The following is a 114315-nucleotide window of genomic DNA, read 5'->3' as shown; positions in this document are numbered from 1 at the left end:
CTCGGCGTGGGTGAAGTGGTGGCCTCACAGCACCCGGACTTTGCCGTGGGTGACCATGTAAACGGCGCCCTTGGCGTGCAGGATTATTTTCTCGGTGAGCCCAAGGGCTTCTACAAGGTCGACCCCAAGCGCGCCCCACTGCCGCTTTACCTGTCGGCCCTGGGCATGACCGGCATGACCGCCTACTTCGCCCTGCTCGATGTGGGCGCGCCGAAGGCCGGTGAAACCGTGGTGATTTCCGGTGCAGCCGGTGCGGTCGGCAGCATTGCCGGGCAGATCGCCAAGCTCAAGGGCTGCCGCGTGGTTGGCATCGCCGGTGGCGCGGACAAGTGCAAATTTTTGATTGATGAGCTGGGCTTCGATGGCGCCATCGACTACAAAAGCGAAGACGTGATCGCCGGCCTCAAGCGCGAATGCCCGAAAGGCGTGGATGTGTACTTCGACAACGTCGGCGGCGACATCCTCGATGCTGTGCTCACCCGCCTGGCCTTCAAGGCGCGGGTGATCATCTGCGGCGCGATCAGCCAGTACAACAACAAACAGGCGGTCAAGGGCCCGGCCAACTACCTCAACCTGCTGGTCAACAGCGCACGGATGGAAGGCATGGTGGTAATGACCTACGCCCCGCGCTTTGCCGAAGCAGCTGCGGAAATGGGCGGCTGGCTGGCTAGCGGCACGCTGAAATCCAAGGAAGATATCGTCGAGGGCCTCACCACCTTCCCGGAAACCCTGCTCAAGCTGTTTAGCGGCGAGAACTTCGGCAAGCTGGTGCTAAAAGTCGATTAACACGCATCCGTAGGATGGGTTCACGGCGCGCCGCGTAACCCATCTACGAGATTCAGGAAACCCGATGGCGGCGCGCTTCGATAATATTCGGCAGTTGCGAAATACGACCCAACAGCCGGCCCAGTGCATCCAACCCAGGAATCTCCACGGTAATCGACATGGACGCGGTGTTGTCGTCCTTGTTCGAGCGAGTGTTGACCGCCAGCACATTAAGCCGCTCGTTGAGTAGCACCTGGGTCACGTCACGCAGCAGCCCGGAACGGTCGTAGGCCTTGATGATGATTTCCACCGGATAGGTTTGCACCGGCACGGGGCCCCAGTTGACCTGGATAATCCGCTCCGGCTCACGACTGCCGAGCTGCAGCACCGAGGCGCAGTCCTGACGGTGAATGCTCACGCCACGACCCAGGGTGATGTAACCGACAATCGGATCACCCGGCAGCGGCTGGCAGCAGCCGGCCATCTGCGTCAGCAGGTTGCCGACGCCCTGAATCTGGATATCGCCGCGTTTGCCCGGCTTGAAACCCAGGGCCTTGCGCGGAATCAGCTCCAGCTGCTCGTTGACTCGATCCGGCTCGACCAGTTGCTGCGCCAGGTTGACCAGTTGCGCCAGGCGCAGATCACCCGCACCGAGGGAGGCGAACAGGTCCTCACTGGTCTTCATATTGGCCTTCTCGGCCAGTTTTTCGAAGTCCACATGCGGCAGTGCCAGGCGCTGCAGCTCGCGCTCCAGCTGCACCTTACCGGCGGCGACGTTCTGGTCGCGGTCCTGCAATTTAAACCAGTGAACGATCTTCGCCCGCGCCCGCGAGGTGGTGACGTAACCGAGGTTTGAGTTCAGCCAGTCGCGGCTTGGCGTGCCGTGCTTGCTGGTGATGATTTCCACCTGCTCGCCGGTCTGCAGGCTGTAGTTGAGCGGCACAATACGGCCGTTGATCTTCGCGCCACGGCAGTTGTGACCGATTTCGGTATGCACGCGGTAGGCAAAATCCAGCGGTGTTGCGCCCTTGGGCAAATCAATGGCGTGACCGTCCGGAGTGAACACATAAACCCGGTCCGGCTCGATATCCACGCGCAGCTGTTCGGCTAGGCCGCCGATATCGCCCAGCTCCTCATGCCATTCGAGCACCTGACGCAGCCAGGAAATCTTCTCTTCGTAATGGTTGGAGCTGGCTTTGACGTCGGTGCCCTTGTAGCGCCAGTGCGCGCACACGCCCAGCTCGGCCTCTTCGTGCATGGCCTGGGTGCGGATCTGCACTTCCAGCACTTTGCCTTCTGGGCCGAGCACGGCGGTATGCAGCGAGCGGTAGCCGTTCTCCTTGGGGTTGGCGATGTAGTCGTCAAACTCCTTGGGGATATGCCGCCACAGGGTGTGCACGATACCGAGGGCGGTGTAGCAATCGCGCACCTGCGGCACCAGCACACGCACCGCGCGCACATCATAAATCTGACTAAACTGCAGACCCTTCTTCTGCATTTTGCGCCAGATCGAATAGATGTGTTTGGCCCGCCCGCTGATGTCGGCTTTGACTCCTGTGGCCTCAAGCTCGGTGCGCAGCTGACCCATCACTTCATTGATGTAGTGCTCGCGGTCCAGGCGGCGCTCGTGCAGCAGCTTGGCGATCTGCTTGTACTGCTCGGGCTCCAGGTAGCGGAAGGACAGGTCCTCCAGCTCCCATTTGATATGGCCAATGCCCAGGCGGTGAGCCAGTGGTGCGTAGATGTCGAACACCTCACGGGCTACGCGCTGACGCTTCTCGTCATCGGCTTCCTTCACCGCACGGATGGCACAAGTGCGTTCGGCCAGTTTGATCAGCGCCACGCGTACGTCATCGACCATGGCGACGAGCATCTTGCGCAGGTTTTCCACCTGCGCTTGAGAGCCGAGTACCAGGGAATCGCGCGGGTTCATCGAGGCACTGATCGCGGCCATGCGCAGCACGCCTTCCACCAGCTTGGCCACCACCGGGCCGAAGCGTTGATGCACCAGCGCCAGCGGCACCTTGCCTTCGCGTACGCAGCGGTAGATCACGGCGGCGACCAGGGAGTCCTGATCGAGCTTGAGGTCAGCGAGAATTTCGGCGATTTCCAGACCGGAGCGGAAACTCGATGCGCCCTCGGTCCATAGGTTTTTCGAGGCATTGGCCTGCTGCTCGGCCTCACGGGCGAACTCGCAGGCCTCGCGCAGGGCTTCGCGATCCAGCGCCGGATCGACACTCAGTACATGCCCGAGCCAGGCTTCAAGGTTAATGCTGCCGTCGTCGTTAATCGGCTGATGCGCTCTGACCTGAACCATCTTGCTTACCTTCCCTACGGTGCGCGGCATGCACACCGAACAATCGCCGCCTTCTCTGAGCCGGTCGGTTTAACCACTTAAGGCGCAATCCCTGCACGCCCCTGCAGCGCTGAGATAAGGGCGGTGCCGGATAAAACCAAGCACCTGCCGCCGTATCTCGGCGCTTCTATCTACTGCCTGCTACTGCCTGACAAACAGCGCCATCGCTTCAACGTGCGCGGTTTGCGGAAACATATCAAGGATACCGACACGCTCCAGCCGATACCCCTGCGCCAGCAACTCGGCGCTGTCGCGGGCCAGGGTCGTTGGGTTGCACGACACGTACAGCACCCGTTTGACGCCCAACGCCGTCATTTGCTTGACCGCCTGCAAGGCGCCATCACGCGGCGGGTCCAGCAGTACGGCAGCGAAACCACCCTGAGCCCAGCCCGCTTCAAGCAGCGGGTTGGACAGGTCAGCCTGGAAAAAGTGCGCATTGCCCAGGCCATTGCTCGCGGCATTCTCGGCGGCGCGCTCGACCATGGTCTGCACGCCCTCCACCGCCACCAGCTCATGCACTCGCTGGGCCAACGGCAAAGCAAAATTGCCCAGACCGCAGAACAGATCCAGTACCCGCTCATCAGCCTGCGGCGCCAGCCAGTCCAGTGCCTGCGCAACCATGGCGTCATTCACCGGCTGGTTGACCTGAACAAAGTCGCCGGGCCGGTAAGCCAGGTCGAGATCAAACGCATCCAGGCGATAACTCAGCTGCTGCGACGGCTCAAACGGCTGCGGGCCGGCAGTGCCGTGCAACCACAGCTGCGCATTCTGCCCAGTGCAAAACGCCTGCAAGCGGGCCAGGTCCGCCTCACTCAATGCAGCGGTATGTCGTATCAGCACAGCACTGCTACTGCCGCTGAACAACTCGACATGACCAATGGCCTGGGGTTTATCCAGCTCACACAACACCTGCGGTAACGCGCGCAGAATCGGCTGCAAGGGTTGTACCAGCACCGGGCAATCGCTGATTGCGATGATGTCCTGACTGGCTGCGGCACGGAAGCCAACGTCCAGGCGCTTGGCCTTGTTGTCCCAGCGCACGGCGATACGCGCGCGGCGGCGATAGCCCAGCTCGGGACCGACCAGGGGCTCTGCCCATTCCTGCGGTGCAAGATTGGCCAAGCGGCTGAGTTGCTCGGCGAGCATGCGCTGTTTCAGGGCAAGCTGATCGGCATGGGGCATATGCTGCAGGCTGCAGCCGCCACAGACCTTGGCATGCGCGCAGGCCTCTTCACGACGCTCAAGGCTGGCGGTGAGAATGCGCTCGACCCGCGCCTCGACCACCTTGCCGTGGGCGCCCAGCACTCGCGCTTCGATCTGCTCGCCCGCCAGCGCACCGCTGACAAACCAGGTACGCCCTTCGCTGAAAGCGATACCCCGGCCATCATTGGCCAGGCGCTCAATGGTGAGTTTTTGCTTCTTGCCCACCGGCACTTGCGGCGCCCGGGAACCACCGCTGGGTTGAAAGCGCAGACCGCCGTCTTTCTTGGCCATCAGTTGCTTTTGCCATCAGTGCTTGGGGCGTCGTAAATGCCGCTGGACAGGTAACGGTCGCCACGGTCGCAGATAATCGCCACCAGCACCGCGTTCTCCACTTCCTGGGACAGGCGCAGCATGGCCGCCACCGAACCACCGGAGGACACCCCGCAGAAGATGCCTTCTTCACGCGCCAGGCGACGCATCACGTCTTCGGCTTCCTGCTGGCCCATGTCGATGATGCGATCAACCCGCTCGGCCTGATAGATCTTCGGCAGATACTCCTGGGGCCAGCGGCGGATGCCGGGAATCGCCGCGCCTTCCATCGGCTGCAGACCAACGATCTGCACGTCAGACTTCTGCTCTTTCAGGAAGCGCGACACGCCCATGATGGTGCCGGTGGTGCCCATGGAGCTGATGAAATGGGTGATTTGCCCGCCCGTCTGCTGCCAGATTTCCGGGCCGGTGCTGGTGTAGTGGGCAATCGGGTTGTCACCGTTGGCGAACTGATCAAGCACCTTGCCCTTGCCGTCGGCCTGCATCTGCAGGGCCAGATCACGGGCTTCTTCCATACCGCCGACCAGAATCAGTTGCGCGCCATAAGCAGTCATCGCAGCCTTGCGCTCGGCGGTGGAGTTGTCCGGCATGATCAGCACCATGCGGTAACCTTTGATCGCCGCGGCCATGGCCAGAGCGATGCCGGTGTTGCCACTGGTGGCCTCGATCAACACATCACCAGGCTGGATGTCGCCGCGCTGCTCGGCACGGTTGATCATCGACAACGCCGGGCGGTCCTTTACCGAACCCGCCGGGTTATTGCCTTCCAGCTTCAACAGCAAGGTGTTGCTGGTATTACCCGGCAGGCGCTGCAAACGCACCAGCGGGGTGTTGCCGACGCAATCGGCGATGGTTGGGTAATGCAGGCTCATGGCGAACGAGATGATCCAGAAGCAAAGAAGGCCGTCATGATAACGGCAAACCTCGCTCGGCCATATAACAGAGCCAATGTAGACAACAGCATTTGCCATAAGAACAAGTGCAGCCGCTAAACTGCACCAGGTCAATACAGGAGGCAGCGCGTGTTAAAGGATTTAGGCATCAAGGGCCGTGTGCTCATGCTCACCCTGTTGCCCACCAGCCTGTTGGCGCTGGTGTTGGGCGGCTATTTCACCTGGGTGCAGTTGTCCGGTTTGCAGGGGCAACTGCTGCAGCGTGGAGAGATGATCATCGAGCAGCTCGCGCCGCTGGCCGCACCGGCGCTGCAGGCCGGTGACAGCGAGGTGCTGCAGCGCATTGCCAACCAGGCGCTGGAGCAGCCGGATGTGCGCGCAGTAAGTTTCCTCGCCGCCGAACGCAACACTCTGGCCCACGCAGGGCCGAGCATGCTCAACCCCTCGCCGGCGGCAGGCGAGCCCCAGCCCGCGCAGAGCAGCAACCAGGACGCCACGCGCTTTCTGTTGCCGGTGTATCAGCAGCACCTGAGCCTGACCGGCAAGGCCACTGCAGAACCAGGCACGCGGCTGCTGGGTTGGGTCGAGGTGGAGCTGTCGCACCACAGCACCCTGCTCAGCGGTTACCGCAGCCTACTGGCCAGCCTACTGCTGATTGCTACCGGGCTGATGGTCACCGCCCTGCTCGCCGTGCGCATGAGCCGCACCATCAACGACCCGCTGCGGCAGATCAAACAAAGCGTCGCCCAGCTCAAGGATGGCCGCCTGGAAACGCGCCTGCCACCACTGGGCAGCCATGAGCTGGACGAACTGGCCTCGGGCATCAACCGCATGGCCGAGTCCCTGCAGAACGCCCAGGAAGAGCTGCAACACAGCGTCGACCAGGCCACCGAAGACGTGCGGCAGAACCTGGAAACCATCGAAATCCAGAACATCGAGTTGGATCTCGCGCGCAAGGAAGCTTTGGAGGCCAGCCGAATCAAGTCCGAATTCCTCGCCAACATGAGCCACGAGATCCGCACCCCGCTCAACGGCATCCTCGGCTTTACCAACCTGCTGCAGAAAAGCGAGCTGACTCCGCGCCAGCAGGATTACCTGGGCACCATCGAAAAATCCGCCGACAGCCTGCTCGCGATCATCAACGAGATTCTCGACTTCTCGAAGATCGAGGCCGGCAAGCTGGTGCTGGAAAATATCCCGTTCAACCTGCGCGACCTGCTGCAGGACACCCTGACCATCCTCGCCCCCGCCGCTCACGCCAAACAGCTGGAGCTGCTTAGCCTGGTCTACCGCGACACGCCGCTGTCGCTGATTGGCGACCCGCTGCGGCTCAAGCAGGTGTTGACCAACCTGGTGAGCAACGCCATCAAGTTCACCCGCGTCGGCACCATCGTGATTCGTGCCATGCTCGAAGACGAAAGCGCCGACCATGCGCAGCTGCGCATCAGCGTGCAGGACACCGGCATCGGCCTGTCCGATGAAGACCTGCGTGAACTGTTCCAGGCATTTAGCCAGGCCGACAACTCGCTTAGCCGCCAGGCCGGCGGCACCGGCCTGGGTCTGGTGATTTCCAAGCGTCTGATCGAACAGATGGGCGGCGAAATCGGCGTCGACAGCACGCCTGAGGAAGGCTCAGAGTTCTGGATCACCCTAAGCCTGCCCAAAGCCCGCGACGATGCCGAGGACCTGCCGCGCCCGCCGCTGCTCGGCCGCCGCGTAGCTGCCCTAGAACACCACGACCTGGCCCGCCAGGCCTTACAGCACCAATTGGAAGACTGCGGCCTGCAGGTCAGCGGCTTCGACAACCTCGATAGCCTGCTCAGCGCCGTGGCCGAAGCGCGGCATAGCGCCCAGCCGTTTGAGCTGGCAGTACTCGGCGTTAGCACCCAGACCCTGCCACCGGAGCGCCTTGATCAACGCATTTGGGAACTCGAACGCCTGGCCTGCAAAACTCTGCTGCTGTGCCCCACCACCGAGCAGGCGCTTTATCACAGACTGTTACCGGATGCGTACAGCCAGCTGCAAGCCAAGCCTGCCTGCACGCGCAAGCTGAAGCGCGGCCTGGCCGAGCTGGTCAGCCCACGGCACAACCGCGCCGAAAACCAACAAAACGCCCCTAGCCGGCCACCGCTGATCCTCTGCGTTGATGACAACCCGGCCAACCTGCTGCTGGTGCAAACCCTACTGGACGATATGGGCGCACAAGTGAGCATCGCCAACAGCGGTTATGAGGCGGTGGAAACAGCCGCCGAGCAGCGCTTCGACCTGATCTTTATGGACGTACAGATGCCTGGTATGGACGGTCGCCAGGCCACCGAGGCAATACGCCAACAGGAAAGCGAACGCGGCCAGGCCCCGGTGCCGATTGTCGCGCTGACCGCCCATGCCCTGGCCAACGAAAAACGCGCCCTGCTGCAAAGCGGCCTGGACGACTACCTGACCAAACCGATCAGCGAACGCCAATTGGCCCAGGTGGTACTCAAGTGGACCGGCCTGGCTCTGCGCAACCAGAGCAGCGAGCACACCGGCCTCAGTGCCACGCATAACAACCTCAACGTGCTGGACGCCGACGAAGGCCTACGCCTGGCCGCTGGTAAGGCGGATCTGGCCGCCGATATGCTGAGCATGCTGCTCGCCGGCCTTCCCGGTGACCGTCAGGCCATCCGCCAGGCGCGTGATAGTGGCGAGCGCAACAGCCTGATTGAGCGCGTGCATCGCCTGCACGGTGCAACCCGTTACTGCGGTGTGCCGCAGTTGCGCGCCGCCTGTCAGCGCAGCGAAACCCTGTTGAAACAGAACGACCCGGCTGCCCAGCACGCCCTGGATGAACTGGATGCCGCCATCGACCGGCTGGCCCGACACGCCCAGGTCAGCGCCTGACTCAAGCCGAGCAAGCCCGCGAACCAAGGAAGCCCCATGCGTATCATCCTGTTCAGCAGTAAGCCTTACGACCAGCAGAGCTTTCGCGCTGCGGGTTTCCCAGACGACTGGCAGCTGAATTTTCAGGAAGCGCACCTGCGCCAGGACAGTGCCGGCCTGGCCGTAGGCTGCGAGGTGGTTTGCGCCTTTATCAATGACGACCTCAGCGCCACCGTACTGCAGCAGCTGGCCGCTGGTGGCACACGGCTGATAGCCCTGCGCTCGGCCGGCTACAACCATGTCGACCTGCACGCCGCGCATGCCCTCGGCCTGACAGTGGTACGCGTGCCAGCCTATTCACCGCACGCCGTCGCCGAACATGCCCTGGCGTTGATCATGACCCTTAACCGGCGCACCCACCGCGCATTCAACCGCACCCGCGAGGGCGATTTCTCCCTGCACGGGCTGATCGGTTTCGACCTACACGGCAAACAGGTCGGCATTATCGGCGCCGGACAGATCGGCCTGACATTTGCGCGGATCATGGCCGGTTTCGGCTGCCGGCTGCTAATCCATGACCCAGCACCCATCGCCGAGCTACCCGCCGGCGCGCAACAGGTCGGGCTGGATCAGCTGCTCGAAAGCAGCGACATCATCAGCCTGCACTGCCCGCTCAACGCCGCCACCCACCACCTGATCAACGCCGCGCGTTTGCAGCAGATGCAGCGCGGCATAATGCTGATCAATACCGGGCGCGGTGCCTTGATCGATACCCCGGCGCTGATCGGCGCGCTGAAAAGCGGGCAACTGGGTTATCTGGGCCTGGATGTGTATGAAGAAGAAGCCGAGCTGTTCTTCGAGGATTGCTCCGAACAACCGTTGCAGGATGATGTGCTCGCGCGCCTGCTGAGCTTCCCCAACGTGCTGATTACCGCGCACCAGGGTTTTCTCACCCACGAAGCATTGGCAGCCATTGCCGGCACCACCCGCAACAATATCGCCGCCTGGCTGGCTGATGCACCGATCAATCAGCTGCTTCCTACCGCGTGATAGCATTTAGGCCTATTTGGAGGCTCCATGGCTGAACACGATTTTCGCTACAACCTGCTCAACCCCGAGCACACCTTGATTGAATGCCGCGCATTGGCACCGGGCCGCTACCAGGTGACCGGCAATGGCGGCTCGATCCAGAGCGGCGACACCCTGCTGGTGAGCCTCAAAGGCAGCCGCGAATTGTCCATGCGCCTGCAGGCCGACAAGGTTCGCCACCTGATCAACCCGCGTGGCCAGTGGGTTGCTGTGGCCACTGGCCCGGCGTTCAAGGAACTGGCTATTTTCAACTGGCAAGCCAACTGCGACAGCTGCAACGCGCAGCTGGATTTTGAGTTCGCCGTCGACGCCGCCCTCGGCAAAAAAGCCCAGGCACCAGCCGCCGAAGCGCGGATCAAGGATCTGGGCTGGCGGTCAAAAAACGCCAAGCACTTGTGCCCAAACTGCATCAACAAGGAGGCTTTATGAAGCGCGCACTGACAATCAGCCTGCTGGCTGCCGGCCTCGTGGGCTGTGCCACTTGCGCACCGCACCTGGAAACAGATCACAGCTATCAAGTGGAGTGGATCGGCGAACGCCCGCTGATCGACCGCAGCCACCTGACCATCACCTTCGGTGACGACGGCCGCGCCTATGGCAACGCCGGCTGCAACCACTGGTTTGCCGGCTACAGTCTGGAGGGCAACAAGCTCAGCTTCAGCGCCGCCGGCAGCACGCGCAAGATGTGCGCACCGGCGCTGATGGAGCAGGAAGCGCGCTTTCTCGACAGTCTGAGCAAGATAGAGCGCTGGGATTTCTCCGCCACCGAGCAGCTGCAGCTGTGGCCCGCCGAAGGCAAGCCGTTGCGCCTGTGGCCTGAAAATCAATAAAAGAGCACCTAACGCACACACCATGCGCAACAAAAAAGGGAGCCCGAAGGCTCCCATTTTTGTTGCGACTGAAGCTCAGTGAATGATCTGGCTGAGGAACAGCTTGGTGCGTTCGTTCTGCGGGTTGGTGAAGAACGCGTTGGGCTCGTTCTCTTCAACAATCTCGCCTTTGTCCATAAAGATCACCCGGTTCGCCACGGTGCGGGCGAAGCCCATTTCGTGGGTTACGCAGAGCATGGTCATGCCGTCTTCAGCCAGGCCGATCATGGTATCCAGCACTTCCTTAACCATTTCCGGATCGAGGGCCGAGGTCGGCTCGTCGAACAGCATGATCTTCGGCTTCATACATAACGCGCGGGCAATCGCCACACGCTGCTGCTGGCCGCCAGAAAGCTGACCCGGAAACTTGTTAGCCTGCTCCGGAATACGCACACGCTCAAGAAAGTGCATGGCAATCTCTTCCGCCTGACGCTTGGGCATCTTGCGTACCCACATCGGCGCCAGGGTGCAGTTCTGCAACACAGTCAGGTGCGGGAACAGGTTGAAGTGCTGGAACACCATGCCGACCTCACGACGCACTGCTTCGATGTGCTTGAGGTCGTGGGTCAGCTCGGTGCCATCGACCACGATACGCCCCTGCTGGTGCTCTTCCAGGCGATTGAGGCAGCGGATGGTGGTCGATTTGCCCGAGCCGGACGGACCGCACAGCACGATACGCTCACCGGCCTGCACATTCAGGTTGATGTCTTTGAGCACATGGAACTGACCGTACCATTTGTGCACGCCCTGCATTTGGATCATGCCGTCAGCCGCTACCGGCTGCTTGTTTGCTTCACTCATGCTTGCTTCATTCATGGCGTGGCTCCTAACGCTTGTGGCCGGTGTCCAGCTTGCGCTCCAGATGTTGGGAGTAGCGGGACATACCAAAACAGAAAATCCAGAAAATCAGCGCGGCGAACACATAGCCTTCAGTGGCCATGCCCAGCCAAGCCGGATCGGTGGTGGCTTGCTTGATGCTGTTGAGCAGGTCGAACAGGCCGATGATGATCACCAGACTGGTGTCCTTGAACAGCGCAATAAAGGTGTTGACGATGCCGGGAATAACCAGCTTCAGGGCCTGCGGCAGAATCACCAGACCCATCATCCGCCAGTAGCCCAGGCCCATGGCCGCAGCGGCCTCGTACTGCCCCTTGGGAATCGCCTGCAGACCACCGCGCACCACCTCGGCGATATAGGCCGACTGAAACAGGATCACCCCGATCAGCGCCCGCATCAGCTTGTCGAAGGAGAGGCCCTCGGGCAGGAACAACGGCAGCATCACCGAGGACATAAACAACACGGTGATCAACGGCACCCCGCGCCAGAACTCGATAAAAGTCACGCAGATCACCCGGATCGCCGGCATGTCCGAGCGCCGCCCCAGCGCCAGCAGAATGCCCAAGGGCAAGGCACCGGCAATACCGACAGCGGCGATCACCAGGGTCAGCATCAGGCCGCCCCACTGGCTGGTGGATACGGTCGACAGACCGAAGAAGCCACCGTGCAGCAGCCAGTACGCCAACAGCGGGTAAACCACCAGGAAAGCCAGGCCATATATGGCCTTGCGCGGCATCTGCGGTACGAACAGCGGCGCAGCACCGATGATCGCCAACCACAGAGTCAAGTCAACGCGCCAGCGCAGTTCTGTCGGGTAGAAACCGTACATAAACTGGCCAAAACGCTGCTGCACAAACACCCAGCAGGCGCCGCCACTGGTGCAGTCGGCACGGGTGGTACCGGTCCAATCCGCATCAATCAAGGCCCACTGAATCAGTGGCGGCACAATCAGCCATACCAAATAAGCTGCGAACAGCGTCAGTAAGGTGTTGAACCAGCTGGAGAACAGGTTGCTACGCAACCAACCGACCACCCCGACGCTGAGCGCAGGTGGCGGTAAATCAGGTTTGAAGGTATGAGTTTGCATGGCTGCTCCTTACCGCTCGATCAGCGCAATGCGCTTGTTGTACCAGTTCATCAGCATGGAAATGCTGATACTGATCGCCAGGTACACACTCATGGTGATAGCAATCACCTCAATGGCTTGCCCGGTCTGGTTGAGTACCGTGCCGGCGAACAGCGAGACCATGTCCGGATAACCGATACCGGCAGCCAGCGAGGAGTTCTTCGCCAGGTTGAGATATTGGCTGGTCAACGGCGGAATAATCACCCGCAGCGCTTGCGGAATAATCACCAGTCGCAGGGTCTTACCGGCAGGCAGGCCCAAAGAGCGCGCCGCCTCGGTCTGCCCGTGGTTGACGGCCATGATCCCGGAACGCACGTTCTCAGCGATAAAGGCTGCGGTGTAGATGGTCAACGCCAGGGTCAGCGCCATCAACTCGGGGATCAGCACCCAGCCGCCCGTGAAATTGAAGCCGGTCAGTTCCGGCACACTCCACTGCAGCGGGTTACCGCCCAACAGAATCGCCAAACCCGGCAGGCCGATCAGCAGCGCAATTGCCCCCAGCGACACCGGGAACAGTTGACCGGTGGCTTCAAAACGCGCTTTCGACCAACGCGACAGCAGCACCGCGCCAATGATTGCCACAATCACCGCACCGGCAAACAGACTAAAGTTGCCCCCCGGGCTCGGGGACGGCATATACAAGCCACGGCTGTTGAGGAAGAACGTTTCACCAAGGCCCATACTCTGACGCGGGCCTGGCAAAGAGAGCATGACGGCGAAGTACCAGAAGAATATCTGCAGCAGCGGCGGGATATTACGGAACGTCTCGATATACACAGTGGCCAGTTTGCTGACCAACCAATTCGGCGACAAGCGCGCCACACCCAGCAGGAACCCCAACAGCGTCGCCAGGACAATACCAATCACCGACACCAACAGGGTGTTGAGCAGGCCCACCACGAAAACACGCCCATAGGAGTTGCTTTCGTCGTAGTCGATCAGGTGCTGGGCAATGCCGAAACCGGCGCTGTTATTGAGAAAGGAAAACCCGGAGGTGATGCCACGCTTTTCCAGGTTGGTCTGGGTGTTGTCAAACAGAAACCAGCCGAGTGCCACAACGACGACAACGGCAAGGATTTGAAATAGCCAGGCACGCGCCTTGGGGTCGGTCCAAACCGATCCACCGGGGCGCGGGACGTTTGCAGTGGTTTGCATAGGAGCCCTCTTGGAACCCTCATGCCCGCATTAGCGGGCATGAGGTTCACATCAATCAGAACAATGCCAGCCACTCAGGAAGAGCGGCTGGCAGCGGACGGTCAGCGCACCGGAGGTGCGTACTGCAGACCACCGTTGTTCCACAGGGCGTTGAGGCCACGTTCGATCTTCAGCTCGCTGCCGGTACCGACGTTGCGCTCGAAGCTTTCGCCGTAGTTACCCACTTGCTTGACGATCTGTACGGCCCAGTCTTTCGGCAGTTTCAGGTCTTTGCCGAACTCGCCTTCAGCACCCAGCAAACGAGCGATATCAGGGTTTTTAGTCGACTTGGACATTTCCATGACATTAGCCGACGTCACGCCCAGTTCTTCAGCGTTGACCATCGCGTAGAGCGACCAGCGCACGATGTCAAACCACTCTTCGTCACCCTGGCGTACAACCGGGCCCAGAGGCTCTTTGGAGATCACTTCCGGCAGTACCACGTAGGAATCCGGATCGGCCAGCTTGATGCGCTGTGCGTATAGCTGCGACTGATCTGAAGTGAGTACGTCGCAACGACCCGCTTCAACCGATTTGGCGCTCTCGTCGGAGGTGTCGTAGGTGATCGGGGTGTACTTCAGGCTGTTGGCGCGGAAGTAGTCGGAGAGGTTCAGCTCGGTGGTGGTACCTGCCTGGATGCAGACAGTTGCGCCGTCAAGTTCTTTAGCGCTGGAAACGCCGAGCTTCTTGTTAACCAGGAAGCCTTGACCGTCGTAGTAGTTGACGCCGGCAAAGTTCAGGCCCAGGCCCGAATCGCGCGAGCTGGTCCAGGTGGTGTTGCGCGAGAGGATATCGACTTCGCCAGACTGCAGCGCGGTGAAGCGCTCTTTGGCGGTCAGCGGGCTGTACTTGACCTTGGTGGCGTCACCGAATACTGCAGCAGCCACTGCACGGCATACGTCAACGTCGAGACCCAGGTAGTTACCCTTCTCATCGGCGTAGGAGAAGCCAGGCAGACCATCGCTGATACCGCACTGCACGAAACCTTTCTTCTGGATCGCGTCCAGAGTAGCGCCTGCTTGAGCAAAACTGCTGACACCGAGAACAGCGGCGGTGGTCAGTACTGCCAATGTGGATTTCATCATCTTCATTAAAACCTCCAGTTGCTTTTGTTGTGTTTGGAGTCTCGGTTCTACCACCGTACCCTTATGGGGCTCGTCGATTGTGTCGGCAGCACACACTCAACCGGGGATCAAACCTTAGCGCGAGTTTAGTTGCCGATTGCTCCAGCGGCCATAAACTCTCACCCGCCCATTATTTGAATGGGCTAGAGACAGATAGCAAGTGACTTGTCGCACAGCATGCAGCGCCTGGCGAGCCTGTGAAACGCCAGCAAAGGCATTTCAGTCTGCTCCGCGCACGGTTTGGTGGCAGTGTTACCACGACCCGGCAACGTCATCAGTCCCTAGGGTGTATAGCAAAGCCCGTACCAGCGCTGCGCTTTGAGCACCATACGGGCAGGTCAAGAGCAAAACTTGCACCCTGGCGACAACTTCTTTCTAGAATCGCCACCCCTTAAATTTTCCCGCGCACCAAATCAGCGCACACGCACCACAGCGGAGCCTCATATGAGCGAACCCTTGATTCTTCAGCCCACACTTGCCGCCGACGCGTGCGTCATTTGGTTGCACGGCCTGGGTGCCGACCGCTACGACTTTATGCCCGTTGCCGAGATGCTCCAGCAACGCCTGCACAGCACCCGCTTTGTACTGCCGCAAGCGCCGACCCAGGCAGTGACCATCAACGGCGGCTACGCCATGCCCAGTTGGTACGACATCCTGGCCATGAGCCCGGCCCGCGCCATCAATCGCGAGCAGCTGGAAGCCTCGGCGCAGCAAGTGATCGCATTGATCGAAGCACAACGTGACAGCGGCATTGACCCTGCACGCATCGTTCTCGCGGGTTTCTCCCAGGGCGGCGCGGTGGTGCTGCATACAGCCTTCTTGCGCTGGCAGTTTGCCTTGGGCGGGGTCATCGCCCTGTCGACTTATGCGCCGACCTTCAGCGACGAGATCACTCTGGCAGATACAAAAAATGGTCAGGAACCATTTTTGACGTCGCGCAGCGACGGCCCGCAGGGTATCGGCCAGGGATGGCCAGATACAAAAAGACAACTGCCGGTCCTGTGCTTGCATGGCACATTCGACGACATAGTTCTGCCGGCCATGGGCCGCGCAGCCCATGACTACCTGAGCGCCTCCGGCGTCAGCGTGCAATGGCGTGATTACCCGATGGGCCACGAAGTGGTGAATGAGGAAATCCGCGACATCGCCGACTGGCTGGAGCAACGGCTCACCAGTTGACTGCCTGCGAGCGAGAACACCTATGCCTGCCATCCCTGCGATCAAGACCCTGCACGATATCCAGCTGATCGAGCAAACCCCACTGGCCGAGCGTGACCTGCCGGCCAGCACCTATGAGCTGATCCGCCGCAGCGCCGCGCGGCAAGCGGATGCGCCGGCACTCTCGTTTATCCTTCAGGGCACGGCAGACGAGGCGGCTTACCGCCTCAGCTATGGACAACTGCTGGGCAAGATCACCCAGACCGCTAACGCCTTCCACCGCCTGGGTCTGCGTCCGGGCAAGGCGGTGTCGTTTCTGCTGCCCAACCTGCCACACACCCATTTCACCATCTGGGGCGGCGAAGCAGCCGGGATTGTTAATGCGATTAACCCGCTGCTCGATCCGGAACATATCGCCGAGTTAATCCAGGCCTCGGACTCCGAGCTGCTGGTGACCCTTGCACCCTTCCCCGGCACCGACCTATGGACCAAGGTCGAAGGCCTGCGTGAGCAACTGCCTGCGCTCAAGGCGATTATCTGCGTGGACATGGCCAACCTGCTGCCCGAGCCACAGCGCAGCGCCATCAAAGCACAGCGCGGGACACTGCCGGACGGCGTGCTGGATTTCGATGAGCTGATCGCCAGCTGCCCGGATGATCTCCTGGAAAGCGGCCGAATAATCGCACCCGATGACATCGCCAGCTACTTCCACACCGGCGGCACCACTGGCACGCCGAAACTCGCACCACACAGCCACGCCAACGAAGTGGCCATGGCCTACAGCATGAACATGGTTACCCGCTTCGAACCGGACGATGTCACCCTCTGCGGCCTGCCGCTGTTTCACGTCAATGGTGTGATCGTCACCGGTCTGACCGCATTTATCGGCGGCGCCGAAGTGTTACTGGCCACCCCACAGGGTTACCGCAACCCCAGCCTAATCAGCAATTTCTGGAAGATCATCGAACGCCACAAGGTCAGCTTCTTCAGCGGCGTACCGACCATCTATGCAGGCCTGCTGCAGGTGCCGAGCGAGGGCCATGACCTCAGCTCACTGAAATATGCCTTATGCGGCGCCGCACCGATGCCGGTGGAACTGATCCGCCAGTTCGAAAGCAAAACCGGGCTGACCCTGATCGAAGGTTACGGCCTCACCGAAGGCACCTGCGGCAGCTGCGCCAACCCACCCGCCGGTGAGCGCCGTCCCGGCTCCATCGGTCTGCCGATGCCCTATTGCGAGGTGGCAATCAAGGTGCTCGACGAGCAAGGCAATTATTTAAGAGAGGCCAACCGCAATGAAATCGGCAACCTGTGCATCCGTGGCGCCACGGTGTTCAAGGGTTACCTGCAAACCAGCAAGAACGCCGGCATTTGGGTCGACGGCAACTGGTTCAACACTGGCGATTTGGGCCGTATGGATGCCGATGGCTATATATGGCTAACCGGACGCAGCAAGGATCTGATCATCCGTGGCGGCCACAATATCGACCCGCAGATGATCGAAGAAGCGTTGCACAAGCACCCCGCCATAGCCATGGCCGCAGCGGTGGGCAAGCCCGACGAGAAGGCCGGCGAGCTGCCAGTGGTGTACGTGCAACTCAAGCCCGGCGCGCAGGTCACCGAAGCCGAACTGCTGGCGCACGCCGCCGAGCACATTCCTGAGCGCGCGGCGATTCCCAAGGACGCTTGGATCATCGACGCCATCCCGCTGACCGCCGTGGGTAAAACCTTCAAACCCGCGCTGCGCTTCAATGCCATTGCTCGCGTCTATCAGGCTGCGCTGGCGGAGCTGGATTCGCGCCTGCGCGTGGAGGTGCTCAGCGATGACAAACGCGGCCAAGTCGCCCACATCTACCTACCAGCCAAGCAAGCAGTGCTGGCTAAAGCCGTAACCAAGCGCCTGGCTGGCTTTGCCGTGGCCATAGAACTGCACCCCAGCGAGTAAGCAAGTGCTGGCGCAAGGATCGCGTCAGATTTGTGACCAACCATTCAACTTCAATACCACTGGTCGCCCGTGCGTCCGACAAGGATTGTCAGGCCGCAGGCAGCGGAATATGTTCAGGCATGGTGTTCGCCCTTAATGCAGGGAGCGTTAGCGATGACCAACATTCCTAATCCACAACTGTCACACCTGCCGACCCAATGAAAGACGCCAAATGGCAGGCTGACCTGCAGCAACTTCGCAACCTGCGACTGTTCAATAACGTCGCCGCCAGCAGCATCAGCCAGCTGCTAAAAGAATTCTGTGCCTGCGATCTGGAAGCCGGCGAAGTACTGCTCTCGCCCTTCAACCGCAACCAGTACCTCTATCTGCTGCTCAAGGGCCAGCTCAAGGTCTACCTCGGCTCGCTCGACAGCCAGGCCGTCAGCACGTTGAAAGTGGGCGACTGCGCCGGCGAAATCAGCTTTATCGACAATGAACATCCCTCTGCCTACGTGGTGGCGACCGAACCGTGCTGTGTACTGCGCCTGCACCGCGAATCGCTGTTCAACCTGTTCCGGCAATCGCCAGAATTGATGCAAAACATGCTCGAACTGCTCTGCGACCGCGTGCGCAAAGGCAACCGGATCATTCTCGACAGCGAACAGACCGCCAATATCGACGCCCTCACCGGGGCCTATAACCGCCGCTGGCTGGAACATATCTTCGAGCGCGAAAGCACTCGTAGCGCCTTCAATGGCAAACCGCTGTGCATGCTGATGCTCGATGTCGACCACTTCAAAGCCTACAACGACCAGCACGGCCACTTGGCGGGCGACTACGCCCTGTGCCTGGTAACGCACACGCTGCGCAATCAGCTGCGCCCCAAAGACAGCCTGACCCGCTATGGCGGCGAGGAGTTCGTCATTCTGCTGCCGGAAATCAGTCTTGATGAAGCCCGCAGCATCGGCGAACGGCTGCGCCTGGCGCTGAGTCATGTCAGCTCGTTCCATTCGCCCATTGGCGTCCTGCCTGGGGTGACCGTATCCATTGGCCTGGCGCAGATGCAGCCCAAGGACAGCCTGCAAGGCGTGATCGCTCGCGCCGATAGCGCCCTGTATCAAGCCAAGCAACAGGGCCGCGACTGCCTCTGCGGCTAGCCAGCAGCGCCTGCTGCTTGCCAGCCTTCCCGACCATTGAGTAAAAATCAGCTAATCACCGCCATCTGGCGCGGCACTTCGCCGCGCCGTCTTCTTGCTTTACACTGGCGGCCGTTCACTCCTTAACCAATTGATGAGATGACCGTGCTCAAAGCACTCAAGAAAATATTCGGCAAAGCCGAGGGCGAGCAACCCAGCCCAGCAACTCCGTTACCTGTAACGCCCAGCGCACCGCGCGTTCAGCCTGATGCCAGTGCTGACAAACCCAGCCGCAGCGCCTCACCGCGCACCACCGAAGCCGCTGAAGAACCGTTACAGCGCAAGGAAAAACCGGCGAAACAGCGCCGCGAACGCCCTGCCAAACCAGTCGACACCTGGAAACTGGAAGACTTCGCCGTAGCCCCGGCCGAAGGCAAGACCCGTTTTCATGACTTCAAGCTCTCCCCGAGCTGATGCATGCCATCCACGATCTGGGCTTCCCTTACTGCACACCGATCCAGGCGCAGGTGCTGGGTTACACCCTCAGTGGCCGCGATGCCATCGGCCGCGCCCAGACCGGCACGGGTAAGACTGCCGCCTTTCTGATCTCGATCATCACCCAGCTGCTGCAGACCCCGTCGCCGAAAGAGCGCTACATGGGCGAGCCGCGTGCGCTGATCATCGCGCCGACCCGCGAGCTGGTGGTGCAGATCGCCAAGGACGCCGCCGACCTGACCAAATACACCGGCCTCAATGTGATGAGCTTTGTCGGCGGTATGGACTTCGACAAACAGCTCAAGCTACTTGAATCGCGCTTCTGCGACATTCTGGTGGCCACCCCGGGCCGTTTGCTCGACTTCAACCAGCGCGGCGAAGTGCACCTGGACATGGTCGAGGTGATGGTGCTCGACGAAGCCGACCGCATGCTCGACATGGGCTTTATCCCCCAGGTGCGCCAGATCATCCGCCAGACCCCAATGAAGGGCGAGCGGCAAACGCTGCTGTTCTCCGCCACCTTCACCGAAGACGTGATGAACCTGGCCAAGCAGTGGACCACGGAGCCGGCGATCGTCGAGATCGAACCGGAAAACGTCGCCAGCGATACAGTCGAACAGCATGTCTATGCCGTGGCCGGCAGCGACAAATACAAGCTGCTGTACAACCTGATCAGCCAGAACGACTGGATCCGCGTGATGGTCTTCGCCAACCGCAAAGATGAAGTGCGGCGCATCGAAGAACGCCTGACCCGCGACGGCATCAGCGCCGTACAGATGTCCGGTGACGTGCCGCAGCACAAGCGTATCCGCGCCCTCGAAGGCTTCCGTGAAGGCAAGATCCGCGTGATGGTCGCCACCGACGTGGCCGGCCGCGGCATCCACGTTGACGCGATCAGCCACGTGATCAACTTCACCCTGCCGGAAACCCCGGACGACTACGTGCACCGCATAGGTCGTACCGGTCGCGCCGGCAACAGTGGTACCTCAATCAGCTTTGCCGGCGAAGACGACGCCTACGCTCTGCCGGCCATTGAAGCGCTGCTGGGCCGCAAGATCGCCTGCGAAATGCCGCCGGACGAACTGCTCAAGCCGGTACCGCGCAAGCACTGATCCATGCGCGACTAAAAAAGGCGAAGCCCTGGAGCTTCGCCTTTTCTATTTCAGAGCACCGCACACCCGCTGTCAGCGCGCAAACAACTCCAACTGCTCGTGCTTAACGCGCAAGTCATGCAAGCGCACACCGACACCCAGCAGACGCACAGCCTTGTTGCCACGGGCAAAGGCTGCGCTCATCAGCCGCGTATAACTTTCCAGGTCACGCCGCGCCCCGCCCTGTTCCAGGGTGGTCTGGCTGAAATCATGGAACTTGATTTTGACGAAGGGCTTGTCCGGCCGATAACTCGGGTCAAGCCGAGCCATGCGAGTAGCCAGTTCCTCCAGTAGCGCGGGCAACTGCTCCAGGCAGGCGGCCAAGTCCGGCAAATCCTTGTCGAAGGTGTTCTCCACGCTGACTGATTGACGCCGACTGTCGTTATGCACGGTCCGCTCATCAATGCCGCGCGCCAATCCCCACAAGCGCTCGCCGAAACTGCCGAACTCCTTGACCAACGCCAACTTGTTCCACTCACGTAAATCGCTGCAGGTGCGAATACCCAAGCGCCCAAGCTTGTCAGCCGTGACCTTGCCCACGCCATGCAGCTTGCTCACTGGCAAGGCGGCGACAAAATCCTCAACCTGATCCGGGCTAATCACAAACAGGCCGTTGGGCTTCTTCCAGTCACTGGCGATCTTGGCCAAAAACTTGTTCGGCGCCACGCCCGCCGAGACGGTGATATGCAGCTCCTGCGAGACCCGCCGACGAATATCCTGGGCGATGCGCGTGGCGCTGCCGGCAAAGTGCGGGCTGTCAGTGACATCCAGGTAAGCCTCATCCAGCGACAAGGGCTCGATCAGCTCGGTGTAATCGCGAAAGATCGCCTGAATTTCCCGTGACACAGCCTTATAAGCATCCATCCGTGGCTTGACGATCACCAGATCGGGGCACAACTTCAGCGCCTGCCCCGAAGCCATGGCCGAGCGCACACCATAACTGCGTGCCTCGTAGTTGCAGGTGGCAATCACCCCACGCCGATCCGCCGAGCCCCCAACCGCCAGCGGTTTGCTGGCCAGGCTCGGATCGTCACGCATCTCAATGGCTGCGTAGAAGCAATCACAGTCCACATGGATGATTTTATTTTGAGTCATACGTTACTGATTTTTATTGAGTAAATCAGACAAAAACCCTGACTGACACCCGCTCTAGTACCCGTTATTTTCACGGCTTGATTTTCTAAACTGAACGCACAAAACAACTGTTCGCCAGCGCACGAACGGGCATAACAAAGCTTCCGTCTCGCGGCTTGGCTAAAGGGATAGAACGACAGCCACAGGCCGAAACGGTCCGACAGCGCGATCTTGTCTTCCACCGCCTCATTGGGATGCAGCTCGCCGGGGGATGCAACTCGCCATCGACCCGTTGCCAGCGTTCATTATCGCTCTGCTTTTCCGGCAACAATGGCTCTAAGCGCGCCAATACCGCCTCGGCGCGCAACAAAAAATCACTTAAACGCGAATCCACAACACACTCCAGGGTTTTCGTGCCGCTGCGCCACTGCCGTCCGGCAAAACAGATGGGCTATGCTTGGCAGGCGACTTAACATGAGAACAGCCGGCCCATATGGATATAGCGCTAACCCAACGCCTGTCATTCAAACAGGCCGGCTTGACCGTATTGGCAGCCTTTATCCTCGGCACGGCGCTCAGCTTGATTCAAGTGGGCATCGATTATGCCAGCGAAGATGCCTCCATCAATCGCGAGATTAACGCGTTGATGGAGATCAGCCACAACCCAGCTGCGCGCATCGCCTATAACATCGATGCCGAGTTGGCCCAGGAACTGGTGCTGGGCCTGCTGCGCTCACCGGCCGTAATCAGCGCACAGATCATCGACAATAACCAACTGACCCTTGCCAGCGTCAGCCGGCCAGCGATGGAAAGCCGATACCGGGTACTCAGCGACTTTATGTTCGGCCAACGCCGACACTTCGAGACCGCCCTGTTCGTCAGCCACTCGCCCAGCGAAGCGCTCGGCAAGCTGAGCCTGGAAGTAGACACCTACGCCTTTGGCAGCCACTTCCTCAACCGCTCGCTGCTGACCTTGCTCACCGGCTTCGCCCGCAGCCTGCTGCTGTCGCTGATCCTGCTGGTGCTGTTCTATTTCATGCTGACCAAGCCGCTCACCGGCTTTATCCGTGCCCTCAGCGAACGCGACCTGCGCAGCCCCAACCACGCCAAGCTGCCCTACCCGCCCAACCATGAACGCGACGAAATCGGCGTGCTGGTCGATGTCACCAATCGCCAACTGAGCAGCATCGCCAGCGAGATCGAGCAACGCCAGCAAGCCGAAGCCCGCCTGACCCGCTACCTGGCTGAGCTGGAAGACATAGTTTCAGCGCGCACCGAGCAACTGGAAGCCGCCAACAGCCGTCTGCTCGACTCCAACCGCGAGCTGGAGCAAGCCAAACGTACCGCACTGGACATGGCCCAGGCGCGCTCGGCCTTCCTGGCCAATATGAGCCACGAGATTCGCACCCCGCTCAATGGCCTGCTGGGCATGCTCGCGCTCTCGCTGGACGGCCCGCTGAATAACGAGCAGCGCCAACAGCTGTCGATTGCTCACGACTCCGGCAAGGTGCTGGTCGAGCTGCTCAACGACATTCTCGACCTGTCGAAATTCGAGGCCGGGCAGCTAGAGTTGGAGCAGATACCCTTTGATCTGGCGAGCATGGTCGAAGACACCGCCAACCTGCTGTCGCAGAACGCCGCCCCCGGCGTTGAACTGACCTGCCTGATCGACCCACTGCTGCCCAATCTACTGATCGGCGACCCCACCCGGGTTAGGCAGATTGCCAGCAACCTGCTGTCCAACGCCTTGAAGTTCACCCGCTTTGGCCGCGTGGATATCCGCGTCAGTGCGCAGGCCGAGGGGGTCAGGATTATTGTCCGCGACACCGGCATCGGCATTGCCGAAGACGCCCAGGCGCGGATCTTCCATCCATTTGCCCAGGCTGGGGCGGGTATCACCCGACAATTTGGCGGCACTGGCCTGGGCCTGGCCCTGACCCGCCGCCTCTGCGAAGCCATGCACGGCCAACTGAGCCTGGAGACACAGGAAGGCTTCGGCAGCACCTTCTGCATTGACCTGCCGCTACCCGGCCACACCAGCGCCCAGCAACGCCCTGTATTGCACGGGCGTATTCTCGGGCTCAGCCCGGCTAGCTCCGGGCTGAGCGAACAACTGGCAAGTCTTCTGCCGAGCTGGGGTCTGCAGTATCAGCATTTGGACGCCGATGCCGCGCTGGGCCAGTTTGAAGCCGACCTGCTGATCAGCGATTGCCCGCAGCGTTTGAATGAACTGCGCACGCTCTGCAACCTGCCGATTCTGCTGGTTAGCGCCTACGGCAACTTTCTCAGCAGCGAGCAGGTGGAAAAACTCTCGCCTATCGAACAACTGGCCCGACCACTGTCACGCCAAGCGCTGCTGCAAGCCCTGCGCCGCAACCTCGGCCAGGGTGATACGCATACCGCTGAGCAACCCAGCGAGCCGCAACGCAACCGTCGTCAAGCGCGCGTACTGCTGGTGGAAGACAACCCAGTCAACCAACTGGTCGCCAAGGGCATGCTCGGCAAGCTCGGCTGCGAAGTGCTGCTGGCCAATCACGGCGGCGAAGCCCTGACCCTGCTTGAGACCCAGGCAGTCGATCTGATTCTGATGGACTGCAATATGCCGGTCATGGATGGCTATGAAACCACTCGGCGGATTCGCCAGAAAGCCGAATTCGCCAAGCTGCCGATCATCGCCCTAACGGCCAACGCGCTGTCCGATGAGCGCGAGCGTTGCCGCGCAGCGGGAATGGATGACTACCTGGCCAAACCCTTCCGCAAGGAAGAGCTGGCGACCCTACTTGATCAGTGGTTTACAGGGCATTGAAAACTACCTGCGTTGGCAGTACTGCGTTTTCAGCGGCCTGTTAGCAGCATGAACTGATCAAGCAACACACCCACTTGGCTGCGCAAGGCTGCGGCCTGATCAAGATCAATGTCGCGCTCGCAGAGCAGCTGGCTTTTCAGCGGTAATACTTGCTCACGCAAGGCGCAGCCGGCCGGGGTCAGCGCCAGGTGCACTTCACGCTCATCACTGACCGAACGCTTGCGCTGCAGCAGCCCTTGCAGCTCCAGACGCTTGAGCAGCGGCGTCAGCGTGCCCGAATCGAGCAACAAGCGCTCACCCAAGGCCTTGACCGTCGGCAGCGCTGGCGGTTGCTGCTGCCACTCCCACAGCACCAGCATGGCCAGGTACTGCGGGTAGGTCAGGCCGAGCTGATCAAGCATCGGCTTGTAGGCGCGGATTACCGCCCGTGAAGCAGCGTAGAGCTTGAAGCACAGCTGGTTGTCCAGTTGCAGCTCGTCATCGGCGTGCAGACTGGCCGGGATCATTTCAGCAGCGCTTCGATCTCGGCAGTCAGGTCTTCAGGCTTGGTGGCCGGGGCGAAACGCTTAATCACCGTGCCGTCGGCACTGAGCAAAAACTTGGTGAAGTTCCACTTGATACCCTGGCTGCCGAGCAGGCCCGGCGCGCTCTTCTTCAGATTGACGAACAACGGGTGGGCATCGCTGCCATTCACATCGACCTTCTTGAACAGCGGGAAGCTCACACCGAAATTCAGCTCGCAAAACTCGCTGATCGCGCCCTCATCGCCCGGCTCTTGCTTACCGAACTGGTTGCAGGGGAAGCCCAGCACCACCAGCCCCTTATCCTTGTACTGCTGCCAGACGTTCTCCAAGCCTTTGTACTGCGGGGTGAAACCGCACTTGCTGGCGGTATTAACTACCAGCACGGCCTTGCCGCCGAAATCGGCCAGGGTCTTTTGCTCGCCCTTGATGGTGGTAACCGGAATATCGAAGAGTACGTTGCTCATGCTTGTGGCCCATGGTGAGTTGAGATGCACGAAAGATAGCGAGCAATTAAATTGCATGCAATTTAATTAAGCCAAGATAAACCCCATTGATAGCAGGCCACAGCTCAATCGTGGATGGGTTAGCGATGCATAGCGTCAATTCCCGAAGCGACTGCAATACGTGCGCATCGCGTAACCGATCAAGCAAGCCGATGGGTTACGGCGCTGCATAACACGCACTGACTTACACCCTCCAACATGCACCTAACCCATCGTTTTGCGATTGCCCTTAAGCCTTGGGCACCAGCTTGAGCGATGCCGAGTTGATGCAATAACGTAGCCCCGTCGGCGCTGGCCCATCTGGGAACACATGCCCCAAGTGAGCATCGCACTTGGCACATTTGACTTCGATGCGGTGCATGCCGTGGTTGAAGTCATCCAAGCTGCTGATGGCTTCGCTGCTGACCGGCTGGAAGTAACTGGGCCAGCCGCTGCCGGAGTCGTACTTGGCATCCGAGTCGAACAGCTCGGCCTGACAACAGGCGCAGTGGTAAATACCCGGCACCTTGCTGTCGTGATACGACCCGCTAAAGGCACGCTCGGTGCCGCCCAAACGACATACATGAAACTGCTCCTCAGAAAGCTCTTCGCGCCAGGCTTCCAGGGGTTTTTCCAGCTTGTCCACAGGCAGTTCTCCTTTACATGAAAAAATCGCCGGGAGCGATTTTTAACGTCGCGCAGCGATTGAATGGCATGCCACAAAAACGCCGGGAGCATTTTTGCGCGCAAGCTTCGAAGGGGTGAAGCACATGGATGTGCTGAGCACAAAAAAGCCCGACCAGTACCTTTGCCAAGGTCGGGCTGCCACGTATCATTCGACCCCAGTCTGTCACCGGCGTTACATCCTGCCAAGGCTCGCAAGATCACGCCTTTTTGTAGGGTAATTCAGCGGCGTTCCACCATTCGGGATCACTTACATGCAGTTCAGCAAATCGAACAAGCTTGCCAACGTCTGCTACGACATCCGCGGGCCGGTGCTCAAGCACGCCAAACGCCTGGAAGAGGAAGGCCATCGCATCCTCAAGCTGAACATCGGCAACCCGGCACCGTTCGGTTTCGAAGCCCCTGAAGAAATTTTGCAGGACGTAATCCGCAATCTGCCGACCGCCCAGGGCTACAGCGACTCCAAGGGCCTGTTCAGCGCGCGTAAGGCGGTGATGCAGTACTACCAGCAGAAGCAGGTGGAAGGCGTTGGCATCGAGGACATCTACCTAGGCAACGGCGTCTCCGAGCTGATCGTGATGGCCATGCAGGCGCTGCTCAATAACGGCGATGAAGTGCTGATCCCGGCACCTGATTACCCGCTATGGACTGCCTCGGTAGCGTTGTCCGGCGGCAAGCCGGTGCATTACCTGTGTGATGAGCAGGCCGGCTGGTTCCCCGATATCGCCGACATGCGCGCCAAGATCACCCCCAACACCAAGGCCCTGGTGCTGATCAACCCGAACAACCCCACCGGCGCGGTGTATTCAAAGGAAGTGCTGCTGGACATCGTCGAACTGGCGCGCCAGCACAACCTGGTGCTGTTCTCCGACGAGATCTACGACAAGATCCTCTACGACGAAGCCCAGCATATCTGCACCGCCTCACTGGCGCCGGACGTGCTCTGCCTGACCTTCAACGGCCTATCCAAGAGCTACCGCGTGGCGGGTTTCCGCTCCGGCTGGGTGGCGATTTCCGGGCCCAAGCACCGTGCGCAGAGCTATATCGAAGGTATCGATATCCTCGCCAATATGCGCCTGTGCGCCAACGTGCCGAGCCAGCATGCGATCCAGACCGCCCTCGGCGGCTACCAGAGCATCAATGACCTGGTGCTGCCGCAAGGCCGCCTGCTGGAGCAGCGCAACCGTACCTGGGAGCTGCTCAACGACATCCCCGGGGTCAGCTGCGTCAAACCCATGGGCGCGCTGTATGCCTTTCCCAAGATCGACCCCAAGGTCTGCCCGATCCATAACGATGAGAAGTTCGTTCTCGATCTGCTGCTCTCGGAAAAACTGCTGATCGTGCAAGGCACCGCCTTCAACTGGCCGTGGCCGGATCACTTCCGCGTGGTCACCCTGCCACGGGTGGATGAGCTGGAAATGGCCATCGGCCGCATTGGCAGCTTCCTCAAGACCTACCAACAGTAAACGGAGAACGCCATGAGCCAGGGCAAACGCTACCTGCTGACCGGGGCCAGTTCAGGCATCGGTGCTGCCCTGGCCCGCGAGCTGTCTCACCTTCCGACCTCAGTGATTGGCAAATTCTGATGGACCTGCAGATTGACGACTTCTACAAGGATGCCGCCGCCGGCATGCTGACCCTGTACCAGGCGTTTCCGAGTAAATCAGCGCTGTATGTCGAAGACCTGATCGGCCGCGAAGAACCCGATGAGTTCGGCCTGCCCACGCCACGTCATCAAAGCTGCCTGGGCGCCCTGCTGTGGCTGGCCGAGGAAGGGTATATCCGCTTCGACTCCACCATCGGTTACGACGCCCTCGACCAAGCGGTACTCAGCGAGAAAGGCTTTCTGCGCCTGACTCGCGGCGTGCCTCACGCCTTGTGTGAGGGCGATGCCTTGCCGCCTAGCGTGCGCCGGGTGCATGCCACCCTGGCCTTTCAGTTGCGCGAAGCACTGGGCCAGCGCCATGGCGAACGCGTCGCACGTCTCACCCGCCTGCTGTTCGAAAGCAGCCTCAACGGCGCAAGCGACATAGTTTGAAATAGTCGCCAGGTTGAAGTGCCAGGGGGCGCGCCCTTATATAGCCGTCATAACCAACAGTGGACGTTGAAAACCAGGCGAAGCAGCCAGAACAGGGTTTTCAGCGGCCTGATAGATGTTTCCCGTGAGGAGTCTCAATACACCATGATGCGCATTATGCTGTTCCTGGCCACCAACGTTGCGGTGTTGATCATCGCCAGCATCACCCTGAAGTTGCTCGGGGTCGACCGCTTTACCGGCCAGAACTATGGCAGCCTGCTGGTTTTCTGCGCCGTGTTCGGTTTCGCCGGTTCGCTGATTTCGCTATTCCTGTCCAAGTGGATGGCGAAGATGAGCACCAAGACCGAAATCATCACTCAACCGCGCACCCGCCACGAACAGTGGCTGCTACAGACCGTGGAAGAGCTGTCCCGCGAAGCCGGGATCAAGATGCCAGAAGTGGGTATCTTCCCGGCGTATGAATCCAACGCATTTGCCACCGGCTGGAACAAGAACGACGCATTGGTAGCCGTCAGCCAGGGCCTGCTGGAGCGTTTCTCGCCCGACGAAGTGCGCGCCGTGCTGGCCCACGAAATCGGCCACGTGGCCAACGGCGACATGGTCACCCTGGCGCTGATCCAGGGTGTGGTGAACACCTTCGTGATGTTCTTCGCACGGATCTTCGGCAACTTCGTCGACAAGGTCATCCTCAAGAACGAAGACGGCCCAGGCATCGGTTACTTCGTTGCAACCATCTTCGCCGAGCTTGTTCTAGGGATACTGGCCAGTATCATCGTCATGTGGTTTTCGCGTAAGCGCGAATTCAAGGCTGACGAAGCCGGCGCCCGCCTGGCCGGCACCGGCGCGATGATCGCCGCCCTGCAGCGACTGCGCGCCGAGCAGGAAGTACCCGTCACCATGCCCAATAGCCTAACCGCCTTTGGCATCAACGGCGGCCTGAAAAGCGGCCTGGCTGGCCTGCTGATAACCCACCCGCCGCTGGAAGTACGTATCGAAGCTCTGCGTCAGCGCGGCTAAGCACGGTGAAAGATAAAAGGGCGACCCCAGGGTCGCCCTTTTTCTATCCGCGCTTTACTGCTTGCGCAATCGGTACACCCGCTCATCCAAGCGCTCAAGGCCGCGTTTAAGAAACCTCCAGTTGTCACCCAGCACATCACCGCACGCCAACTCCTCTACCTGCCAGCAGGGCGTAAACAGCCGCTGCACTTCCTCATCCGCCACAGCGAAAGGCGGGCCGTCCATCTGCGTTTGGTCATAGTCCAAGCTCACCAGTAACCCCTGGCAGCCACTGGGCAAAATCTGCGTCAGGTGCACCACATAACGAGCGCGCATCTCGGGCGGCAATGCAATCAGTGCGGCGCGGTCATACAGCGCAGTACAGCCGGCAAGCTGCTGCGCCGTCAGGGCAAAGAAATCACCGCAGTAGATCTCCACAGTGCCAGCCCGATAAAGCCTGAAAGCACCCACTTCGCTGACCACCGGCTGCAGCCCATGCTCAACGAAGAAGTCCTCCACCGCACGCTGCGCCAGCTCCACACCAACCACCTGATAGCCCTGCCCCGCCAACCAGATCAGGTCCAGACTTTTGCCACACAGCGGCACCAGCACCCGCGCACCTTCCGGCAAATCCAACGTCGGCCAGTACTGCTGCAGATAGGGATTGACCTCAGGCAGATGAAAGCCGATTTCACTGCGCGCCCAACGCGCTTGCCAGAATTCTGCGTGCATAGCGCCTCCTGTAAATATTCAGCTGAAGATCCTGCCGCAACGCAGCCAATAAGGCCAAGAGATTCCGCCTGCATAACCCCATCTATCAAAACGATAAGAGCCTGTTTAGCTCCCACGCCTCCTCTCCACACTCGGTCACCCTAATGCAGTTGCGCTTCACTTCGTTCGCTGTGGCCAGCTTACGGCGGGACTTTCACCCACAAGATTGCGCCCATTCTGGGCGCACATAAAAAAGCCCCGCACTTGGCGGGGCTCCTTTGATTCAGCGAAGGATCAATCTTCGCGATAACGACGCAGCTTCAGCGGCTTGCCACCGACGCGGGTGTCTTTCAGCTTGGTCAGCAGACGCTCGAGGCCTTCTTCCGGCAGCTCGACCAGGCTGAAGCTTTCGCGCACCTGAATGCGGCCGATATCTTCACGGACCAGGCCGCCTTCATTGAGGATGGCACCGAGCAGGTTCTTCGCGGCGATACCGTCGCGAGCGCCCAAGGCGGTACGGCAACGCGCTTTGCCTTCACTCAACGGCACTGGCGCACGACGCTCACGGCTGCCGTCGCGATCAGGACGCTCGCCACGATCACTACGCTCGCTGCGCTCACGCGGAGCACTGCTGCCGCCACCCGGAACCAGCGGCTGGTCACGCTCAACTTCAGCCAGGGTCAGCGCTTGGCCATTGGTGGCCTTGCGCAGCAGGGCTGCGGCCAAGGCGCGCGGGCTGCAACCGATGTCAGCAGTCAGGCGATCAAGCAGTTCACCGTGACTGGCTTCGGCATCGGCAACCAGCGGAGCCAGGCTGTTGGTGAGTTTCTTGATACGTGCGTCCAGCACCTGCTTGGCGTCTGGCAGCTTGACTTCGCCAACCTTCTGCCCAGTCACACGCTCGATCACTTGCAGCATGCGGCGCTCACGCGGCGTCACCAGCAGCAAAGCACGACCGGTACGACCAGCACGGCCAGTACGGCCGATACGGTGCACGTAGGATTCTGGGTCGTAGGGCATATCCACGTTCATTACGTGGGTGATGCGCGGTACGTCGAGGCCGCGAGCGGCAACGTCGGTGGCGATGACGATGTCCAGACGGCCATCTTTCAGCGAGTCGATCACGCGCTCACGCTGGTTCTGGGCGATGTCACCGTTCAGCGCAGCAGCCTTGTAACCCTTGGCTTCCAGCGCGGCGGCCAGATCCAGGGTGGCTTGCTTGGTGCGCACGAAACCAATCAAAGCGTCGAACTCTTCAACTTCCAGCAGACGCAGTACAGCGGCGTGCTTCTGGTCGGCGTGAACCATCAGATGCACCTGCTCGATGGCAGTTACGGTCTGGGTCTTGGTTTCGATCTTGACGTGCTTGGGGTCACGCAGGTGTTTTTCGGCGATGGCGCGGATCGAGTGCGGCAGCGTGGCGGAGAACAGCACAGTCTGACGGCTTTCCGGCATGGCCTTGAAGATCACTTCGAGGTCATCCATAAAGCCCAGCTTGAGCATCTCGTCGGCTTCGTCGAGAACCAGGTGCTGAATGGTCGACAGCACTTTCTCGTCGCGGCGCAGGTGGTCAACCAGACGACCTGGAGTGGCCACAACAATCTGTGCGCCATTGCGGATGGCCTTGAGCTGCGGGCCCATCGGTGCGCCGCCGTAAACGGCGATAACGTTTACGCCTGGCATTTGCTTGGCGTAAGTCTCAAAAGCGGTGGCAACCTGCAGCGCCAGCTCACGGGTCGGTGCCAGGATCAGCGCTTGTGGCTGACGCTTGGCCGGGTCGATGCGGCTGAGGATTGGCAGGGCGAAGGCAGCGGTTTTACCGGTGCCGGTCTGCGCCTGGCCGATCATGTCGTGGCCAGCGAGAATTACTGGAATCGCTTGAATCTGAATAGCCGAAGGCTCTTCATAGCCAGTGGCGATTACCGCTGCAAGAACATTGGGATGTAGATCGAGAGCGGCGAAGCCGCCGATTTCCTGGGTCATGGGTCTGCCTCTAGTGCATCCGCAAAGACCCATGTTCCAAAGCTGCGCATGCCGTGTAAAACCCGAGAGTTACCCTGGCAGCCATGTCGGCGGGGATTTGCGAAAACGTGTGATAAATGAATCGTCAAGGATAGTCCGCAAAACGGACTAACTGCCAAAGTTAACCTTCGGGCGAGTTGTACTACCTGAACGTGGCCATGAATTGACCGGCGCGCACTATACCGGAAAACCTGGCCAAATGTACTGGTTTCTCCTGAAATAGAGCATATACCGCGCCGGATAGTCATCCTCTGGTAGCCTGCAGCTGCCATGCTGTAACGGCTTCAGCCCCAGTTCACTAACCTGCGCATAAGGACTCCCCGCCATGACCCAAAGCATCAGCGGCTGCGTCAGCCGTGAAAAACGCGGCCAGATCATGTTGATCGGCCTGGACCGAGCGAGCAAACGCAACGCCTTCGACATGGCCATGCTCGACGACATGTGCCTGGCCTACGGCGAGTTCGAGCGCGACAGCGAGGCGCGGGTGGCGTTGGTATTTGCCCATGGCGAACACTTCACCGCCGGGCTGGACCTGGCCAATGTGGCGGCGCAGTTTGCCGCTGGCTGGCAGATTCCCGAGGGCGGCTGCGACCCCTGGGGTGTATTCGGCGGGCCGCGAGTGAGCAAGCCGGTGATCGTCGCCGCGCAAGGCTACTGCTACACCATCGGCATTGAGCTGATGCTGGCCTCGGACATCAACCTGTGCGCCAGCAATACCCGCTTTGCGCAGATGGAAGTGCAACGCGGGATCTTCCCCTTCGGCGGCGCCACCCTACGCATGCACCAGACTGCTGGCTGGGGCAATGCCATGCGCTGGCTGCTGACCGGCGATGAGTTCGATGCTCACGAAGCCTATCGCCTGGGCTTTATCCAGGAGGTTGTGGCCAGCGAAGAACTGCTGCCCAAGGCGCTGTGGCTCGCCGAACGCATTGCCGCACAGGCCCCACTGGGCGTGCAAGCCACCCTGGCCTCAGCCCGCCAAGCCGTGATCGAAGGCCCGACCGCCGCAGCCGCCAGTCTGCACCCCACTGTTACCCGGCTGATGGCCAGCGAAGATGCCCAAGAAGGCGTCAAAGCCATGCTGGAACGCCGGCCGGGCGACTTTAAAGGACGTTGAGCCTAATGATCCGGCGACTTGATCAGGTCGCCGGACGCACCGCCTTAATCAACGACTCCAGCGAATAACCGAACTGCGGCGCCAGCAGCGCATTGCGGCGGCGCAGCTCGTTAAAGTCGATCTCCTGCTCCAGATCCGCCGGCACCAGCAGCACCACATTGCCCTCTTTCACCGGGCACTCCCAGTAATGCCGATGGTAGAGCCCGCGCAGCAGCGGAGCGCCTAGCGGCTTGCCGTCGTTGCCAGCCCACTGGTTGATAATCAGCCAGCCGCCAGGGTTGAGCTGCTTCTGGCAGTTTTCCAGAAAGCGCCAGGCCAAGTGCCCGGTCGCCGGCCCGTGATCGGTATAGAGGTCGACAAACAGCAGGTCTGTCTTTTCCGCGCTTTCCAGCAGCTCCAGCGCATCGCCGATGCGGATGGTCAGGCGCGGATCATCGACCAGGCCCATATGCTCCATGGCCAAGCGCGGCACATCGGCGCGCAGCTCAATCACTTCGACATCATCCAGCGGCAGAAACTTCAGGCAGGCCTGGGTCAGGTTGCCGGCGCCGAGACCGAGAAACAACGCGCTTTCCGGGTGCTCATGGCACAACGCGCCAAGCAGCATGGCGCGGGTGTAGTCGTACTCCAGCCAGCTGGGGTCTGGCATATACACGCAGCTCTGCTCAATCGCCTCGCCGAATTCGAGAAAGCGGTAAGCACCCATTTCGACGACCTGAATCACCCCGAAGGCATCGTGCACTTCGGCGATCAACAGCGGGTCCGGCATCTGACCGACCGGGGGTAAACCTGGCATCACCACTCTCCACCGTGACATCCCCGACCATTTCGGCCAGAGCAAAGGCGCTAATTGTCATTGAGGCACCCTCCCCTGGTCACGCGATAATTTGCCGCAGCCGGAGCGCCGGGTTCGTCGTTATGCGGCGACAACAATAAAAACAAATATCGAGGTTTGCCATGTACGCCATTATCGGTGCCGGCCCCATGGGGCTGTGCACAGTTCGCCAATTGCACAAGCACGGCATCGACTTCTTCCCCCAGGCCAGCGGCATGTTGCTGATCGCCGCGTTCTGGGGCTGCTGGCATTTGGTCAGCGGTCTGACGCTGGCCTTTATCTGGTCACGCAGACCACCCGCAAGCCTGCCGCTGGCAACTGCGGCCCGGGCCAACGCTGGAGAAGAATAATGCCTACCTTATTGATTACCGGGGCTGCCAGCGGCCTGCTGTAGGCCGGTTAAGCATTTATGCAGCGGCTCTATCGCGCCTATCGGCTTGCCGGTCATGGCTTATCGGTTACCATGCCAGTCCGCCTAAATTGACTGAAGCCGAGAGCCACAATGTCGCAACCCTGGAGCCCTGAAAGCTGGAGAGCCAAGCCGATCCAGCAACAACCGCAATACCCGAACGCCGCGCAGCTGGCCCAGGTCGAGCAGACCCTGGCCGGTTATCCGCCGCTGGTGTTTGCCGGTGAAGCCCGCGAACTGCGCCGCCAGTTTGCCGAGGTGACCCAGGGTCGTGCGTTTCTCCTGCAGGGTGGCGATTGCGCCGAGAGCTTCGCCGAGTTCAGCGCGGCGAAGATCCGCGACACCTTCAAGGTACTGCTGCAGATGGCCATCGTCATGACCTTCGCTGCCGGTTGCCCGGTGGTCAAAGTCGGGCGCATGGCCGGCCAGTTTGCCAAACCGCGCTCGGCCAATGATGAAACCATCGACGGCGTAACCCTGCCCGCCTACCGCGGCGATATCGTCAACGGCATCGGCTTCGACTCTGCCAGCCGCGTGCCGGACCCAGAACGTTTGTTGCAGGCCTACCACCAGTCCACCGCCAGCCTCAACCTGTTGCGCGCCTTTGCCCAGGGCGGCTTTGCCGACCTGCATCAGGTACACCAGTGGAATCTCGACTTTATCGCCAACTCGGCGCTGGGCGAGAAGTACAGTCAATTGGCCGGGCGCATCGACGAAACCCTGGCCTTTATGCGCGCCTGCGGCATGGACGGCTCCTCGCACGTGCGTGAGACCAGCTTCTTCACTGCCCATGAGGCGTTGCTGCTCAACTACGAACAAGCTTTCGTGCGGCGCGACAGCCTGACCGGCGGCGACTACGCCTGTTCCGCGCATATGCTGTGGATCGGCGACCGTACCCGCCAGCTCGACGGCGCCCATGTCGAGTTCTTGCGCGGTGTCGGCAACCCGATTGGGGTGAAAGTCGGCCCGAGCATGGACAGCGAAGAGCTGATCCGCCTAATCGATATCCTTAACCCGGACAACGATCCGGGCCGCCTTAACCTGATCGTGCGCATGGGCGCCGATAAGGTCGAGGTCGGCCTGCCGCGCCTGATCCAGACCGTACAGCGTGAAGGTCGCCAAGTGCTGTGGAGCAGTGACCCGATGCATGGCAACACCATCAAGGCCAGTAGCGGCTACAAGACCCGCGACTTTGCGCAGATCCTCGCCGAAGTGAAGCAGTTTTTCGCCGTGCACCAGGCCGAGGGCAGCTACGCCGGCGGTATCCATATCGAGATGACAGGGCAGAACGTCACCGAATGCATCGGTGGCGCGCGGCCGATCACCGAAGACGGCCTGTCGGATCGCTATCACACCCACTGCGACCCCCGGATGAACGCCGACCAGTCGCTGGAGCTGGCCTTCCTAATCGCAGAAACCCTTAAGCAGGTACGGCGCTAACGGCAGTTTTTCGCGGGCATGGCCCGCTCCTACACCCCGCAAAGGTTGTAGGAGCGGGCCATGCCCGCGATCAATCCCTGATCCGATCAGGCGATCAAACGCTCACGCAAACGCCCGAGCATGCCCAGCAAACTGCCAACCTTCTCCCGATCACGCTCTTCGCGCGGCTGCTGCGCCAGGCGAGTGACCACTTGCGCCGGCTGCGCACGCCACAGCTGCGCCTGCTCGGCCGCTGCCAGCAAACCTTTGTCGAACAGCCCGCGACGAATCGGCTTGGGCAGGTAACGGAAAATCTGCGCCTCGTTGATCAGTTTAAGCAGCGCCTGGGTATCACAGAACGGCGTGACCACCAGGCTGAGTAAACGCGGATGAGCCTGGGCCAGGCTTTTCAGCAGCGGCGCGGTGTCTTCCCCAGCCACGTGCAGGTCACTGACCAGCAGATCAATCGGCTGGCTGTTGAGCAGCGCTACGGCCTCATTCAGCGATGAAGCGCGCAACAAGCGATGGCCGCCGGTCACGCAGAACTCGGCTACCACAGCCAGAGTCGGTGCATCCTCATCCAAGAGCAGTACATTGAGCGCAGCCTGCGGTATGACTGTTGGCACTTTCGGCACCTGCAACTGACGTGCGGCAATCTGCGCCGCCTGGCGCAGGGTGAAGGCCATTTCCTGCTGGTCCCAGGGCTTGGTCAGGTAACGGAAGATACCGCCGCTGTTGAGCGCATCCACGGCGGCATCCAGATCGCTGTAGCCGGTCAACAGAATGCGCAGGGTATCGGGGGCAATCTGCCGCGCCTGGGCCAGCAGCTCGGCGCCGCTCATCTGGGGCATGCGCTGGTCGCTGACGATAATCTGCACATGCTCGCTTTTCAGACGCTCCAGGGCGCGACGCGGATCGGTCTCGGTCAGCACCTGGTACTCGCGGCGGAACTGCAGGGCCAGGCTGCGCAGGATGCGCTCTTCATCGTCGACAAACAGAATACGAATTGGCTCGCTCATATCAGGCACTCCGTTGTAATGGCAGCGCCTGCGGGCGCGGCAGGCGAATCAGAAAGCGTGTGCCGCGCCCAGGCTCGGATGCCGCGCGAATCTGCCCGCCGTGGTCCTGGATGATCTTGTAGCTGATCGACAACCCCAGCCCGGTGCCCTGACCCACCGGCTTGGTGGTGAAAAACGGATCAAAGATGCGCGCCAGCACCTCAGGCGGCATGCCGCGCCCGGAGTCCTGCACAGAAACAAACACGGCGCTGTCATCGGCCCAGGTTTTCACCAGGATCTGACCAAAACCGTCGATGGCCTGGGCGGCATTGTTAAGCAGGTTGAGGAGCACCTGGTTGATCTGCGACGGCGCACAGGGAATGCGCGGCAACTCGCCGAGCTGCAGGATGGTTTCGGCTTTGTCCTTGATGCCGTTGCGGGCGATCACCAGGGCGCTGCGGATGCACTCATTGAGGTCGACCTCTTCGCTCATGGCGCGGTCCAGACGGGCAAAGTTCTTAAGTCCGACCACCAGCTCGGCAATCTGCTCCAGGCCATAGAGGGTATCGCTGAACAGCTGGGTAAGGTCTTCCACCAGCAGTTCCGGCGCGGCGTGGGCGCGAGCCTCGGCAGCCGATTCCAGGGCCGTGGTCAGGCGCGCCTCATCACAAGCCGGGTCGTTCAGGCAGTCGGCCAATGTCGCCTGCGTCTCGGCCAGCTCGAACAGCGGCGCACTGAGCTCACGCAGCAGCTGCACGTTGTTTTTCACATAACCCAGCGGGGTGTTCAGCTCGTGGGCGACGCCAGCGACCATCTGCCCCAGTGACGCCATTTTCTCTGACTGCACCAGCTGGGTCTGCGATTCCTTAAGCTCAACCAGCGCCTTGCGCAGCACCAGATTGCGCTGAGCGATGCGCGCCTCCATGGCCTTGAGCAGATCAAGCACGGTGCCCAGGCCGCGATACAGGCCCTGGGCGTCGACCAGGATAAAGTCCTCAGTGATCGGGTATTGCAGCTGCCCGGTGATCTGCTTGGCTGCGTCTTCCAGGCTGGTGTCTAGGCTGACCATCAGCGGCGCCGGGTTCATTACTTCTTGCACTGCATGGCGGCCGCGCAAGTCGCGGCCGAAACGCTGCATAAAGATGTCCTGCAAGGTGCTGCGGCTGACCAGACCCAGTGGCCTGCCGGCGCTATCGACAATCGGCAGCGAGAGAAAAGCCTTGTGCTCGGGCGTCAGCAGGCGATCCGCCACATCGGCGATGCTCATATCCGCAGCCAACGGCGTAACCGGCTTGAGCAAGCGCGTGAGCGCGCTGGCAGTGGTCATGGGCAAACTCCCTGTGCGTTGGAAAGCCGCCATTCAACCAGCGTCAAGTTGCTGCCGTGTGACAGTCGTCACACGCACTTATTCCCGGCCAGAACGACGCGCTATTCACATCAGAGCATTGTTGCCGTTCTCTTGCTGGTCTACGCGCGCTATGGTGGGCGCTCAACTCTACAAGGACGGCTTTATGACCTGGTATATCTGGCTATTGATGCTTCTGGTTCTGGGCTCCATCGTCGGTGGCCTCATGCTGCTGCGCAGCAGCAAACAACCACCGCTCAGCGAAGAGCAGTTGGAGAAGATCCGCCTACGCCAGCTTGAGCAAGAAGCCAAGGACGCTCGCGAGCCTTAATCACCAACGAGAGGAATGTACCGTTGCTTAGATTGACGCCGGGTTGAGCGGTATGGCGCGGTCAATCTGTTGTGCGTTTTGCGCGTGTTGCTATTGAGCTATCCGCTGCGCGTGGCATGACGGCAACCTGATAGCGGCTGAAAATCTTCTCCAGCTGACCGTTATCGCGCAGCGTTTCATACAGCGCCATAAACTGTTCAGGCGTGATCGGCGCCTGCGGGCGCAACAGCACGTGATGGCGATAATGCTGATCGACACGTTCGGATATCAGCAGCTGCCCAGCATATTGCCGGTTGCGTTCAAGGAAGTCGCCAATATAGGAACGCGTTACCAAGGCGATTTCCGCTCGCCGGTGTAGCACCATCAGCAGATTGCTTTCGTGGGAATGGGTCAAGGTGGCGTTGAAGGTTTTACTCAGGTATTCCGGCTCGGCATTGAAGCCGGCAAAGGCATAGTGATAACCATGATAGAGCGCCAAACGCTTGCCCTCGAGCGACTCGAAATAGCCTTGATCACGGCCTGGCTCAGCACGGGCGACAAAGACTTCTGAGTCTTCCAGCTGCATATCCAGAGCCACGTGTTCAATACCCTGCCAGCCCCAGCCTGGGTTCTCGAAAATCGCCAGGTCGATACGCTGCTGCTCAAAGTCGCGAAAACGACGCTTTACCGAGGTTGGCACCATAACGAAGCGGTAGTCTGTCTGGGTATGGTTCAGCGCCGCTACCAGCTCATCAAGCAAACCAATGGCCTGGGGTTGCTCGATTTTGAACACATAGGGCGGAAAATACACGGCGGCCACACGCACGTCCTGCGCGGCCATAAGTGGCCCGGCCAGCAGCAACGCCAGTCCCATGCCGGAAAATCTGCTTACCCCACGCCTGAAGGACCCCATTTGACTTCGACTTCCCTATTTTCGAATAACTGCAGCCTAACCCAGACAAATCTGACCGAACAGAGCATTTTCAGTCATTTATCAACACCGATGCATCGCGCAAGTGATAGCGCCCAAGCAATTTATCCAACTGCTTATCGCGATTGAGCTGCTTAAGCAGCTCGGCAAAAACCTGTGGCTGCATCGCCGCCTCTGGGCGAAACAGCGCTTGATGCTGGTAAACCTGGTCGACCCGCAGGGACTCCAGCAAGGCGCTGCTCTGTTCCGGGTAGCGCTGCTGGTAGGCGCGCAGGTAAGAGCGGGTGACCACGGCAACATCGGCCCGCCCGCGCAGCAGCATGATCAGGTTGCTGTCGTGGGAATAGGTCAGCACCGCGTTGAATCTATCGGCAAGAAACTGCTTGTCCGAATTAAATCCGGCAAAGCCGTAGTGATAGCCGCTGTACAGGGCCATGCGCTTGCCTTCAAGCGAGTCGAAATAGCGCTCATCACGTCCCTGCTGCATGCGTGCGACATAGACTTCTGCATCTTCGATGTGCAGATCCAGCGCGGTATGCGCAGTGCCCTGCCAGCCCCAAGCCGGAGATTCGAATAGAATCAGATCGAAGCGACCGCTTTGCAGGTCGCGGTAACGGCGCATGGCGGAGGTGGCGACCAGGGTAAAACGGTAGTCGCTTTGCAACTGATTGAGCGCTTGCAACAACTCCGATAGCAGGCCACCAGGGCGCTCACTTTCCGGTTTAATCACATAGGGCGGGAAATGGTAGGCCCCCACTCGCACCTCTTCCGCAGCCTGCGCAGCGCACGCCGCACAAAGCATCAACCCGAGCAGCAAACCTCGCACCAACGTGACCAAACGGCGAACCTCAGAACAAAACGCAGCGACTTCTTCCGTGACCCGAAACGCTCACAATCTGTTGGCGTCAAAATACTATCAATGTGCTATCTAGCGTAGTCTAATTTCCTCAAGCGTCCTTAATCACCAGCGACAGCGCCTCTTCGGCCAACTGATCGAGGCTCATCGGCCCTTCCGGGCGGAACCAGGTGGTAGTCCAGCTCAGCGCGCCAGTCAGCAGACGGCGCAGGATAAAGGGGTCGGCCTTGAAGTAACCGGCATCCCTGGCCTCCCCCAGCACCTGAAGCCAAAGCTGCTCATAGGTGTCACGCAGCTCCAGGATAAACGCCTGCCCCGGCTCCGACAGCGAGCGCCACTCATACACCAGCACCGCCATGGCCTCGCCGGTACCGCCCATGATCGACTGCAGCTCGCAGCGGATTAGCGCCAGCACGCGGCCGCGTAAATCGCTGGCTTCGGCCAGAGAGGCCTGCATCAACGCGGTGTTGTAGCGAATGGTCTCCTCCATCACCGAACGCAGAATCTCATCCTTGCTCTTGAAGTGATGAAAGATGCTGCCGGACTGAATACCCACCGCACTGGCCAGATCGCGCACCGTGGTGCGCTCATAGCCCTTGCTGCGAAACAGGTGCGCTGCGGTTTGTAGCAGCTTGCCGCGCGCGCTGTCCGGGTCGGTGATCTGCCCACTGGCCACCAGTTGCTGCATCACCGCATGCGCTTGTTGATCATCCACGCTAAGTACTCTCCAACTCTATATATGCCTCGGCCCAACCGGCCCAACCTGCAATTGCACGCTGGTTCTCAGCTGGTTTACCCAAGTGCTTGTCGTTATTAGTGAAATTTATGCTGCGCACGCTACCCAAGCAAGCGCTTGGCCCCACTTTCGGTTAGAAAGATTCGCCCCAGGGCTTTTCAACCAAGCGCTTGCTTGGTAGCCTTCAAGTCACCTTAATTTATGGCCTGCCATCCCTGGCGGCCACCCTGCGCGGCCGTCGCTGCGCGACGTTAAAAATGGCTCACGGCCATTTTTTATGTATTACGGACCTATTCCAATGACTAAAACCGTACGCATCGGCTGCGCGTCAGCCTTCTGGGGCGACACCAGCACCGCCGCCGCCCAACTGGTAAAGGGCAGCGAACTGGATTACCTGGTTTTCGACTATCTGGCCGAAGTGACCATGTCGATCATGGCCGGCGCACGGATGAAGAAACCGGACGCCGGCTACGCTACTGATTTTGTGGAAACCCTGGCACCGCTGCTGCAGGACATCGCGGCTAAGAACATCCGCGTAATCAGCAACGCCGGCGGGGTCAACCCCAGCGCCTGCGCCGCCGCTCTGGCTTCAGCTTGTGAGCAGGCCGGAGTGAATCTGAAGATTGCCGTGCTGCATGGCGACAATCTGCAACCCAAACTCGGTGAGTTGGCCAAGGCCAGCACCGTGGAGATGTTCAGCGGCGCGCCGCTGCCGCCCTTCTGCGTGTCGGTCAACGCCTACCTGGGTGCACCGGGCATCGTCGAAGCGTTAAAGCTCGGGGCGGATATCGTCATCACCGGCCGGGTGGTCGACAGCGCGGTGGTCAGTGCCGCACTGGTGCATGAATTTAACTGGAGTTGGAGCGACTACGACCAGCTGGCCCAGGCCGCCTTGGCCGGGCATATCATCGAATGCGGCGCGCAGTGCACTGGCGGCAACTTCACCGACTGGGAAAGCGTGCCGGACTACGAGCATATTGGCTTCCCGGTGGTGGAAGTGAGCGCCGATGGCAGCTTTGTCGTGACCAAGCCGGAAGGTTCCGGCGGCTTGATCACGCCTTTTACCGTGGGCGAGCAGATGCTCTATGAAATCGGCGACCCACGGGCCTATTACCTGCCCGACGTGCTCTGCGACTTCACCCGGGTGCAACTCAGCCAAGTCGGTGACAACCGCGTTGAGCTGAAAGGCGCACGCGGCCTGCCGCCGACTGATCAATACAAGGTCAGCGCCACCAACCCGGACGGTTTTCGCTGCACCGCCAGCTGCCTGATGGCCGGCCTCGATGCGGTAAAAAAAGCCCAGCGCGTCAGCCAGGCGATTATCAACAAGACCGAAGAAATGTTCGCCGAGCGCGGTTGGGGGCCTTACAAGGAAGTCAGCATCGAGTTGCTCGGCAGTGAGGCTACCTATGGCCCACGCGGCAAGCGCGTGGATACCCGTGAGATCGTGATCAAGATCGCCGTGCGCCATGCCAAGAAAGAAGCGCTGATTCTGTTCTCCCGCGAGATCGCCCAGGCCGCCACCGGTATGGCACCGGGGCTGACCGGCATAGTCGGCGGTCGCCCGACTGTTTATCCGGTGATCCGCCTATTTAGTTTTCTCGCCGACAAGTCTGCCTGCCAACTGCAGGTGGAAATCGACGGCGAGCGCACGCCCGTAGCCCTGCCAGAGATCGCCGTGCTGGATAGCGCGCAGATCGCCGCCGACATTCCCGCTCCACAGCCAAGCGGCCAGGCCGACACCTCAGTGCCGCTGATCAAGCTGGCCGTGGCGCGCTCCGGCGACAAGGGCAACCACAGCAATATTGGCGTAATGGCCAGAAAGCCCGAGTACTTGGCCTGGATCGCGGCTGCGTTGAGTGAGGGTGCCGTGGCCGAATGGATGCAGCATGCGCTCGATCCGCAAACCGGCAAAGTCAGCCGCTGGTACCTGCCCAGCAGCCATAGCCTGAATTTTTTACTGGAGAACGCCCTGGGCGGCGGCGGTGTCGCTTCCCTGCGTATCGACCCGCAAGGCAAGGCCTTTGCCCAACAGCTGCTGGAATTCCCGATACCGGTGCCAAGGGCCATAGCCGAGCACCTGTGACATGTATGGGTTAGCCGAAGGCGTAACCCACCGGAAAAACCTCAGCCAACCCGGTAACGAGGCACGGTATCCATGGTGGGTTACGCCGCTTCGCGGCTAACCCACCCTACGAAGGGCGAGCATTCGACATGACATACGACTCAGTTTTTAAACCCGGCCTGTTCAACGGCCAAACCATCATGGTCACCGGCGGCGGCAGCGGTATCGGCCGCTGCACCGCCCATGAGCTGGCGCACTTGGGTGCACATGTGGTGCTGGTTGGGCGCAAGCTGGAAAAGCTCGAAGCCACCTACGGTGAAATTATCGAAGATGGCGGCAGCGCCAGTTTTCAGGTCTGCGATATCCGCGATGAAGATGCCGTCAAAGCGATGGTCAAAACCGTGGTCGCCGAGCGCGGGCAGATCCATCACCTGGTCAATAACGCCGGCGGCCAGTACCCCGCACCGCTGATTGGTATCAACCAGAAAGGCTTCGAGACCGTGGTGCGCACCAACCTGGTGGGCGGTTTTCTGATCGCCAAGGAAGTGTATCTGCAGAGCATGAGCAAACACGGTGGCAGCATCGTCAATATGCTCGCCGACATGTGGGGCGGCATGCCGGGCATGGGCCATTCGGGCGCGGCGCGCGCTGGTATGGAGAACTTCACCAAGACCGCCGCCTACGAATGGGGCCACGCCGGGGTGCGAGTCAACGCCGTAGCGCCGGGGTGGATTGCCTCCAGCGGCATGGACACCTACCCCGAATCGATGAAGACCATGATCCGCTCGCTCAAGGATCACGTGCCGCTGCAACGCATCGGCAGCGAAGCGGAAGTAGCCGCCGCCATCGTCTTCCTGCTCACGCCTGGCGCCAACTTTATCAGCGGCAACACCATCCGTATCGACGGCGCAGCCAGCCAGGGCACTCGCGCCTGGACCCTCGGCAAGGCAAAAAACAGCGAGACCTATAACGGCTTCCACCGGGCTTATATGCCTGACGTGCTGAAAGATCAGGAGTAAGACCCATGCCGGTTATCCAATCCGAGATCGACGTGCATGGCGAGGACTTCGTCAAGAACCGTGAAGCCATGCTGGCTGCCGTCGACAGCTTTCGCCAGATCGAACAGAACTGCCTGAACAAGGCGCTTGATGCCAAAGCCAAATTCGAAAAGCGCGGCCAACTGCTGCCGCGTGAACGCCTGAATCTGCTGCTCGACCCCGGCGCGCCGTTTCTCGAACTGTCGTCCCTGGCCGGCTACAAACTGCACGACGACAAGGACGGCACCCAGGCCGGCGGCGGGATTATTTCCGGTATCGGCTATATCGCCGGGGTGCGCTGCCTGGTCAGCGCCAGCAACAGTGCGATCAAGGGCGGCACCATCTCCCCTACCGGGCTAAAGAAAACCCTGCGCCTGCAGCAGATCGCCTTCGAGAACAAACTGCCGGTAGTAGCCCTGACCGAAAGCGGCGGTGCCAACCTTAACTACGCCGCCGACATCTTCGTCGAGGGCGCACGCGGCTTTGCCAATCAAGCGCGTATGTCGGCCATGGGTTTGCCGCAGATCACCGTGGTGCACGGCTCCAGCACTGCAGGCGGGGCCTATCAGCCGGGGCTGTCGGATTACGTGGTGGTGGTGCGCGGCAAGGCCAAGATGTTCCTTGCCGGCCCGCCGCTGCTGAAAGCCGCCACCGGGGAAATCGCCACCGATGAACAACTCGGCGGCGCCGAAATGCACGCCCAGGTCGCCGGCACCGCCGAATACCTGGCCGAGAACGACGCCGATGGCCTGCGCATCGCCCGCGAAATTCTCGCCATGCTGCCCTGGAAAGCCCAGCTACCGGCGCGCCCGGTCAAGACCTACAGCGAGCCGCTGTACCCGGTCGAAGAACTGCTCGGTCTGGTGCCAGCAGACGCCAAGAAGCCCTACGACGTGCGCGAGATCATCGCCCGCATCGCCGACGGCTCAGCATTTCTCGACTTCAAGAACGAGTTCGACAGCCAGACCGTCTGCGGCCACCTGCAGATCGAAGGCCAGGGCTGCGGTTTTATCGGCAACAACGGCCCGATCACCCCGCAAGGCGCGGCCAAGGCGGCGCAATTTATCCAGCTGTGCGAGCAGAGCAACACGCCGATCCTGTTCTTCCACAACACCACCGGCTTTATGGTCGGCACCGAGTCGGAACAACTCGGGGTGATCAAACATGGCTCGAAGATGATCCAGGCAGTGGCCAACGCCACAGTGCCAAAGCTCACCATAGTGGTTGGCGGCTCCTACGGCGCGGGCAACTACGCCATGTGCGGCCGTGGCCTGGACCCGCGCTTTATCTTCGCCTGGCCCAATAGCAAAACCGCCGTGATGGGTGGCGCCCAGGCCGGCAAGGTGCTGCGCATCGTCACCGAAGACAAACACCTGAAGGAAGGCAAGGAAGCCGATCCGAAGATGCTCGACATGCTCGAGCAAGTCACTGCGCAAAAACTCGACAGCCAGTCCACTGCACTCTATGGCACCGCCAGCCTATGGGACGACGGCCTGATCGACCCGCGTGATACGCGCAAGCTGCTCGGCTACCTGCTGGATATCTGTGCCGAAGCCGCTGTGCGACCGCTTAAAAACAGCAGCTTTGGTGTGGCCCGATTCTGACCGTAGGTTGGGTTGAGGAGCTTGCGACGAAGCCCAACGGGCGGCGGCCCACCGCAGCCAAGCCGAATACACCGTTGGGCTTCGCAGGCTCAACCCAACCTACATGACCCCGCGATTTTCTGAGGAGAACAAGAAATGATCTTCACCCAAGAACACGAAGAGCTGCGCCGCACGGTCCGTAACTTTGTCGACAAGGAAATCAACCCCAACGTCGAGCAGTGGGAAAAGGACGGCCGCTTCCCGATCCACGAGATCTTCAAGAAGGCCGGCGACCTCGGCTTGCTGGGCATCTCCAAGCCGGAAAAATTTGGCGGCATGGGTCTGGACTACAGCTACTCGATAGTCGCTGCCGAAGAGTTCGGCACCATCATCTGCGGCGGCATCCCCATGTCCATCGGCGTGCAGACCGACATGTGCACCCCTGCCCTGGCGCGCTTTGGCTCCGATGATCTGCGTGAAGAGTTCCTCAAGCCGGCGATCAGCGGCGAGATGGTTGGCTGCATCGGCGTGTCCGAAGTGGGTGCCGGCTCGGATGTGGCCGGGCTGAAAACCACTGCCAAGAAAGATGGCGACGACTATGTGATCAACGGCAGCAAGATGTGGATTACCAACTCCCCTTCTGCCGACTTTATCTGCCTGCTGGCCAACACTTCGGATGACAAGCCCCACGTCAACAAGTCGTTGATCATGGTGCCGATGAAGACCCCAGGCATTACCCTCAGCCCGCACCTGGACAAACTCGGCATGCGCAGCTCAGAGACCGCCCAGGTGTTCTTCGACAACGTGCGCGTGCCGCAGCGCTACCGCATCGGCCACGAAGGTGCCGGCTTCATGATGCAGATGCTGCAATTCCAGGAAGAACGTCTGTTCGGCGCAGCCAATATGATCAAGGGCCTGGAACACTGCATCAACGCCACCATCGACTACTGCAAAGAGCGCAAAACTTTCGGCAACGCGCTGATCGACAACCAGGTCATCCACTTCCGCATGGCCGAGTTGCAGACCGAAGTCGAGTGCCTGCGCGCCCTGGTTTATCAGGCCACCGAGCAATACGTTCGCGGCCGCGACGTGACCAACCTGGCCTCGATGGCCAAGCTCAAGGCCGGTCGCCTCGGCCGTGAAGTCACCGACAGCTGCCTGCAATATTGGGGCGGCATGGGCTTTATGTGGGACAACCCGGTGTCGCGCGCCTATCGCGACGTGCGTCTGGTGAGCATCGGCGGCGGCGCCGACGAAATCATGTTGGGCATTATCTGCAAGCTGATGGGCATTCTGCCGGGGAAAAAGAAAAGCTAGAGCCAAGCGCCCGTAGGATGGGTTGAGCGCAGCGATACCCATCACCCCGGCCACGATGGGTATCGACGCTACGCGTCTCAACCCATCCTACGTCTCAGCTTTTTTGTATGAGGAATACCGGATGCCTGCTCTGCCGAACTGCGAAACCCTGCTACTAAACCACGACGCCGGCGTACTGCACGTCACCCTCAACCGTCCGGACAGTCGCAACGCCATGAGCCTGGCCATGGTCACGGAGCTGCGCGCGGTGCTGGAAAGCCTGCGTGCAGACCAGAGCGTGCGCGCCATTGTGCTGCGCGGTGCCGGCGGGCACTTCTGCGCCGGTGGCGATATCAAGGATATGGCCGGCGCGCGTGCAGCCGGTGGCGATGCCTATCGCAGCCTTAACCGCGCCTTCGGCAGCCTGCTGGAAGAGGCGCAGAACACACCACAGGTGCTGATCGCCGTGCTCGAAGGCGCCGTACTGGGCGGCGGCTTCGGCCTGGCCTGCGTGTCGGATATCGCCATCTGCCAGCAGGACGCCAAATTCGGCCTGCCGGAAACCACCCTGGGGATTCTCCCGGCGCAGATCGCCCCCTTTGTGATGCGGCGCATCGGCCTGACCCAGACCCGACGCCTGGCCCTCACCGCCGCGCGTTTTAATGGCAGCGAAGCCGAACGCCTGGGCCTGGTGCATTTCAGCGAAGCCAATGGCGAAGCGGTGGATGCTCGTCTGCACCAGGTACTGAGCCAAGTGCGCCAATGCGCGCCCGGCGCCAATGCCCAGACCAAGGCCCTGCTGCTGGCCGCCGAACAGGAAGCCCTCGGCCCACTGCTGGACCGCGCCGCCGAGCAGTTTGCCGCAGCGGTAACCGGTGCCGAGGGCGTCGAGGGCACCATGGCCTTTATGCAAAAACGTGCGCCGAATTGGGCGCAGTAGAGCGTAGGGTGGATGTCGCTTTTTACATCCACCGCAACACCGCACGGTGGATCGATAAAGCGTGATCCACCCTACACAACCCGAGACCGTAGGATGGGTTGAGCGCAGCGATACCCATCACCAGCAGGAGCACACAGATGCCCGCCTTTAACAAAATCCTGATCGCCAACCGCGGGGAAATCGCCTGCCGGGTGATGCGCACCGCCCAGGACCTCGGTTACCGCACCGTGGCCGTCTATTCCGAGGCCGACAGCGATGCACGCCATGTGCAGCAAGCCGATGAAGCCGTGTGCATCGGCCCGGCCCAGGTCAATCAGTCCTATCTGCTGATCGACAACATCATCCAGGCCGCGCAGAAAACCGGTGCCGATGCCATCCACCCTGGCTACGGTTTTCTCTCGGAAAACGCCGACTTCGCCCGCGCCTGCGAGGCCGCCGGCATCGTGTTTATCGGCCCGACCGTGGAAGCCATTCACCTGATGGGCAGCAAGCGCCTGTCGAAGATCGCCATGCTTGAAGCCGGCGTACCGTGCATTCCCGGTTTTGAGGGCGCAGCCCAGGACGACGAGACCCTAAGCCGCGAGGCCGAGCGTATCGGCTACCCACTGATGATCAAGGCCAGCGCCGGTGGTGGTGGTCGTGGTATGCGTTTGGTGCACGAATCCAGCGAGCTGCTGGCACAGATCCGCACCGCGCGTTCGGAAGCACAGAACGCCTTTGGCTCCGGTGAGCTGATTCTCGAACGTGCGGTGATCCAACCGCGCCATGTGGAAATTCAGGTATTCGGCGATCAGCACGGCAATATCGTTTACCTGGGTGAGCGCGATTGCTCGGTGCAGCGCCGCCACCAGAAGGTGGTCGAAGAAGCGCCCTGCCCGATCATGACGCCCGAGTTGCGCCAAGCCATGGGAGAGGCGGCGGTAAAAGCCGCCGCGTCGGTGAACTACGTTGGCGCCGGCACCGTGGAATTTTTGCTCGATCAGAGCGGCGAGTTCTTCTTTCTAGAAATGAACACCCGCCTGCAGGTAGAGCACCCGGTTACCGAACTGATCACCGGGCAAGACTTGGTCGCCTGGCAGATTCGTGTAGCCGAAGGCCAAGCGCTACCGCTTAAACAGGACGAGATTCGCCTGACCGGCCACGCCATGGAAGTGCGCCTGTACGCCGAAGACGCCACACAGAATTTCCTGCCGCAAACCGGCACCGCACTGCGCTGGGAACCGGCGCTGCGCGACGGCATCCGCATCGACCACGGTTTGGTTGAAGGCCAGGCCATTACGCCATTCTACGACCCAATGCTGGCCAAGGTCATTGCCTATGGTGCGACTCGCGAAGAAGCGCGGCGCAAGCTGGTGCGTGCGGTTGAAGACTGTGTACTGCTGGGGGTTAACGGCAACCAGCGCTTTCTCGCCAACCTACTCAGCCACCCCGAATTTGCCGCCGGCAATGCCACCACAGCGTTTATCGCCGAACACTTCGCCGATGACCCCAGCCTTAGTCCGCAGTCACCTAAAGCTAGCGAGCTGGCCGCCGCAGCCGCCCTGTTGTTCCAGCAGTCGGCCAATGCCCGCGCTCACCAACCGGGGCTTTCAGGCTGGCGCAATGCCGGCAGCGCGCCGTGGCGTTTTCTGCTTAAGCAGGGTGAACAGACGTTTACCGTGGAACTGCAAGTGCTGGCCGACGGCCCACAGCCCAGCCTGCTAGCCAGCATTGGCGAGCAGCAGGTCAGCCTCAAACTGCTGGCCAGCGACGGCCGCTGGGCCACCCTGGAGCTGGACGGTACTCGCCAGCGCCTGGCCTATCACCTGGCCGGCGACAACCTCTGGCTGTACGGCCATAACGGCAACCTGCAACTCACTGACATCACCCACCTGCCGGTCAGCAGCGCTGCCGGCGCCGGTTCAGGCAGCGTCAAGGCGCCGATGGACGGCGCGATTGTCGAGGTGCTGGTGGAGGAAGGCGCCAGTGTCAGCAAGGGCCAACTGCTGGTAGTGCTGGAAGCCATGAAAATGGAACACCCGCTCAAAGCCAGTATCGACGGCGTGGTACGGCGCATTGGCGTAAGCCGAGGCGATCAGGTGAAAAACCGTCAGCTGCTGGTGGAAATCGAAGCCAGCAAGATGTGAAAACCGTAGGTTGGCGCTGAGCCTGCGAAGCCCAACGTTGGGCTTCGTTGCACTCAGCACCAACCTACAGATCAACGCCCCAAGCACATAACAACAAATTCGGGAGCACGCATATGTCACTGCAAAGCAAAACCCTGTTTATCACCGGCGCCAGCCGTGGCATCGGCCGCGAAATCGCCCTGCGCGCCGCCCGCGATGGCGCCAATATCGTGATTGCGGCGAAAAGCGCCGAGCCCCACGCCAAGCTGCCTGGCACCATCCACTCGGTGGCCGCTGAAGTTGAAGAAGTCGGCGGCAAGGCCCTGGCCCTGCAGGTCGATGTGCGTGACGAGAACGCGGTGAAAACCGCCATGGCCCAGGCCGCCGAGTACTTTGGCGGCATTGATGTGCTGATCAACAACGCTGGCGCAATCAAGCTGGTGGGTGTGGAGAAGCTCGAAGCAAAACGCTTCGACCTGATGTTCCAAATCAACACCCGCGCGGTGATGGTCTGCAGCCAGGCCGCCTTGCCGTTCCTAAAACAGAGCAGCAATGGACATATCCTCAACCTGTCGCCACCGCTGAATATGGACAGCAAGTGGTTTGCCCAGCACGGCCCCTACACCGTCACCAAGTACGGCATGAGCATGCTCACCATGGGCATGAGCGAGGAATTCAAGAAGTACGGCATCAGCGTCAACTCGCTGTGGCCGAAAACCATGATCGCCACCGCCGCCATTGAGTTCGAACTGGGCAGCCGCGACGCCTTTAAACGCGCCCGCACCCCGGCGATCATGGCCGACGCTGCCCACGCCATTCTCAGCAGCAGCGGCCGCAGCATCACCGGGCGCTTGCTGATCGACGAAGATATTCTGCGTGAACAGGGCGTTAGCGAGTTCGAGCATTACCGCTTCGATCCGGCAGGCGGCACGCTGATCCCGGACCTGTTTGTCGATTAGGGCCTACACGACCACTCACCCAAATTGGCGCTGACCCCAGCGCCAACCTTTGCCCGCCCCAGGCCATTTGCCGATCTGCCCGCCGTCATGTGCAGCAGGGCCATAGCGGCTCGCTCAAAGCACATCTAGAGTCTCATTCCGCCCCCGCATAACAACCCTAAGCGCGAGAGCCATGAGCCAAGCCGATCTGATTTCCCCGCTGCGTTTCCTTGCCCGCATCCCCCAGCACCTACCGCGTGTGCCGCGTATGTTGCGCGGCTTGTATTACGCTGGCATCCGCAATCGCGAGAAAAATCTGTCGCTGGCCTGGGCGCTGGAGCGCACGGCGCAGCAGCACCCCGAGCGCCCGGCGCTGCTGGATGAGTCGCGCAGCCTTAGCTATGCCCAGTTCAATGCCTGGGCCAATCGCCTGGCCTGGGCCTTCAAGGCCGAAGGCGTGCGCCATGGCAGCGTGGTGGCGGTGATGCTGGAAAACCGTCTGGAGCTGCTGGCGATCCTCGCGGCGCTGAGCAAACTCGGCGCGGTCGGTGCGCTGGTCAATACCACCCAGCGTGGCAAGGTGCTGGCCCACAGCCTTAATCTGGTCAAACCTGGATTTATGGTGATCGGCGAAGAGTTGCGCGAAGCGTTCGAAGAAGTCGCCGAGCAATTGGATAACCCCAACGCACCGCGCTACTGGATTGCCGATCAGGATTGTCTGGAAGATGCCGGCCAGGCCCCCAACGGCTGGGCCAATCTGATGCAACTGGCACGCAGCCAGGCCGCCGGCAACCTGCCGGACAGCGCTAAGGTGAAGATGAAAGACCCTTGTTTTCTGATCTACACCTCCGGCACCACCGGCCTGCCCAAAGCCTCGATCATGAGCCACGGCAAGTGGATCAAGGCCTACGGCGGCTTCGGCCATTCCGGCCTGACCCTGAGCAATCAAGATGTGCTCTACCTGACCCTGCCCTGCTACCACAACAACGCGGTCACCGTGTGTTGGAGCGCAGCCATCGCCGGTGGTGCGGCCATCGCCCTGCGCCGCAAGTTCTCCGCCAGCGCCTTCTGGCCGGATGTACAGCGCTACCAGGCCACCTGCTTCGGCTATATCGGCGAGCTGTGCCGCTACCTGCTGAACCAGCCAGAAAGCGCTGCAGAGCAGAACAACAGCCTGCGCTGCATGATCGGCAACGGTCTGCGCCCCTCGATTTGGGCGCAGTTCAAGGCGCGTTTCGGGGTTGAGCAGATCACCGAGTTCTACGCCTCCAGCGAAGGCAATATCGGCTTTACCAACGTATTCAATTTCGACAACACCGTGGGCTTCTCCCCCGCCACCTACGCCATCGTGCGCTACGACCTAGAGAATGACTGCGTGACTCGTACCGCCAAGGGCTTTCTGCAGAAGGCCGACAAAGGCGAGCCTGGCCTGTTGATCAGCGAGATCAGCGCCAAATGGCCATTCGATGGCTACACCGACCCAGCCAAGAGCGAAGCGGCGATTCTGCGTAACGTATTCAAGCAGGGCGATGCCTGGTTCAACACCGGCGATCTGATGCGTGATATCGGCTGCAATCACGCGCAGTTCGTCGACCGCCTGGGCGACACCTTCCGCTGGAAAGGCGAGAACGTATCGACCACCGAAGTGGAAAACGTCCTGGGTGCCTTCCCAGGCGTGGAAGATGCAGTGGTCTATGGCGTGGAAATCCCCGGTACCAATGGTCGCTGCGGCATGGCCGCGCTGCGCCTGAGTGAAGGCCAGCAGCTGGATAGTGCCGCCCTCGCCGCGCATCTGGACGCCGAATTGCCGGTGTACGCCGCGCCGCTGTTTATCCGCCTACTCGGCGAGGTGGAAACCACCGGCACCTTCAAATACAAGAAGACTGACCTCAAGCAGGCCGCCTACAACCCCGCAGCGGTACAGGAGCCGTTGTGGGTGCGCCTGCCAGGCGAGTCGCGCTTTACCCCACTGAATCAGACGCTGTTCGCCGCCATCGGCGAGCAGGTCTATCGCTTCTGATTGCAAGCGGCAGGTAGGCTATCAAAGCTGCCTGCTACTGCTTGAACTCGAACTGCAACTGCGCGCCTTCGACCGACTGCCAGTAATCATCGCCGCGCTCATTGGTAATCAGCTTGCCATTGAGTTGAAAGGGCCCCTCGGTCTTATCCTTGTCGCCAAACATGGGCGGCAATAGTGGGATCGACAGGTCGCTAAGCGGTGCCACCGGCTGCAGGGGATCAAACACATTGGTATTCAGGCTCAAATCCAGCGGGGCTTTCGGCGCGGCTGGCTCAGGCTTGGGCTTGCGCGCAACCACAGCAGGTTTCGGCTGAGGTTGAGCTGCTGCAGTAAGCTTTGCCTCAACAGGCTTAGGCTGCAGGGGCTTGTTTACCACTGGCGTGGGCTCGACTGGCGTCGGCTCGACCTTGGCTGCTTTGCTGGTAATCACGGCTGGCGCTGGTTGCGCCTTGGCGGTTTCAACCTTGGGCTTTGCGGGAGGGGTGGTGCTTTGCTCGCAGGCCACTAGTGACAGCACTGTCAGCAGCAGCGCGAGGCTTCGAATAGGCAACATGGGTTAGCTACAAAGGCAGGGACACAAGGCGCTATGCTGGCCCCTGCCCCGCACTCTGGCAAGCACGCAATCGGTACGGCAGGTAACAACGCAAGTTTCTATTCGGAGAATCAGCCGACGACCACCGATATCGATGGCCACCAGCGACTGATTTACACCGTCTTATTCCGGCATCTGCAGTTGCTGCAGTTGCGCGTCAATATCGAGCTCTGGGTGCTCGCGCATCAGTTGCAACAGCAAAGCATCGGCCTCATCCGCCCAACCATCACGACGCAATTTAAGCAACCGTTGCAGCTCACTGCGCAGTTGCTGTTCCGCTTGGCTGGCGGCCGTTTTTTCGGCGGCTGATACAGCAGGCGCAGCGTCGTGCAACAACTCGGCCGTCACCTCTTCACGCAGCAGCTGATTGGACGCACCGGCCGAAAGTTTCTTCTCCGCCTCAGCAGCATCGGCACTGTAGCCCTGAATCACCGGAGCAGGCTTCGCCGCCCGTGAACGCTCTGCTTCCTCAACCACCACAGTGGATTCCGCCAGTGGCGCGAGCATCGGCGCGGATTGTGGAGCCATCCTCGCTGCAGCCGGGGCCGTCGGTACGCCGCTGGGCACGGCATCAAATGCATCCGGTGCCTGCTCAAAAGTTCGCCAGGTCAGGCTTACGCCAATTCCCAAGCAGGCCACCCCAGCCAATGCCACCGACCACCGTTGCCGGCCGCCAGCGCCGAACAGCCAGCTGTGCAGGCGCGCACTCAGGCCAGGTTTGGCCTCATCCGTGGCCGCATTACGCACGGCAGCACTGGCCGCCGCGAGAATCTGCGCATCCAGCTGTGCACTGGGCTCGCCGCCGCTGTTCTGGCGGAAATGCTCCAGCATCTGCCGTTCCTGCTCATCGGGCCTATGTTGATCGTGGTTCATACGGACAACTCCTCGGCGGCCGGGTCAGCCAGCAGCCGACGTAACTTCTGCAGGGCATAGCGCAAACGGCTTTTCACCGTCTCGGCAGGTATCTGGGTCAGCTCGGCGATCTCGGCCAGCTCCATGTCGCCATGGGCACGCAGCAGAAACACTTCGCGCTGCTCTGTTGGTAAATCCGCCAGGGCGGCCTCTAAACGCTGCTGATCGCGGCTCAGGCTGAGCTGTTGCTCAGGCCCCGGCTGCGGATCGTGCGGGGCATGCTGCTGTTCATCGTACTCGGCATGCCCCGCCTGATGCCGACCATGCTTGCGCCAGGTGTCAATCAACCGGTTGCGGCCGATCTGGTACAGCCAGGTCTTGAACAGCACCGCATCGCGCTGTTCGCTCTGGCTGCGGATCAGGCTCATCCAGGTGTCCTGAAACACCTCCTCGGCCAGGGCGTGGTCGCCACACAGACCAAGCAAAAAGCGAAACAGGCCGAGCCGGTGGCGCTGATACAACTCGGCGAAAGCCGCCGCATCACCGCAGCGGTAACGCCGTAACAAGGCGGTGTCGTCATCCGTGAGGGGTCGATTCACTGCTGTACTCGTGCGCTAGTTGAAGGGTTTGTCGCAGTTTGCAGACTCTGCGCCAGTTCCACCAGCTGCACAAACTCGCCGCGCAAACCGAAGCGGTCGATGCCTTTGGCGTTGCGCGCCAACTCGGCGCTGTCGGCCAGACTGAAGCGCCCGGTGTAGGTATCGCCCTTGAGCTGCTGAGCGAAGGCGGCCACCGCAGCAGCAAAGCGCAGATCCTCACTGGCCTGGCTGATGGCAGGCACATCACTGGCCTGAATCGGCTGCTCAAGCAGTTTGCTGACGTCCTGCCCTGGCGCCTTGTAACGAATGCGCAGCCAGGCCAGCTCACCTGCCCTGCCCTCAGTCTTCGCGGCTTGATAACGCAGCGGCTCCAGCCAGCCCTTACCGCCCACCGGCACCACTTCATAGAGTGCGGTTACTGTGTGACCTGCGCCGATTTCACCGGCATCAACCTTGTCGCTACTGAAATCTTCACGCTTCAGCGCACGGTTCTCATAACCCAGCAGGCGGTACTCACTGACCTGCGCCGGGTTGAACTCGACCTGGATCTTCACATCACTGGCGACCGTTGCCAGGGTTGAGCTGAGCTGATCCACCAGCACCTTGCGCGCCTCGCGTAGGTTGTCGATATAGGCGTAGTTACCGTCGCCGGCATCGGCCAACTGCTCCATCAACTGCTCGTTGTAGTTGTCGGCGCCGAAGCCCAGGGTGGTCAGGGAGACGCCGATCTTGCGCTTGTCAGCAGCCAATTGTTTGAGGGTTTCGAAGTCACTGATGCCGACATTGAAGTCACCATCGGTGGTCAGCAGGATGCGGTTGATGCCGCCGTCGATAAAGCCCTGCTGCGCCTGCTGGTAGGCCAGCTGAATGCCCGACTCACCGGCCGTCGAGCCGCCCGCCGTTAGCTGGTCGATGGCTGCACGGATCTTGGCCTTCTCGCTGCCAGATGTCGGCTCCAGAACTACGCTGGATGAGCCGGCATAGACCACCAGCGACACCTTGTCCTGAGCGCGCAGTTGCTCGACCAGCAACTTCAAGGTGCTTTGCACCATCGGCAGGCCTTCGCGGCGGTCCATCGAGCCGGAGACATCCACCAGAAACACCAGATTGGCCGGCGGCAGCTTCTCTACCCGTAGATCAGAAGCCTTGATGGCGATACGCAGCAAGCGGCTTTCTGGGTTCCAAGGCGTGGCCGCCAGCTCAGTGTGCACGCCAAACGGCACATCGCCCTTGGGCAGCGGATAGGCGTAGGGGAAGTAATTGACCAACTCCTCCAGGCGCAACGCATCCTGCGGCGGCAACTGCCCGCCATTGAGAAAACGCCGCACATTGGCGTAGCTGCCGGTGTCCACATCGATACTAAAGGTCGACACCGGCGTCTCGGCCACGGCATGCACCGGGTTGCCCGCCAGTTTCTGATACTGCTCGCGATTCTCGTCACGGCTCTTCCCCAAGTAAGCAGGCGGCAAAGCATCGGCCTGCACAGACATCGGTATCGGTATCGGCATCGGCATCGGCATCGGCATCGGCGCATAGGCCACGCTGGGCATCACAGCGTTGCCCGCTACCTGACTTTTGCGTTGCAGTTCGGCTGGGGCAGCGGCCAGCTGCTCGCGCAGCTCGGCGCGTTCACGCTTATGGGCCTGATCGCTCAGCTGCGGGCCGCCCGCCTCTGCGGCTGGCGCCTCGGGGTTGGCGGCGCTACACGCGCCAAGGCTGATCATTACGCCTGCGGCGAAACCGGCAAGCAGAGGACGGGTAAGCAGTACGGGGTAAGCAGACATGGGCGCATCTCCTGAGCGATAGGAACAAACCATTCGCTCAGGTAGACGCAGCCCTTTGCTACATCGGGTTAAGCCGCTGCTAAAAGCTCGCAGCGCCCTCCTGACACAACTGCCCGGCCAGCATGCCCAGGGTCATTAGCGCGCGCTCGGCCTCGCGGTTCCATGGGATGCCGCAGTTCAGGCGGATGCAGTGGTTGAACTGCTCGGTATTACTGAAGATCAGCCCCGGCGCGATGCTGATGCCCTGCTGCAGCGCGCGCACGTGCAGGTCCTTGGTGTTGACCCGCGCCGGCAGGCTGACCCAGAGGATAAAGCCGCCCTTGGGCCGACTCATCTGCGTGCCTTCGGGGAAGTACTGCTGCACCGCCAGCTGAAAGGCGCTGAGGTTCTTGCGGTACTCCTGACGGATAAAGCGCAGGTGACGGTCGTAGCCGCCGTTCTCCAGGTACGCCGCCACCGCCATCTGCGTGACGCTGCACGCCGAGTGGGTGCTGAAGGTCTGCAGGCGCTGGATTTCATCCTGGTATTTGCCGGCGACAATCCAACCGATACGCACACCGGGTGAGAGGGTTTTCGAGAAGCTTGAGCAATACAACACCCGTCCTTCACGGTCATGGGATTTGAGCGCCTTGGTCGGACCCTGCTCGAACATCAGTTCGCCGTAGATATCATCTTCGATAATCTGAATATCGTAATCACCGGCCAGGCGCAGCAACTGGCGCTGACGCTCTTCGGGAATGGTGCCGCCCAGCGGGTTGCTCAGCCGCGCAGTCAGCACCAGAGCCTTGATCGGCCATTGATTGGCCGCCAGCTGCAGGGCTTCCAGGCTGATGCCGGTGGTCGGGTCGCTGGGAATCTCAATGACTTTCAGTCCAAGCAAATCAGCCAGCTGCAGCAGACCGTAATAAGTTGGCGACTCGGCGGCGATCAGATCGCCCGGTTTGGTCAGCACCCGCAGGCTCATCTGCAGGGCATCGACGCAGCCGTGGGTGATCACTACTTCCGTTGGATCGACCACCACGCCGGCATCGCGCATGCGGATCGCCACCTGGCGCCGCAGCGGCTCGAAACCTGGGCTGAACATATAGCTGAAGGCCCGGGCACTGTGAAAACGGGTGACCTTGGCCAACTGCTGGTGCAACGCGCGCACCGGCAGGTAATCGACATGCGGCACCGCTGCGCCTAAGGGAAACACGCCCTCGCGGCGCGACTCGGCGAGCACCTGATTGATGATGCTACTGCGCGTTACCAGGCCAGGCCGCTCGACACGGGCGATATCAGGGGTTGGCGCAGTAAGAGCCGGGGTCTGGTGCACATAGAAGCCAGACTGCGGGCGGGCGCGGATCAGTCCCTGGTCTTCCAGATTGGCGTAGGCCTGCAGCACAGTCGCGTGGCTGACGCTGAGCTGCGCACTCATCTTGCGCACCGACGGCACACGCTCACCAGGCTGGTAAACGCCACGGCGGATGTCTTCCGCCAGTTGCTGGGCAATGCGCTGATAAAGCAACAGATTAGTCATGACCGCGTTCCTGCTTGACTGAACCGTAACAGTAAACCGGGCTTTTACAATTGCACCGGTACAGCTCACTGAATTGTGGGCGATACAGTGCCAACCCGCCAGGGCTGTAGCGGTTCAATTAATAGATGTTCGGATTGTGCAGCACTGCCTAGCGATCTATTCCATATGCCAACGGCTGTTGGGCTTCGCTGCGCTCAGCGCCAACCTACCGATTGCATGCAGGACAGGGCCAATAAAAGCCCCGGCTAGCCGTAATGCTGTTCACTTTAGGTCGCATACGTTTTGCTCCCCTCTCCCATTTATGGGAGAGGGGCTGGGGGTGAGGGCTGAAAACGCCGCCAAATTGGAGACCTTCCCCTCTCCCTAACCCTCTCCCCGGAGGGACGAGGGGGTGACCGCGTCCACCCGGTACTTAAGTGAACAGCATTACCGGCGAACCTAGGAGCCTGTCGGACTTAACACTGTTCTACTGCGGAAAATCCGGATTCGGCCATTTTTGCTGCTCTTTCTCGTTAAATAGCTCGCTATTCGCCTCGAAAGACCAACAAAACTGACTCGATCCGGGCTTTCCCTCGCTACGAACGGTCAAGCCCGACAGGCTCCTAGGCTTCTTAACGACAGCAGAGTTAGCGCGACGAGCCGAGATTACCTTGCTCATCGGAGAACACGATCTCCACTCGGCGATTTTGCGCCCGGCCTTTGGCCGAGGCATTTTCGGTTACCGGGAAGCTCTCGCCATGGCCCTGTACTTCGATGCGCTTGCTATCGATGCCCAGATCGACCAGTACATCGGCCACTGCCTGGGCGCGGGCGCGGGACAGTTCGAGATTTTCCTGAGCATCACCACGGCTGTCGGTATAGCCCTCAATGCGCACGATGCGTCGCGGGTTGAGTTGAAGGAACTGCACCAGTTTCAGCACCGTACGGTTGGCCGAGGTTTTGAGGTCGGTATGGCCGGCATCAAACAGCACATCACCCAAGGTCATCACCAGGCCGCGCTCACTCTGGATGGTGGACAGGCTGACCATCTGCTCTTCAAGCCAGTTGCTCTGATCCTGCACGCTGAGCAGCTTGGCCTCACGCAAGGCCAACTGCAGCCGCTGGCGTTCCAGCTCCAGCTTGACCGCGCGCTCCTGATTCAGATTGAGCGCACTCTTCTGCCCGGCAATCGCACTGTACTGCTGGCTGAGATAGGCATAGTGGCTGACATCATCAGCGCTGCCCCAGTAGCTCGATAGGCGATCGGCCTTGGCCAGCGACTCACCGGCGCGAATCAGGTCCTTGGGCGCGCTGCGCAGCACGTCGCCATCTTCCTTCACCTGTTGGAAGGCTGCGTGTGCCCCCTCTAATGCCTGGTCGTTCGAACTGTGCGATGAAGCGCAGCCGCTCAACAATACAGCCGCGAAAACCGCCAACAGGTTTAGCTGAGCAGGCTTCATTGCAAGCCTCCCAGCTGTTTGCGCAAGCGGTTGATGGCGTTGCTTAACTCGGCCAGTTGCTGCTGGCTTTTCTCGGTCAGGTGCTCGGCTTCGGCCAGCCGCGCATCCAGCTCGGCCTGCTCGGCATACACCCGCGCCTGTTTGTAGTCCTCGTCCTGCATGGCCGTTTGGGCCAGGGCAAATTTTTCCTCAGCCAGGCGCAGCGAGGCTGATTGCTCGGCGGAAATACCCAGCGCCTGGGCTTGGCTAAGCGCCTGTTCGGTCAAGCGCAGTTGCTCATTGGGCGCTGGGTCAGATGCACAGGCGCTGAGCATGAGCGGCAGCAAGGCCGCACAGATACGTCGATAAATCACAGGATTTCCCTACTGTTCAGCGTCACCGCTGGGTGTGAGCTGTTGATCTTTCCAGCGCTGCAGATTGCGCTGCAGCAAGTCGTCCGGCAAACCGCTGGCGATTGCCTCGTTCATTTTCTTCGCCAGCATGCCGCGCAGCCAGGCATCGTTGCAGGCCGAGTTGTGCGACAGCGTCAGGTACAAGCCTTCGCTGGAGATCGGCGGATCAAGCACCAGCAGATCGTCCTGCATGCCCAGGCTATCGGCCAGCGCCTGCCCTGGGTAACGCTCGTACAGCACGTAGTCAGTACGTCCCCGCACGAGCTTCTGGAACGCCTGAGTAAGGCTGGAAACGCCCTCCAGGGTCAGGTTGCTCTTGGCGTAAGCATCGAACGCTTGCCCAAAACTGTTGTTGACCAGAGTACCGCCGGTGCGATTACGCAGATCCTCCCAGCCGGCATAGGGGAACTCTGCACCGCGGTGCACCCACACCACATTAGGCGTGAAGTAGAACGCCGGATGCACATAATCCATGACTTCAAGACGCGGCAAGGTCAGAAACGCCCCGGCAATCAGGTCGACACGGCCAGTGCGCACTTCATCCTGCGCCCGCGACCAGGGCCCGGTATAGATGATGTCCACCACCACACCCAGCTCCTTGGCCAAGTGCTGCAGCAGATCGGCGTTGGCACCGATCAGTTGTTGAGGATTCTGCGGGTCGCGCCAGAGATACGGCGGGTACTCCGGGTTACCCGTCGCCACCAGGCGCTCGCACTTACCTGCGGCAACGGCAAATGCCGGTATCAGCAGTGCAGCGAGCAGTAGGAACGATCTATATAAACCACGCTCAAGCATTGACGACTTCTCGACTTAACCTTGGATGGGCGCCTAGGGCCACACATCGGGAGACTTCTTAGATCATGCTAGCTTAATACGCATCAATACTAATTCGCGATAAAGACTAACCATGAAAAAACTGATCGTAACGTTGATGCTACTGCTCGCCGGTACCGCAGCCCTGCTGTACCTCTCACCCGCCGCCCTGTTGACGGGCATACAACTGCTGGAGCGGCAACGCGCCGGGCTGAGCCTGAAGCAGATTAGCGTGGGCGATCTTAGCATTCATTACTACGAGGGCGGCCCAAGCAGCGCACAAACCGTCCTGATGGTGCACGGCTTCGCTGCCAACAAGGACAACTGGCTGCGTTTCGCTCGCCACCTCAGCCAAGAATACCGGGTTATTGCCCTCGATCTGCCAGGGTTCGGTGCCAGCGACAAGCCGGCCGGCAGTTACGACGTGGGCACTCAGACCGAGCGCCTGGCCGGCGTGGTTGAAGCACTGGGAATCGGACAGCTGCACCTGATCGGTAACTCCATGGGCGGCCATATCAGCGCGCTGTATGCCGCACGCTATCCGCATAAAACTCTGTCTCTGGCATTACTCGACAACGCCGGCATCACCTCGCCGCAACCTAGCGAACTGCTGCAACGGCTGCAGCGCGGCGAGCCCAATCCGCTGGTGGTAAAAAGCCCTGAGGATTTTCAGCGCCTGCTCGACTTTGTCTTTGTGCAGCCGCCCTACCTGACGGAATCGCTCAAAGGCTATTTCGCCGAACAGGCCATCGCCAATAGCGCGCACTACGACCAGGTGTTTACCCATTTGATCGAACGCTACATACCACTGGAGCCAGAGCTACCGAAAATCCAGGCGCCGACATTGATCATCTGGGGTGCAGAAGACCGGGCCTTGCATGTATCGAGCATCGAGGTGATGCAACCGCTGCTGCGCCAACCCAGCGTGGTGATCATGCCGGATACCGGCCATGCACCGATGATTGAACGAGCAGAACTGACCGCGCAGCACTACCGGAGCTTTCTACAAGCGCTGCCGGATTAGCGAAAAAATGCAGGCAAGAAAAAACCCGCTCAGTGAGCGGGTTTTTTCTTGCCTGGGGAAACTGGCTTAAACCAGTTTCTCCAGCTCAGGTATTGCTTCGAACAGATCAGCTACCAGGCCGTAATCGGCCACCTGGAAGATCGGCGCTTCTTCGTCCTTGTTGATCGCAACGATCACCTTGGAGTCTTTCATACCGGCCAGGTGCTGGATCGCGCCGGAGATCCCGACGGCGATGTACAGCTGTGGCGCAACGATCTTGCCGGTCTGACCGACCTGCATGTCGTTGGGTACGAAACCTGCGTCGACTGCAGCGCGGGAGGCGCCAACAGCAGCGCCCAGCTTGTCGGCCAGGGCGTACAGGTGCTTGAAGTTGTCACCGTTCTGCATGCCGCGGCCGCCGGAAACGACGATCTTGGCAGCGGTCAGCTCCGGACGATCGGACTTGGCCAGCTCTTCGCCGACGAAAGCCGATTTACCAGCGTCAGCACCAGCAGCCACAGCTTCAACGGCAGCGCTGCCGCCTTCGGCTGCAACCGGGTCGAAACCGGTGGCACGCACGGTGATGACTTTCACGGCAGCGGAAGACTGCACGGTGGCGATGGCGTTACCGGCGTAGATCGGACGCTTGAAAGTGTCAGCGCTTTCAACGGCGATGATTTCCGAGATCTGATCAACATCCAGGGCAGCAGCAACGCGCGGCAGGATGTTCTTACCGTTGCTGGTAGCAGCAGCCAGGATGTGGCTGTAGCTCTTGCCCAGCTCAGCGACCAGCGGTGCGACGTTTTCCGGCAGCTGGTGAGCAAAAGCGGCGTTGTCAGCAACCAGTACCTTGGCCACGCCAGCAATTTTGCTAGCGGCTTCAGCCGCAGCGCCGCAAGCGGAACCTGCAACCAGAACGTGGATGTCGCCACCGATTTTCGCGGCAGCAGCCACGGTATTCAGCGTGGCAGGAGCCAGGGCGGCATTGGTGTGTTCAGCGATAACCAGGATAGTCATTTAGATTACCTTCGCCTCGTTCTTCAGTTTCTCGACCAGTTCAGCCACGGACTTGACCTTGATGCCGGCGCTACGGGTAGCAGGCGCTTCGACTTTCAGGGTTTTCACGGTGGAAGCGGTGGAAACACCCAGAGCATCCGGGGTGATGGTTTCCAGCGGCTTCTTCTTGGCTTTCATGATGTTCGGCAGCGACGCGTAGCGCGGCTCGTTCAGACGCAGGTCGGTGGTCACGATAGCCGGCAGGTTCAACGCAACGGTCTGCAGACCGCCGTCGATTTCGCGGGTTACGTTGACCTTGTCGCCTGCCACTTCCACTTTGGAAGCGAAGGTGCCCTGGCCGAAACCAGTCAGCGCGCCGAGCATCTGGCCGGTCTGGTTGTTGTCGCTGTCGATGGCCTGTTTGCCCAGGATCACCAACTGCGGCTGCTCTTTGTCGACCACTGCCTTGAGCAGTTTGGCCACAGCCAGCGAGTTCAGCTCATCGCTAGATTCAACCAGGATGGCACGGTCAGCACCCAGCGCCAGCGCGGTACGCAGCTGCTCTTGAGCAGTGGCCGGGCCGATGGTTACGACAACGATTTCGCTCGCCACGCCTTTCTCTTTCAGGCGTACAGCTTCTTCCACGGCGATTTCGCAGAAAGGGTTCATCGACATCTTGACGTTGGCAAGATCAACGCCGCTGTTGTCCGCTTTGACGCGAACCTTGACGTTGTAGTCGACCACTCGTTTGACAGCTACAAGAACCTTCATGGATTCCTCGTTACTCTCCGGTGAATAAGAATGTCGCCAGAAGCGAACATGGCGGGAACTGCTAACCGGCCGGAACCGGGAGTCAACCAGTAAAGGCAGACACTAAACCGCCGGTATCTTGACCGCACGACCTAGACTGGTCAAGACAACGAAGCGGCCAATCGTCAGCGATGTAGTAGGATTCTAACAGCCCTACAGAAAATTCAAACAAACGTTTGTATTGGCCCATCTGAAGGGTCTGGATATAATGCGCCAGCATCGCTCATGGAACGAGCTCGATCGCCAAATAAAATTAGAGAGCCCTGAGTAGGAGATAGCCTGTGGAACGCGAATTTATGGAATTCGACGTCGTCATCGTCGGCGCCGGCCCTGCTGGTTTGTCCGCCGCCTGCCGACTGAAGCAGAAAGCCGCCGAAACCGGCAAAGAAATCAGCGTCTGCGTGGTCGAAAAAGGCTCCGAAGTCGGCGCGCACATTCTTTCCGGTGCGGTGTTCGAACCGCGTGCATTGAACGAACTGTTCCCAGACTGGAAAGAGCTCGGCGCCCCGCTGAACACCCCAGTCAAGCGCGATGACATCTACGTGCTCAGCAATGCCGAGAAGGCCACCAAGGTTCCGGACTTCTTCGTGCCCAAGACCATGCACAACCATGGCAACTACATCATTTCCCTGGGCAACCTGTGCCGCTGGCTGGCGCAGCAGGCCGAGAACCTGGGCGTAGAAATCTACCCAGGCTTCGCCGCTCAGGAAGCGCTGATCAACGAAGAAGGCGCTGTCTACGGCATTCTAACTGGCGATCTGGGTGTCGACCGCGAAGGCAACCCAAAAGAGGGTTACTACACCCCAGGCATGGAACTGCGCGCCAAGTACACCCTGTTCGCTGAAGGCTGCCGTGGCCATATCGGCAAGCAGCTGATCAAGCAATTCAACCTGGATTCCGAAGCCGACGCCCAGCACTACGGCATTGGCATCAAGGAAATCTGGGACATCGACCCGGCCAAGCACGAGCAGGGCCTGGTGGTACACACCGCCGGCTGGCCGCTGGATATCGTCGCAAAAGAAAACACCGGTGGTTCCTTCCTCTATCACCTGGAAAACAACCAGGTGGTAGTCGGCCTGATCGTCGACCTGTCGTACAGCAACCCGCACCTGTCGCCGTTCGATGAGTTCCAGCGCTACAAGCATCACCCGGTGATAGCCCAGTACCTGGAAGGCGGCAAGCGCGTCGCTTACGGTGCCCGCGCCCTGGCCAAAGGCGGCATCAATTCGCTGCCGAAGATGGTATTCAACGGCGGCGCGCTGATCGGTTGCGACCTCGGCACCATGAACGTGGCCAAGATCAAGGGCAGCCACACCGCCATGAAATCCGGCATGCTCGCCGCCGAAGCCGTGGCTGACGCGCTGTTTGCAGGCAAGGAAGGCGGCGATCAGCTGACCGGCTATGTCGACGCATTCAAGGCCAGCTGGCTGTACGACGAGTTGTTCAGCACCCGCAACTTCGGCCCGGCAATGCACAAGCTTGGCCCGCTGATGGGCGCCGGCTTCAACTGGCTGGACCAGAACATCTTCGGTGGCAAACTGCCCTTCACCCTGCACGACACCAAGCCGGATTACGCCTGCCTGAAGCCGGCGGCAGAGTGCGCGAAGATTGCCTACCCGAAACCGGACGGCAAGCTCAGCTTCGACAAGCTCAGCTCAGTATTCCTCTCCAACACCAACCATGAAGAGGAACAACCCTGCCACCTGAAGCTCACCGACCCGAGCATTCCACTGAGCAAGAACCTGCCGCTGTACGACGAGCCGGCGCAGCGCTACTGTCCAGCCGGCGTTTACGAAATCGTCACCAAGGAAGACGGCGAGCAGAAGTTCCAGATCAACGCGCAGAACTGCGTGCACTGCAAAACCTGTGACATCAAGGACCCGGCCCAGAACATCACCTGGGTGGCCCCTGAAGGCACCGGCGGGCCTAACTACCCCAATATGTAAGAACCTGCCACGATCTGCTCCGCGTCAGCCCTACTGCTTTAAAAACAGGCTCTAAGATGCAAAAAAGGCTCCCTCGGGAGCCTTTGTTTTGATCGGGCAGAATTCGTTGACCCTTACGCCGATCATGCTGTTTGTAGCCCGGATGTAATCCGGGACCAACCTTAAATGCTGCCAGCGAGCCCCTGGATTTCATCCAGGCTACGTACTATTCCGGCTTCGGGCCGATGGGGAGAAACTCTCCACTGCTCCATACGCCAAGCCAGCTCTGGCCATCAATCTCGCGCGGCACCGCCAGCTCGACCAGCTGGTAGAACACATTGCGGTGAATCAGCGCCTCCAGATTGGTCCGCACATGCACATAAGGCGCAGGCTCATCGGTCAGGGCGTCCAGCTCGACCCGCAGCGGATGCGCGCTGCCGGCCACCACCTCATCCTCGACATTGGTGATAAAACGCAGCACCTGCGCTTCGCCCTCGCCTTCCACCTGCAGGCTGACCGCTACAAAGGGCGCGTCATCAACCTGGATGCCGACCATTTCAACCGGAGTCACCAGCACATATTTATCGCCGTCACGGCGGATGATGGTGGAGAACAGTTTGACCATCGGCTTGCGCCCAATCGGCGTGCCCATGTAGTACCAGGTGCCGTCGCGGGCGATACGCATGTCGATATCACCGCAGAACGCTGGGTTCCACAGGTGCACCGGCGGCAAGCCCTTGCCCTCGCTTTTGGGTATCTGTGCCAGCAGGTCGCTGGCCTTGCCTGTATCTGTCATCAATCAACGCCCCAAACCTAATAAACGCCGTGCATAGTCCTGCAGCGCCGGACCGATCAGGCCCTCAGGCTTGGCATCATAAAGCGTTAGGAAGCCACCGCGGCTACGAATGCGTGTGGTATCGACCAAATAACGGGTATTAGTTTCGATCAGCATCAACTGGATCACCCCGCGATCGGTACCGAGACGGTCCAGCGCTTCTTGGTCCTCCCACTCTTCCACTGTGCCGATGCGGTCATCGGCATAGGCAAAGCGGCTGTACAGCAGATAATGCGCCCCGGCCTCACGGGCCTCAACCAGCGACTCTTCCAGGCCTAACGGAGCCTTGGCGCGACGGATCATGGGGAAATACTCGATAAAGCCCTTGTAGGCTTCCTCGGCCACCACATTGGGTCGCGGATAGGCTGAGCCCGGCGGCACAAAATGGCCCTGGGCGATATAGATAAAGGAGTCAGCCTGTAAGCGCCAAGGGCTGGCGCGGCGCGTCTGGCTATGGTCGAGCATGCCGACATCGCGCAATTGATAAATCGCCTCATCCGCCAGATCACTGGCCTTCATACAGCCGCTCAGCAGCAACACACCCACAATCAGCAACAGACCACGCATCACGCTTCTCCCGCGCCGGTGACAAAAAACCGGCAGATAGCGCCTCAATGCAGATTTCACGCCACCTGTAGCCAGTCAGAGGCCGCGCTGCCACTCTTGACGCAAACGTGCCTGTTGCGGCTGCTCGATAGCCTGCCGCACCTGTGCCAATAAACGCGGCTTGTCGGCACCGAGAGTGCCTTTGAGTACTAGATAGTTGGAAGCATGATCACTGCGGAAAACCGTATCGCGCAGCTCCAACCCTTGCAGCAAACGCTCGACCTCGACAAACAACTGCTGCTGGCTGAGCGGCTGGAAGTCGGCAAAGCCTTCGCGAAAGCGCGCCTCGCCCTGGGGAAAACTCACCACCAGGGTCGAGAGAAACTCTGGTTGCGCTTCGTTCATCAGGCGCGCCGAATTATCCGCATGCTGCTCACTCAAGGTTGGGCCGCCCAGGCCATTGAGGATCATCACCGAGCGAGTAATGCCGGCCTGGCCAAGTTTATCCAGCGCGCTCAGGCTGGACTCATAAGTCTCACCCTTGTTGACCCGAGCCAGCACCTCATCATCACCCGACTCGCAGCCGACATAGGCCATACGCAGGCCAGCGTCAGCCAGCTCCTTGAGCTCACCCACTGACTTCTTGCGCAGGTTGCGCGGCAGGCAGTAGCTCGACACCCGCTCAACGTCCGGCATATGCGTACGTATCGCTTGCAGAATGGTCAACAGGCGCCGCGTCGGCAACACCAAGGCATCGCCATCGGCGAGAAACACCCGCTGCACGATCATTCGCTCACCGGCCAGGCGAATCTCTTCGAGCACCTGCGCCTCATCACGGGCACGGAATTTCTTCTGCTCCTGGGTGTACATCTCGCAAAAAGAGCAGTGATTCCATGAGCAGCCATTGGTCACCGGCAGAATCAGCGAGTGGGCCTCGCTGGGCGGGCGGAATACCGGTTCGATATAGGCGATGGGAAAGTCGTGCGCGCTCATGCTCTTATCTCGGGCAACGGTAACCACCAGGAACAATCACTGCAAAGCAGCCACACCCACTAAAACCATCAAGCCTGTGGCAACTCACCGTCGCGCTTGCGCTTGTTGCCCATGCGCACGCCGATGTCCATCAGGAACTGGAAAAAGCCTTCCTGATCTTCCAGCACATTGCTCCAGAACGGCGAGTGATACAGCGCCACAGCGCCGTGCACCAACGCCCAGGCGGCGCAGTAATGGAAATACGGCGGCACGTCTTCCAGCTTGCCTTCGGCGATACGGCCCTTGATCAGCTGGGTCAGACGCTCGAAGTTGGAGGCGCGAATCTTGTGCAGCTGCTCGACCATCTCCGGCACCTGGTTACCCTTGACCACCTTCTCTTCCAGGCGATCAAACAGGCGGTAGCGCTGCGGGTCGCGCATGCGGAACTCGAAATAGGCGCGCGACAGGGATTCCTTGTCGCGGTCGATATCGGCCGAGTGCAGCAGCTCGTTGAGATCGCGCTCGTAGTCGAGCATCAGGCGCAAATAGATCTCCGCCTTGGACTTGAAGTGTTTGTAGATGGTGCCTTTACCAATACCAACCGTGTCGGCAATCATCTCCACAGTCACGCTGTCTTCACCCTGATCGAGGAAGAGCTTCAGTGCTGTGTCGAGAATTTCCTGTTCGCGGCGGCGAAACTCACGGACCTTGCGGGGTTCTTTATGCATAAAAGGACTACGGGGTCGAAAAACGAAGGCGCGTATTATGCCTAACTAACGGCAAATTGCACGGATCATCCGACCATGTACGCAGTTCATGACGAGTTTCCGCAACTTACCGGCCTGCGTTATCTAAATCACGCGGCCGTTTCACCCTGGCCACAACGGGCCGTCGGTGCGGTCAGCCGCTTTGCCATTGAGAACGCACAAACCGGCGCGCGTGACTACGCAACCTGGCTGCAGGTCGAGCGGCGCTTGCGCGAACGCTTGCAGCGCTTGCTCAACGCGCCTTCCCATAGCGATATCGCGCTGGTGAAAAATACCTCTGAGGCCTTGTCCTTCGTCGCCTTCGGCCTGGATTGGCGGGCCCGTGACCAGGTGGTGATCAGCGATGAAGAGTTCCCCTCTAATCGGATTGTCTGGGAAGCGCTCGCGCCCTTGGGCGTCGAGGTGGTGCAAGTCAACCTGCACAACGGCGATGCCGAAGCAGCCCTGCTCGCCGCCTGCGGCCCACGTACACGGCTGATGGCAATCAGCGCGGTGCAGTATGCCAGCGGCCTGCGGCTGGACCTGCCGCGCTTAGGCCAGGGCTGTGAGTCGCGCGGCGTGCTGCTGTGTATTGATGCCATCCAGCAGCTCGGCGCCCTGCCCTTCGACGTGCAAGCCAGCCAATGCGCCTTCGCCATGGCCGACGGGCATAAATGGCTGCTCGGTCCGGAAGGCCTCGGCGTGTTCTATTGCCGCAGCGACCTGCGCGCTCAACTCAAGCTGCATGAATACGGCTGGCATATGCTCGAACATGCCGGCGACTACCAACGCAGCAGCTGGGAGCCCGCACACAGCGCCCGACGCTTTGAGTGCGGCAGCCCGAACATGCTCGGCGCCATGGCCCTGGAGGCCAGCCTGTCGCTGCTGGAAGAAGTGGGCATGACGGCGGTCGAGAGCGCGCTGCAAGAGCGTATGCAGTGGCTACTGGATGGGTTGGGCAAAATCTCTGGTGCACATCTGCACAGCGCCGTGCAGCGTCAGCAGCGCGCCGGCATCCTGACTTTCAGTTTGGATGGTTGGGACAACTCGGCTTTGTTCAATCAGCTGAAACAGCAGCAGGTGATCTGCGCACAGCGCGGTGCGGGCATCCGCCTGTCGCCCCACTTTTACAGCGAACCCAGGGTAATTGAAGAGACACTGGCGCTACTGCGGCAGCTGGCGACTGCTTGAGGACTCAGCAGCGCGATGCGTATTCCAAATCCGTTTAAGAATGTCAGTAACCGGCCTGGACGTTCGGCAATTTTCACCAATACTGAGCAGTACTGGTGTGCGGCGTATCCCCCAAGCGCCCCGCCAGGCAAGGTACCGTGGACCGCGTGCCTTGATTTACTCCTAATGGTCTTAACCCGGTCTCATCCCCCAGAGTCCGGGTTTTTTTTGAGTCCGTTTTACCCGAGAACAGCGATCAAACCACCCGAGCCAGCGGAAATAGGCGTTTGAAGTTGGCTGTGGTCTGTTCGGCTAACTGCTCGAAGCTCACGCCACGCAGCACTGCCAAGTACTCAGCTACATCACGCACGTACTCGGGCAGGTTCGGCTTGCCACGATGCGGGATCGGCGCCAGATAAGGCGAGTCGGTCTCCACCAACAAGCGATCTGCCGGCACCTGGCGCGCCACTTCACGCAGCGCTTCGGCATTGCGGAAGGTGACGATGCCGGACAGCGAGATATAGAAGCCGATATCCAGCGCAGCCTTGGCCATTTCCCAGTCTTCGGTAAAGCAGTGCAGCACGCCGGCCTGCGGCAGCGCCGCTTCACGCAGCAGTGCCAGGGTGTCGGCACGGGCCTCGCGGGTGTGCACGATCACCGGCTTGCCGGTGACCCGCGCCGCATCGAGGTGCAGACGGAAAGACGTTTGCTGCAGCGCGGCGGATTCTGGCTCGTAGTGATAATCCAGCCCGGTTTCGCCGATGGCTACCACCTGGGGGTGGTTTAGCTCACCCAGTAGCCAATCCAGTGCTGGGGCCGCGCCGGGCTCAAGGTCCAGCGGATGCACACCAACCGAGCAATCGACATCGGCATAACGCTCAGCCAGGCCTTTGACCGCTGCGGCATTGTCGGCACTGACGCCGATGCACAGAAAATGACCGACGCCGCGCGCGCGCGCAGCGTCTAACGCCGCGTCGAGCGAACCGCCATAGGCGGCCAGATCGAGGCGGTCAAGGTGACAGTGGGAATCAACCAGCATGGGGAGCAATCACTTGAGAGTCGGTGCCACAGAACGGGCACCGTAATGCGGAGGAAAAACCACTTACATGGTGTGCGTCGGGCGATCCGACGTCAGCGCACCGGCCAGGTAGGTTTCGATCTTGTTGCGCGCGGTGTTGTCGCCATCATTGAACTGCACACCCACACCAGCGGCGCGGTTGCCCTGAGCACCCTTGGGAGTGATCCAGACCACCTTACCGGCGACCGGAATCTTTTCCGGCTCATCCATCAGGTTGAGCAGCATGAACACTTCATCGCCGAGTTTGTAGCTCTTGTTGGTTGGAATAAACAGGCCGCCGTTCTTGATAAAGGGCATGTAAGCGGCATAAAGCACGGATTTGTCCTTGATTGTCAGCGACAAAATTCCGTTACGCGGGCCCAAGTTAGGAGGCAGACTCATGCGGCATTCCTGATTTTATTCACTTAATGGCCGATTCTAGCCCGGTCCGGGCAAGCTTGCCCACTGCACCAACAAGGCTTCGAGAAGCAAGACACGGTTAAGGTTAGCCTTGCCGAGGACTTTCTGACGCTGCGCCAGCAACCAATCCTGAATGTTCAGTACTTTCGGCTGCGCGGTTTTATCCGCCAGGTACTGCACCACCTTGCGCATATCGGCTTGCCCGAGGCCGTCTTCATCACGGGTCAGTTGGTAACGCAGCATCAGCTGCGACCACTGGCAGAACCAGTCGAACAGCAACTGCAGGGAGACCGCATTCCAGCTTTCGGCCAGCTGGCTGGGCGCAATCTGCTGTTTAAGCAGCTTCTTCACCCCCTCGACCACCTGAGCGCGCTGCGCGATAACGCCCTGCTCATGCATCTTCACCGCCGCCAGCGGCGAGCCGGCGGCAAGAAATAGCAACTCGTTATGCTCCTCGGCGCTACAGCCGGGTAACGCCTGCGCCAGCCACGCCAGGCTCATGGCCTCGCTCGGCAACGGACAGGCCTGCTGCACGCAGCGGCTTTTCACCGTTGGCAACAGGCGACTGGGCTGATGGCTGATCAACAGCAATACGGTATTGCCGGACGGCTCTTCCAGGCTTTTCAGCAAGGCGTTGGCGGCGTTGACGTTCATCGATTCGGTCGGCTCGACCAACACCACCTTGCGCCCGGCCAGTTGTGCGGTTTGCACCACAAAGCTGACCAGATCACGCACCTGATCGACTTTGATCGCCTTGTCGGCCTCTTCCGGTTCCAGAATGTAGTTATCCGGATGGGTGCCAGCCGCCAGCAAATGACAAGACTTGCACTGACCACAGGCATCCAGGCCAGCGGGTTGCTGACACAACAGCCGCGCCATCAAGCGCTCAGCCAGCGCGCGCTTGCCGATCCCGGCAGGCCCGTGCAGCAGGTAAGCGTGGGCATGCTGGCTACGGCCAGCCAGTTGCTGCCAGAGTGAATCCTGCCAGGGGTAGGCGTCAGCCACGCTGCAGCTCCAGCAGTTGCGGCAGTAACTCATCCAGTGCGCGCTGAACCTGACTCAACGACTGTGCCGCATCCAGAATGCGGTAGCGCTGCGGCTGCTCGGCGGCGCGGCGCAGGTAGGTCTGGCGCACGGCGTCGAAGAACTGCCGACCTTCCTGCTCAAAGCGATCCAGCCGACCACGTGCCGCAGCACGGGCCAGGCCCACTTCAATCGGCAGATCAAACACCAGGGTCAAATCCGGGCGTAACGCGCCCTGAACGAACTCCTCCAGCAAAGCGATACGCACCTCGGAGAGCCCCCGACCACCGCCCTGATAGGCGTAGGTTGCATCGGTAAACCGATCACAGAGCACCACAGCACCACGCGCCAAGGCCGGACGAATCACCTGCGCCAGATGTTGGGCGCGCGCGGCAAACACCAGCAGCAGTTCAGTATCGGCCGCCATCGGTTCATCACTGGGTGCCAACAGCAGTTCGCGCACCCGCTCGGCCAAGGGCGTGCCGCCAGGCTCACGGGTCAGCAGCACATCGATGCCTTGCTCGCGTAAACGCTCGGCCAGGTACTCTCGGTTGGTGCTCTTGCCTGCGCCCTCCGGGCCTTCCAGGGTGATAAACAAACCGCTCACAGGCTGTCCTTACTGATTATTGGGCGCGATAGGGGCCGGGCTGGAACGATAGTCCGCGCGACGCTTGAGCTGATACTCGCGCACGGCACGATTGTGTTGCTCCAGGGTGTTGGAAAATACGTGACTGCCATCGCCACGGGCGACGAAGTAGAGGCTGCTGCCGGCCATCGGATTGAGCGCTGCATGGATCGCTTCACGACCGACCAGGGCGATGGGCGTGGGCGGCATGCCATCGATGGTGTAGGTGTTGTAGGGCGTCGGCTCGCGCAGGTCGTTGCGAGTGATGCGGCCGTTGTAGCGTTCGCCCATGCCGTAGATCACCGTTGGGTCAGTCTGCAGACGCATGCCGATGCGCAAACGCCGCACAAATACCCCGGCAATCTCGCCACGCTCTTGCGGCACGCCGGTTTCCTTCTCGATCATCGAAGCCATAATCAGCGCATCATAAGGCTCCTTGTACGGCAGGTCCTTGGCCCGCTGCGCCCATTCTTCGGCCAGCACCTTTTCTAGTCGCGCATGGGCCTGTTTGAGCAAGTCAAGATCACTCATGCCACGCACAAAACTGTAGGTATCGGGAAAGAACCGCCCCTCAGGGTTCAAACCCGGCAGGCCAAGTTTCTTCATCAGTTCGGCATCACTCAACTCGCTCAAAGTCAGCTCAAGGCGTGTTTCGCGTGCCAGTGCGGCGCGCACCTGACGGAAGTTCCAGCCTTCAACCAGCGTCAGGCTGTACTGCAGCACGTCACCGCGTCGCCACTGGCCGAGCATATCCAGCGCTGTGGCGCCGGGAGTCAGGCGATACTCACCACTGTGCAACGGTTGATTGCGCAGGTTGAAGCGCCAGTAAAGACGCAGCCAGAAGGCCTGATCGAGGATGCCATCGGCTTCAAGACGATTGAGCACACCACCCGGCGTCGCGCCTGCAGGCACGTCCACTAGGTACTCTTCGGTCAGGTTCAGCGGCTGATGCAGCGCCGTATGCTGTTGCCAGGCGGCAAACGCAACCAATAAGCCAGCCAACAACACGCCGCCTTCCAGCAGCAGCAAAAATTTGCGTATCACGAATCAGCAGTCCAGTAGATCGCGGGCAATGGCCTGCAGTTTACGGGTGAGCGGCCCGACCGGCCAGTCGTGTGCGAGCAAAGCGCGAACTGGCCACACGCCATAAACGCTGTTGCACAGCATGACCTCTTCAGCGGCGAGCAATTCGGCGTAGCTGATATCGCGCACCTGACACTCAATGCCCTGCGCAGCCGCCTGGGCCAGCAGCTCAGCGCGCATCACGCCGGCAACCCCACAACGCGACAGGTCAGCGGTAACCAGCACACCAGCACTGACCAGCAACAGGTTGCTGTAAACGCCCTCAATCACCCGGCCACTGGTATCCAGCATCAGGCCCTCGGCATGCTCGGCGTCCTGCCACTCGCTGCGCGCCAACACCTGTTCCAGGCGATTGAGATGCTTCAGGCCCCCCAGCAAGGGCTGTTCGGCCAAACGCGTAGCGCAGGCAAACAAGCGCACACCCTGCTCGGCATAGGCTGCGGGATAAACCGGTTTAGCGGCCGCCTGCAGAATCACGCGCGGTTGAGCGGGCTGCGGCAACGCATAGCCACGCAGCCCGTCACCCCGAGTCAGGATCAGCTTGGCAACGCCCTCGCCCAACTGCTGACTGAAGGGCAGCAGTTGGGCGCGCACAGCAGGTAGGTCGAGGGGGATTTTCAGCCGCACACAGCCTTCGGCCAAACGCGTCAGATGGCGCTCCAACAGCAGCGGTTGCCCGGCATTTACGGCGATGGTCTCAAACAGCCCATCGCCGTAGGCCAAGCCGCGATCTTTGACGGACAGCAGCTCGGCCGGCTGGCCATCGACCCAGCTCAGCATCAACCGGCAAACCGGCGGAACACCAGCGAGCCGTTGGTGCCGCCAAAACCGAAGGAGTTGGACAGCACCACGTCCAGCGCCATGGCCTTGGCCTGGTGCGCAACGAAGTCCAGATCACAGCCTTCGTCCGGGCTATCCAGATTGATGGTGGGCGGCGCCACCTGATCACGCAGCGCGAGGATGCTGAAGATCGCCTCCACCGCGCCAGCCGCGCCGAGCAGGTGACCGGTCATGGACTTGGTCGAACTAACGGCAAGCTTGTAGGCGTGCTCGCCAAACACCGACTTCACCGCCGCCACTTCAGCCTTGTCACCGGCCGAGGTCGAGGTGCCGTGAGCGTTGATGTACTGCACCTGCTCCGGATTCACGCCAGCATCGCGCAGGGCATTGGTCATGCAACGCGCCGCGCCTGCGCCATCTTCCGGCGGTGAGGTCATGTGGTAGGCGTCGCCGCTCATGCCAAAGCCGATCAGCTCAGCGTGGATGGTCGCGCCACGCGCCTTGGCGTGCTCCAACTCTTCCAGCACCAGCGCGCCAGCGCCGTCGGAGAGCACAAAACCATCGCGGTCTTTGTCCCACGGACGGCTGGCCTTGGCCGGCTCGTCATTACGGGTCGACAGCGCACGGGCCGCACCGAAGCCGCCCATACCCAGGCCGCAGGCAGCCATCTCGGCGCCGCCGGCAACCATTACATCGGCTTCGCCGTAGGCAATATTGCGCGCCGCCATGCCGATACAGTGAGTACCGGTGGTGCAGGCTGTGGCGATGGCGTAGTTAGGCCCCTGCAGTCCCAGATGGATAGACAGGAAGCCGGAAATCATATTGATGATCGAGCCAGGCACGAAAAATGGCGAGATGCGCCGCGGCCCTTGCTCATGCAGCGATTTGCAGTTGTTCTCGATATTGGTCAGGCCGCCGATACCGGAGCCCATGGCCACACCGATGCGTTCACGGTTGGCATCGGTAATATCCAGACCGGAGTTGCGCACCGCCTGAAAGCTGGCAGCAAGGCCGTACTGGATAAACAGATCGAGCTTGCGCGCCTCTTTGGCGGACAAATATTCCTCGACGTTAAAGCCCTTTACCGCACCACCAAAGCGTGTGGAAAAAGCGGAAAGATCCATATGCTCAAGCAGGCCGATACCACTGCGCCCGGCCAAAATGCCCTGCCAGCTACTCGGCACATCGTTACCCAATGGCGACAGCATGCCCATACCGGTAACCACGACGCGTCTACGCGACACAGCAATCTCCTTTTCTAGTTATCAACGCCTGGAAAGCGCTTAAAGAAAAGCCGCACGCCTGATAAAGGGCGTGCGGCTTTTCCGAGTCGGGAACCGACGATTACGTTTTACGCGTGAGCGGTAACGTAGTCGATCGCTTCCTGAACGGTGGTGATCTTCTCAGCTTGCTCGTCCGGGATCTCGGTCTCGAATTCTTCTTCGAGAGCCATCACCAGCTCAACGGTGTCAAGAGAGTCGGCACCCAGGTCTTCAACGAAGGAAGCGCTGTTGGTTACTTCCTCTTCTTTGACGCCCAGTTGCTCGGCAACGATTTTCTTGACGCGTTCTTCGATGGTGCTCATACGTTGTTCTCACTCCTAATGGGACAAATCTTGGCCACTGTAGCTGCGGCCAAGTGTATAGAAAGGGTTTTTAGCATTTCAAGCGCAATGCCGGGGTGCCCCACAAACACTTCAACGATCTGCCTATAAACCTGTTGCAGCTTTATAACGGATTTTAGACAGCATCTATGACAGTTTTCTGAAGCCATCCGTCACATTCAGCTCATGTACATCCCGCCGTTCACAGGGATAGTAGCGCCTGTAACGTAAGCGGCGCCATCAGAAGCGAGGAAAGCGACCACTTTTGCGATCTCTTCAGCCTGCCCCAAACGACCCAACGGAATCTGGGTCAGCAGCGCATCACGCTGCGCTTCCGGCAATTCGCGGGTCATATCGGTGTCGATAAAGCCCGGCGCCACGGCGTTCACGGTAATCGCCCGCGAGCCCACTTCACGCGCCAACGCACGGCCAAAACCTTCAAGGCCAGCCTTGGAAGCCGCATAGTTAACCTGCCCGCCGTTGCCCATGGCCCCTACCACCGAACCGATATTGATAATCCGGCCATAGCGCGCCTTGGTCATGCCGCGCAGCACCGCCTTGGTCAGTCGGTACAGGCTGCTCAGGTTGGTATTGATGACATCAAACCACTCGTCATCTTTCATCCGCAGCATCAGGTTATCGCGGGTGATGCCGGCGTTATTGACCAGAATCAACGGCTGACCAAGATGTTGCTGGATATGTTCGAGGGTGCTGGCAACCGATTCGCTGTCGCTGACATCCAACACCAGGCCTGCGCCCTCAATGCCATGTTCCTTCAGCGTCTCAGCGATGCGCTCGGCACCCGAAGCGGACGTGGCGGTGCCGATAACCACTGCCCCCTGACGCCCCAGCTCCAGGGCAATAGCCTGGCCAATGCCACGGCTTGCGCCGGTGACCAATGCAACCTTACCTTGCAGGCTCATAACGTTTCTCCTTAATCAGACCAGAGCCGCGTTCGCAGCAGCGAAGGCGTCCGGGGTGTCCAGGTTATGGGTATTGATGCCTTTGACGCAGCGTTTGTTCAAACCAGACAACACCTTGCCCGGACCGCACTCGACCAAATCAGTCACACCCTGCCCTGACACACAAACAATCGACTCGACCCAACGCACCGGGCTGTAAAGCTGCGCCAGCAAATCGCGCTTGAGGCTTTCAAGATCGGTCACCACCGCAGCACTGACGTTCTGCACCAGGGCAATTTGCGGGGCCTGCCAGTCAATCGCCGCCACAGCCTCGGCAAAGCGTTCAGCCGCAGGTCGCATCAGCGCGCAATGCGACGGTACGCTAACGGGCAATGGCATGGCGCGCTTGGCACCACGGGCCTTACACGCCTCAATAGCGCGCTCAACAGCAGCAGCGCCACCGGCGATGACCACCTGGCCCGGCGCATTGAAATTCACTGCACTGACCACTTCACCCTGCGCAGCCTCGGCGCAAGCAGCCAGCACATCAGCATCTTCCAGACCGAGAATCGCCGCCATGCCGCCCTGCCCGGCCGGAACCGCCTGCTGCATCAGTTGACCGCGATGCTCCACCAGCTTGACCGCAGCAGCCAGCGACAAGCCACCCGCAGCGACCAGCGCCGAGTACTCACCCAAACTGTGGCCCGCGACAAAAGCCGGGCGCGCCGCGCTCTCAGCCAGCCAGGCACGCCACAGCGCAACAGAGGCGGTGAGGATCGCCGGCTGGGTTTTATCAGTTTGATTGAGTTGCTCTTCAGGACCCTGCTGGGTCAGCGCCCAGAGGTCATAACCGAGGGCTTCGGAAGCCTCGGCGAAGGTTTCGAGGATCAGCGGCCGCTGCGCACCATGCTCAGCGAGCATGCTCAGCGATTGGGAACCCTGACCCGGAAAGACGAATGCGAGAGATGCAGACATGGGAACCTGTTCCTAATGATCGTTATCGTCGGTAATACGCGCCCAGCCTAGGGGCCTGTCGGACTTGACCGTTAGTAGCGAGGGAAAGCCGGTTTGAGACAGTTTTGTTGCTTTACCGAGGCGAATAGCGAGCTATTTAACGAGGGAAAGCAGCAAAAATGGCCAAGTCCGGCTTTTCCGCAGTAGAACAGTGTTAAGTCCGATAGGCTCCTAGCCAAGCGCAAGAAACTGACAGTTGGATGACAGGCTACCCGCTGCGGTCACATTCTAAAGCAGGTGCTCGCCCAGGCGACCCTGCAAACGCTGCGGCAGATTTTCTTCAATCTCCCGCAATGCTCGGCGAATAGCGCTTTTAAAGCCATCCGGCCCGGCTGCGCCATGGCTTTTCACCACAATACCCTGCAACCCGACAAAACTCGCACCATTGTGCCGCGCCGGGGCTAGCTCAGCCTGCAAGCGCCGCAACAGCGGTAACGCCAAAACCCCCACCATGCGCGCAGCCAGACTGGATTTGAACAGCGCCTCAATACGCCCGGCAATCATCGCCGCCAGCCCCTCGCTGGACTTAAGCAAGATATTGCCGACAAAGCCGTCGCACACCACCACATCGGCCTCACCGCGATACAACCCATCGCCCTCGACAAAGCCGATGTAGTTCAAGCCCTGCGCCTGCTGCAGCAGACTGGCCGCCAGCTTGACCTGCTGATTACCTTTGATGTCTTCAGTGCCCACGTTCAACAACGCCACACGCGGACGCACCGCACCCAGCGCCTCGGCGGTAACCGAGCCCATTACAGCAAACTGATAAAGATGCTCAGCACTGCAATCGACATTGGCGCCCAGGTCGAGCAGATGACAGAAGCCCGCCTGCGTCGGAATAGCCGTGATCATGGCCGGCCGATCAATCCCCGGCAGGGTTTTCAGCACATAACGCGACAGCGCCATCAGCGCGCCGGTGTTACCGGCACTGACACAGGCTTGCGCCGCACCACTGCGCAGCAACTCAAGACTGATACGCATCGACGAATCCGGCTTGCCACGTAGCGCCTGCGCCGGCCGTTCGTCCATGGCGATAATTTCGCCAGCATGCTCAACACGCAGACGTGCACGGTCAACGCCGGGATAGCGGGTAATCAAGGATTCAAGCAGAGAGGATTGGCCGACGAGGACCAGGTGCAACGAAGGGTATTCAGCCAGGCAAGAGATGCAGGCTGGAACAATGCAGTGGGGACCGAAGTCCCCACCCATTGCATCAATCACGATGATCGGAGCGGACAAGATTTACTCGTCAGCGCCCTTATCGATCACTTTACGGCCACGGTAAACGCCTTCTGGCGATACGTGGTGACGCAGGTGGATTTCACCGGTGCTTTTCTCTACCGACAGGGTGCTGGCGTCGAGAGCATCGTGCGAACGACGCATGTCACGGGCGGAACGGGATTTTTTGTTCTGCTGAACAGCCATAACTAATTAACTCCTAAACGTTTGGGTCACGCTTTAACTGCGCCAATACACTGAACGGGTTGGACCGCGTTACCTCGTCCTCGCTCGACTCGGGCTCTTCGAGACCGGCCGGCTGCTGGCAATCTTTAGGGTCATGAGCCGGGACAATGGGCAAGGCAAGCAGAAGCTCCTCCTCAACCAACGCCAGCAGATCCAATGGGTCTTCACCCAACTCAATCACGTCATAGCCTTGCGGCACTGACTGGGTATTCGCACCCTCTTTCACCACAGCGTAATCACACGCGCTGTGGATCGGTAAGGTGACCAGCTCCAGACAACGCTGGCAAACCATCTTGACTTCAACCTCAAGCTCGCTGTGAAAAACTACAGCATTGCGCTCGTCGCGCTCGAAGAAGAACTTCGTACGCACCATGCCTTGGTTATCGGCAAGCGGGCCGCAGAGGCGCTGCAAATCTGACAGTTGCAGCTCACCTTCGAGGGTGGCGCTGCGATCGGCTAATTTGCGCGGATCAACGTGAGGTGGAATCGGGCCATTTGACATAGGCGGCGCATTCTAGGGATGCAACCGGCCGCTGTCAAAGGAAATTCGGCCTGTCCAGCATATGGGGCGACGGCTAGAATCGACCATCACCTGCAATCCCTATTTATATAGAAGGAAATCGCCGTGCTGCCTCTGGTGCTCGCCTCCAGCTCACCCTACCGACGCGAACTACTCACCCGCCTGCGCCTGCCGTTTACCTGGAGCGCGCCGCAAATCGACGAAACACGACAGCCCAATGAGGACGCAGATACCCTGGTGCGCCGCCTGTCGCAGGAAAAAGCCCAGGCACTGAGCGCAACCCACCCGCAGCACCTGATCATCGGTTCAGACCAGGTCGCGGTACTTGGCACGCAAATCCTCGGCAAACCGCACACCTTGGAGCGCGCCCGCGAGCAGCTAATGGCCGCCAGCGGCAACAGCGTGACCTTTCTGACCGGCCTCACGCTGCTTAACAGCGCCACCGGCCAACAGCAAACCGACTGCGTACCTTTTACCGTACATTTCCGCCCACTCAGCGAAGCGCAAATCATGCGCTACCTGACCACCGAACAACCCTTCGACTGCGCCGGCAGCTTCAAGGCCGAAGGCCTGGGCATCAGCCTACTTCGCAGCACTGAAGGCAGCGACAGCAATAGCCTGATTGGCCTACCCCTGATTCGCCTGGTGGATATGCTGCTGGCCGCTGGAATCGATATCCCATAAACGAACAGGCCCGATCAAATGACCGGGCCCGTTCAGAACACCGTAACAATCAGCGCAACGCCGGCCCCTGAAACCCCATCCACAGAGCAATGCGCTCAGCCATGCTGGCGCCCAGAGTTTTCGCGAAGCGATCGAACGGCGATTCCTGCACCGTGAAGTCGACGATTTCCTTCTCGCCAATTACTTCGCGCGCAACATAGCTGGTATTACCCAACGCATCGATCAAGCCCAGCTGCAACGCCTGCTCACCCGACCAGACCAGACCCGAAAACAACTCCGGATGATCAGCATCCTTCAAACGCTCACCCCGCCCCTGCTTAACACTGGCAATAAACTGACGATGAGTGGTTTCAAGAACCCCCTGCCAGAACTCGGTTTCTTCCGCCTTTTGCGGTTGGAACGGGTCGAGAAACGCCTTGTGCTCACCGGAGGTATACACACGACGGTCAACACCCAGCTTCTCCATCACCCCAACAAAGCCGAAGGTTGCAGCAGTAACACCGATGGAGCCGACCAGGCTGGCCTTGTCGGCGTAGATCTCATCGGCCGCACTGGCAATGTAATAGGCACCCGAAGCCCCCAGGTCAGTAATCACCGCATACAGTTTAATCGCCGGGTATTCGGCACGCAGGCGACGAATTTCGTCATAGATATAGCCCGACTGCACCGGACTGCCGCCCGGGCTATTGATGCGCAGGATTACACCCTTGGTGCTGGTATCCTCAAACGCCGCACGCAAACTGCTGACGATATTGTCGGCACTGGCCGACTCCTGATCCGCAATCATGCCGCGCACTTCGATCACCGCAGCATGACTGCCAGTAGATGCGCCTTTTTTCATCGCAAGCATGGGCGAGAACAACGCCAGCGCGCCGAAGATATAAATAAAGGTCAGTAGCTTAAAGAAAATCCCCCAGCGCCGCGCGCGGCGCTGCTCCTGCACTCCAGCCAGCAGGGTCTTCTCCAGCAACTTCCAGCTTTTTCCGTCGCCATCAGCCGCCGCCGACGCTTTCCATTCATCTGCCATGCAAAACCACCTCAACTGACTGAATTAGGCGCACGCCGACCTAGCCAGGCGCGCAACTCGGTAAAACATTCTATTGCCAGCGTTGGCTGACACGCACGCAGCGCCTGTAGCGGCTGCGCACCATAACCCACCGCAACACAATCCATGCCTGCACGCTGCGCCATCAACAGATCGAAGGATGAGTCGCCGATCATCAACGCCTGACTGGCAGCAACGCCGCTTTGCGCAAGAATTTCGTGCAGCATCAGCGGGTCGGGCTTGCTCGCCGTTTCATCGGCGCAGCGGCTGTAGTCGAAATAATCCAACCAGCCACGATCAGCCAGCACCCGCTGCAAACCATGCCGCCCCTTGCCGGTCGCCACCGCCAAGCGATAACCCTCGGCACGAAACGCCTGCAAACCTTCAGCCACACCATGAAACAGAGCCGAAGGCTCGGACTCAAGGGCCAAGTAGTTTTCGCTATAGCTTTGCCGCAGCCGCTGCGCCAAATCTGCATCATGCATATTTGGGTACAGGCAGCGAATCGCCTCAGGCAAACCCAGACCGATAATGCCGCGCACCTGCTCATCCGTGCAGCGCGGCAACTCACAAGCATCAGCAGCCAGGTGCATCGCCGCGACGATCCGACCGATGGAATCGACCAGCGTGCCATCCCAATCGAAGATCAGCAGCTGGTAGCGACGCTCCTGACAGCCTCGCATCTGAGAATCAGGCACCGAGACGCTCCAGGGTCCGCGCCCACATCTCATCGACCGGCGCCGCAAGCTTAAGCTGACCACCTTCAGGCAGCGGCACGACCAATTCATAGGCATGCAGGAACAGGCGCTTGCCGCCCAAACCGCGAATTTCCTTGGTGAAATCGTCATCACCGTACTTGCTGTCACCGGCAATGCAGTGACCAGCATGCTGTGCATGCACACGAATCTGGTGGGTACGCCCGGTCACCGGTTTAGCCTCGACCAGGGTGGCGAACTCGCCGAAGCGGCGCAGCACACGGAAAATGGTCAAAGCCTCCTTACCTTCAGGATTGACCTCAACCATGCGCTCACCGGAACGCAGATTACTTTTGAGCAGCGGCGCATTGACCTGCTTTTTGGCGGTCGCCCAGCTGCCGCGCACCAGCGCCATATAGCGCTTGTCCACGCCATCGCCTCGTAGGGCTTCGTGCAGGTGACGCAACATGCTGCGCTTTTTGGCAATCATCAGCAGGCCCGAGGTGTCGCGATCCAGGCGGTGCACCAGCTCCAGATCCTTGGCATCGGGGCGCAACTGACGAAAAGCCTCGATAACCCCGTAATTCAGGCCACTCCCGCCATGCACAGCAATGCCGGCCGGCTTGTTCAGCACGATCAGCGCCTTGTCTTCATAGACAATCGCCGCCTCAAGGCGCTGCAAAAGCCCCTGCGCCAGGGGCTCGGGCTCATCGCGCTCAGCCAAGCGCAGTGGCGGCACACGAATAATGTCACCGGCCTGCAGCTTGTATTCGGGCTTGATCCGACCTTTATTCACGCGCACTTCGCCTTTACGCAAAATCCGGTAAATCAAAGTCTTGGGCACACCCTTGAGCTGAGTGCGGAGAAAGTTATCGATGCGCTGACCGGCAAGTTCCGGCGCAACCTCAAGTAGCTGAACGCCAGAGGTCGGAGAGGTAGGAGTCGTCATCACGCAATCATAACAGTTTTTTATGGGGGTTTTTTTATTGAATTGAAGCACTTAATCATTGCTGCTATAGTCGGGACGCCGCCAAAAGCGGCCTGGTTTGCGGATGATCGCTAAAACTGCCATCCCCAACCAACGCAACCCATTTGGGACGTAAGGCCGTCCGACGGGTTATTCAACGAAAGAAAAGCCTTCATGGCTGTGAATAACTCGGAAATAAAGCCTTTAAGCCATGATGCGCAACCTGCCCCTCTGGACAGTTGCGGTAATAGTTAACCCGCTGCGGATTTTCGCGAGCGGCACCCGAGTTTCAGCGATACGTGTAGGGTGGAGATGTACAACTGTTGGTCCGCGTAGCAGCTCGCTTTACCAAGACGCTTTATCTCGTCCGCTACCAACAGCTGATTCCTCCTCCTGACTTAGTGCTTTCTGTTATTTACAGCGAGCAGGAGACGTCCGTCGCGGCCCAGCAAAACAGGCTGATCCCGCTAGACACTGGAACGCTTTACGACCGTTCTTGACGCACCCAACACCGACCCCTGAAGTCGTGTGTGCCGAACGCCGCTTCCGCCAGCACCGGAAACCGACGGTATTACATGAAAAGAATGCTGATTAACGCAACTCAACCCGAAGAGCTGCGTGTCGCCCTAGTAGATGGGCAAAAACTCTACGACCTGGACATCGAGTCCGGTGCCCGTGAGCAGAAAAAATCCAACATCTACAAAGGCAAAATCACCCGCGTAGAACCTAGCCTGGAAGCCGCTTTCGTCGACTTCGGCTCGGAACGCCATGGTTTTCTCCCGCTCAAAGAAATCTCCCGCGAATACTTCAGCAAGGCCCCCGAAGGCCGCGTCAACATTAAAGACGTGCTCAGGGAAGGCCAGGAAGTCATCGTTCAAGTCGAGAAAGAAGAGCGTGGCAACAAGGGCGCCGCCCTGACCACCTTTATCAGCCTGGCCGGTCGTTACCTGGTACTGATGCCAAACAACCCGCGCGCGGGTGGCATTTCGCGCCGCATCGAAGGCGAAGAGCGTAATGAGCTGCGTGAAGCACTGAATGGCTTGGTCGCGCCTAGCGACATGGGCTTGATCGTGCGCACTGCCGGCCTGGGCCGCAGCAGCGAAGAAATGCAGTGGGACCTCGACTACCTGCTGCAACTCTGGACCGCTATCAAAGAAGCTTCCCTGGACCGCGCCGCGCCCTTCCTGATCTATCAGGAAAGCAACGTGATCATCCGCGCCATCCGAGACTACCTGCGCCAGGACATCGGCGAAGTACTGGTCGACAGCATCGAAGCGCAGCAGGAAGCCCTGAGCTTCATCAACCAAGTGATGCCGCAGTACGCCAGCAAGATCAAGCTGTATGAAGACAGCGTTCCGCTGTTCAACCGCTTCCAGATCGAAAGCCAGATCGAAACCGCTTTCCAGCGCGAAGTGAAACTGCCGTCCGGTGGCTCTATCGTCATCGACCCGACCGAAGCCCTGGTGTCCATCGACATCAACTCGGCGCGTGCGACCAAAGGCAGCGACATCGAAGAAACTGCCCTGCAGACCAACCTGGAAGCGGCTGAAGAAATCGCTCGCCAGCTGCGTTTGCGTGACATCGGCGGCCTGATCGTTATCGACTTTATCGACATGACTCCGGCGAAGAACCAACGCGCCGTTGAAGAAAAAGTCCGTGAAAGCCTGGAAGCTGACCGTGCCCGCGTACAAGTGGGTCGTATCTCGCGTTTCGGCCTGCTGGAAATGTCGCGTCAACGTCTGCGTCCGTCCCTGGGTGAAAGCAGCGGCATCGTCTGCCCACGCTGCAACGGTCAAGGCATCATCCGCGACGTTGAATCGCTGTCGCTGGCGATTCTGCGCCTGATCGAAGAAGAAGCCCTGAAAGACCGCACTGCCGAAGTTCGCGCCCAAGTGCCGATTCCAGTTGCCGCCTTCCTACTCAACGAAAAACGCAACTCGATCACCAAAACCGAACTGCGCACCCGTGCCCGTATCGTAATCATCCCGAACGATCACATGGAAACCCCGCACTTCGAAGTCACCCGCATCCGCGACGACAGCCCGGAAGCTCAGTCCACTCAGTCCAGCTATGAAATGGCGACTGTTGAAGTGGAAGAAGAGAAGCAGGCTGCCGCAACGCGCACCCTGGTTCGCCAGGAAGCCGCAATCAAGACCGCACCGCAGCGTACCGCGCCAACTCCGGTTGAAGCCGTTGTTGCCGCACAGCCAGTTGCCGCCGCTGAGCCAAGCCTGTTCAAGGGCCTGGTCAAGTCGCTGGTCAGCCTGTTCGCCAGCAAGGAAGAAGAAAAGCCTGCTATCACCGAGAAGAAAACCAGCGAACGCCCACAGCGCAGCGATGAGCGTCGTAACGGTCGCCAGCAAAACCGCAGCCGTGGCGGCCGCAATAACGAAGAACGCAAGCCGCGCGAGGACCGTGGCCCACGTGAGGAACGCGCACCGCGTGAAGAGCGTCAACCACGCGTCGCCCGTGAAGAACGTGCTCCACGTGAAGAACGCGCCCCACGCGAAGAGCGTGCGCCGCGCGAGGACCGCGCACCGCGCGAAGAACGCAGCCCACGTGACGTCGTAGAAGTTCGCGAGCCGCAGGAAGTACGTCAGTCGCGCCCACCGCGCGAAGAGCGTCAGCCACGCGACCGCAAGCCACGTGAAGAGCGCCAGCCGCGCGAACTGCGTGAGCCGCTGGATGCTGTTCAGGGCGATAGCCCCGCCGTAGCAACTGAAGAAGTGCGTGCCGAACGCCCGCAACGCGAACCGCGCCAGCTGCGCGCACCGCGTGAAGAGCGCCAGCCACGCGCCGAACAGGCCGCAGTAACCGCCGATGAAGAAGCACTGAACGCTGAAGAAGCGCTGCAGGACGATGAGCAGGAAGGCAACGAAGGTGGCGATCGCCCACGTCGCCGCTCCCGTGGTCAGCGTCGTCGCAGCAATCGTCGCGAGCGCCAGAGCGATGCCAATGGCAACCCGATCGAAGGCAGCGAAGAAGGTGCAGAACCCCCGGCCGATGCCGACAACGCAGTAGTTGCAGCAGCCGTGACCGCCGCCGTTATCACTGACGCGAACGAAGCCACTCCAGCGACTGTTGAAGCAGCACCGGCAGTTGTCGAGCAGGAGCAGCCACGCGAAGTCGTTGCAGCTGAAGCGCCGCAAGCTGTTGTTGAAACCGTTATTGAAACCGCTGTTGTAGAAGCGGTAAGCAGCCCGGTTGTCGAAGCCAGCGAAGCGCCTGTATATGTCGCCGAAGTCAGTGAAGCTGCACCAGTACCTGCTGTTGTAGAGGCGCCTGCCCCGGTCGCAGAAGTTGTTGAAGCGCCCGTTGTGGTTACCGCTCCCGAGCCGGTTGCCGAAGTTGCAGTTGCTGAAGCTGTCGTGGTTGAAGCGGTAGCAGTTGAAGCTGCACCTGCGGTCGCCGTTAGCAGCAACGGTCGCGCACCGAACGATCCGCGCGAAGTGCGTCGTCGTCAGCGTGAAGCCGAGCGTCTGGCCCGCGAAGCTGCAGAAGCGCCAGTTGCTGCCGTACAGGCTGCTCCGGTAGCTGAAGAGCCGGCTGCAGAAGTGGTTGTCGAAGCCGCAGTTGAAACTGCAGCCGAAGCACCTGCAAGCATCGAAGCCGTCGAACCCAAGGCCGAAGCAGCAGTGCAAGCAGACGCAGACGTAAGCCAGGAGCCGCAAAGCTCGCTGTTTACTGAAGTAGAAGCTGACGAGCAGGATAAAGAAGCGGTCAAACCGCAGATCTGATCCGCTTCACGCATAAAAAAGGGGATGCTTCGGCATCCCCTTTTGCGTTCTAGCGTTTATTACCGCGCGATCAACACGCTGTTCGCGGCCTGCCGCCAAACGCTTTACAGCACGTTTGGCTCTATCTCCAACTCCACCGCAAAACGCTGGGCGATATCCGCCTGGATACGCTGTGCCAGTGCCATCAACTGCGCACCTGTAGCAGCGCCATAATTGACCAGTACCAACGCCTGCAGACGATGCACACCTGCATCACCCTCACGAAAGCCCTTCCAACCCGCCCGATCAATCAACCAGCCGGCGGCCAGTTTGAACTGCCCGTCCGCCTGGGCATAGGCCACAAGATCAGCATGGTCGGCGCGCAAACGCTGCGCCAGCTCAGTCGACACCAACGGATTTTTGAAGAAGCTACCGGCATTGCCCAACTCAGCCGGGTCCGGCAATTTTTCGCTGCGAATGGCGCAGATGGCCTGACTGACATCCAGCGCTGTAGGGGCACTGATACCCTGCTCCACCAGACGCTGGCGTACCGGACCGTAATCCAGATGCAACGCAGCCGCGCGGCTCAAGGCAAAGCGCACCCGCAGGATGACCCAGCGTCCGCTTTCGCGCTTGAACAGGCTATCGCGGTAGGCAAAGGCGCAGTCCTGCAGGGAAAACTCGCGCAGCTCGCCGCTGTGGCGATCCAAGGCGGTCAAACCGGCAAACAGGTCTTTCAGCTCGACCCCATATGCACCGATATTCTGCACCGGGGCCGCGCCCACGGTGCCGGGAATCAGGCTGAGGTTTTCCAGGCCGGCAAAGCCGCGGGCCAGCGTCCACTGCACAAACGGATGCCAGGGTTCCCCCGCTTCTGCCTCGATCACAACACGCTCGCCGTCATCGCTCAGTACGCGAATACCGCGACTGGCCACGCGCAACACCAGCGCATCGACGTCGCTGGTAAGCAGCAGATTGCTGCCGCCACCGAGCAACAACAGCGGCAGCTGTTGTGTTTGCGCATAGCTCAGCGCATCGCGTACCTGCTGATCATTTTCGGCTTCAGCAAAATGGCTGGCCTGGGCCTCGACGGCAAAGCTGTTATAGGGTTTTAGCGATACCTGAGTGCGGACCGGCAACGTCATAGCCGCCCCCGCAGTTCGACCAGCAAGGCATCACAAGCTTGCTCGATCAAATCCAGCACTTGGGCAAATCCGGCCTCACCACCGTAATAGGGGTCCGGCACTTCATCCAGTTCCAGCTGGTAACGGCGCAGAAACAGGTCCAGCTCGGCCGCGTCATTGCCCGGCCGCAGCAACTGCAGGTCATGCAGGTTGCTGTTATCCATCGCCAGAATCAGGTCAAAGGCGTGAAAATCCGCCGCCTTGACCTGCCGGCCGCGCAGTGCGGACAGGTCATAACCGCGCGGCTGCGCGGCCTGGCGTGTGCGGATGTCCGCCGCCTTACCCACATGCCAATCACCAGTGCCGGCCGAATCGACCTCAACGCGCCCTTCCAGCCCCGCTTCGCGCAGCTTGTGACGCAACACGCCTTCAGCAGTGGGCGAGCGGCAGATATTGCCCAGGCAGACGAACAGAACGCGCATCAGGCCCCCAGCAGGCGACGAACCCGCTCAAGGTCTTCCTGGGTGTCGACCCCGGCAGGCGGAGCCTCCAGGGCATCGGCGACATGGATACGCACGCCATGCCAGAGCGCACGCAGCTGCTCCAGGCACTCGGTGTCTTCCAGCCAGCACGGGCCCCAGGCGACGAAGTCATGCAGAAACTGCGCACGGTAGGCGTAGATGCCGATGTGACGGCGGTACGGCACGCCTGCGGGCAACTCGTCACGACGCTTGGCAAAAGCATCCCGCGCCCAGGCCAGCGGCGCGCGGCTAAAGGTCAGGGCCAGGCCGGTCTTGTCGCTGACCACCTTGACCACATTGGGGTTGAACAGCGCCTGCACATCCTCAATCGGCTCAGCCAAGGTGGCAATCGCCGCCTGTGGATTGGCCGCCAGGTTAGCCGCCACCTGATCGATGATCGCCGGTGGAATCAGCGGCTCGTCGCCCTGCACATTGACCACGATAGCGTCAGCCGCCAAACCCAGCGCCGTAGCCACCTCAGCCAGACGGTCGGTGCCGGAATTGTGGTCTACGCGGGTCAGTACCACCTGCGCACCAAAGCTGCGGCAGGCCTCAACGATGCGTGCATCGTCGGTGGCCACCACCACCTGTTGGGCGCTGCTTTTGCAGGCCTGCTCCCAGACATGCTGAATCATCGGTTTGCCGGCAATATCCTGCAGCGGCTTGCCCGGCAGGCGGCTGGAGGCGAAACGCGCCGGAATCACAACGGTAAAGGCAGTGCTCATTTACTTGTCCAGACGCTCGTCGACGGTGAGGGTGCGAGCTTCGCTTTCCAGCATCACCGGAATGCCATCACGTACCGGAAAAGCCAGCGCGTCGGCCTTGCAGATCAGCTCGCTCTTGTCAGCGGCGAGCTTCAGCGGGCCTTTGCACAAGGGGCAGGCGAGAATGTCGAGTAGTTTCGGGTCCATGGAAGATCCTTGATAGGAAGCAGCTGCTGGGGCGGACAAAGCCGCCGAATGATCAGAACAGTCAGGCGCGCGGTACAAGACGCTGCAATTGCTGATCAAACCAGGCGACAAACGCGGCCGAAGGCTCGGCATCCACCGCCAGGTACCACCAATCGTCAGCCGCAAAGGCACGGCACTTGACCGCATCCTTTTCCGTCATCAGCACCGGCAGTGCCGGGCTGAAATTCAGCAGCTCGGCACTGTACGGCGCGTGGTCGGCAAAGGCATGCGCGACAGGCCGCCAGTGTAGCCCTTCGAGGGTGTTGAAGAAACGCTGCGGGTTGCCAATACCGGCCACCGCATGCAAGGCCTGACCGACCGGGAAGTGACTGAGCGGATGCTGCTCGCCACTGCGCAGATTAATCAGCGTGCGCGGCTGCAGAGTAAAACCGTAACCACCCTGCGGATCGCTAGCCGCGCCGTTATACAGCAGCGCATCGACGCTCTGCAGACGCTCGACCGGCTCACGCAGCGGGCCAGCCGGCAGGCAATGGCGGTTGCCCAGGCCGCGTGCTGCGTCGATCAGCACCAATTCCAGATCCCGAGCCAGGCGGTAGTGCTGCAGGCCGTCGTCACTGAGGATCAAGTCCAGCGGCTCGGCCGCCAGCAAAGCTTCCACCGCGCGACCTCGATCAGGGTCAATCATCAGCGGCACACCACTGCGCTGCACAATCAGCAGCGGTTCGTCACCGGCCACGCTGGCGGCTTGATCAGCCTGCACGCGCCAGGGAAAGTGCGGTGGCTGTGCGCCGTAGCCGCGACTGACCACACCCACGTGCAGCCCTTGGCGGCGGCAATACTCGATCAGCCAGAGAATCATCGGGGTCTTGCCGGTGCCGCCGACGGTGATATTACCCACCACAATAACCGGCACGGGAGCACGGTAGATCTCGCCCTCACCCGCCAGAAAACGCGCGCGTTTGCGCTGCACCACGGTGCGGTACAGCCACTCCAGCGGACGCAGCAGGCCCAGCGCCGGGTGACCGGCGTACCAGGCAGCGGTGAGTCGTGCGGACAAGCTCATCAGCGGGCAACCCTCAAGGCGCGGCCTGCGCCTCGATGGTGGTCATACGCAAGTGGGCAAAACCCAGTTTGCCGGCCGCATCCATGGCGGTGATCACCGCCTGATGCTGCGCCTTGGCATCGGCGCTGATGATCAGCGGCAAGCTGTTATCGCCTTCCGATTCCTTCTGCAGCGCCGCCATCAGACTTTGCAGATCGCTTTTCAGCAACTGCTTGGCATTTAGCGAGTAGCTGCCATCGGCGGCGATCAGGATTTCCAGCTGCTTCAGCTCAGTCTGTTCCGGCGGCGTTCCGCTAGCGGCTTCCGGCAGATCGACCTTGAGCTGGGTCTCACGGGTAAAGGTGGTGGTGACCACAAAGAACAGCAGCAGGATAAATACCACGTCGATCAACGAGGCCAGGTTGATCTCGACGTTCTCCCGCGGTTTGCGCCGGAATTTCACGCCTTGTCCTCGCCCATGTCGACATCACGGTCGCCCTGTACCACTTCCACCAGGCGAATCGCTTCCTGCTCCATGCCGACCACCAACTCATCGATCCGCCGTTGCAGGTAACGGTGGAAGAACAGTGCCGGAATGGCCACCATCAGACCCGCCGCCGTAGTGATCAGCGCCTTGGAAATACCGCCGGCGAGCAAGGACGCATTGGCCATATCCGAACCCATAAAGGAGCTGAAGATTTCGATCATGCCCAGCACAGTGCCGAGCAAACCCAGCAACGGCGCGATACCGGCGATGGTGCCCAGGGCATTAAGGTAGCGCTCCAGATCGTGAATCACCCGGGCGGCAGCTTCCTGAATACACTCTTTCATGATCTCGCGACCATGCTTGGAGTTGGCCAGGCCAGCGGCGAGGATCTGCCCCAACGGCGAGTTGCCACGCAGCTCCTTGAGCTTCTGGTTATTGAGTTTTTTATCCTTGATCCACTTCCACACCTGACCGAGCAGGTTGGGTGGCGTGATGCGGCTCGGCCGCAGCGTCCACAGGCGTTCGGCAATGATGCCGGCCGCAGCGATAGAGCACAGAATGATTGGCAGCATCATCCAGCCGCCAGCTTTAACCAGTTCCCACACGGTGGCAGATCCCCTTCACAAAAGTGGCGCTACTCTAGCATAGGGTCGCGGCCTCGCCGACCGCCGCCGTTCTCATTTTTCCCGCCAAAAACGTGTTCGAGAGCGCAAACCCTGCGCTTGCTCGAATGCGCCCAAACGAATACGTACTGCGCCGTGCTGAGCCGTGTCATAGGGCTGCGCCGGCACTGCGCGATAACGCGCCATGACCTCGGCATGCGGATGATCAAAGCTGTTGTGCGCGCCACGGGAGATCAGCACAGCGGCCGGCTTAACCTGTGCCAGCAACGCCGCAGATGAGGAGCTGCGGCTGCCGTGGTGCGGCGCCAGCAGCCACTGCGCCGGCATTTCAAGACCGCTACTGAGCAAGGCCCGCTCAGCCTGGCTGTCGATATCACCCGTCAACCACAACCGCTCGCCATTGGCCTCAATACGCAACACACAAGACGCCTGGTTCCCATCGGTGGCACCCGTCCAGCGCCAGGTGCTGAATTCAACACCATCCCACTGCCAATGCTCACGGCCGCAGCCTTGGGCCGCAAGCGAGCGCGCCAGCTTAGCGGGTTCGCCACTGAGTACCCGCCTGACCGGCAGGCCACGTGCAATCGCCACAGCACCGCCGGCATGATCGTTATCGGCATGGCTGATCAGCAGCAGGTCAAGCCCGCGCACATCGAGCGCGCGTAAAGAAGGCAGCACGATCCTCTCGCCCGTATCGAACTCACCAAAACGCGGCCCGGCGTCATACAGCAGATCATGCCCCTGGGTGCGCACCAGCACTGCCAGGCCCTGGCCGACATCCAGCATCCACACCTCGGCCCGTCCATATTCAGGACGCTGCTGCGGGCTGAACAGCAAGGGCAGCAGCAGTAATGCGCCCAGGCTGCGCATCGGCAAGGCGGCCGGCAATAGCAACACCAGCGCACCAAGCGCCACCAGCAGCCAGGCCCAGAATGGCAAGGCGCTGGGCAACCAGGCCGGTAACCACAGGGCCAATTGCGTAAGCAGAGAGAACAGCAGGTCCAACACCCAGCCTGCCACCCAAAGCAGCGCAGCGCCCACCCCAGACAAGGGCAGCAGTAGCGTACCGAGCAATGCCAGTGGCACCACCAATAGCCCAACCACCGGCACCGCCACCAGGTTAGCCAAGGGACCACTGGCGCTCACCGGCAAACCGAGGGCCAGCAGCAATGGCAGCAAGCCAATGGCCATGGCCCATTGCGCACGCAGCAAGGTGCCCCACCAGGGCCAAGCACCCAGGCGCCCGCTGAAGATTAGGATCAACAACATCACCGCGCCAAAGGACAACCAGAAGCCCGGTTGCAAACTGGCCAGCGGCTCGCCCAGCAACACCCCAAGTAATGCCACTAACAAGGGCCGCCACGCCCCCAGATGACGAAAACGCCAGCGCCAGAGCAGCACCAACCCCACCATCACACAAGCGCGCTGCACCGGCACCTCGAAGCCGGCCAGCAGCCCGTAAGCCAACGCGCTGGCAAAGGCCAACCCACAGGCACAGGGCAGCCAGGGCCAGCTGCGCGGCCAGAACCCCAGACGCGCCAAGCCGGCAATCAGACCATATAAGAGCGTCGCCAGCAGACCAATATGCTGGCCGGAGATCACCATCAGATGCACCGTGCCGGTGTTCTGCAGCACCTGCCAATCTGCCTTCGACAATCCAGAACCATCGCCCAGCACCAAAGCCGTCAACGCCCCTTCGCGACCATGCGCGGGCGTTGCCAATAACTGCTGGCGCAAACCGTCACGCCAAGCACCTGCTCCACTGGCAGGCGCGATCAGTTCGCCACTTTTTACTGTACCCGTGGCCCCGATACGCTGCGCTAGCAGCCAGGCTTCATAATCAAATGCTTGCGGGTTGACCAGACCGTGGGGACGCTTGAGCCGCACCGCCAGCCGCCAAGTTTCGCCGGCGCGCAATGCAGGCCCGCCATACCAAGCCAGGCGCAGGCGCGCGGGCAATTTAGCGCGGCGTGAAACCGCCTGCTCCAACTGAAAACGCACCACACCCTCACCCACCTCTGGCAGGCCGACCACCTGCCCTTGCAGCCACAAGGTGCGCGCGTCCAATTGCCGTGCCAGACGATCATCCAGCGCCCACTGCGCCGAGACACACGCCCAGCTGAAACCGAATAGAAACAAGGCGATGGGATAACTGCGAAACGGCAATAGCATCAAACCGGCGACCGGCAGAAGAGCCAACAGCCATCGCGGCGGCAAAGCCGGAAGAAAGCGCAGCACCAGTAGCCCAACCACCAGCGCGAAAATCCCTGTGCGCATAGACTCGCTCCGTGAGTCGAATTCAGCATTTAACCTATTGATCAGCTTTTGCTTATTTGCTGTCACAAAGTGTGAAAGCAGGCCGTCATTAAACTGTGCATAATATCGGCGCTTTTTCCTCGTCCGAGAGCCTTCATGCCGCGTCGTTTATTCAAGCGCTACATGCCCAACCCAGAACGCATCAAGGCTAGCAAATCCTTGCGTTTTCTCGGGGCCTTGATTCACGACCCCAACCTCTGGCATCTCAACCGCCATTCCGTTTCACGCGCCATGGCCATCGGCCTTTTCTGGGCGATGATCCCCATGCCCATGCAAATGTTAGCCGCTGCGGCCGTTGCCGTACCGGCGCGGGCCAATATGCCGATCTCGGTGGGCCTGGTCTGGCTGACCAACCCGGTAACCATGCCAGCGGTGTTCTATTGCAACTATAAGCTCGGCGCCTGGCTGACCAACACACCGGCGATGCAGATGCCTGAACACATGAGCCTGGGCTGGATCGGTCATATGCTGCAGACCCACTGGCAACCCCTTTATCTCGGCTCCCTGGTGCTGGGCATTGTGCTCGCCGTGATCGGCTACTTCGCCACCAACGCCTACTGGCATTGGTGGGTCAGGCGCAGCTGGCGCAAGCGCCAAGAAAAACGCCGCCTGCGCGATCAGTAGAAAACAAAAAAACCGTTACTCAGTAACGGCTTTTTTGTTTCTGGCAGATTAGCCTACTCGTAACGTAGTGCATCGGCCGGCTGAATCTGCGCAGCCCGCCAGGACGGGTAGACGGTGGCCAAAAAGCTCAGGCTGAACGCCGCGCCACAGATCAGCAGCACATCAGACAGCAGCAACTCAGACGGCAAGTTGCTGATGAAATACACGTCCGAACTCATCACCTGCTGACCGCTCAAGCGCTCGACCCAGCCCACCAGTTGGCTGACATTCAGCGCCGCGAGAATACCCAGCACCGCGCCGATCACCGTACCGATCACCCCAATCACAGTGCCCTGCACCATAAAGATGCCCATAATCTGCCCCGGCGTTGCGCCCAGGGTACGCAAGATGGCGATATCCGCCCCCTTGTCCGCCACCACCATGATTAGCGTGGCGATGATATTGAACGCCGCCACGGCAACAATCAGCAGCAACAACAGACCGATCATGGTCTTTTCCATTTTCATCGCGCTGAACAGGCTGCCCTGGGTCAGGGTCCAGTCCGCAGAGCTGTAACCTGCACCCAGCTCGCCGACAATCTGCGCGGCCACTTGCGGCGCCTGATACAGGTCTTTCAGCTTCAGGCGCACGCTCTGCACCTGGCCCGGTTGCATGCGCTGGATATGCGCCGCATCGGCGACATGGATCAGCGCCAGCGAGCTGTCCAGCTCGGCTCCGACCTTGAACACCCCGACCACATTCAGGCGCTGCATACGCGGGCTGATACCACCCGGCACGCTGCTCAACTCCGGCACGATCAGCGCCAGCTTGTCGCCCACCCTCAGCTGGAAACGCCGCGCGGTGATCTCACCCAGTACTACGCCGAACTCACCCTCGCGCAAATCGCTCAGGCGGCCTTGTTGCATATGCTGGTCGATGATCGAAACCTGCGATTCCAGCGCTGGATCGATGCCGTGCAATTGCACCGGCTGCATCGCGCCGCGCACCGAGAGCATGCCTTCCAGCTCGGCAAACGGCACCGCTGCGACCACCTGTGGATTGTTCTTCGCGGCAGCAGCGACCTGCTGCCAGTCATCCAGTGGCTGCGCCGCGGCGATGCTGGCGTGCGGCACCATACCGAGAATGCGCGTGCTCATTTCCTTCTGGAACCCGTTCATCACCGACAGCACCACGATCATGGCCAGAACGCCCAAGGCCAGGCCGATCATCGAGGTCATCGAGATAAAGGAAATAAAGTGGTTGCGCCGCTTGGCCCCGGTATAACGGATACCGATAAAGATACTCAGCGGACGAAACATCAGGCAGCCACCAGCTTGCCGTCTTCCAGACGCAGGATGCGGTCCATCTGCTGGGCCAGCGCCATGTCGTGGGTCACCACCAGAAAGGCGGTCTGCGACGAGCTGCTCAGCTCCTTCATCAGGTCCTGAATGCCTTGCGCGGTGTGGTGATCGAGGTTACCGGTAGGCTCATCAAGCAGCACCAGCCCCGGTTGATTGACCAGCGCACGGGCAATCGCCACACGCTGGCGCTCGCCACCGGACAACTCCGACGGCTTGTGCGCCAGGCGATGGCCCAGACCAACCCGCTCCAGGAGCGCCGTAGCACGCTGACGCGCTTCGCTGATCGGCGTACGACCAATCAACAGCGGCATGCACACGTTCTCCAGTGCGGTGAATTCTGGCAGCAGGTGATGGAATTGATAAACAAAGCCTAGGGCACGGTTACGCAGCAGGCCGCGCTGCTTTTCATTCAGCGCCGACAACTCTTCGCCAGCCAGCCAGACGCTGCCGGTGCTCGGCGTATCCAGACCGCCCAGCATATTCAGCAAGGTGCTCTTGCCCGAACCGGAACTGCCGACAATCGCCACGCGCTCGCCGGGGTGCAGCTCCAACTGCAGGTCCTGCAGCACCACCACCGATTGCGGGCCCTCGTCGTAGCTTTTACCGAGGTTGCGACAACTCAACACTGCACGATCTTGCATAACCGAATCACTCATAACCTGATCACTCATAACGTAGCGCCTCCGCAGGCTGGGTACGCGCCGCGCGCCAGGCCGGATACAGGGTGGCGAAGAAACTGAGAATCAACGCCGCGCCGCAGACCAGCAGCACGTCCGCCAGCATCAACTGCGATGGCAGGTAGTCGATGAAATACACATCGGCATTGAGGAACTTGATCCCCAGCAACCCTTCCAGCGCGGCAATCGCGCTGCTTATATTCAATGCCGCAAGGCAGCCCAAGACTGCACCGATGGCCGTGCCGAACACACCGATCACCGTGCCCTGGACCATAAAGATCGCCATGATCTGCCGTGGCGTGGCGCCGAGGGTGCGCAGAATGGCGATATCGCCCTTCTTGTCGGTGACCACCATGACCAGGGTGGAGATGATATTGAATGCGGCGACCGCGACGATCAGCAACAGCAGCAGGCCAATCATCGCCTTCTCCATGCGGATCGCTTGATACAGGTTGCCGTGGGTGCGGGTCCAGTCGCGGGCATGATAATCGCCCTTGCCCAAGGTCTGCGCCAGCGCCCAGGCGGTGCGTGGGGCCTCGAACAGGTCAGCGAATTTCAGGCGAATGCCCTGTACCTGGTCGGCCTGCCAGCGCTGCAAACGCGCGATGTTCTGCACATGGGTCAGGGCCAGGTGACCGTCTATCTCGCCGGCGCCAACATGGAAAATGCCCACCACGGTAAAGCGCTTTAGACGCGGAAACATCCCCGCCGGTGTCACCGTGATTTCCGGGGCGACAAAGGTGACCTTGTCACCCAGACCAACGCCGAGCTTAACGGCGGCCTTGTCGCCCAGCACCATGCCGAACTCGCCGGGCTTTAACGCCTCCAGACGGCCCTGCTGAAAGAAATTGCCAATGATCGAGACCTTGGCTTCTTCCTGCGGATCAACCGCGTTGATCAGCACTTTCTGCACCTTGCCATCGTTGGTCAGCAGGCCCTGCATCTGGCTGAACGGCGCAACCGCCAGCACCTGCGGATTACGCTGCGCCTGTTCGGCCAGGCTACGCCAGTCCTTGATCGGCGTGGCACTTTCCACGGTGGCGTGCGGCACCATGCCGAGCACGCGGGTGCGCATTTCATGGTCGAAGCCGTTCATCACCGACAGCACCAGAATCATCACCAGCACACCGAGTGCTAGCCCGATCATCGAAGTCAGGGAAATAAAAGATACGAAGTGGTTGCGACGCTTGGCCCGCGTGTAGCGCGTGCCGATAAATACGAACAGAGGTCTGAACATGTCGGGGGCTGATTCGAGGGAAAAAGAAACGTCTTGGTGGCGGGGCTCAGCGAGCAGCCTTACACTCTGACCACTACTGCTGCCACGGGTTCGCCATGCCGACTCAAGATGAAGATGATCGCCGCGAATACTATCGTATCGACGATACGATCGCACTGGAATTCACCCTGCTCTCGGGCGCAGAAGCCCTGGCCAGTGATGAACTTCACGACACCTCGCCATTGTTCAACCTGCTCAGCGATCTGCACCTGATGGATTTCGAGTCGCAGCATCTGCTGCGGCATATCACCGAGCGCGACCGCACCCTGGCCAATTACCTCAAGGTCATGAACAAGCGCATCGACCTGCTCGGCCAGGCCGTGGCACAAAGCCTGCTGCGCGAGATCGGCACGCCGCGCAAGGTCAGCCTGTCCGAGGGCGGCGTCAGCTTCAATAACGCTCAGCCCGTGGCTGCCGGTGCGCACCTGGCGGTGAAGATGGTGCTGATGCCGCAGGCCCTGGGCCTGCTGCTGCGAGCCAAGGTGGTGCATTGCCAACCACTGCCGTCGCAACAGTTTGAGATTGGCACGGAATTCGAAGCGATGAGCGATGCCCAGCGCCAGCTGCTTGCCCGGCATATCCTGCAACGCCAGGCTCTGGAACGTCGCCACGCCCGCGAGCAACCCCTACAATCCTGATAGCGAGCCACCATGTCCCGCCTGCTTCTGCCTCTCGCCCTGCTCATGCCGCTCGGTACTTATGCCGACACCCTGCAAATCCCTATCGGCCAACAAGGCGCCGGTGAACTGCGCTTGCCGCAGTTGGGCGAATCACAGCGCGCCGTGCTGGAGCGTTTTGGCCTGGCTGATGAGGAGCATCCCAGCGTTGGCAACCCACCGATCACCCGCTGGGATTACCGCGAATTCAGCGTCTACTTCGAGCATAAGCACGTGGTCAACAGCGTGCGCCATCATCAGCCCGGCGCCGCCCTGCCGGACAAGGAGCAACAGTGACAGTCATCTATGGACATCGCGGCGCCAAAGGCGAGGTGCCGGAAAACACCCTGGCCAGCTTCCAGCAATGTCTCAAACATGGCGTGCGTCGCTGCGAGCTGGATCTGCACCTGTCGCGCGATGGTGAGCTGATGGTGATTCACGACCCGACCCTCAAGCGCACCACCGGCCATCGTGGCAAGGTAGTCGAGCATAACGCTGCCGAACTGGTACGCTACGACGCCCGCAAAGGCGGCCCTGGTGCCGTCACGCCCTGCCCGATCCCGCGCTTGGAAGAGCTGTTCCAGCACTGCGATTTCGAGCACTGGCAACTGGAAGTCAAAAGCGCCTCGAAGGTGCGCTCGGCGCGGATGGTCAACGCGATTGCCGAACTGGCGGAACGCTACAACCTGACAGATAAAGTCACCGTAACCTCCAGTTCACGCGAGGTGCTCAGCGCCCTGCAGCGCCTGACGCCGCATTTGCAGCGCGGCCTGGTTGCCGAGTACGCCTGGCTCGACCCGCTGAAAGTAGCCAAGCACTACGGCTGCCACCTACTGGCGCTGAACTGGACGCTGTGCACCCCAGAGCGCCTGCTCAAGGCGCAGAAAGCCGGCCTGCATGTCTCGGTGTGGACGGTTAATGAGCCGGCGCTGATGCGCCGCCTGGCGGATTTCGGCGTAGACAGCATCATCACCGACTTTCCCGGCCTTGCCGTGGCAACCCTGGAATAACATCGAAATCGGCGTGGCATTTCCCGGATTACATCCGGGCTACAAAAACGAGAAAACCGGCCGCCAGGGCCGGTTTTTCGTTAAGCCTGATCAGAAACTTTCGCGATTAGGCCAATGCCAGTCGCAGGAGTCGCTGAACGGGTTCTCCCCGACCGGCTCAGGCCACCGGCCGGAGCCGCTCAAAAAAGCCGGTTGAGGCCATCGAACGCCGCCACCCGGTAGGCTTCGGCCATGGTCGGGTAGTTGAAGGTGGTGTTAACAAAGTACTTGATGCTGTTGGCCTCGCCCTTCTGGTTCATGATCGCCTGGCCGATGTGCACGATCTCCGAGGCCTGGTAGCCGAAGCAGTGCACGCCAAGCACTTCCAGGGTCTCGCGGTGGAAGAGGATCTTCAACATGCCCACCGGCTCGTGGGAAATCTGCGCCCGCGCCATGCCTTTGAAGAACGCCTTGCCGACTTCATAAGGGATCTTGGCCTGGGTCAGTTCGCGCTCGTTCTTACCAATCGAGCTGATTTCCGGAATAGTGTAGATACCGGTCGGCACATCATCGACAAAGCGCCAGCTGCCATTGTCGACGATACTGCCAGCAGCCGAACGGCCCTGGTCGGCTGCTGCACTGGCCAGACTCGGCCAACCGATCACATCACCAGCGGCGTAAACGTTCGACACCTCAGTGCGGTAACTCTGGTCGACTTCGATCTGCCCACGGCCATTGACCTTGACGCCGATATTTTCCAGCCCCAGCTGATCGGTGTTGCCGGTACGGCCGTTGCACCAGAGAAAAGCGTCGGCCTTGATCTTCTTACCAGACTTAAGGTGCAGGATTACCCCGTTCTCAATCCCCTCAACACTTTCGTACTCTTCGTTATGACGAATCAGTACGTTGTTATTGCGCAGGTGGTAGCTCAGCGCATCGGAGATTTCCGCATCGAGGAAGCTCAGCAGTTGGTCACGGTTATCGATCAGGTCGACCAGCACGCCCAAGCCACTGAAGATCGAGGCGTACTCGGAGCCGATTACTCCGGCACCGTAGATAATGATGCGGCGCGGGGTATGACCGAGGCTGAGGATGGTGTCGCTGTCGTAGATACGTGGGTGCTGGAAGTCCACGTCCACCGGGCGGTAGGGCCGCGAACCGGTAGCGATGACGATCTGCTTGGCCACCAGTTTTTCCACCACGCCATTGGCGCAGACCACTTCGATGGTGTGCTCATCGGCAAAGCTGCCGGTGCCGAAAAACACATCGATACGGTTGCGGGCGTAGTAGCCGGTGCGCGAACTCACCTGCTTGGCGATTACTCGCTCGGCGCTTTTCAGCACATCAGGGAAGGAGAACCAGCGCGGCTCGCCGATCTGGCGGAACATCGGGTTGGTGTTGAACTGCATGATCTGCCGCACCGAATGGCGCAGCGCCTTGGACGGGATGGTGCCCAGGTGGGTGCAGTTGCCGCCGACTTCGCGGCGGCTGTCGACCACGGCCACCTTGCGCCCAGCCTTGGCCGCGTTCATTGCCGCGCCTTCACCCGCAGGGCCGGAGCCCAGCACCACCACGTCGTAGTTGTAGACCGCCATGTTTACTCCTTCAGATCACGCCGGAGCACTTATACCGTGCTCTCGACAGGGCCAGCACTGCGCACGCAGGCTGACAATCAATTCGTAGTTGCAAGCCTAGCCTCTAGCTGGCCGCAGAACGATTAGCGTTTGGTCGCGTCGTAGGCCAGGGCTGCGGTTTTGCCCTGCGGGTCACTGTTGATTTCCTCGCACTTCTCGCGGCTACCGCCACAGATCGAGCACTCCTTCTCGATGCCAAGATTGGCGATACCGCCGCACGAACCGGCGATGGGCTTGCGGCCCATCATCACGCCTACAGCCATCATGCCCACTACCAGCAGCATGGTCAGAAAAACCACTAAAAACGTCATTGCTCGTCTCCTGCAGCGAATAGCTGCTCGAAAGCCTGAGTTGTCTGTGTGACGAAGGCGTCACCTTCACGGGTCACGAAAAACGCTGCAATACCCAGGCGCTCAGCAAATGCTAGACCACGCTCAGTGCCCATCACCATTAGCACTGTAGACAAGCCATCGGCGCGTAAGGTCGATTTATCCACCACGGTTACCGCTGCCAGCGTGTGGGTGATCGGTGCACCGCTCAACGGGTCGAGTGTGTGCGAGTAACGCCGCCCTTCTTCCTCGAAGTAATTACGGTAATCACCCGAGGTGGAAATGCCATAACCATCCACATCCAGCACCCGCTGGGCGACACGCTGGCCGTCTTGCGGGGCTTCCAGACCGATGCGCCAAGGCTGGCCATCCGGTTTTTTGCCTGCGGCTTTAAGTTCACCGGTGGCCTCAACCATATAACTGGTCACACCCAGCTCAGTGAAGCGCTGCACGATCTTGTCCACCGCATAGCCGGCGGCAATGCTGTTGAAGTCGACCTGGACATCAACCTCCTTGCACAACTGCTGACCTTTACTGCGCAGGTATTGCATGCCTACCCGCGCACGCGCGACGCTCAGCTGCTCAGCAGTCGGCACCTTTTCGGCGCGCGCTTTGGGGCCAAAACCCCACAGGTTGAGCAGCGGCTCCAAGGTCAGGTCGAACGCACCCGCACTTTGCTCATGCAGCACGCGCCCAGCCTCGACCAACTCCAGCACCCCAGCAGGCATGGCCTGACAGGTACCCGCTGGGGCCTGGTTGAATTGCTCGATAGCGGAGTCATCGCGATAGGTCGACATCTGTTGGTCAACCTCAGCCAGGATTGCATCGGTCTCGCGCTTGAGTAACTCAAGGCTCGGCGAATCCTTGCTGCGCACATATTTGACGGTGTAGGTGCTGCCCATGGTCGGGCCGGAGAACTCTTCTACACGCTCTGAAAACCAACAGCCCGTTAGGGCTGTCAGCAAGCTGACAGCGATAACGGGCCGCAGTAGCACATGCCTCATGCTTAACCGCCGAAGTCGTCGAGCAGGATATTCTCCTCCTCCACACCCAGGTCGATCAGCATCTTGATCACCGCGGCGTTCATCATGGGCGGGCCGCACATGTAGAACTCGCACTCTTCCGGAGCCTTGTGGTCCTTCAGGTAGTTCTCGTACAGCACGTTGTGAATAAAGCCCTTGAGACCGGTCCAGTTGTCTTCCGGCAGCGGATCGGACAAGGCCAGATGCCACTTGAAGTTGGGGTTCTCGGCCTGCAGCTGATCGTATTCCTCAACGTAGAAGGCTTCACGCATGGAGCGCGCGCCATACCAGAAGCTGATCTTGCGGGTCGACTTCAAGCGCTTGAGCTGGTCGAAGATGTGCGAACGCATTGGCGCCATACCGGCACCGCCACCGATAAAGATCATCTCGGCGTCGGTGTCCTTGGCGAAGAACTCACCGAACGGGCCGTATACATCGATCTTGTCGCCCGGCTTGAGGCTAAACACGTAGGAGCTCATCTTGCCCGGTGGCAGATCGTCTTTGCCCGGTGGCGGCGAAGCAATACGGATATTGAACTTCACCAGGCCCACTTCTTCCGGGTAGTTGGCCATGGAGTAGGCACGAATCACGGTCTCTTCGACCTTGGACACGTACTTCCACTGGTTAAACTTGTCCCAGTCGCCGCGGTACTCTTCCTGAATATCGAAGTCCTTGTAGTGCACTTCGTGCGGCGGACATTCCAGCTGCACATAGCCACCGGCACGGAAATCGACGTTCTCGCCTTCCGGCAATTTCAGCGTCAATTCCTTGATGAAGGTGGCCACGTTGGGGTTGGACTCAACGGTGCATTCCCACTTCTTCACGCCGAAGACTTCTTCCGGCACTTCGATCTTCATGTCCTGCTTGACCGGAGTCTGGCAAGACAGGCGCCAGCCAGCCTTGGCTTCGCGACGGGTGAAGGCAGCTTCTTCAGTCGGCAGCATTTCGCCACCGCCATGTTCGACCACGCACTTGCACTGGGCGCAGGTACCGCCGCCGCCACAAGCCGAAGACAGGAAGATATTGTTAGCCGCCAGGGTCTGCAGCAACTTGCCGCCCGCTGGCACCACAATGGTTTTTTCGCCGTTGATCTCGATGCTTACGTCACCGCTGGAAACCAGCTTGGCACGCGCCGCGATAATGATCAGCACCAACGCCAGCACAATGCCGGTGAACATGCCGATGGCGATAAAAATCTCGAAATTGATCATCTATTCATCCCTTCCTTACAACTGCACGCCGGAGAAGGACATGAAGCCCAGAGACATCAAGCCGATGGTGATAAAGGTGATACCCAGGCCCTGCAGACCTTCAGGTACATCGCTGTACTTAAGTTTCTCGCGAATACCCGCCAGAGCGGCAATCGCCAGTGCCCAGGAAACACCGGCACCGACGCCGTAAACAGTGCTTTCGGCCAGGTTGTAGTCACGCTCGACCATAAACAGCGAGCCACCCATGATGGCGCAGTTGACGGTGATCAACGGCAGGAACACGCCGAGGGCGTTGTACAACGAGGGCACGTACTTATCCAGGGTCATCTCGAGGATCTGTACGATCGCCGCGATCACGCCGATAAAGGTCAGCAGGCCGAGAAAGCTCAGGTCGACCTGCGGGTAGCCGGCCCAGGCAAGTGCACCGTCCTTGAGCAGGTTGGTGTAGATCAGGTTGTTCACCGGCATGGTGATACCCAGTACCACCACTACGGCGATACCAAGACCAATGGCGGTTTCGACCTTTTTCGAGATGGCAATAAAGGTACACATGCCAAGGAAGAACGCCAGGGCCATGTTCTCAACAAACACCGCACGGACGAAGAGGCTGATGTAGTGCTCCATTAGTAGGCCTCCTTATTGGATACCTGAGGCGCCATCTTGAAGCTCGGCTTCTCGACCTGGTCTTTCTTCCAGACGCGGATACCCCAGATAAACAGACCGATCAGGAAGAACGCCGAAGGTGGCAGCAACAACATGCCATTAGGCTGGTACCAGCCACCGTCGTTGATCACCGGAATGATCTCGTAACCCATCAATTTGCCGGCACCGAACAGCTCACGAATGATGCCCAGGGCAATCAACATGGCGCTGTAGCCCAGACCGTTACCAATACCGTCGAAGAACGACAGCACCGGCGGATTCTGCATGGCAAAGGCTTCAGCGCGGCCCATCACGATACAGTTGGTGATGATCAAGCCAACGAACACCGACAACTGCTTGGACAGGCTGAAGGCATAGGCCTTGAGCACCTGATCGACCACGATTACCAGAGAGGCAATGATCACCATCTGCACTATCATGCGGATCGAGCCCGGGATCTGGCTACGGATCATCGAGATAAACAGGTTAGAAAACCCGGTTACCAGGGTCAGCGCGGCGGACATCACCAGCGCTGTTTTCAGGTTCGAGGTTACCGCCAGGGCGGAACAGATACCGAGGATCTGCAACCCGATGGGGTTGTTGTTGAAAATCGGATTAAGCAGGACTTCTTTAATAGTCGGCTGCGACATGATCAAGCCTCCCCTGCGCGCAGGTTCGCGATAAACGGACCGAAGCCATTCTGGCCAAGCCAGAACTTCAGCAGATTGTCCACCCCATTGCTGGTCAGCGTAGCGCCTGCCAGGCCATCAACCTGATGCACGGCCTTGGGGCTCTGTGCATCGACACCACCCTTGACGATCTGCACGGCCAGTTTGCCGTCCTCATCGAACAGGGTTTTGCCTGGCCACTGGCCCTTCCACTTCGGATTGTCGACTTCGCCGCCCAGGCCCGGCGTTTCGCCGTGCTGGTAGAAGCCCATGCCAACCACGGTATTCAGATCGCCCTTGACTGCGATAAAGCCATGCAGGGTCGACCACAGACCGTAACCGCGTACCGGCAGAATCAGGGTTTCGACCTGACCATCTTTCTCCACCACATAAACAGTGCTGAAGCGCTCCTGACGCTTGATCCCGGCAATGTCCTCGCTGCCCTTGAGCACCGAAGACATTTTTGGGTCCTTGGAGGCCTTTACCGGATCAAAGGTGACCGGGTTATGGGCATCGGAGAACTTGCCCGTTTCCAGATCCACCAGCTTGGCGCTGATGGTGCCTTTGAACATGGCCTTAACTTGGGCACTGGACATGCTGGCATCGCCCAGACCGGCAATCGCCAGAATGCTGCGCTGCTTGTCCAGCAGACGGTTGTCCACCTGGGTCGGCTTTAGCGCCACGGCTGCACCGGCAACAAACACCGAGCACACCAGGCAAACCAACAGGGCCACCACCAAGGTGCGGACGGTGGATTCTTTTTGACTAGACATTGCGTGCCAGCCTCCGCTTGATATTGGCTTGAACGACAAAGTGGTCGATCAGCGGTGCGAACAGGTTGGCGAACAGAATCGCCAGCATCATGCCTTCCGGGAATGCAGGGTTGACCACACGGATCAACACCACCATGACGCCGATCAAGGCACCGAAAATCCACTTGCCGGTATTGGTCATGGACGACGACACGGGGTCGGTCGCCATAAAGAACATACCGAAAGCAAAACCGCCCACCACCAGGTGCCAGTACCAGGGCATGGCAAACATCGGGTTGGTGGTCGAACCGAGGGCGTTGAACAGCAAGCTCAGGCCAATCATGCCCAACATCACGCCAGCAACGATGCGCCAGGCGGCAATCTTGGTGATCAAGAGCACCAGGCCGCCGATGGCGATGGCCAGCGTGCTGGTTTCACCCATCGAGCCGTGAATGGTGCCCACAAAGGCGTCCATCCAGGTGATGCCATTGCTCAGCACATTGTCGATGCCGCCGGCAGCCGCCAGGCTCAACGAAGTGGCGCCAGCAAAGCCATCCACCGCAGTCCAGACTGCATCACCGGACATCTGCGCCGGATAGGCGAAGAACAGAAAGGCACGACCGGTCAGCGCTGGGTTGAGGAAGTTTTTGCCAGTACCGCCAAACACTTCCTTGCCAATCACTACGCCGAAGCTGATACCCAGCGCGACCTGCCACAGCGGAATGCTCGGCGGCAGAATCAGGGCGAACAGTACGGAGGTGACGAAGAAACCTTCGTTGACTTCATGCTTGCGGATCGACGCGAACAGCACTTCCCAAAAGCCACCGACGATAAAGGCCGTCGCATACACCGGCAGGAAGTACGCCGCGCCCTGGATAAAGTTATCCCACAAGCTGCCTGGGTCGAACCCGGCCAGCGAGCCGATCAGCGCGAAGCGCCAGCCCTCCTGAGCGGCCAGCAGTTCAGGGCTGTTCGCGAAGATCAGGTTGGCCTGATAACCGGTGTTCCACATCCCGAAAAACATCACCGGGAAGGTACACAGCCACACGGTGATCATCATGCGCTTGAGGTCGATGCCGTCACGCACGTGGGCGGTGGTCTTGGTTACGCTGCCGGGACGGTAGAAGAAGGTATCGACGGCCTCATAGAGGGCGTACCACTTCTCGTACCTGCCGCCTTTTTCGAAGTTGTGCTCGACTTTATCGAGGAATGCACGAATACCCATGATTTAACCCTCCTTCTCAATACGGGCGAGGTTATCGCGCAGGATCGGGCCGTACTCATACTTGCCGGCACACACATAGGTGCACAGCGCCAGGTCTTCTTCATCAAGTTCCAGACAGCCCAGTTTCTGAGCCATCTCGGTGTCACCGACGATCAGGTAGCGCAGCAGTTGGGTTGGCAGAATATCCAGCGGCATCACCGCTTCGTAGTTACCCACCGGCACCATGGCGCGCGGGCTACCATTGGTGGTGGTGGAGAAGGCGAACTTCTTCGCAGCGTTGAGCTTGGACACAAAGATGTTCATCACCGAGTGCTTGTTAACCCCGGCACGCAGGTAATGCATCAGCTCACGCTCATGGCCTTCAACCAGACAGGACACCTGCAGGTGATAACGACCGAGGAAGGCGAAAGCGCCCTGCGCGGTACGCCCCCCCAGCACCGAACCAGAAATAACCCGGTTAAAACCTGGCTGCAGTTGGCCTGCAGTCAGTTCACTGAGGCTGGCGCCCAGGCGGGTGCGCAGCAGACGCGGCTGCTCAACCACAGGGCCGGCCAGCGCGATAACGCGCTCAGTCCAGAGCTGCCCGGTGGTGAACAGTTTGCCGACGGCAATCACGTCCTGATAATTGATCGACCAGACGCTCTTAGTAACGCTGACCGGATCAAGGAAGTGGATGTGCGTACCCGGCAAGCCTGCAGGGTGTGGGCCGGCGAAGGCTTCGGTGTGCACCTTGCTCAGCTCTTCGCCAGGTAAGTTGGTACCCTCGGCCTTGCAAAGGAACACCTTGCCCAGATTGCTCAGTACCTGCAGACCGTTAGTAAAGTCGGCGGCGTACTCGGCAATCACCACAGCCGGATCAGCTGCCAGCGGGTGGGTATCAATAGCTGTAACAAAAATCGAGCTCGGCTGCGCATCAGCAGCCGGCACCTTGCTGAACGGGCGGGCGCGAAATGCGGTCCACAGGCCCGACTGCAGCAGCACTTCACGCACTTTGGCATCGCCTACAGTCGCCAACTGGTCGACTGATACCTGATCAAAGGTGATTTGCTCATCACCCTCAACATCGATTACCACCGATTGCAGCACTCGCTTCTCACCGCGATGGATGGCGCTGATTACGCCTGCGGCTGGAGCGGTGTATTGCACGCCTGGCGACTTCTTGTCCGAGAACAGCACCTGGCCAAGCTTGACCCGGTCACCGACCTGAACCTCCATCGAAGGCTTCATACCGTGATAATCGAAGCCTATGACGGCAACACTACGCACCGGCCTTGCAGCCTCAATGCGCTGCGTCGGCACGCCTGTTATGGGCAAATCAAGCCCATGTTTGATTTTGATCATAGGTTTGCCTAACCACTGATTTATAAGCTTTTTTAGAATACGGACGACACCAACGCAGAAAAATGCGGCGCAACGCCAAAAACAAGTCAGGCGCTGGGCAGGATGTCGGTCGCGGGAAAAAATCTGCCCGATTATAAGTCGCGCCGTCGGCCACTGGCCACCCAAGCGCTTGCTTTTATCCGGTTTAACGTAACAGAAGGCAACAGATGGCGACTTGACTACAAAGCCGCCGCGCGCGACACAAGACTAATAGACCCACTGGAGCCTTACCATGCGCCTGCTACTCGCACTTACCACCCTATTGCTGCTGAGCGGCGAGTTATTCGCCAACAATCGCGAACGCCTGCAAGAAGCCAACTTCGCCGCCACTCATGAGATCGAACAGAACAGCCTGGAACGCAAGAACCAGAGCGTGTTGACCTACCTGTGGGTCGATGTCTACGCCGCCGCCTTCTATGCCCCCAGCGAAGCCAGCGCCAGCCAGGCGGTCGCCAAGCCACTCACGCAACGCCTGGAGCTCTATTACTTTCGCGACATCGATAGCCAAGACGTGATCAAGGCAGCCTGGGTCACCCTCGAACGCCAACACGACGCCGCCACACTGCAGCGCCTGCGCCCCGAGTTAGACGCCCTGCATGCCACTTTCAGGGATATTCGCCCCGGCGACCGCTACGCCCTGAACCTCAACCAGCACAGCGGCCTGACCCTGGAAGTGAATGGCAAAGTCGCCTACACCAGCCAGGATCAAGCCCTGGCCAAGGCCTACCTGGGCATCTGGCTGTCGCCCAACGGCCTTTCGGATGAGTTGCGTACTAGTCTGCTGGCCGACTAGCCCCAGCAATTTCAGACAACAAAAACGGGAGCCGAAGCTCCCGTTTTTATGTGCTGCGTGCGCTTAGCGCGGGAAGGCTGGCGGGTTGACCCCGGCCATGTCTTCCATCACGCGCACCACCTGGCAGCTGTAACCAAACTCGTTGTCGTACCACACGTACAGCACAACGCGGTTGTCATTGCAGATGGTGGCTTCAGCATCGACGACACCAGCGTGACGCGAGCCCACGAAGTCGGTGGAGACTACTTCCTGGGAGCTGACGAAGTCGATCTGCTTCTGCAGGTCCGAGTGCATGGCCATCTGGCGCAGGTATTCGTTGACTTCTTCACGGGTGGTGGCTTTCTCAAGGTTGAGGTTGAGAATGGCCATCGACACGTTCGGCGTCGGGACGCGAATGGCATTGCCGGTCAGCTTGCCTTTCAGCACGGGCAGCGCCTTGGCAGCAGCAGTGGCGGCACCGGTCTCGGTGATCACCATATTCAGCGGTGCGCTGCGGCCACGGCGGTCGCCCTTGTGGAAGTTGTCGATCAGGTTCTGGTCGTTGGTGTACGAGTGAACGGTTTCAACGTGACCATTAACGATGCCGTACTGATCATTGATCGCCTTGAGCACCGGCACGATGGCGTTGGTGGTGCAGGAAGCGGCCGAGATGATCTTGTCGTCAGCAGTTATCTCACTGTGGTTGATGCCGTGCACGATGTTCTTCAGTGCGCCCTTGCCAGGTGCGGTGAGCACAACGCGGTCGACGCCCGGGCACGCCAGATGCTGACCGAGGCCCTCGGCGTCACGCCAAACACCGGTGTTGTCCACCAGCAGCGCGTTCTTGATGCCGTACTGGGTGTAATCCACCTCGGCCGGCGACTTGGCGTAGATCACCTGAATCAGGTTGCCGTTGGCGGTCAGGGTGCTGTTTTCTTCGTCGATGGTGATAGTGCCATCGAACTTACCGTGTACCGAGTCGCGGCGCAGCAGGCTGGCGCGCTTGACCAGGTCATTGCTCGCGCCTTTGCGCACGACGATGGCGCGCAGACGAAGGCCGTCGCCACCACCGGTTTTTTCGATCAGGATGCGCGCCAGCAGACGACCGATACGACCGAAGCCGTACAGCACCACGTCGGTGCCTTCGCGGGCTTCGCTGTTCTGCTTGCCAGCCACTTCAACCAGCTCGTCTTTAGTGAACTGCTCGATGCTGCGGCCCTGGCCCTCAGCCTTGAACTTGCTGACCATCTTGCCCAGGTCAACCGAAGCGGCGCCCAGCTTGAGCTCGCTCATGGCCTTGAGCACCAGGAAGGTATCGTGCACCGACAGCTCGCTGTCGCCGGTCAGGCGGTGACGGGCGAAGCGGTGGGCCTTGAGAATGTCGATCACCGAACGGTTGATCAAACCACGGCCGTAGATCGAGGTGACCACGTTGTTGTTACGGTAGAGTTGGCCAATCATCGGAATCATCGCTTCCGCAAGGGCTTCTCGATCGATCCACTCACCGAGACACTGGTCGGGCTTCTGAGTCACGGGCTGTACCTTCCACATGTAGGGGCTGAAAAAAGGGGCTACATTATGACGGCGCAAGCAAGCATGAGCAATGCACGACTGTCGTAACTGACACCGCCTATAAACGCCCGCTACAATCGCCGACCTTGTGCCATGACCGTGAGCCGCCCGTGCCTGTACTGCGTCTACCGTCCCTGCCGGCCACTGCCGGCAAACAACACTGGGGCAACCTGCCCGGTGCCGCGCTGAGCCTGGCGATTGCCGAAGCCGCCAGCAATGCCAAACGTTTCACCCTGCTGCTGACAGAAGGCAGCGAGAGTGCCGAGCGCCTGCAAGAGGAGCTGAGTTTTTTCGCTCCGGATTTGCCGGTGCTGCATTTCCCTGACTGGGAAACCCTGCCCTACGACCTGTTCTCGCCGCACCAGGACATCATTTCTCAGCGTATCGCCGCGCTGTATCGCCTGCCTGAGCTGAAGCACGGCGTATTGGTAGTCCCGATCACCACCGCCTTACACCGCCTGGCGCCCAAGCGTTTTCTGCTCGGCAGCAGCCTGGTCATGCAGGTCGGCCAGCAACTGGACGTCAACCAGATGCGCGGCAACCTGGAAGCCGCCGGCTATCGCTGCGTGGATACGGTGTACGAGCATGGCGAGTTCGCCGTACGCGGCGCACTGATCGACTTGTTCCCGATGGGCAGCAGCCTGCCCTACCGCATCGACCTGTTCGATGATGAAATCGAAACCCTGCGCACCTTCGACCCGGAAACCCAGCGCTCGATCGACAAGGTCGACTCGGTCAAGCTGCTGCCGGCGCGCGAATTCCCACTGGAAAAGAAAGCCGTTACCGATTTTCGCGGACGCTTTCGCGAGCGCTTCGACGTGGATTTTCGCCGCTGCCCGATCTATCAAGATCTGAGCACCGGCATTACCCCGGCCGGCATCGAGTACTACCTGCCGCTGTTCTTCGAAGAAACCGCCACCCTCTTCGACTATTTACCCGCCGACACCCAGGTGTTTTCCCTGCCAGGCATCGAGAAAGCCGCCGAGCATTTCTGGGTGGATGCGCGCAGCCGCTATGAAGACCGCCGCGTTGACCCGGAACGCCCGCTGCTGCCGCCGGCCGATATCTTCCTACCGGTGGAAGACTGCTTCGCCCGCCTGAAAAACTGGCCGCGCGTGGTGGTGAGCCAGGACGATATCGAAGAAGGCGTCGGCCGCCTGCGTTTCAACGCCAAGCCGCTTCCCGACCTGGCGATCCAGGCCAAGGCCGGCGAGCCGCTGGCGGCGCTGCGCCGCTTTATCGAGGAATACCCCGGACGCGTGCTGTTCTGCGCCGAGTCCGCCGGGCGACGCGAAGTGCTGCTGGAATTGCTCGCGCGCCTCAAACTCAAGCCCAACGAATTCGAGAGCTGGCCAGCCTTCACCGCCAGCAAACAACGCTTAGGCATCTGCATCGCGCCACTGGATGACGGCCTGCTGCTCGAAGACCTGGCTCTGGTGGCGGAAAGCCCGCTGTTCGGCCAGCGCGTTATGCAGCGCCGACGCCGGGAGAAATCCCGCGACGGCGGCGACAACGTCATCAAGAACCTCACCGAGCTGCGCGAAGGCGCGCCGGTGGTGCATATCGATCACGGTGTAGGCCGTTACCTGGGCCTGGTGACCATGGAGTTCGACGGCCAAGCCGCCGAATTTCTCGCCCTGATGTACGCCGAAGAAGCCAAGCTGTATGTGCCGGTGGCCAGCCTGCACCTGATCGCCCGCTACACCGGCAGCGACGACGCCCTCGCCCCACTGCACCGCTTGGGCTCGGAAATCTGGCAGAAGGCCAAGCGCAAGGCCGCCGAGCAGGTGCGCGATGTCGCCGCCGAACTGCTCGACATCTATGCCCGCCGCGCCGCACGCGAAGGCTATGCCTTTGCCGACCCGAAGGCCGATTACGCCACCTTCAGCGCCGGCTTCCCCTTCGAAGAAACCCCGGACCAGCAAGCCGCCATCGAAGCCGTGCATGACGACATGCTCGCGCCCAAGCCGATGGACCGCCTGGTCTGCGGCGATGTTGGCTTCGGCAAAACCGAAGTGGCGATGCGCGCCGCCTTTATCGCCGTGCATGGCGGCAAGCAAGTCGCGGTACTGGTGCCGACCACCTTGCTCGCCCAGCAGCACTACAACAGCTTCCGCGACCGCTTTGCCGATTGGCCGGTAAAAGTCGAGGTCATGAGCCGCTTCAAGTCGGCCCGCGAAGTCAGCGACGCCGTGCAGCAATTGGCCGAAGGAAAGGTCGACATTGTTATCGGCACGCACAAGTTGCTGCAGGAGGACGTCAAGTTCAGCAACCTGGGCCTGGTGATCATCGATGAAGAGCACCGTTTCGGCGTACGCCAGAAGGAACAGCTGAAAACCCTGCGCAGCGAAGTCGACATCCTCACCCTCACCGCCACGCCAATCCCGCGCACGTTGAATATGGCCGTGGCTGGCATGCGTGACTTGTCGATCATCGCCACGCCGCCAGCGCGCCGTCTGTCAGTGCGCACCTTCGTCATGGAACAGAACAACCCGACCATCAAGGAAGCGCTATTGCGCGAATTGCTGCGCGGCGGCCAGGTGTACTACCTGCACAACGATGTGAAAACCATCGAGAAATGCGCCGCCGACCTGGCCGAACTGGTGCCCGAAGCGCGCATAGGCATCGGCCACGGACAGATGCGCGAGCGCGAGCTGGAACAGGTGATGGGTGACTTCTATCACAAGCGCTTCAACGTGCTGATCGCCTCGACCATTATCGAAACCGGTATCGACGTACCCAGCGCCAACACCATCATCATCGAACGCGCCGACAAGTTCGGCCTGGCTCAGCTGCACCAGTTGCGCGGCCGCGTCGGTCGCAGCCACCACCAGGCTTACGCCTACCTGCTGACGCCACCACGCAAGCAGATGACCGACGACGCGCAGAAACGCCTGGAAGCCATCTCCGGCGCCCAAGACCTCGGCGCAGGATTCCTCTTGGCCACCCATGACCTGGAAATTCGCGGCGCCGGCGAACTGCTCGGCGACGGCCAGAGCGGGCAAATTCAGGCGGTGGGCTTCACCCTCTATATGGAAATGCTCGAACGTGCGGTGAAATCCATCCGTAAAGGCGAGCAGCCCAATCTCGACCAACCCCTGGGCGGCGGCCCGGAGATCAACCTGCGTGTGCCGGCGCTGATCCC

Annotated in this window: 104 protein-coding genes and 3 pseudogenes (2 of these 107 only partly in view); 36 read left to right on the top strand and 71 right to left on the bottom strand. The window is 60.3% G+C overall.

Annotation, left to right across the window (positions count from 1 at the left end):
• Window positions 1–786: the 3' portion of an NADP-dependent oxidoreductase gene (locus AC0T4W_RS08110; RefSeq protein WP_476318369.1), read on the top strand. 222 nt of this gene lie to the left of the window's left edge; only the last 786 of its 1008 coding nucleotides appear in the window; the start codon falls outside the window, past its left edge; it ends in the stop codon at window positions 784–786.
• A gap of 52 nt (window positions 787–838) precedes the next feature.
• Here the strand turns inward: AC0T4W_RS08110 and relA are convergent, their stop codons facing one another.
• The 3 genes from relA to cysM all read right to left on the bottom strand — a co-directional run bounded on the left by relA (window position 839) and on the right by cysM (window position 5526).
• On the bottom strand, window positions 839–3082 hold the full coding sequence (relA, locus tag AC0T4W_RS08105; RefSeq protein ID WP_476318367.1) for a GTP diphosphokinase: 2244 nt from the start codon (window positions 3080–3082) through the stop codon (window positions 839–841).
• Between the two features lie 180 nt (window positions 3083–3262).
• A complete protein-coding gene (rlmD, locus tag AC0T4W_RS08100; RefSeq protein ID WP_476318365.1) occupies window positions 3263–4615 on the bottom strand; it encodes a 23S rRNA (uracil(1939)-C(5))-methyltransferase RlmD in 1353 nt (450 codons plus the stop codon).
• Window positions 4615–5526, bottom strand: coding sequence for a cysteine synthase CysM (cysM, locus tag AC0T4W_RS08095; protein WP_476318363.1), 912 nt, complete (start codon window positions 5524–5526; stop codon window positions 4615–4617). Before cysM ends, rlmD begins: the two co-directional genes overlap by 1 nt.
• Before the next feature lie 150 nt (window positions 5527–5676).
• Here cysM and AC0T4W_RS08090 point away from each other — a divergent pair, with 150 nt between their 5' ends.
• From AC0T4W_RS08090 to AC0T4W_RS08075, 4 genes are read left to right on the top strand one after another with little or no spacing between them, the layout of a single operon-like run.
• On the top strand, window positions 5677–8427 hold the full coding sequence (locus AC0T4W_RS08090) for a response regulator (RefSeq protein WP_476318361.1): 2751 nt from the start codon (window positions 5677–5679) through the stop codon (window positions 8425–8427).
• A 36-nt stretch (window positions 8428–8463) separates the two neighbouring features.
• Entirely contained in the window at window positions 8464–9456 is a 993-nt protein-coding gene (locus AC0T4W_RS08085) for a 2-hydroxyacid dehydrogenase (RefSeq protein WP_476318359.1), read from the top strand.
• 27 nt (window positions 9457–9483) lie between these two features.
• A complete protein-coding gene (locus AC0T4W_RS08080; protein WP_476318357.1) occupies window positions 9484–9924 on the top strand; it encodes a hypothetical protein in 441 nt (146 codons plus the stop codon).
• Complete coding sequence (locus tag AC0T4W_RS08075; protein ID WP_476318355.1) at window positions 9921–10325, top strand: META domain-containing protein; 405 nt, start codon at window positions 9921–9923, stop codon at window positions 10323–10325. Before AC0T4W_RS08080 ends, AC0T4W_RS08075 begins: the two co-directional genes overlap by 4 nt.
• Before the next feature lie 75 nt (window positions 10326–10400).
• Here AC0T4W_RS08075 and AC0T4W_RS08070 read toward each other — a convergent pair whose 3' ends face one another.
• From AC0T4W_RS08070 to AC0T4W_RS08055, 4 genes are all read right to left on the bottom strand, one after another.
• On the bottom strand, window positions 10401–11165 hold the full coding sequence (locus tag AC0T4W_RS08070; protein ID WP_476323516.1) for an amino acid ABC transporter ATP-binding protein: 765 nt from the start codon (window positions 11163–11165) through the stop codon (window positions 10401–10403).
• A 25-nt stretch (window positions 11166–11190) separates the two neighbouring features.
• A complete protein-coding gene (locus tag AC0T4W_RS08065; protein WP_476318353.1) occupies window positions 11191–12288 on the bottom strand; it encodes an amino acid ABC transporter permease in 1098 nt (365 codons plus the stop codon).
• Between the two features lie 9 nt (window positions 12289–12297).
• Window positions 12298–13482, bottom strand: coding sequence for an amino acid ABC transporter permease (locus tag AC0T4W_RS08060; RefSeq protein ID WP_476318351.1), 1185 nt, complete (start codon window positions 13480–13482; stop codon window positions 12298–12300).
• Between the two features lie 101 nt (window positions 13483–13583).
• On the bottom strand, window positions 13584–14612 hold the full coding sequence (locus tag AC0T4W_RS08055; RefSeq protein WP_476318349.1) for an amino acid ABC transporter substrate-binding protein: 1029 nt from the start codon (window positions 14610–14612) through the stop codon (window positions 13584–13586).
• A 477-nt stretch (window positions 14613–15089) separates the two neighbouring features.
• Here AC0T4W_RS08055 and AC0T4W_RS08050 point away from each other — a divergent pair, with 477 nt between their 5' ends.
• The 4 genes and pseudogenes from AC0T4W_RS08050 to rhlB form a co-directional block, all read left to right on the top strand.
• Window positions 15090–15824, top strand: coding sequence for an alpha/beta hydrolase (locus tag AC0T4W_RS08050; RefSeq protein ID WP_476318347.1), 735 nt, complete (start codon window positions 15090–15092; stop codon window positions 15822–15824).
• A 22-nt stretch (window positions 15825–15846) separates the two neighbouring features.
• Window positions 15847–17748, top strand: a complete 1902-nt coding sequence (locus AC0T4W_RS08045) for an acyl-CoA synthetase (protein WP_476318345.1) — start codon at window positions 15847–15849, stop codon at window positions 17746–17748.
• Between the two features lie 197 nt (window positions 17749–17945).
• Window positions 17946–18884 (top strand): GGDEF domain-containing protein, encoded by a 939-nt coding sequence (locus AC0T4W_RS08040; RefSeq protein ID WP_476318343.1) that lies wholly within the window; start codon window positions 17946–17948, stop codon window positions 18882–18884.
• A 318-nt stretch (window positions 18885–19202) separates the two neighbouring features.
• Window positions 19203–20470: pseudogene (gene rhlB / locus AC0T4W_RS08035) on the top strand (ATP-dependent RNA helicase RhlB); the annotation flags it as partial.
• Window positions 20471–20542: 72 nt separating this feature from the next.
• On the opposite strand, the gene dinB reads toward rhlB, so the two are convergent.
• Together dinB and AC0T4W_RS08025 are read right to left on the bottom strand one after the other, a co-directional pair.
• On the bottom strand, window positions 20543–21604 hold the full coding sequence (gene dinB, locus AC0T4W_RS08030; protein WP_476318341.1) for a DNA polymerase IV: 1062 nt from the start codon (window positions 21602–21604) through the stop codon (window positions 20543–20545).
• 155 nt (window positions 21605–21759) lie between these two features.
• Window positions 21760–21914, bottom strand: a pseudogene (locus AC0T4W_RS08025) (DUF815 domain-containing protein); the annotation flags it as partial.
• 162 nt (window positions 21915–22076) lie between these two features.
• Between AC0T4W_RS08025 and AC0T4W_RS08020 the strand changes: the two are divergent.
• Entirely contained in the window at window positions 22077–24389 is a 2313-nt protein-coding gene (locus AC0T4W_RS08020; RefSeq protein ID WP_476318339.1) for a response regulator, read from the top strand.
• 29 nt (window positions 24390–24418) lie between these two features.
• Here AC0T4W_RS08020 and AC0T4W_RS08015 read toward each other — a convergent pair whose 3' ends face one another.
• The 3 genes from AC0T4W_RS08015 to msrB form a co-directional block, all read right to left on the bottom strand.
• Window positions 24419–24895 (bottom strand): MarR family winged helix-turn-helix transcriptional regulator, encoded by a 477-nt coding sequence (locus AC0T4W_RS08015; RefSeq protein ID WP_476318337.1) that lies wholly within the window; start codon window positions 24893–24895, stop codon window positions 24419–24421.
• Window positions 24892–25377: a glutathione peroxidase gene (locus AC0T4W_RS08010; protein WP_476318335.1), complete on the bottom strand. Its 486-nt coding sequence runs from the start codon at window positions 25375–25377 to the stop codon at window positions 24892–24894. The genes AC0T4W_RS08015 and AC0T4W_RS08010 overlap by 4 nt, the downstream gene beginning before the upstream one ends.
• A gap of 268 nt (window positions 25378–25645) precedes the next feature.
• A complete protein-coding gene (gene msrB / locus AC0T4W_RS08005) occupies window positions 25646–26041 on the bottom strand; it encodes a peptide-methionine (R)-S-oxide reductase MsrB (RefSeq protein WP_476318333.1) in 396 nt (131 codons plus the stop codon).
• A 292-nt stretch (window positions 26042–26333) separates the two neighbouring features.
• On the opposite strand from msrB, the gene AC0T4W_RS08000 reads away from it, so the two are divergent.
• The 3 genes from AC0T4W_RS08000 to htpX all read left to right on the top strand — a co-directional run bounded on the left by AC0T4W_RS08000 (window position 26334) and on the right by htpX (window position 29134).
• Complete coding sequence (locus AC0T4W_RS08000) at window positions 26334–27545, top strand: pyridoxal phosphate-dependent aminotransferase (RefSeq protein ID WP_476318331.1); 1212 nt, start codon at window positions 26334–26336, stop codon at window positions 27543–27545.
• Between the two features lie 119 nt (window positions 27546–27664).
• Window positions 27665–28117 carry a hypothetical protein gene (locus tag AC0T4W_RS07995; RefSeq protein ID WP_476318329.1) on the top strand — a complete coding sequence of 151 codons (453 nt, stop codon included), beginning with the start codon at window positions 27665–27667 and terminating at the stop codon, window positions 28115–28117.
• A 144-nt stretch (window positions 28118–28261) separates the two neighbouring features.
• Window positions 28262–29134: a protease HtpX gene (htpX, locus tag AC0T4W_RS07990; RefSeq protein ID WP_476318327.1), complete on the top strand. Its 873-nt coding sequence runs from the start codon at window positions 28262–28264 to the stop codon at window positions 29132–29134.
• A gap of 54 nt (window positions 29135–29188) precedes the next feature.
• On the opposite strand, the gene AC0T4W_RS07985 is transcribed toward htpX, so the two are convergent.
• Together AC0T4W_RS07985 and AC0T4W_RS07980 are read right to left on the bottom strand one after the other, a co-directional pair.
• Entirely contained in the window at window positions 29189–29845 is a 657-nt protein-coding gene (locus AC0T4W_RS07985) for a thiopurine S-methyltransferase (protein ID WP_476318325.1), read from the bottom strand.
• A gap of 273 nt (window positions 29846–30118) precedes the next feature.
• Window positions 30119–31807, bottom strand: a complete 1689-nt coding sequence (locus AC0T4W_RS07980) for a DEAD/DEAH box helicase (protein ID WP_476318323.1) — start codon at window positions 31805–31807, stop codon at window positions 30119–30121.
• Between the two features lie 364 nt (window positions 31808–32171).
• Here AC0T4W_RS07980 and AC0T4W_RS07975 point away from each other — a divergent pair, with 364 nt between their 5' ends.
• Window positions 32172–32963 carry a crotonase/enoyl-CoA hydratase family protein gene (locus tag AC0T4W_RS07975; protein WP_476318321.1) on the top strand — a complete coding sequence of 264 codons (792 nt, stop codon included), beginning with the start codon at window positions 32172–32174 and terminating at the stop codon, window positions 32961–32963.
• Window positions 32964–32985: 22 nt separating this feature from the next.
• Here the strand turns inward: AC0T4W_RS07975 and AC0T4W_RS07970 are convergent, their stop codons facing one another.
• Complete coding sequence (locus tag AC0T4W_RS07970) at window positions 32986–33759, bottom strand: spermidine synthase (RefSeq protein ID WP_476318319.1); 774 nt, start codon at window positions 33757–33759, stop codon at window positions 32986–32988.
• 233 nt (window positions 33760–33992) lie between these two features.
• Here AC0T4W_RS07970 and AC0T4W_RS07965 point away from each other — a divergent pair.
• Window positions 33993–34148: pseudogene (locus AC0T4W_RS07965) on the top strand (bile acid:sodium symporter family protein); the annotation flags it as partial.
• Window positions 34149–34300: 152 nt separating this feature from the next.
• Window positions 34301–35647, top strand: coding sequence for a class II 3-deoxy-7-phosphoheptulonate synthase (locus AC0T4W_RS07960; protein ID WP_476318317.1), 1347 nt, complete (start codon window positions 34301–34303; stop codon window positions 35645–35647).
• An 86-nt stretch (window positions 35648–35733) separates the two neighbouring features.
• Here the strand turns inward: AC0T4W_RS07960 and AC0T4W_RS07955 are convergent, their stop codons facing one another.
• Together AC0T4W_RS07955 and AC0T4W_RS07950 are read right to left on the bottom strand one after the other, a co-directional pair.
• The gene (locus AC0T4W_RS07955; protein ID WP_476318315.1) at window positions 35734–36645 is read right to left on the bottom strand and encodes a response regulator; all 912 of its coding nucleotides are present in this window, start codon (window positions 36643–36645) and stop codon (window positions 35734–35736) included.
• A gap of 1 nt (window position 36646) precedes the next feature.
• On the bottom strand, window positions 36647–37951 hold the full coding sequence (locus tag AC0T4W_RS07950) for an ATP-binding protein (RefSeq protein ID WP_476318313.1): 1305 nt from the start codon (window positions 37949–37951) through the stop codon (window positions 36647–36649).
• A 184-nt stretch (window positions 37952–38135) separates the two neighbouring features.
• On the opposite strand from AC0T4W_RS07950, the gene AC0T4W_RS07945 reads away from it, so the two are divergent.
• On the top strand, window positions 38136–38300 hold the full coding sequence (locus AC0T4W_RS07945) for a DUF2897 family protein (protein WP_476318311.1): 165 nt from the start codon (window positions 38136–38138) through the stop codon (window positions 38298–38300).
• Window positions 38301–38361: 61 nt separating this feature from the next.
• Here AC0T4W_RS07945 and AC0T4W_RS07940 read toward each other — a convergent pair whose 3' ends face one another.
• The 3 genes from AC0T4W_RS07940 to AC0T4W_RS07930 form a co-directional block, all read right to left on the bottom strand.
• The gene (locus AC0T4W_RS07940) at window positions 38362–39153 is read right to left on the bottom strand and encodes an amino acid ABC transporter substrate-binding protein (RefSeq protein WP_476318309.1); all 792 of its coding nucleotides are present in this window, start codon (window positions 39151–39153) and stop codon (window positions 38362–38364) included.
• A 109-nt stretch (window positions 39154–39262) separates the two neighbouring features.
• A complete protein-coding gene (locus AC0T4W_RS07935; protein ID WP_476323513.1) occupies window positions 39263–40012 on the bottom strand; it encodes a substrate-binding periplasmic protein in 750 nt (249 codons plus the stop codon).
• A gap of 145 nt (window positions 40013–40157) precedes the next feature.
• Complete coding sequence (locus AC0T4W_RS07930) at window positions 40158–40781, bottom strand: TetR/AcrR family transcriptional regulator (RefSeq protein ID WP_476318307.1); 624 nt, start codon at window positions 40779–40781, stop codon at window positions 40158–40160.
• A gap of 319 nt (window positions 40782–41100) precedes the next feature.
• Between AC0T4W_RS07930 and AC0T4W_RS07925 the strand changes: the two genes are divergently transcribed.
• From AC0T4W_RS07925 to AC0T4W_RS07890, 8 genes are all read left to right on the top strand, one after another.
• Window positions 41101–42888, top strand: a complete 1788-nt coding sequence (locus AC0T4W_RS07925) for an acyclic terpene utilization AtuA family protein (protein WP_476318305.1) — start codon at window positions 41101–41103, stop codon at window positions 42886–42888.
• A gap of 128 nt (window positions 42889–43016) precedes the next feature.
• Window positions 43017–43886: an SDR family oxidoreductase gene (locus tag AC0T4W_RS07920; protein WP_476318303.1), complete on the top strand. Its 870-nt coding sequence runs from the start codon at window positions 43017–43019 to the stop codon at window positions 43884–43886.
• Between the two features lie 5 nt (window positions 43887–43891).
• Entirely contained in the window at window positions 43892–45508 is a 1617-nt protein-coding gene (atuC, locus tag AC0T4W_RS07915) for a geranyl-CoA carboxylase subunit beta (RefSeq protein ID WP_476318301.1), read from the top strand.
• A 135-nt stretch (window positions 45509–45643) separates the two neighbouring features.
• Complete coding sequence (gene atuD, locus AC0T4W_RS07910) at window positions 45644–46804, top strand: citronellyl-CoA dehydrogenase (RefSeq protein WP_476318299.1); 1161 nt, start codon at window positions 45644–45646, stop codon at window positions 46802–46804.
• Window positions 46805–46925: 121 nt separating this feature from the next.
• Entirely contained in the window at window positions 46926–47723 is a 798-nt protein-coding gene (locus tag AC0T4W_RS07905) for an enoyl-CoA hydratase/isomerase family protein (protein ID WP_476318297.1), read from the top strand.
• A gap of 137 nt (window positions 47724–47860) precedes the next feature.
• Entirely contained in the window at window positions 47861–49849 is a 1989-nt protein-coding gene (locus AC0T4W_RS07900; protein ID WP_476318295.1) for an acetyl/propionyl/methylcrotonyl-CoA carboxylase subunit alpha, read from the top strand.
• A gap of 113 nt (window positions 49850–49962) precedes the next feature.
• Complete coding sequence (locus AC0T4W_RS07895; RefSeq protein ID WP_476318293.1) at window positions 49963–50787, top strand: SDR family oxidoreductase; 825 nt, start codon at window positions 49963–49965, stop codon at window positions 50785–50787.
• A 172-nt stretch (window positions 50788–50959) separates the two neighbouring features.
• Window positions 50960–52786: a long-chain-acyl-CoA synthetase gene (locus AC0T4W_RS07890; RefSeq protein WP_476318291.1), complete on the top strand. Its 1827-nt coding sequence runs from the start codon at window positions 50960–50962 to the stop codon at window positions 52784–52786.
• 34 nt (window positions 52787–52820) lie between these two features.
• On the opposite strand, the gene AC0T4W_RS07885 is transcribed toward AC0T4W_RS07890, so the two are convergent.
• The 8 genes from AC0T4W_RS07885 to AC0T4W_RS07850 form a co-directional block, all read right to left on the bottom strand.
• Window positions 52821–53339, bottom strand: a complete 519-nt coding sequence (locus AC0T4W_RS07885) for a hypothetical protein (protein ID WP_476318289.1) — start codon at window positions 53337–53339, stop codon at window positions 52821–52823.
• Between the two features lie 162 nt (window positions 53340–53501).
• The gene (locus tag AC0T4W_RS07880; protein WP_476318287.1) at window positions 53502–54251 is read right to left on the bottom strand and encodes a hypothetical protein; all 750 of its coding nucleotides are present in this window, start codon (window positions 54249–54251) and stop codon (window positions 53502–53504) included.
• Window positions 54248–54829, bottom strand: coding sequence for an RNA polymerase sigma factor (locus AC0T4W_RS07875; RefSeq protein WP_476318285.1), 582 nt, complete (start codon window positions 54827–54829; stop codon window positions 54248–54250). The genes AC0T4W_RS07880 and AC0T4W_RS07875 overlap by 4 nt, the downstream gene beginning before the upstream one ends.
• Window positions 54826–56613 carry a vWA domain-containing protein gene (locus tag AC0T4W_RS07870; protein ID WP_476318283.1) on the bottom strand — a complete coding sequence of 596 codons (1788 nt, stop codon included), beginning with the start codon at window positions 56611–56613 and terminating at the stop codon, window positions 54826–54828. The genes AC0T4W_RS07875 and AC0T4W_RS07870 overlap by 4 nt, the downstream gene beginning before the upstream one ends.
• A gap of 79 nt (window positions 56614–56692) precedes the next feature.
• A complete protein-coding gene (locus AC0T4W_RS07865) occupies window positions 56693–58132 on the bottom strand; it encodes an aminotransferase-like domain-containing protein (protein WP_476318281.1) in 1440 nt (479 codons plus the stop codon).
• A 626-nt stretch (window positions 58133–58758) separates the two neighbouring features.
• Window positions 58759–59571 (bottom strand): OmpA family protein, encoded by an 813-nt coding sequence (locus AC0T4W_RS07860; RefSeq protein WP_476318279.1) that lies wholly within the window; start codon window positions 59569–59571, stop codon window positions 58759–58761.
• Entirely contained in the window at window positions 59568–59924 is a 357-nt protein-coding gene (locus tag AC0T4W_RS07855) for a DUF4398 domain-containing protein (RefSeq protein WP_476318277.1), read from the bottom strand. Before AC0T4W_RS07855 ends, AC0T4W_RS07860 begins: the two co-directional genes overlap by 4 nt.
• Before the next feature lie 9 nt (window positions 59925–59933).
• A complete protein-coding gene (locus AC0T4W_RS07850; protein WP_476318275.1) occupies window positions 59934–60758 on the bottom strand; it encodes a substrate-binding periplasmic protein in 825 nt (274 codons plus the stop codon).
• 112 nt (window positions 60759–60870) lie between these two features.
• Here AC0T4W_RS07850 and AC0T4W_RS07845 point away from each other — a divergent pair, with 112 nt between their 5' ends.
• Window positions 60871–61800, top strand: a complete 930-nt coding sequence (locus AC0T4W_RS07845; protein WP_476318273.1) for an alpha/beta fold hydrolase — start codon at window positions 60871–60873, stop codon at window positions 61798–61800.
• 66 nt (window positions 61801–61866) lie between these two features.
• Here AC0T4W_RS07845 and AC0T4W_RS07840 read toward each other — a convergent pair whose 3' ends face one another.
• Together AC0T4W_RS07840 and AC0T4W_RS07835 are read right to left on the bottom strand one after the other, a co-directional pair.
• Window positions 61867–62796 carry an electron transfer flavoprotein subunit alpha/FixB family protein gene (locus AC0T4W_RS07840; protein WP_476318271.1) on the bottom strand — a complete coding sequence of 310 codons (930 nt, stop codon included), beginning with the start codon at window positions 62794–62796 and terminating at the stop codon, window positions 61867–61869.
• Window positions 62797–63546 (bottom strand): electron transfer flavoprotein subunit beta/FixA family protein, encoded by a 750-nt coding sequence (locus AC0T4W_RS07835; protein WP_476318269.1) that lies wholly within the window; start codon window positions 63544–63546, stop codon window positions 62797–62799. It abuts the gene before it with no gap.
• 320 nt (window positions 63547–63866) lie between these two features.
• On the opposite strand from AC0T4W_RS07835, the gene AC0T4W_RS07830 reads away from it, so the two are divergent.
• On the top strand, window positions 63867–65531 hold the full coding sequence (locus AC0T4W_RS07830; protein ID WP_476318267.1) for an electron transfer flavoprotein-ubiquinone oxidoreductase: 1665 nt from the start codon (window positions 63867–63869) through the stop codon (window positions 65529–65531).
• A gap of 205 nt (window positions 65532–65736) precedes the next feature.
• On the opposite strand, the gene AC0T4W_RS07825 is transcribed toward AC0T4W_RS07830, so the two are convergent.
• From AC0T4W_RS07825 to AC0T4W_RS07810, 4 genes are all read right to left on the bottom strand, one after another.
• Window positions 65737–66306, bottom strand: a complete 570-nt coding sequence (locus AC0T4W_RS07825) for a DUF1285 domain-containing protein (protein ID WP_476318265.1) — start codon at window positions 66304–66306, stop codon at window positions 65737–65739.
• A gap of 3 nt (window positions 66307–66309) precedes the next feature.
• Window positions 66310–66912, bottom strand: coding sequence for a DUF4823 domain-containing protein (locus tag AC0T4W_RS07820; RefSeq protein WP_476318263.1), 603 nt, complete (start codon window positions 66910–66912; stop codon window positions 66310–66312).
• Between the two features lie 75 nt (window positions 66913–66987).
• Entirely contained in the window at window positions 66988–67884 is an 897-nt protein-coding gene (locus tag AC0T4W_RS07815; protein WP_476318261.1) for a radical SAM protein, read from the bottom strand.
• Between the two features lie 68 nt (window positions 67885–67952).
• Window positions 67953–68591 (bottom strand): TetR/AcrR family transcriptional regulator, encoded by a 639-nt coding sequence (locus AC0T4W_RS07810; protein WP_476318259.1) that lies wholly within the window; start codon window positions 68589–68591, stop codon window positions 67953–67955.
• A 75-nt stretch (window positions 68592–68666) separates the two neighbouring features.
• Here AC0T4W_RS07810 and AC0T4W_RS07805 point away from each other — a divergent pair, with 75 nt between their 5' ends.
• Window positions 68667–69800, top strand: coding sequence for an aminotransferase class V-fold PLP-dependent enzyme (locus AC0T4W_RS07805; protein ID WP_476318257.1), 1134 nt, complete (start codon window positions 68667–68669; stop codon window positions 69798–69800).
• A 235-nt stretch (window positions 69801–70035) separates the two neighbouring features.
• Here the strand turns inward: AC0T4W_RS07805 and AC0T4W_RS07800 are convergent, their stop codons facing one another.
• The 13 genes from AC0T4W_RS07800 to AC0T4W_RS07740 form a co-directional block, all read right to left on the bottom strand.
• Window positions 70036–70818 carry a TatD family hydrolase gene (locus AC0T4W_RS07800; protein WP_476318255.1) on the bottom strand — a complete coding sequence of 261 codons (783 nt, stop codon included), beginning with the start codon at window positions 70816–70818 and terminating at the stop codon, window positions 70036–70038.
• Between the two features lie 63 nt (window positions 70819–70881).
• On the bottom strand, window positions 70882–71238 hold the full coding sequence (locus AC0T4W_RS07795; protein ID WP_090238100.1) for a PilZ domain-containing protein: 357 nt from the start codon (window positions 71236–71238) through the stop codon (window positions 70882–70884).
• 36 nt (window positions 71239–71274) lie between these two features.
• Window positions 71275–72261, bottom strand: a complete 987-nt coding sequence (locus tag AC0T4W_RS07790) for a DNA polymerase III subunit delta' (RefSeq protein ID WP_476318252.1) — start codon at window positions 72259–72261, stop codon at window positions 71275–71277.
• Window positions 72254–72886 (bottom strand): dTMP kinase, encoded by a 633-nt coding sequence (tmk, locus tag AC0T4W_RS07785; RefSeq protein WP_476318250.1) that lies wholly within the window; start codon window positions 72884–72886, stop codon window positions 72254–72256. The genes AC0T4W_RS07790 and tmk overlap by 8 nt, the downstream gene beginning before the upstream one ends.
• 9 nt (window positions 72887–72895) lie before the next feature.
• Window positions 72896–73948, bottom strand: a complete 1053-nt coding sequence (gene mltG, locus AC0T4W_RS07780; protein WP_476318248.1) for an endolytic transglycosylase MltG — start codon at window positions 73946–73948, stop codon at window positions 72896–72898.
• Window positions 73949–73951: 3 nt separating this feature from the next.
• Window positions 73952–74767, bottom strand: coding sequence for an aminodeoxychorismate lyase (pabC, locus tag AC0T4W_RS07775; RefSeq protein ID WP_476318246.1), 816 nt, complete (start codon window positions 74765–74767; stop codon window positions 73952–73954).
• On the bottom strand, window positions 74767–76011 hold the full coding sequence (gene fabF / locus AC0T4W_RS07770) for a beta-ketoacyl-ACP synthase II (RefSeq protein WP_476318244.1): 1245 nt from the start codon (window positions 76009–76011) through the stop codon (window positions 74767–74769). Before fabF ends, pabC begins: the two co-directional genes overlap by 1 nt.
• Window positions 76012–76118: 107 nt before the next feature.
• Window positions 76119–76352 carry an acyl carrier protein gene (acpP, locus tag AC0T4W_RS07765; RefSeq protein ID WP_058066290.1) on the bottom strand — a complete coding sequence of 78 codons (234 nt, stop codon included), beginning with the start codon at window positions 76350–76352 and terminating at the stop codon, window positions 76119–76121.
• Between the two features lie 197 nt (window positions 76353–76549).
• Window positions 76550–77293 (bottom strand): 3-oxoacyl-ACP reductase FabG, encoded by a 744-nt coding sequence (gene fabG, locus AC0T4W_RS07760; RefSeq protein WP_476318241.1) that lies wholly within the window; start codon window positions 77291–77293, stop codon window positions 76550–76552.
• A 15-nt stretch (window positions 77294–77308) separates the two neighbouring features.
• Entirely contained in the window at window positions 77309–78247 is a 939-nt protein-coding gene (fabD, locus tag AC0T4W_RS07755) for an ACP S-malonyltransferase (RefSeq protein ID WP_476318239.1), read from the bottom strand.
• A 267-nt stretch (window positions 78248–78514) separates the two neighbouring features.
• Entirely contained in the window at window positions 78515–79525 is a 1011-nt protein-coding gene (gene plsX / locus AC0T4W_RS07750; protein WP_476318237.1) for a phosphate acyltransferase PlsX, read from the bottom strand.
• Window positions 79526–79528: 3 nt separating this feature from the next.
• The gene (gene rpmF, locus AC0T4W_RS07745; protein ID WP_079201670.1) at window positions 79529–79711 is read right to left on the bottom strand and encodes a 50S ribosomal protein L32; all 183 of its coding nucleotides are present in this window, start codon (window positions 79709–79711) and stop codon (window positions 79529–79531) included.
• Between the two features lie 13 nt (window positions 79712–79724).
• Entirely contained in the window at window positions 79725–80252 is a 528-nt protein-coding gene (locus tag AC0T4W_RS07740; protein ID WP_476318235.1) for a YceD family protein, read from the bottom strand.
• Window positions 80253–80375: 123 nt separating this feature from the next.
• Between AC0T4W_RS07740 and AC0T4W_RS07735 the strand changes: the two genes are divergently transcribed.
• Window positions 80376–80954 (top strand): Maf family protein, encoded by a 579-nt coding sequence (locus tag AC0T4W_RS07735; protein ID WP_476318233.1) that lies wholly within the window; start codon window positions 80376–80378, stop codon window positions 80952–80954.
• Between the two features lie 49 nt (window positions 80955–81003).
• Here the strand turns inward: AC0T4W_RS07735 and AC0T4W_RS07730 are convergent, their stop codons facing one another.
• The 3 genes from AC0T4W_RS07730 to rluC are packed head-to-tail and all read right to left on the bottom strand — an operon-like array spanning window position 81004 to window position 83643.
• Window positions 81004–81981: a S49 family peptidase gene (locus tag AC0T4W_RS07730; protein ID WP_476318231.1), complete on the bottom strand. Its 978-nt coding sequence runs from the start codon at window positions 81979–81981 to the stop codon at window positions 81004–81006.
• 11 nt (window positions 81982–81992) lie between these two features.
• On the bottom strand, window positions 81993–82682 hold the full coding sequence (locus AC0T4W_RS07725) for an HAD-IA family hydrolase (protein ID WP_476323510.1): 690 nt from the start codon (window positions 82680–82682) through the stop codon (window positions 81993–81995).
• A 7-nt stretch (window positions 82683–82689) separates the two neighbouring features.
• Window positions 82690–83643, bottom strand: a complete 954-nt coding sequence (rluC, locus tag AC0T4W_RS07720) for a 23S rRNA pseudouridine(955/2504/2580) synthase RluC (protein ID WP_476318229.1) — start codon at window positions 83641–83643, stop codon at window positions 82690–82692.
• 593 nt (window positions 83644–84236) lie between these two features.
• Here rluC and rne point away from each other — a divergent pair.
• Window positions 84237–87398 (top strand): ribonuclease E, encoded by a 3162-nt coding sequence (gene rne / locus AC0T4W_RS07715; RefSeq protein WP_476318227.1) that lies wholly within the window; start codon window positions 84237–84239, stop codon window positions 87396–87398.
• A gap of 104 nt (window positions 87399–87502) precedes the next feature.
• Here rne and murB read toward each other — a convergent pair whose 3' ends face one another.
• The 8 genes from murB to AC0T4W_RS07675 all read right to left on the bottom strand — a co-directional run bounded on the left by murB (window position 87503) and on the right by AC0T4W_RS07675 (window position 94362).
• Window positions 87503–88522, bottom strand: a complete 1020-nt coding sequence (gene murB, locus AC0T4W_RS07710) for a UDP-N-acetylmuramate dehydrogenase (RefSeq protein ID WP_476318225.1) — start codon at window positions 88520–88522, stop codon at window positions 87503–87505.
• Window positions 88519–88983, bottom strand: coding sequence for a low molecular weight protein-tyrosine-phosphatase (locus AC0T4W_RS07705; RefSeq protein WP_476318223.1), 465 nt, complete (start codon window positions 88981–88983; stop codon window positions 88519–88521). The genes murB and AC0T4W_RS07705 overlap by 4 nt, the downstream gene beginning before the upstream one ends.
• On the bottom strand, window positions 88983–89747 hold the full coding sequence (kdsB, locus tag AC0T4W_RS07700) for a 3-deoxy-manno-octulosonate cytidylyltransferase (RefSeq protein WP_476318221.1): 765 nt from the start codon (window positions 89745–89747) through the stop codon (window positions 88983–88985). The genes AC0T4W_RS07705 and kdsB overlap by 1 nt, the downstream gene beginning before the upstream one ends.
• Window positions 89748–89933: a Trm112 family protein gene (locus tag AC0T4W_RS07695; protein WP_436069991.1), complete on the bottom strand. Its 186-nt coding sequence runs from the start codon at window positions 89931–89933 to the stop codon at window positions 89748–89750.
• A gap of 61 nt (window positions 89934–89994) precedes the next feature.
• Window positions 89995–90996: a tetraacyldisaccharide 4'-kinase gene (gene lpxK / locus AC0T4W_RS07690; protein ID WP_476318219.1), complete on the bottom strand. Its 1002-nt coding sequence runs from the start codon at window positions 90994–90996 to the stop codon at window positions 89995–89997.
• Window positions 90997–91009: 13 nt separating this feature from the next.
• On the bottom strand, window positions 91010–91438 hold the full coding sequence (locus AC0T4W_RS07685; protein ID WP_476318217.1) for an ExbD/TolR family protein: 429 nt from the start codon (window positions 91436–91438) through the stop codon (window positions 91010–91012).
• Window positions 91435–92067 carry a MotA/TolQ/ExbB proton channel family protein gene (locus AC0T4W_RS07680; RefSeq protein WP_476318215.1) on the bottom strand — a complete coding sequence of 211 codons (633 nt, stop codon included), beginning with the start codon at window positions 92065–92067 and terminating at the stop codon, window positions 91435–91437. The genes AC0T4W_RS07685 and AC0T4W_RS07680 overlap by 4 nt, the downstream gene beginning before the upstream one ends.
• A 72-nt stretch (window positions 92068–92139) precedes the next feature.
• The gene (locus tag AC0T4W_RS07675) at window positions 92140–94362 is read right to left on the bottom strand and encodes a DNA internalization-related competence protein ComEC/Rec2 (RefSeq protein WP_476318213.1); all 2223 of its coding nucleotides are present in this window, start codon (window positions 94360–94362) and stop codon (window positions 92140–92142) included.
• Between the two features lie 135 nt (window positions 94363–94497).
• Here AC0T4W_RS07675 and AC0T4W_RS07670 point away from each other — a divergent pair, with 135 nt between their 5' ends.
• Window positions 94498–95025, top strand: a complete 528-nt coding sequence (locus AC0T4W_RS07670; protein ID WP_476318211.1) for a DUF2062 domain-containing protein — start codon at window positions 94498–94500, stop codon at window positions 95023–95025.
• A gap of 53 nt (window positions 95026–95078) precedes the next feature.
• On the opposite strand, the gene AC0T4W_RS07665 is transcribed toward AC0T4W_RS07670, so the two are convergent.
• The 3 genes from AC0T4W_RS07665 to AC0T4W_RS07655 are packed head-to-tail and all read right to left on the bottom strand — an operon-like array spanning window position 95079 to window position 98279.
• On the bottom strand, window positions 95079–96323 hold the full coding sequence (locus tag AC0T4W_RS07665) for a lipoprotein-releasing ABC transporter permease subunit (RefSeq protein WP_476318209.1): 1245 nt from the start codon (window positions 96321–96323) through the stop codon (window positions 95079–95081).
• Window positions 96323–97006, bottom strand: a complete 684-nt coding sequence (gene lolD, locus AC0T4W_RS07660; RefSeq protein WP_170049072.1) for a lipoprotein-releasing ABC transporter ATP-binding protein LolD — start codon at window positions 97004–97006, stop codon at window positions 96323–96325. Before lolD ends, AC0T4W_RS07665 begins: the two co-directional genes overlap by 1 nt.
• A 22-nt stretch (window positions 97007–97028) precedes the next feature.
• A complete protein-coding gene (locus AC0T4W_RS07655; protein WP_476318207.1) occupies window positions 97029–98279 on the bottom strand; it encodes a lipoprotein-releasing ABC transporter permease subunit in 1251 nt (416 codons plus the stop codon).
• 95 nt (window positions 98280–98374) lie between these two features.
• Between AC0T4W_RS07655 and AC0T4W_RS07650 the strand changes: the two genes are divergently transcribed.
• The 3 genes from AC0T4W_RS07650 to AC0T4W_RS07640 are packed head-to-tail and all read left to right on the top strand — an operon-like array spanning window position 98375 to window position 99984.
• Complete coding sequence (locus AC0T4W_RS07650; protein WP_476318205.1) at window positions 98375–98956, top strand: PilZ domain-containing protein; 582 nt, start codon at window positions 98375–98377, stop codon at window positions 98954–98956.
• A gap of 12 nt (window positions 98957–98968) precedes the next feature.
• Complete coding sequence (locus AC0T4W_RS07645) at window positions 98969–99271, top strand: phosphodiesterase (RefSeq protein WP_476318203.1); 303 nt, start codon at window positions 98969–98971, stop codon at window positions 99269–99271.
• Window positions 99268–99984: a glycerophosphodiester phosphodiesterase gene (locus AC0T4W_RS07640; RefSeq protein WP_476318201.1), complete on the top strand. Its 717-nt coding sequence runs from the start codon at window positions 99268–99270 to the stop codon at window positions 99982–99984. Before AC0T4W_RS07645 ends, AC0T4W_RS07640 begins: the two co-directional genes overlap by 4 nt.
• A 179-nt stretch (window positions 99985–100163) precedes the next feature.
• On the opposite strand, the gene sthA is transcribed toward AC0T4W_RS07640, so the two are convergent.
• From sthA to AC0T4W_RS07595, 9 genes are all read right to left on the bottom strand, one after another.
• Complete coding sequence (gene sthA, locus AC0T4W_RS07635; protein ID WP_476318199.1) at window positions 100164–101558, bottom strand: Si-specific NAD(P)(+) transhydrogenase; 1395 nt, start codon at window positions 101556–101558, stop codon at window positions 100164–100166.
• A gap of 122 nt (window positions 101559–101680) precedes the next feature.
• Window positions 101681–101908, bottom strand: a complete 228-nt coding sequence (nqrM, locus tag AC0T4W_RS07630) for a (Na+)-NQR maturation NqrM (protein ID WP_305589444.1) — start codon at window positions 101906–101908, stop codon at window positions 101681–101683.
• On the bottom strand, window positions 101905–102930 hold the full coding sequence (locus AC0T4W_RS07625) for an FAD:protein FMN transferase (protein WP_476318197.1): 1026 nt from the start codon (window positions 102928–102930) through the stop codon (window positions 101905–101907). Before AC0T4W_RS07625 ends, nqrM begins: the two co-directional genes overlap by 4 nt.
• A 2-nt stretch (window positions 102931–102932) precedes the next feature.
• Window positions 102933–104159: an NADH:ubiquinone reductase (Na(+)-transporting) subunit F gene (nqrF, locus tag AC0T4W_RS07620; RefSeq protein ID WP_476318195.1), complete on the bottom strand. Its 1227-nt coding sequence runs from the start codon at window positions 104157–104159 to the stop codon at window positions 102933–102935.
• A 15-nt stretch (window positions 104160–104174) separates the two neighbouring features.
• Window positions 104175–104783, bottom strand: coding sequence for an NADH:ubiquinone reductase (Na(+)-transporting) subunit E (nqrE, locus tag AC0T4W_RS07615; RefSeq protein WP_090387314.1), 609 nt, complete (start codon window positions 104781–104783; stop codon window positions 104175–104177).
• On the bottom strand, window positions 104783–105457 hold the full coding sequence (locus AC0T4W_RS07610; protein WP_325510026.1) for an NADH:ubiquinone reductase (Na(+)-transporting) subunit D: 675 nt from the start codon (window positions 105455–105457) through the stop codon (window positions 104783–104785). Before AC0T4W_RS07610 ends, nqrE begins: the two co-directional genes overlap by 1 nt.
• Complete coding sequence (locus AC0T4W_RS07605; protein WP_476318192.1) at window positions 105454–106242, bottom strand: Na(+)-translocating NADH-quinone reductase subunit C; 789 nt, start codon at window positions 106240–106242, stop codon at window positions 105454–105456. Before AC0T4W_RS07605 ends, AC0T4W_RS07610 begins: the two co-directional genes overlap by 4 nt.
• Entirely contained in the window at window positions 106235–107446 is a 1212-nt protein-coding gene (locus AC0T4W_RS07600; protein WP_476318190.1) for an NADH:ubiquinone reductase (Na(+)-transporting) subunit B, read from the bottom strand. Before AC0T4W_RS07600 ends, AC0T4W_RS07605 begins: the two co-directional genes overlap by 8 nt.
• Window positions 107447–107449: 3 nt before the next feature.
• Window positions 107450–108787 (bottom strand): Na(+)-translocating NADH-quinone reductase subunit A, encoded by a 1338-nt coding sequence (locus AC0T4W_RS07595; protein ID WP_476318188.1) that lies wholly within the window; start codon window positions 108785–108787, stop codon window positions 107450–107452.
• 271 nt (window positions 108788–109058) lie between these two features.
• Here AC0T4W_RS07595 and AC0T4W_RS07590 point away from each other — a divergent pair, with 271 nt between their 5' ends.
• Window positions 109059–109619 carry a chalcone isomerase family protein gene (locus AC0T4W_RS07590; protein WP_476318185.1) on the top strand — a complete coding sequence of 187 codons (561 nt, stop codon included), beginning with the start codon at window positions 109059–109061 and terminating at the stop codon, window positions 109617–109619.
• Between the two features lie 63 nt (window positions 109620–109682).
• Here the strand turns inward: AC0T4W_RS07590 and AC0T4W_RS07585 are convergent, their stop codons facing one another.
• The gene (locus AC0T4W_RS07585) at window positions 109683–111149 is read right to left on the bottom strand and encodes a glyceraldehyde-3-phosphate dehydrogenase (RefSeq protein WP_476318182.1); all 1467 of its coding nucleotides are present in this window, start codon (window positions 111147–111149) and stop codon (window positions 109683–109685) included.
• A 131-nt stretch (window positions 111150–111280) separates the two neighbouring features.
• Between AC0T4W_RS07585 and mfd the strand changes: the two genes are divergently transcribed.
• Window positions 111281–114315: the 5' portion of a transcription-repair coupling factor gene (mfd, locus tag AC0T4W_RS07580; protein WP_476318179.1), read on the top strand. Its footprint extends 403 nt past the window's final position; 3035 of the gene's 3438 nt are visible here — the first part of the coding sequence; its start codon is at window positions 111281–111283; its stop codon lies beyond the right edge, outside the window.

This window comes from Pseudomonas sp. C7.1, from assembly GCF_056312395.1.
Note: the sequence above shows the minus strand (reverse complement) of the source record. Positions and strands in the feature narration are given on the sequence as shown.

What these genes read in the sequence shown, in the direction of transcription:
- relA (WP_476318367.1), bottom strand. Translation starts at nt 3,082, where the DNA reads ATGGTTCAGGTCAGAGCGCATCAGCCGATTAACGACGACGGCAGCATT.
- rlmD (WP_476318365.1), bottom strand. Translation starts at nt 4,615, where the DNA reads ATGGCCAAGAAAGACGGCGGTCTGCGCTTTCAACCCAGCGGTGGTTCC.
- cysM (WP_476318363.1), bottom strand. Translation starts at nt 5,526, where the DNA reads ATGAGCCTGCATTACCCAACCATCGCCGATTGCGTCGGCAACACCCCG.
- AC0T4W_RS08085 (WP_476318359.1), top strand. Translation starts at nt 8,464, where the DNA reads ATGCGTATCATCCTGTTCAGCAGTAAGCCTTACGACCAGCAGAGCTTT.
- AC0T4W_RS08080 (WP_476318357.1), top strand. Translation starts at nt 9,484, where the DNA reads ATGGCTGAACACGATTTTCGCTACAACCTGCTCAACCCCGAGCACACC.
- AC0T4W_RS08075 (WP_476318355.1), top strand. Translation starts at nt 9,921, where the DNA reads ATGAAGCGCGCACTGACAATCAGCCTGCTGGCTGCCGGCCTCGTGGGC.
- AC0T4W_RS08070 (WP_476323516.1), bottom strand. Translation starts at nt 11,165, where the DNA reads ATGAGTGAAGCAAACAAGCAGCCGGTAGCGGCTGACGGCATGATCCAA.
- AC0T4W_RS08065 (WP_476318353.1), bottom strand. Translation starts at nt 12,288, where the DNA reads ATGCAAACTCATACCTTCAAACCTGATTTACCGCCACCTGCGCTCAGC.
- AC0T4W_RS08060 (WP_476318351.1), bottom strand. Translation starts at nt 13,482, where the DNA reads ATGCAAACCACTGCAAACGTCCCGCGCCCCGGTGGATCGGTTTGGACC.
- AC0T4W_RS08055 (WP_476318349.1), bottom strand. Translation starts at nt 14,612, where the DNA reads ATGAAGATGATGAAATCCACATTGGCAGTACTGACCACCGCCGCTGTT.
- AC0T4W_RS08050 (WP_476318347.1), top strand. Translation starts at nt 15,090, where the DNA reads ATGAGCGAACCCTTGATTCTTCAGCCCACACTTGCCGCCGACGCGTGC.
- AC0T4W_RS08045 (WP_476318345.1), top strand. Translation starts at nt 15,847, where the DNA reads ATGCCTGCCATCCCTGCGATCAAGACCCTGCACGATATCCAGCTGATC.
- AC0T4W_RS08040 (WP_476318343.1), top strand. Translation starts at nt 17,946, where the DNA reads ATGAAAGACGCCAAATGGCAGGCTGACCTGCAGCAACTTCGCAACCTG.
- dinB (WP_476318341.1), bottom strand. Translation starts at nt 21,604, where the DNA reads ATGACTCAAAATAAAATCATCCATGTGGACTGTGATTGCTTCTACGCA.
- AC0T4W_RS08020 (WP_476318339.1), top strand. Translation starts at nt 22,077, where the DNA reads ATGGATATAGCGCTAACCCAACGCCTGTCATTCAAACAGGCCGGCTTG.
- AC0T4W_RS08015 (WP_476318337.1), bottom strand. Translation starts at nt 24,895, where the DNA reads ATGATCCCGGCCAGTCTGCACGCCGATGACGAGCTGCAACTGGACAAC.
- AC0T4W_RS08010 (WP_476318335.1), bottom strand. Translation starts at nt 25,377, where the DNA reads ATGAGCAACGTACTCTTCGATATTCCGGTTACCACCATCAAGGGCGAG.
- AC0T4W_RS08000 (WP_476318331.1), top strand. Translation starts at nt 26,334, where the DNA reads ATGCAGTTCAGCAAATCGAACAAGCTTGCCAACGTCTGCTACGACATC.
- AC0T4W_RS07995 (WP_476318329.1), top strand. Translation starts at nt 27,665, where the DNA reads ATGGACCTGCAGATTGACGACTTCTACAAGGATGCCGCCGCCGGCATG.
- htpX (WP_476318327.1), top strand. Translation starts at nt 28,262, where the DNA reads ATGATGCGCATTATGCTGTTCCTGGCCACCAACGTTGCGGTGTTGATC.
- AC0T4W_RS07985 (WP_476318325.1), bottom strand. Translation starts at nt 29,845, where the DNA reads ATGCACGCAGAATTCTGGCAAGCGCGTTGGGCGCGCAGTGAAATCGGC.
- AC0T4W_RS07980 (WP_476318323.1), bottom strand. Translation starts at nt 31,807, where the DNA reads ATGACCCAGGAAATCGGCGGCTTCGCCGCTCTCGATCTACATCCCAAT.
- AC0T4W_RS07975 (WP_476318321.1), top strand. Translation starts at nt 32,172, where the DNA reads ATGACCCAAAGCATCAGCGGCTGCGTCAGCCGTGAAAAACGCGGCCAG.
- AC0T4W_RS07970 (WP_476318319.1), bottom strand. Translation starts at nt 33,759, where the DNA reads ATGCCAGGTTTACCCCCGGTCGGTCAGATGCCGGACCCGCTGTTGATC.
- AC0T4W_RS07960 (WP_476318317.1), top strand. Translation starts at nt 34,301, where the DNA reads ATGTCGCAACCCTGGAGCCCTGAAAGCTGGAGAGCCAAGCCGATCCAG.
- AC0T4W_RS07955 (WP_476318315.1), bottom strand. Translation starts at nt 36,645, where the DNA reads ATGAGCGAGCCAATTCGTATTCTGTTTGTCGACGATGAAGAGCGCATC.
- AC0T4W_RS07950 (WP_476318313.1), bottom strand. Translation starts at nt 37,951, where the DNA reads ATGACCACTGCCAGCGCGCTCACGCGCTTGCTCAAGCCGGTTACGCCG.
- AC0T4W_RS07945 (WP_476318311.1), top strand. Translation starts at nt 38,136, where the DNA reads ATGACCTGGTATATCTGGCTATTGATGCTTCTGGTTCTGGGCTCCATC.
- AC0T4W_RS07940 (WP_476318309.1), bottom strand. Translation starts at nt 39,153, where the DNA reads ATGGGACTGGCGTTGCTGCTGGCCGGGCCACTTATGGCCGCGCAGGAC.
- AC0T4W_RS07935 (WP_476323513.1), bottom strand. Translation starts at nt 40,012, where the DNA reads ATGCTTTGTGCGGCGTGCGCTGCGCAGGCTGCGGAAGAGGTGCGAGTG.
- AC0T4W_RS07925 (WP_476318305.1), top strand. Translation starts at nt 41,101, where the DNA reads ATGACTAAAACCGTACGCATCGGCTGCGCGTCAGCCTTCTGGGGCGAC.
- AC0T4W_RS07920 (WP_476318303.1), top strand. Translation starts at nt 43,017, where the DNA reads ATGACATACGACTCAGTTTTTAAACCCGGCCTGTTCAACGGCCAAACC.
- atuC (WP_476318301.1), top strand. Translation starts at nt 43,892, where the DNA reads ATGCCGGTTATCCAATCCGAGATCGACGTGCATGGCGAGGACTTCGTC.
- atuD (WP_476318299.1), top strand. Translation starts at nt 45,644, where the DNA reads ATGATCTTCACCCAAGAACACGAAGAGCTGCGCCGCACGGTCCGTAAC.
- AC0T4W_RS07905 (WP_476318297.1), top strand. Translation starts at nt 46,926, where the DNA reads ATGCCTGCTCTGCCGAACTGCGAAACCCTGCTACTAAACCACGACGCC.
- AC0T4W_RS07900 (WP_476318295.1), top strand. Translation starts at nt 47,861, where the DNA reads ATGCCCGCCTTTAACAAAATCCTGATCGCCAACCGCGGGGAAATCGCC.
- AC0T4W_RS07895 (WP_476318293.1), top strand. Translation starts at nt 49,963, where the DNA reads ATGTCACTGCAAAGCAAAACCCTGTTTATCACCGGCGCCAGCCGTGGC.
- AC0T4W_RS07890 (WP_476318291.1), top strand. Translation starts at nt 50,960, where the DNA reads ATGAGCCAAGCCGATCTGATTTCCCCGCTGCGTTTCCTTGCCCGCATC.
- AC0T4W_RS07885 (WP_476318289.1), bottom strand. Translation starts at nt 53,339, where the DNA reads ATGTTGCCTATTCGAAGCCTCGCGCTGCTGCTGACAGTGCTGTCACTA.
- AC0T4W_RS07880 (WP_476318287.1), bottom strand. Translation starts at nt 54,251, where the DNA reads ATGAACCACGATCAACATAGGCCCGATGAGCAGGAACGGCAGATGCTG.
- AC0T4W_RS07870 (WP_476318283.1), bottom strand. Translation starts at nt 56,613, where the DNA reads ATGTCTGCTTACCCCGTACTGCTTACCCGTCCTCTGCTTGCCGGTTTC.
- AC0T4W_RS07865 (WP_476318281.1), bottom strand. Translation starts at nt 58,132, where the DNA reads ATGACTAATCTGTTGCTTTATCAGCGCATTGCCCAGCAACTGGCGGAA.
- AC0T4W_RS07860 (WP_476318279.1), bottom strand. Translation starts at nt 59,571, where the DNA reads ATGAAGCCTGCTCAGCTAAACCTGTTGGCGGTTTTCGCGGCTGTATTG.
- AC0T4W_RS07850 (WP_476318275.1), bottom strand. Translation starts at nt 60,758, where the DNA reads ATGCTTGAGCGTGGTTTATATAGATCGTTCCTACTGCTCGCTGCACTG.
- AC0T4W_RS07845 (WP_476318273.1), top strand. Translation starts at nt 60,871, where the DNA reads ATGAAAAAACTGATCGTAACGTTGATGCTACTGCTCGCCGGTACCGCA.
- AC0T4W_RS07840 (WP_476318271.1), bottom strand. Translation starts at nt 62,796, where the DNA reads ATGACTATCCTGGTTATCGCTGAACACACCAATGCCGCCCTGGCTCCT.
- AC0T4W_RS07835 (WP_476318269.1), bottom strand. Translation starts at nt 63,546, where the DNA reads ATGAAGGTTCTTGTAGCTGTCAAACGAGTGGTCGACTACAACGTCAAG.
- AC0T4W_RS07825 (WP_476318265.1), bottom strand. Translation starts at nt 66,306, where the DNA reads ATGACAGATACAGGCAAGGCCAGCGACCTGCTGGCACAGATACCCAAA.
- AC0T4W_RS07820 (WP_476318263.1), bottom strand. Translation starts at nt 66,912, where the DNA reads ATGCGTGGTCTGTTGCTGATTGTGGGTGTGTTGCTGCTGAGCGGCTGT.
- AC0T4W_RS07815 (WP_476318261.1), bottom strand. Translation starts at nt 67,884, where the DNA reads ATGAGCGCGCACGACTTTCCCATCGCCTATATCGAACCGGTATTCCGC.
- AC0T4W_RS07810 (WP_476318259.1), bottom strand. Translation starts at nt 68,591, where the DNA reads ATGCATAAAGAACCCCGCAAGGTCCGTGAGTTTCGCCGCCGCGAACAG.
- AC0T4W_RS07805 (WP_476318257.1), top strand. Translation starts at nt 68,667, where the DNA reads ATGTACGCAGTTCATGACGAGTTTCCGCAACTTACCGGCCTGCGTTAT.
- AC0T4W_RS07800 (WP_476318255.1), bottom strand. Translation starts at nt 70,818, where the DNA reads ATGCTGGTTGATTCCCACTGTCACCTTGACCGCCTCGATCTGGCCGCC.
- AC0T4W_RS07795 (WP_090238100.1), bottom strand. Translation starts at nt 71,238, where the DNA reads ATGAGTCTGCCTCCTAACTTGGGCCCGCGTAACGGAATTTTGTCGCTG.
- pabC (WP_476318246.1), bottom strand. Translation starts at nt 74,767, where the DNA reads ATGCTGAGCTGGGTCGATGGCCAGCCGGCCGAGCTGCTGTCCGTCAAA.
- acpP (WP_058066290.1), bottom strand. Translation starts at nt 76,352, where the DNA reads ATGAGCACCATCGAAGAACGCGTCAAGAAAATCGTTGCCGAGCAACTG.
- fabG (WP_476318241.1), bottom strand. Translation starts at nt 77,293, where the DNA reads ATGAGCCTGCAAGGTAAGGTTGCATTGGTCACCGGCGCAAGCCGTGGC.
- fabD (WP_476318239.1), bottom strand. Translation starts at nt 78,247, where the DNA reads ATGTCTGCATCTCTCGCATTCGTCTTTCCGGGTCAGGGTTCCCAATCG.
- rpmF (WP_079201670.1), bottom strand. Translation starts at nt 79,711, where the DNA reads ATGGCTGTTCAGCAGAACAAAAAATCCCGTTCCGCCCGTGACATGCGT.
- AC0T4W_RS07740 (WP_476318235.1), bottom strand. Translation starts at nt 80,252, where the DNA reads ATGTCAAATGGCCCGATTCCACCTCACGTTGATCCGCGCAAATTAGCC.
- AC0T4W_RS07730 (WP_476318231.1), bottom strand. Translation starts at nt 81,981, where the DNA reads ATGGCAGATGAATGGAAAGCGTCGGCGGCGGCTGATGGCGACGGAAAA.
- AC0T4W_RS07725 (WP_476323510.1), bottom strand. Translation starts at nt 82,682, where the DNA reads ATGCGAGGCTGTCAGGAGCGTCGCTACCAGCTGCTGATCTTCGATTGG.
- rluC (WP_476318229.1), bottom strand. Translation starts at nt 83,643, where the DNA reads ATGACGACTCCTACCTCTCCGACCTCTGGCGTTCAGCTACTTGAGGTT.
- rne (WP_476318227.1), top strand. Translation starts at nt 84,237, where the DNA reads ATGAAAAGAATGCTGATTAACGCAACTCAACCCGAAGAGCTGCGTGTC.
- murB (WP_476318225.1), bottom strand. Translation starts at nt 88,522, where the DNA reads ATGACGTTGCCGGTCCGCACTCAGGTATCGCTAAAACCCTATAACAGC.
- AC0T4W_RS07705 (WP_476318223.1), bottom strand. Translation starts at nt 88,983, where the DNA reads ATGCGCGTTCTGTTCGTCTGCCTGGGCAATATCTGCCGCTCGCCCACT.
- kdsB (WP_476318221.1), bottom strand. Translation starts at nt 89,747, where the DNA reads ATGAGCACTGCCTTTACCGTTGTGATTCCGGCGCGTTTCGCCTCCAGC.
- AC0T4W_RS07695 (WP_436069991.1), bottom strand. Translation starts at nt 89,933, where the DNA reads ATGGACCCGAAACTACTCGACATTCTCGCCTGCCCCTTGTGCAAAGGC.
- lpxK (WP_476318219.1), bottom strand. Translation starts at nt 90,996, where the DNA reads ATGAGCTTGTCCGCACGACTCACCGCTGCCTGGTACGCCGGTCACCCG.
- AC0T4W_RS07675 (WP_476318213.1), bottom strand. Translation starts at nt 94,362, where the DNA reads ATGCGCACAGGGATTTTCGCGCTGGTGGTTGGGCTACTGGTGCTGCGC.
- AC0T4W_RS07670 (WP_476318211.1), top strand. Translation starts at nt 94,498, where the DNA reads ATGCCGCGTCGTTTATTCAAGCGCTACATGCCCAACCCAGAACGCATC.
- AC0T4W_RS07665 (WP_476318209.1), bottom strand. Translation starts at nt 96,323, where the DNA reads ATGTTTCGTCCGCTGAGTATCTTTATCGGTATCCGTTATACCGGGGCC.
- lolD (WP_170049072.1), bottom strand. Translation starts at nt 97,006, where the DNA reads ATGCAAGATCGTGCAGTGTTGAGTTGTCGCAACCTCGGTAAAAGCTAC.
- AC0T4W_RS07655 (WP_476318207.1), bottom strand. Translation starts at nt 98,279, where the DNA reads ATGTTCAGACCTCTGTTCGTATTTATCGGCACGCGCTACACGCGGGCC.
- AC0T4W_RS07650 (WP_476318205.1), top strand. Translation starts at nt 98,375, where the DNA reads ATGCCGACTCAAGATGAAGATGATCGCCGCGAATACTATCGTATCGAC.
- AC0T4W_RS07645 (WP_476318203.1), top strand. Translation starts at nt 98,969, where the DNA reads ATGTCCCGCCTGCTTCTGCCTCTCGCCCTGCTCATGCCGCTCGGTACT.
- sthA (WP_476318199.1), bottom strand. Translation starts at nt 101,558, where the DNA reads ATGGCGGTCTACAACTACGACGTGGTGGTGCTGGGCTCCGGCCCTGCG.
- nqrM (WP_305589444.1), bottom strand. Translation starts at nt 101,908, where the DNA reads ATGACGTTTTTAGTGGTTTTTCTGACCATGCTGCTGGTAGTGGGCATG.
- AC0T4W_RS07625 (WP_476318197.1), bottom strand. Translation starts at nt 102,930, where the DNA reads ATGAGGCATGTGCTACTGCGGCCCGTTATCGCTGTCAGCTTGCTGACA.
- nqrF (WP_476318195.1), bottom strand. Translation starts at nt 104,159, where the DNA reads ATGATCAATTTCGAGATTTTTATCGCCATCGGCATGTTCACCGGCATT.
- nqrE (WP_090387314.1), bottom strand. Translation starts at nt 104,783, where the DNA reads ATGGAGCACTACATCAGCCTCTTCGTCCGTGCGGTGTTTGTTGAGAAC.
- AC0T4W_RS07605 (WP_476318192.1), bottom strand. Translation starts at nt 106,242, where the DNA reads ATGTCTAGTCAAAAAGAATCCACCGTCCGCACCTTGGTGGTGGCCCTG.
- AC0T4W_RS07600 (WP_476318190.1), bottom strand. Translation starts at nt 107,446, where the DNA reads ATGGGTATTCGTGCATTCCTCGATAAAGTCGAGCACAACTTCGAAAAA.
- AC0T4W_RS07595 (WP_476318188.1), bottom strand. Translation starts at nt 108,787, where the DNA reads ATGATCAAAATCAAACATGGGCTTGATTTGCCCATAACAGGCGTGCCG.
- AC0T4W_RS07590 (WP_476318185.1), top strand. Translation starts at nt 109,059, where the DNA reads ATGCGCCTGCTACTCGCACTTACCACCCTATTGCTGCTGAGCGGCGAG.
- AC0T4W_RS07585 (WP_476318182.1), bottom strand. Translation starts at nt 111,149, where the DNA reads ATGTGGAAGGTACAGCCCGTGACTCAGAAGCCCGACCAGTGTCTCGGT.